Origin of the sequence: Streptomyces sp. NPDC032198 (assembly GCF_040636975.1) — a bacterium.
Taxonomy (GTDB): domain Bacteria; phylum Actinomycetota; class Actinomycetes; order Streptomycetales; family Streptomycetaceae; genus Streptomyces.
In genome coordinates, this window is the sequence record NZ_JBEZVL010000016.1 from 57,302 (window position 1) to 170,376 (window position 113,075).

Below are 113,075 nucleotides of genomic sequence, written 5' to 3' on the forward strand. Positions count from 1 at the left end.
GCACCTGGGCAACACGAAGGTCCCCGCGATCCTGCCCGCCATCGAGCAGGGCCAGGAGGTGGTCTTCGCGATCGTCGGCTTCATCATGAAGCTGGCACCGCTCGCCGTCTTCGGCGCCACCGCACACCTGGTGGGGGAGTACGGGCTCGGCGCCCTGTCGACCTACGGCAAGCTCATCGGTGTCTGTTACGCGGTGGCCCTGATCTTCCTGGTCCTGCTCGGGGTCGCCCTGAAGGTGCTGACCGGCCTGAGCCTGTGGAAGTTCGTCCGCTACACGCGCGAGGAGATGCTGCTCGCGCTCGGCACCGCCTCCAGCGAGGCCGTCATGCCGCGCATGATGCAGAAGCTGCGCCAGGCCGGTTGCCGCGACGACGCGGTGGGTCTGGTCCTGCCGACGGGGTACTCCTTCAACCTCGACGGCGCCTCGATCTATCTCTCCGTCGGTACGCTGTTCATCGCGCAGGCCGTGGGCGTGGACCTGAGCCTGGGCCAGCAGCTCACGGTCGTCCTCGTCCTGATGCTGACCAGCAAGGGCATGGCGGGCGTGCCCGGTTCGGCGTTCCTCGCCCTGTCCGCGACCGCCTCCGCGCTCGGGGTCATCCCGGCGGGCGCGGTCGCCCTGCTGCTCGGCGTGGACCGCATCATGGACGCCATGCGCGTCGCCACGAACCTGCTCGGCAACTGCGTCGCCGTCTTCGTGGTCTCGCGCTGGGAAGGCGCACTGGACACGGCTCAGGCGAAGAAGGTCCTCTCCGGCGAGATCGCGTTCGTGCCGGAACAGGCGGAGCCGGTGGCGGTCGTGGCGCTGACGAAGGAGCCCGGCGGCGCGCAGGACGGCACCGCCGGGCCCAAGTCGCTCACGCCTTCGGCTTCTCCGAGTCCACTCCCGGACGGGCCTTCTTCCACAGCCCGCGAGTGAAGTCGGGGATCGCCTGCGGCGCGCCCTTCGCCTTGATCGACAGATGGCTCAGGGGGACGGGCGACGTCCAGGTCGCGGCGTCGTAGACGTCGAAGTCCGGTACGAGGCCGAGCTGCATGGTCTGCATCAGACGGAAGATCATGATGTAGTCCATGCCGCCGTGCCCGCCCGGCGGATTCGCGTGCTCCTTCCACAGCCAGTGGTCGTACTCGTCCGCGTACTTGGCGAAGTCGCCCCACTCGTCGTTCGTGTGGTCCGGCTCGATGTAGATGCGCTCGGGGTAGTCCTCGAAGACGCCCTTGGTGCCGCCGAGGCTGTTGATCCGGGAGTAGGGGTGCGGGGTGCTGACGTCGTGTTCGAGGCGGATGACCCGCCCCTTCGCCGTCTGGACGAGACTGATCGTGCGGTCGCTCTCGATGTACGTCTCCTTCCAGCTCGGGTCGCCCGCGGGCATGTGCGCCTTGCGGTACTCGGCAAGTCCGAGGGCGGGCGTGCCGAAGCTGGAGATGTGCGTGACGCGGTCGCCGCGGTTGATGTCCATGTAGTTGGAGACCGGACCGAAGCCGTGGTTGGGGTAGAGGTCGCCGCGCAGCCGCGTGTGCCACAGGCGCCGCCACGGACCCTCGTAGTAGTCCGGGTCGAACATCAGGCCGCGCAGGTCGTGGTTGTAGGCACCCGCCCCGTGCAGCAGGTCGCCGAACTTGCCCGCGTGGGCCATGCGCAGGACGCGCATCTCGTTCTTGCCGTAGCAGCAGTTCTCCAGCTGCATGCAGTGTCTGCGGGTCCGCTCGGAGAGATCGACCAGCTCCCACAGCTGATCGAGCTGGAGGGCGATGGGACACTCCACGCCCACGTGCTTGCCGTTCAGCATCGCCGTCTTGGCCATGTCGAAGTGCCAGTCCCAGGGCGTCGCCACGTACACGAAGTCGATGTCCCCGCGCTTGCACAGGTTCTCGAAGTCGTGATCGCCCTTGGTGTACGTCGCCGGGGCGGGCTGGCCCGCGGCGGTGACCTTCTTCGCGGCGGCCGCCGTCTTGTCCTTGACCGGGTCGCAGAGCGCGACGACCTTCACCCCGGGGATCGCGAGGAACAGGTCGATCATGCTGCCGCCGCGGTTGCCGAGCCCCACGATGCCGACGCGCACCGTGGAACGCCGCTCGAACGGTACGCCGACCATGGTCTTGCCCTTGCGGGGCGGCGCCTCCGCGGCCGCGGGCGCGCCCTGCGGGGCGTCGGCGTGGGCCGTACCGCCGGAGAGGGCACCGAGACCGAGCCCGGCTCCGGCGAGGCCGGCGGTGCGGAGCACGGCACGGCGGGAGGCGCCGCCGGCCGAGTCGTCAGGGGTCGCGGAGTCGTCAGGGTTCGCAATCGCGTGCTCGTCGTGCATCGGACCTCCGTGGCTGGGGTGCCTGCGCTGGAACGGATGCCACCCTGATGGGGGAATGGGTGTGGCGCAAGGGACCGAAGTGGCCAGGGAGTTGGACTTTCCTTTACCGAAGGACCTTTACCGAAGATGACCGCCGGCGTTCATGGACGCGTCGCGCGCTCCAGCTCCAGGAGCACGGAGTAGTAGGCGCGGCCTGTGGCGTGGTCCATGCCGACCTCGCACATGCGGTTCGCCGAGAGGTGCGCGTCGAAGGGGCGTGCGGTGACTTCGGCCGCCTCCTTGCGGGTGGCCGACTCCGTCAGCTCCTTGTGCAGCATGCCGCGGTCACCGGCGAAGGCGCAGCAGCCCGCGTCGTCCGGGACCACCACCTCGTCCGCGCAGGCCTCGGCGAGAGCGCGAAGCTGGGCCTCGTCGCCGAGATGGCTCATGGAACAGGTGGGGTGCAGGACGGCGGAGCCGACCGTGCGGTGCACGGTCAGGTGGGGGAGCAACTCGTCCGCTGCCCAGACGAGGGAGTCGACGACGGTCAGCTCCCGGTGCAACTGCCGGTTGTCGGCGGTGAGGTAGGGCACGACCTCGTGCGCGATGCCGAGCGTGCAGGACGAGGCGTCCACCACCAGGGGCAGCCTGCCGCCCGCCGTCCAGCCCCAGGCGGCCTCGACGATGCGGTTGGCCATCACGGCGTTGCCCTCGTCGTACCCCTTGGAGTGCCAGATCGTCGCGCAGCAGGTCCCCGCGACATCGTCCGGAATCCACACGGGCTTCCCGGCGCGCGTGGAGACGGCGACGACCGCCTCCGGCAGGGAGCGGTCACCCGGGCTCCCGAAGATGCGGTTGACGCACGCCGGGTAGTAGACGGCACTGGCGCCCACGCGTGCGGTGCGCGGCAGCCTGCGGGCGGCGGCGCCGGGGATGTCCGGCAGCCACTCGGGCACCAGATCGGGGCGCACGGCCTTGCGCGCGGTGCGCGTCACCGTGGTCAGGAGCCGGTCGCTGATCCGGCTCGAGGCGGCCACCGCGAGCCGTGCGGCGGCCTCGACCGCCTTGAAGTTCCTGGCGGCGACGGCGGCGGCCTTCTCCTCGCGCGGCGAGTGCCGTGCGTGCCGGAAGTCCTTCATCAGGGCGCCCGTGTCGATGCCCACCGGGCAGGCCAGCTTGCAGGTCGAGTCGCCGGCGCAGGTATCCACGGCGTCGTATCCGTACGCCTCGACCAGGCCGTCCTCGACCGGGGAGCCGGGCGCCTGGCGCATCATCTCGCGGCGAAGCACGATCCGCTGGCGCGGAGTGGTGGTCAAGTCCTCGCTGGGGCAGGTCGGTTCGCAGAAGCCGCACTCGATGCAGGGGTCCGCGATCAGCTCCACCTTGGGGATCGTCTTCAGGCCCCGGAGGTGGGCCTTGGGGTCGCGGTCGAGGACGATGCGCGGCGCGAGGACGCCGTCCGGGTCGATGACCTGCTTGGTGCGCCACATCAACTCCGTGGCCTTCGGACCCCATTCGAGCTCCAGGAACGGAGCGATGTTGCGGCCTGTCGCGTGCTCGGCCTTGAGCGAGCCGTCGAAGCGCTCGACGGTCAGCCGGCAGAACTCGTCCATGAAGGCGGCATAGCGCTCCACGTCCGACGGCAGGCCCGCGTCGAAGGCGAGCAGGAAGTGCAGGTTGCCGTGCGCGGCATGTCCGGCGACGGCCGCGTCGAAGCCGTGCCGCGTCTGCAGTTCGAGCAGGGCCGCACAGGCTTCGGCGAGCTGGGACGGCGGCACCGCGAAGTCCTCGGTGATCAGCGTCGTCCCGGAGGGCCGCGAGCCGCCGACCGCCGTCACGAAGGCCTTGCGGGCCTTCCAGTAGCCGCCGATCGTCTTCGCGTCGCGGGTGAAGGCGTTGGTCACCGAGTCGACCGGCGTGACGAGTTCGAGCCCCTCGACGACCTTGGCGGCCGCCGCTTCGTACGCCTCCTGGCGGGCCTCGTCCGGTGCGCGGAACTCCACCAGGAGCGCGGCCGTCGACTTGGGCAGCCGCGCCCAGTCGGCCGGCACCCCCGCGACGCTGGTCGAGGCGCGCAACGTGTTGCCGTCCATCAGCTCCACGGCCAGCGCGCCCGCCTCGTTGAACAGCGGGACGGCCGCCGCCGCGGCCGGCAGGGAGGGGAAGAACAGCAGGCCCGTGGTGACCTGCCGGTCCAGCGGAAGCGTGTCGAAGACGACCTCCGAGATGAACCCGAAGGTGCCCTCGGAGCCGACCATCAGGCCGCGCAGGATCTCGACGGGCGTCACGCCGTCCAGGAACGCGTCAAGGCGGTAGCCGTTCGTGTTCTTGATCTCGTACTTGGCGCGGATGCGGGCGGTGAGCTCTTGGTCCGCCTCGATCTCCCCCTTGATCGCCAACAGGCCCTCGCACAGGGCAGGTTCGGCGTGCGCCAGCTGTTCGTCCGCGTCCGGGGCCGCTGTGTCGACCACCGTGCCCGTCGGCAGGACGAAGGTGAGCGAGGCCACCGTCCGGTACGAGTTGCGGGTGGTGCCCGCCGTCATCCCGGACGCGTTGTTCGCGACGACCCCGCCGATCGTGCAGGCGATGGCGCTCGCCGGGTCCGGCCCGAGCACGCGCCCGTGCCGGGCGAGCGTGGCGTTGGCCCGCAGGATGGTCGTCCCGGGACCGATACGGGCCCGCTCGCCGTCGCCGATGACCTCGACACCCGCCCAGTGCTTGCGCACGTCGACCAGGATGTCCTCGCCCTGGGCCTGGCCGTTGAGCGAGGTGCCCGCCGCGCGGAAGACGACCTCGCGGCTCCTGCCGTGCGCGTACGACAGGACGGCGGAGATGTCGTCGATGTCCTCGGCGACGACCACGACCTGCGGCACGAAACGGTAGGGGCTCGCATCGGAGGCGTACCGCACGAGGTCGGAGATCTTCGTCAGGACCTTGTCCTCGCCGAGCAGGGCGGACAGCTCCGAGCGCAGCGGCTCGGGGGTGCCGCCGGACCGCCGGTCCGGCACCCGGTCGTGCGCCGGGCCCTCCGGGCGCGCGGCGGGGCGCAGGGCTTCCGGCTTGGGCTCCAGGAACGGCATGAGCTCTCCTCAGCAGCTACGGACGTCCGGCACGTCGAACAGTGCGTTCAGCAGGCCGCCCAGCTGCTCGCGCTGCGCGGCGTCCAATGGAGCCAGGATGTCCTCCGCGGCGGCCCGGCGCGCGCCGCGCAGCTCTTTCAGCGCCTTGCGTCCCGCGTCGGTGAGCTCGATGCGGATCACCCGGCGGTTGGTCGGATCGGGGACGCGGCGCACCAGATCACTGGCCTCCAGGCCGTCGACCAGGCTCGTCACGGCGCGCGGGACCACTTCGAGCCGCTGGGCGAGATCGGCCATGCGGGGCGGCGTCTCGTAGTGCACGAGGGTGCGCAGGAGGCGCGACTGGGCCGGGGTGATGCCCATCGGCACCAGTTGGCGCTTCTGGATGCGGTGCAGCCTGCGGCTCAGCCGCAGCAGCTGTTCGGCGAGCAGTCCGTCGGCGTCCGGGGTGGTCATGCGGGAACATTATCAGGACCTTGTGCATTGTGAGTATAGGTAACAGTGAGCTATGCTCCCTCAGTCATCGTCGTCTCACCTCCCGTAGGAGCCCATGCCTCACGACGAACCCAAGTGGACACCGCAGCCCCTGGCCCCCGGCCAAGAGGAACAGCCGCGGCAGATCCGCCGCATCCTGCGCCTCTTCCGCCCCTACCGCGCCCGCCTCGCGATCGTCGGCCTGCTGGTCGGCGCCGCCTCCCTGGTCTCCGTCGCGACCCCCTTCCTGCTGAAGGAGATCCTCGACACCGCGATCCCGCAGGGCCGGACGGGCCTGCTGAGCCTGCTCGCCCTGGGGATGATCCTGAGCGCGGTCGTCACCAGCGTCTTCGGCGTCCTGCAGACCCTGATCAGCACGACGGTCGGTCAGCGCGTCATGCACGACCTGCGCACCTCGGTGTACGGGCGGCTGCAGAGCATGTCGCTCGCCTTCTTCACCAGGACCCGCACCGGAGAGGTCCAGTCCCGCATCGCCAGCGACATCGGCGGCATGCAGGCGACGGTCACCTCCACCGCCACCTCCCTGGTCTCGAACCTCACCAGCGTGATCGCCACCATCGTCGCGATGCTCGCCCTCGACTGGCGCCTGACCGTCGTGTCGCTGCTCCTGCTGCCCGTCTTCGTGTGGATCAGCCGCCGGGTCGGCCGCGAGCGCAAGAAGATAGCCACCGAGCGGCAGAAGCAGATGGCCGCGATGGCGGCGACGGTCACCGAGTCGCTCTCCGTCAGCGGCATCCTGCTCGGCCGCACGATGGGCCGCGCCGACTCGCTCACCAAGTCCTTCGCCGACGAGTCGGAGCGGCTCGTCGACCTCGAGGTCCGCTCGAACATGGCGGGTCGCTGGCGCATGGCCGTCATCTCGATCGTCATGGCCGCCATGCCCGCCGTCATCTACTGGACCGCGGGCCTCGCCTTCCAGATGGGCGGCCCGACGGTCTCGATCGGTACGCTCGTCGCCTTCGTCTCGCTCCAGCAGGGCCTGTTCCGGCCCACCGTGAGCCTGCTCTCCACCGGCGTGCAGATCCAGACCTCGCTCGCGCTCTTCCAGCGCATCTTCGAGTATCTGGACCTGCCCATCGACATCACCGAGCCCGAGCGCCCGGTGCGCCTGGACCAGATCAAGGGTGAAGTCCGCCTGGAGGGCGTCGAGTTCCGTTACGACGCCGACGGCCGGAGCCGTCCGATCCTCGACGGCATCGACATCACCGTCCCTGCCGGCGGCAGCCTGGCCGTCGTCGGCCCCACCGGCTCGGGGAAGTCGACTCTCAGCTATCTGGTGCCGCGGCTGTACGACGTCACGGGCGGCCGTGTCACGATCGACGGCGTCGACGTGCGCGACCTGGACTTCGACACGCTGGCCCGCGCGGTCGGCGTCGTCTCCCAGGAGACGTACCTCTTCCACGCCTCGGTCGCCGAGAACCTGCGCTTCGCGAAGCCCGACGCCACCGACGAGGAACTGGTCGCGGCCGCCGGCGCCGCCCAGATCCACGACCACATCGCGTCCCTGCCCGACGGTTACGACACAGTGGTCGGCGAGCGCGGTCACCGCTTCTCCGGAGGCGAGAAGCAGCGCCTCGCCATCGCCCGTACGATCCTGCGCGATCCGCCCGTGCTCATCCTGGACGAGGCGACCAGCGCCCTGGACACGCACACCGAGCACGCCGTGCAGGAAGCCATCGACGCCCTGTCCGCCGACCGGACGACGCTCACGATCGCCCACCGGCTCTCCACTGTCCGCGGCGCCGACCAGATCGTGGTCCTGGACGCCGGGCGCACCGCCGAGCGCGGCACCCACGAGGAGCTCCTGGAGAAGGACGGCCGTTACGCCGCCCTGGTCCGAAGGGACGCCCAGCTGGAGCCGACGACATGAAGATATGCACGGTATGTCTGCATTTGCGGGATAATGTGACTGCATGCTGCAGACCAAGACTCCGCGCCGGGGCACGATTCGACTGACGCGTCGGGGCCGGATCGCCCTGATCGCGACCGGAGCCGTCGCGGCGGTCACCGCCGTGGCGGTGCCGCTGCTGCTCCCCGATGACAGCGGAGGCCCCGAATCGCTGACCGTCCCGGAAGGCTGGCGCACGAGCCAGGTGTACGGGGCCGTCGACAAAGCCCTCGGTGTGCCGGCGGGCACCACGAAGAAGGCCCTTCCCAAGGCGCACCTCAAACTCCCCCGTGACGCCCGCGGCAACCCCGAGGGCTACCTCTTCCCGGCGACGTATCCCATCAACGACAAGTCGACTCCCGAGTCCGTGCTCTCGTACATGGTGAACACGGCCGCCAAGAAGTTCAGTGGGAGCCAGGTCACGGCGGGCGCAGACCGCAACGCCGTGAACATCTACCAGACCGTCACCATCGCCAGCGTGATCGAGGCCGAGGCGGGCTCCAAGGCGGACATGGGCAAGGTGGCCCGGGTCATCTACAACCGCCTCGAGCAGGGCATGCCGCTGCAGATGGACTCGACGATCAACTACGCCCTGAACCGCTCCACGCTGAACACCCGGGACCGCGACACAAAGATCAACAGCCCCTACAACACGTACACGCGCATGGGTCTGCCGCCCACCCCGATCGGCAACCCCGGCGAGGCGGCCATGCGCGCGGCGACCAGCCCGGCGCAGGGCGACTGGCTGTACTTCGTGACCGTGAAGCCGGGGGACACCCGCTTCACGTCGAACTTCGAGGAACACCAGAAGCACGTGGCTGAGTTCAACAAGAACAAGAGCGAGAACAGCTAGCGAGAACAGGATGGTGCCGGCCTCGGACGCCGTGCCCCCCCCGTGTCACGCCGTGGCCGGCACGTCCTCCAGCAGCCGCTTGATGTCCCGCACCGCCGCCCGCCCCGCACGGTTCGCGCCGATGGTGCTGGCCGAGGGTCCGTAGCCCACCAGGTGGACGCGGGGGTCGGCAGCGGCGCGAGTGCCCTCGATGCGGATGCCGCCGCCCGCCTCGCGCAGCCGCAGCGGCGCCAAGTGCTCGATCGCCGCCCGGAATCCGGTGGCCCACAGAATGACGTCGGCGTCCACGCGCCGCCCGTCGTCCCACTCGACGCCGCTCGGCGTGATGCGGTCGAACATGGGCAGCCGGTCGAGCACGCCGTCGGCCCGTGCCTGCCGGATGGCGTCGTTGACGGGCAGCCCGGTCACCGACACCACGCTCTGCGGCGCGAGCCCCTGCCGCACCCGCTCCTCGACCATGGCCACGGCCGAGCGCCCCCAGTTCTCGTCGAACGGCCCCTCGCGGAACACGGGCGGACGCCGGGTGACCCAGGTGGTCCCGGCGGCGTATGGGGCGATCTCCATCAGATGCTGTGTGCCCGAGGCGCCGCCGCCCACGACGATCACCCGCTGCCCCTTGAACGCTTCGGGCCCGGGATAGACGGCCGTGTGCAACTGCCGCCCGCGGAAGGTGTCCTGTCCCGGATAGCGCGGCCAGAACGGCCGGTCCCAGGTGCCGGTCGCGTTGATCAGCGTGCGCGTGGCCCAGGCCCCGGCCGACGTCTCGACCAGGAGCCGCCCGCCGTCGCCCTCGCGCACCTGGTGCACGTCGACGGGCCGGAGCACCCGCAGGCCGAAGCGCTGCTCGTACTCCTCGAAGTACTCCTGGATGACCTCCGACGAGGGCCGCGCGGGATCGGCGCCGGTCAGCTCCATGCCGGGCAGCGCGTGCATCCCGTGCACTTTTCCGTACGTGAGCGAGGGCCAGCGGAACTGCCACGCACCGCCGGGCCGGGGCGAGTGGTCCAGGACGACGAAGTCCCGGTCCGGCTCGAAACCGGCCCTGCGCAGGTGATAGGCGCTGGACAGGCCCGCCTGCCCGGCGCCTATGACGACTGCGTCCACCTCTTGTGCCGCTTCTGGTGCCGCTTCGTGTGCGGCCGCGTCCCGTGCCCCGATGTCGTTCACGCTTCTACTAACTGCATCGGGGCCCGGGATCTTCCCGCCTCGCCGCCCTGTGCCGTGCGGGTCAGCGCCCGCCCGCCACCAGGAGCGGGGCGCCACCCGGAGCGGACGCCGGGCGGCCGTTCGCCGCGGGCACCTTGGCCAGCTGCGACGCCGGAATCCGGGGCAGCAGGCCGCGCGCCGCCAGATCCGGGATCACGCCTTCGCCGAACCAGTACGCCTCCTCAAGATGCGGATAGCCCGACAGGACGAAGTGCTCGACGCCCAGCGCGTGATACTCCTCGATCCGGTCGGCGACGTCCGCGTGGCTGCCGACGAGCGCGGTGCCCGCGCCGCCCCGTACGAGACCGACGCCCGCCCACAGGTTGGGCGAGATCTCCAGGTCGTCGCGGGAACCGCCGTGCAGCGCGAGCATCCGCTGCTGGCCCACGGACTCGCTGCGGCCGAGCGCCTGCTGGGCGGCGGCGATGGTGTCCGGGTCGAGGTCGTCGAGCAGCCGGTGCGCGGTGGCCCATGCCTCGGCGGCGGAATCACGCGAGATGGTGTGCAGCCGGATGCCGAACCGGACCGTGCGCCCCTGCTCCTCGGCGAGCCCGCGAATCCAGTCGATCTTCTGCTTGACCTGCTCCGGCGGCTCACCCCACGTCAGATAGACGTCCGTGTGGCGCGCCGCGACCGGCCCGGCCGCGGCCGACGAACCACCGAAGAAGATCTCCGGCAGCGGGTCCGGCGGCAGCGCGGTCAGGCCGCCCTCCACGTCGTAGTGCTCGCCGCGGAAGTCGAAGGGCTTGCCGCCCCACACTCCCCGTACGACCGACAGGAACTCATCCGTACGCTCGTAGCGGCGATCGTGGTCGAGATGGTCGCCGAAGCGCCGCTGCTCGGTCGAGTCGCCGCCCGTCACGACGTTCAGGAGCAGGCGCCCGCGCGTGATGCGCTGATACGTGGCCGCCATCTGCGCCGCAAGCACGGGGGAGATGACGCCGGGCCGGAACGCCACCAGGAACTTCAGCCGCTCGGTGTGCTGGGCCAGCGCGACCGTCGTCAGCCAGGCGTCCTCGCACCAAGTGCCGGTCGGGGTCAGCACCGCCTCGAAGCCCAACTGCTCGGCGGCCTTGGCGATCTGGATCAGATAGTCGATGTCGGGGGCCCGCACCCCGCTGACCGGGGTGACCCGGGAGCGCTTGATGCCGCCGTCGGTGTAGGCATGGCGGTCGACGAGGGTGCGGCCGTCGCCGCCGGTCGGCAGGAACCAGTTGAGGTGGACGGTCATCGTCAGGACTCCTTGCGGTACGTGCGCGGCTTGCTGGTCGAGGGCGGCAGGTCGCCGTTGAAGCGGGTGTCGACGAAATCGCCGAACTCGACGCGGCGCGGAATGAGCTTCTGGTCGGTGAAGGTGTCCGCGATCGCCTGCTCGGACGTGATCACCTTCTTGTCCACGGCCACCGGGACCCGTGTGCCGTTGCTGCGCTTGACGGCGGCGAGCGCGGCGTCGTAGGGCAGGCCGGTGTCCTTCGCCCAGACCTTCGCCCACGCCTCCGGGTGGTCGAAGACCCAGTCCTGGGCCCTGCGCAGCCGCTTGAGGTAGTCGGCGACCGCCGCGGACTTCTTCTTGTCCTTGAGCGCGGCCGGCGCCGCCACCTGGAAGGAGAGGCCGTTCACCAGGCCGTCTCCGTCCGTCAGGACACGGCCCTTCTTGCTCTCCAGGACCTGCGAGGTGTACGGGTCCCAGACGGCCCAGGCGTCCACCTTGCCGCTGGTGAACGCGGCCAGCGCGTCGGCCGGCTGCAGATACTTGACCTTGACGTCCTTGAGGCTGAGCCCCGCCTCCTTGAGAGACGCGATGAGCTGGTAGTTCGCCGACGAGCCCTGGGCCACGGCAACGGACTTGCCCTTGAGGTCCTCCGTCTTCTTCAGGGGCGATCCGTCCTGGACGAGGATCGCCTCGCCCGACGCGGTGCCGTGGTAGGCGGCCACCACGGAGATCTTCGAGTTGGCTCCGGCGGCGAAGACGGGCGGCGTGTTGCCGACCGCGCCGATGTCCACGGCCTTGGCGTTCACGGCCTCCAGGAGGGGAGGCCCGGAGGTGAAGGTGGACCAGCGGATCTTGTACTTCAGGTCGTCGAGTTCCCCGGCCGCGCGCAGCACGGCCTCCGAACCGCCCTTCTGGTCACCGACGTTGAGCGTGAGCGAGCCCTGGCCGTCGGTGCCGCCTCCCGCGCCGGCGGACGAGGTGCTCGCGGAGGAGGCGCCCGAGCAGGCGGTGAGCAGCAGGGCCAGGGGGAGGAGCAGGGCGGGGGCGGCGAGATGCCGTCGCATGGTGAGTCCGTTCGGTCTGTTCGTGCTGTGCACGGGGGAGTTGGCAGGTGGGGAGTTCACGCCGCGGCGGTTTCCGCGGGATCGGGCGCGTCGACGCCCAGGCGCTGCAGCAGCTCGGCACGCAGCTCGCCGAAGCGCGGATCGGAGATGCCGCGCGGCCGGTCCAGGTCGATCTCCGTCTCGTACGCGATGACCCCGTCGTCCATGACGAGCACCCGGTCGGCGAGGAGCACGGCCTCCTCGACGTCGTGCGTGACGAGCAGGACGGCGCAGCCGCGCCGCTGCCACAGTTCGTCGACGAGACGCTGGGCCTTGATGCGGGTGAGTGCGTCGAGCGCGCCGAACGGCTCGTCGAGCAGCAGCAGATCGGGCTCGCGTACCAGGGCGCGGGCCAGCGAGGCGCGCTGGGCCTCGCCGCCGGAGAGCGTCTTGGGCCAGGCGTTCGTACGGTGCTTGAGGCCGACCTCCTCCAACGCCCGCTCGGCGACCACGCGTTCGGGCTTGCCCTGCAGCCCGAGCAGGACGTTGCGCCACACGCGCTTCCAGGGCATGAGCCGGGGCGCCTGGAACGCGACGGCCTTGCGGCGCGGCACGAGGACCGTGCCCTCGATGTCCCGGTCGAGGCCGGCGAGGATGCGCAGCAGGGTCGACTTGCCGCAGCCGCTGCGCCCGAGCAGCGCCACGAACTCGCCCGGCCGCACGTCGAGGTCGAGGCTGTCGATGACGGCACGCCCGTCGAAGGAGCGGGTCAGCCCCGCCACCCGTACGGCCGAGGAGGCCTGTGGCGCCTGCTCCGTCGGGGCGGCGGCCGCGGGGGCGGTAGCCGTGGGGCCGGTGGGGGTCACCGGCCGGTGAACGTCGGTCGCCATTGCAGCAGCAGCCTTTCGAGGGTGCGGACGATGAAGTCGGCGATGAGACCGAGGAAGGCGTAGACGATCAGGCAGACGACGATCACGTCGGTCCGCAGGAAGTCACGCGCCTGGACCATCAGGAAGCCGATCCCGGAGTCCGCGTTGATCTGTTCGGCGAAGACGAGGGCGAGCCAGGCGATGCCCAGGGAGTACCGAAGGCCGGTCATCGCACTCGGCAGCGCGCCCGGCAGGATGACGTGCCGCACGAGCCCCCACCGCGAGAGCCCGAGGGACTCGCCGGCCTCGATGAGCTGCGAGTCGACCCCGCGGATTCCCGCGTACACGTTCAGATAGAGCGGGAAGGAGACGCCCAGCGTGATGATGGCGACCTTGGGCGCCTCGCCGATGCCGAACCAGATGATGAACAGGGGGATGAGCCCGACGAAGGGCACGGTGCGCAGCATCTGCACGCTGGCGTCGACGAGATCCTCGCCGACTCGGAAGAGTCCGGAGACGAGCGCCAGCGCGGTCCCGACGACCGTGCCGAGCAGCAGCCCCACCGCGACCCGCTGCAGGGAGACCCCCATGGCGGAGGCCAGCGAACCGTCGCCGAGGAGATCACGGGCGACGCCGGCGATGGTCCCCGGCGAGGCGAGCACGTCCGGGGTCAACACCCCTGTGGAGCTGAGGAGTTGCCACAGGGCGAGAAGTGCGAGGGGGCCGGAGGTGCGGCGCAGCCAGCGGGGGACGCGGGTGCGGCGGGTGGATGACGGGACAAGGGGGACGAGTTCGGGCGCGGTCGGCCGGGCGTCTTCGGCGCCCTTGGTGTCAGTGAGGTCTCTTGCGTCCCCGTCGTCCTGGGCGGGGTCGTCGGACTTGGATATTCCCGAAATGTCGGATGTGGAATCCGGCGGGGCATGGCTGATGCTCATGGGTGCTCCACGGCAGGAGGGAGGGATGCCCGAAGGGCCTACGCGCGGGACGGCGAAATCAACCGCGCGACGGCAGCAAGGCAGAGAAGTGCGAAGGGAGAGAAGCGCGCTGAGGAAACGTCAGCAGCCGCGACGACACGCAGCAGAAGCCACCCGCAGCAGGTCGATGTGACCGCGCGTGGTGAGCAGAGCTGAACGCAACATGCCGCAGAACGTAGCCAGATCGTCTGCGTACGGTCAATGCCGTCTCGAAAGGCGGACACCGCATATCAGAGAATGGGAGCGACCTGAGAGAGGATGGGCCCATGTCCGATGCTTTCACCACACGTGTCCTGAACGTCACCACCGGCTCGACCGAGCGGGTCTTCGACCTCACCGACGACATCCAGAGCTTCCTGGGCGAGGCGGCGGCGGGCCGCGATGGCCTCCTCAACGTCTTCGTCCCCCACGCGACCGCCGGTGTCGCGATCCTGGAGACGGGGGCGGGCAGCGACAACGATCTGCTGGCCGCGCTGCACATCCTGCTCCCGGCCGACGACCGCTGGCAGCACCGCCACGGCAGCCCCGGCCACGGCCGTGATCACGTCCTGCCGGCGCTGGTGCCGCCGCATGCCACGTTGCCGGTGCTGGGGGGACGCCTGGAGCTGGGGACGTGGCAGTCGGTGTGCCTGGTGGACACCAACAAGGACAACCCGCGGCGGGAGGTTCGTCTGTCGTTCCTGGGGTGAGGGTGCCCGGGCGGCCTCACCGCCGGAGCTGCCCCGGCTCTTGACCCGGTGACACGCGTCCTCACCGACCCGACCCGACCCGGACCGGACCGGCCCGGCAGCGTGCCGCATGCCGCCGGCGTGTGCGTCCGGCGCCCCGACGGCACCGAGCTGGAGATCCTGAGCTCCTGCGTGGTGGTCGCCGCGGGCGCCCTGCAGTCACCGCAGTTGCTGCGCAGGTCCGGGCTCGGCCGCCATCCCAGGCTCCGCCTGTCCGTACACATGATCGCCGACCGCCCGCACGTCCGGTGAATTCCGGCCGGATCGCGTTCGGATCATGGCCGAGACATGGGCGATCCGTTGACAGGCCTCCGGGCCTTCGTGGATTCTCAAATCGTTGGAAACATCGATGATTTGATAAATAGATCATTCCGATCTCGGGGGAGCGATGTCCGGACGAACGACGACGGCAGGCGGGCGAGGGTGGACCCTGGCCGTGGTGTGTGTGGCCACGTTCATGCTGCTGCTCGACCTGACCGTGGTGAATGTGGCGCTGCCCGACATCAGGGACGCCTTCGACGCGAGTTTCACCTCGCTGCAGTGGGTGCTCGACGCGTATGCCCTGGGTCTCGCCGCCGTTCTGCTGACAGCGGGATCGCTGGCCGACCGCCTGGGGCGCAAGCGGGTCTTCAACGTCGGCTTCGTCGTGTTCCTGGTGGCTTCGCTCGCCTGTGGCCTCGCGAACGACGCCGCTGTCCTGTCCATGGCCCGGGGGATCCAAGGACTCGGGGGAGCGGTCCTGTTCGCCGTCGGACCCGCGCTGATCGGGCAGGAGTACCAAGGCAAGGACCGCGGCAAGGCCTTCGGCATCTTCGGCGGTGTGGTCGGCCTGTCCATCGCCTTCGGGCCGCTCATCGGGGGCGCGCTCACCGACGGGCTGAGCTGGCGCTGGATCTTCCTGGTGAACGTTCCGGTCGGGCTGCTCGCCATGGCCGTGAGCACCCTGCGGATGCGCGAGTCCCGTGCGGAGTCGGCCCCCGCCGTGGACTGGTGGGGAATGGTGCTCTTCACCGGCGCGCTGACCCTGCTCGTCCTCGGACTGCTGCGGGGTGAGGCCGAGGGCTGGGGCAGCGCGCCCATCGTCGGCATGTTCGTGGCTTCCGTGCTGCTCCTCGGCGTGTTCGGCGTCGTGGAGAGGCGGCGTGGCGAACAGGCCATGTTCCAGCTGTCGTTGTTCAGGAACAGGACGTTCAACGGAGTGTCGGTGGTGACGCTGCTGTGCGCCGCCGCGACCATGTCCGCGATCTTCCTCCTGGTGTCGTACGTGCAGAACGTGCTGGCGTACTCGCCGTGGGAGACCGGCCTGCGGTTCCTTCCGCTGACCGGGACACTGTTCGTCGCGGCCGCGATCTCGGGATCACTGACCACCCGGGTGCCGCAGCGACTCCTGATGGGAACATCCCTCGCGCTCATCGCGATCGGGCTCGCCCTGGTCGCGCTCACCGGCCCGGACACTTCCTGGACCGCGCTGCTGCCGAGCATGTTCGGGATCGGCCTGGGCATGGGGCTGTTCAATCCGCCGCGCGCCTCGCTGTCCATCGCCGTCGCGGAACCGTCCAAGGCGGGCATGGCATCGGGGATCAACGAGACGTTCCAGCAGGTGGGCGTCGCCATCGGCATCGCGGGATTCGGCGCGGCCTTCCAGGGCAGGGTGAGCGACCTCTTCGCGCAGTCCGCCCCGGGGCGGCAACTGGGTGCCTCGGCCCATGAGTTCGGTGACGCCGTGGCGGCGGGCGGCGGCGCGGAAGCCGCCGCCCATGCCCCCTCGGGGATGGGCCCCGCACTGGAAGCAGCGGCCCGCGCGGCCTTCGTGGACGGGCTGACGGACGTGATGCTCGTGTGCGCGGCCGTCGCCGCCGTCGGCTCGGTCGTGGGATTCGTCTTCATCCGTACGCGCGACCTGCACGAGAGCGCACGGGGCGACACCGCGCACACCGTGGACGCAGAGACCCGGGTTGTGCTGAACGGCACTGGCGCGCAAGGGCACTTGGATGACGAGAGTGCCGGTGCGCCGGTCGTGGCACAGTCCGTTCATGCCGGGGGAGATGGGTAACCCGGTCGGAGCGGCCGGGCTGCCCGCCCCGATCGGACGCGGCACCCAAAGTGGCACCGGCCTTGGAGGCCGGTGCCACCGCCAGTACCCTTGACGTGATCGACGATCGGCGCGCGGGATGTTCGGCTTCATCGAGAACCCCTGGTCCGGTCGCTTCACCGAGATCTCAGCAGTAAAGGGGAACGGCCCGGATGACAGAGGCGACGCCCGTCCCGGCGCAACCCACCGCACTCGACTTCCCCCTCGTCCGCAGGACCGGCTATCTGCTGAACAAGGCCGGATCGATCCTGATGGAGGACGCGGAGCGAGTACTCATGGCGCAGGGCATGCGCCTGCGCTATTTCTACGTACTCGCCGCGCTGGAAAGTGATCTGAGCCTGTCCCAGCAGGACCTGAGCAGACTCCTCCACCTCGACCCGACCACCATGGTGGCGCTGATCGACGAGATGGAGCGGGCCGGACACGTGGAGCGGCGGCGCAATCCGTCGGACCGCAGGCGCTACATCCTGCGCCTCACCGACGGCGGCCGCGAGGCACTCGAACGCGCCGGGCGCGCCGTCGACGCCGTGGAGCAGGACTTCCTCTCAGCCGTTCCCGTCGAGGACCGTGACCGGCTGCGGGCGCTGCTCGGGGATCTGCTCGCCGACCGCTGGCCGCGCGTGATCGCCTGCGAGTGATGATGCCCGGTTGAATTCCGGATTTGATCCGGTGCAACTGGAGTTAAAGAATCCCTATTTGAGCTTTACTTTGGGTCGATCTGTGCGGGCCGTCACAGATTCCCTTGACTAATTGCTTTCCCCTTGATGTGCCGGATAGTGTTTTTTCTGTCCGGGCCGCGTGGCTCGCGACACGGGGGAAGGTAAACGGGGAATGAGAAACAAGGAATTATTATACGGATCTCTGGATAGCTGCCTCGGCCCTGGCAGTTCTCGCTTTTTCGGAAGCGGATACAAGCGCGTCACACAAGGCCTCAGGGACATCACCACCGACGGTTCCGCCGCACCGGGTGCGCTCGTCACCGCGCGCGGCACCCTCACCTACCCGCGCGACTGGTCCCGCAAATCGGGTGCCGACGAGCTGCGGCCGCACCTCAGCAGCATCGACGCGCTGGTGCTCGCCGCGAACCTGGCGGAGACGCACCTCGGCCGGGCCTTCGGACTCGGTGCCGCCGAGCGGCGCAGGATCTGGCTCCGCAGTGCCGACGTACGGGCCGGCAGCACGCCGCACGAAGACCTCGCGGACTTTCCGGTGCACGGCAGGCTGGTCTCCGTCGACGGCCCGACGGGCGAACACGCCACGCTGGCCAGTACGTTCGCCTGCCGGGTCGGGGGTCTGAAAGTGCGCTGCACGCTCGTGCACGAGCAGGTCGGCGGGGCGGCGACACCGGCGACGTACGCCGACGAGAAGCAGGCACTCGGGCCGGCCCGGGCCCGCCACTACGGCGTGGGGTACAAGCAGCGCGAACAGTCCGCCGAGCAGGTCCGCGTCGACCTCGACCGGCAGGAGGTCAGCGGGCTGCAGCGCGTCGTGGCCACGGACGAGGACGCGCTCACCTGCGGAGCGGAAGCGGCGTACGGACCCTCGGTCTCCCTGGTCGACGCGCTCGTGGGCGTGGCCCAGCTGGCCCAGATCCTGCTCTACGCACAGGACGGGTTGTCCCGCGGCAGCACCGACACACTCTGGATGCGGCGCTTCGTCATCAGCGCGGGCACGCCGGTGCGCCCCCTGGGGCACAGCTTCACGCCGACCGTGCGCACCGCGAATTCCCGGCTCCTCTCCATGGGTGACGCCCGCTGGCGCACCGCGGAACTGGCGGTCGAGGATTTCGCGGGGATCGACGGCCGCTGCTGGCTGGCGCACCGGCTGCCCGCCGCCGCGTAGTAAACGCCGTACCCAGTGCTGCCGAATTTCTCGCGATCCCATATTTGTTCCAGGGTGAGAATTGCGCGCAAGAATCACGCAGGGAACACGCAAGAACACAACGGGGGAAATAGATCATGCGCTTTACGCCCACGCTCCGATTAGGAGACGTGCTCGTCGTACTCGAAGGGCCGGCTCGCATGCTCTGGAAAGAGCACACGTCCGGTTCCGAAACGAGGCACTGGACACCGACAGGACTATGGCCGGACGAACAACAGCGTGCCGAGGTGCGCGAGCACCTGGACGGGGAACGGCCGCTGCTCGTCCTGCTCGACGAGGCCCGATGCCGCGTGCCCATGCTGCGCGAGGAGTGGCAGGCCGCGCCCTGCCGACTGCTGCGCGACCAGGCGGGCGGCGGCACCGAACAGCCCGCGGACGACGAGGTCGTCGAGATCGGTCTGCCGTTCCTCGACTGGCTGCCGGAGGTACACAGGAAGCGCGCCGCGCGCTTCCTCGCGGAGAGCGACGCGGAACTGGCCCGTACGCCGATGGCGTTCCTGCCGCCGCTGCTGGCCGAGGAACGGCGGGGCGGAGCGCCGCTGAGCCCGCGCTTCGCCCGGAGGCTGCTGCCGAACGCGCTGACGGCGGACCGCCTCGCGACAGCCGTGGAGCATCTGTTCGCCGACGCTCCGCACTCCTGCGCGGTGGCGGCGACCGGATCGGCGAGGTGACCCGATGAACCGGACACAGCCCGCCGGCCACGCGCCGCCGCTCGCCGCGGCGACCGGGCAGCCGCACACAGACACCGCGGGCGGCTGCGATTCCTTCCCCAGCCTGGGGCAGATCGGCCTCCTGATCATCGCGACAGCCACCCAGAACCTGGCGCTCATCGGCCGCCCGATGGCGGGGCGCCGCGATCGGCAGACGCAGGACGCCACCGCCCCGAGGAGTCACTGATGGGACGTTCGGTCATGGTCACCGGCGGCAACCGCGGCATCGGACTCGCCGTGGCGACCGCCCTGGCGGCGGACGGCGACCGTGTCGCCGTCACCCACCGGGACACCGCACCACCCGACGGACTGCTCGGCGTACGCGCCGAGATGACGGACTCCCGCAGCATCGACGAAGCCTTCGGGAAAGCAGAGGCCGCACACGGGCCGGTCGAAGTGCTCGTGGTCAACGCGGGCATCACCCGGGACACCCTGATCCTGCGCATGGACGAGCAGGACTTCACGGACGTCGTCGACGTGAACCTGCACGGCGCCTTCCGCGCCGTGCGACGTGCCGTGCGCGGCATGGTGCGGGCGCGCTGGGGCCGGATCGTGCTGATCTCCTCCATGACCTTCGCGTACGGAGCGCCGGGCCAGGTCAACTACGCGGCCGCCAAGGCCGGAATGCTCGGCATGGCCCGCTCCCTCGCCTGGGAGCTCGGCCCCCGGAACATCACGGTCAACATCGTCGCGCCAGGCCTGATCGACACGGACATGAGCCGCGAGATCACCGATCAGCGACGCCAACACCTGCTGTCCATCACTCCGCTCGGCCGCGTCGGAGAGACGGACGACGTCGCCGCGGCCGTGCGGTTCCTCGCCGGCGAATCGGGCCGCTTCATCACCGGAGCGGTCCTGCCGGTCAGCGGAGGCCTCGGCCTGGGCGGCTGACCACAGCACCGATCACCCCACACCCGGCCCCGGCCGGGCCACTCACGACGGGAAGAGAGCACACCCCATGGGGAACACAAGCGCCCCCACACCGCACCGCGGTCTGCACCTGGCGATCTCCGGCACGTACTCCAGCGGCAAGAGCACCACGACCGAGACGCTGTCGATGGCGACGGGCATCCCCCGCACGCACGCGATGACGTCCCGGGAGATCCTCAGGGACCTCGTGCCGGGCAAGCAGGTCGAGGAACTCAGCGCGATGGAACTGACGATGCTCGGCTTACGCCGCCTGGAGGAGCGGATCCACCACGAGGCGGGCGAGGGATCGTTCATCTCGGACGGCTCCGTGATCCACGAGTGGATCTACGGCGAGGCACGCATGCGGGTCGGCATCAACCCCGGTGCGAACGTGCTCCAGCGGGCGGTGAAGAACGTCGCCGGGCTCCCGGTGAAGCGGTTCTACCGCCAGTACATGGACGCATACGGCGCGGTCACCAAGGCCCGTGCCAAGCGGATCTACGACGCCTACGTGCACCTGCCGGTCGAGTTCGAGATGAAGGCCGACGGCCACCGGCCGGTCTCCGAGAAGTTCCGGAAGATGTCCGACGAGCTGCTGATCGAGACCCTGGGCGAGCTGGAGATCCCGTACCACGTGGTGGGCGGCAGTGTCCGCGAACGCGTGGAGCGGATCGTCGAGATCTTCGGCCTGCCCCTGGTGATGCCGCTCGACGAAGCGATCGAACGGGCCGGCGCGAAGGTGCGCGAGGCCGCCGAGATCCTGGAACAGGACGCACGCTTCCACCAGACCCAGCGGGACAAGTCCCTGCGGCGGCGCGTCTCGTACGCGGTGCGCTTCTGAACGTCACGCGGTGAGCTCCCGCAGGACGGCCCGGCCCGCCGCGCGGTGTTCGGCGGCCGTGGCCGGTTCCGCCTCGTCGAGGACGATCGCGATGCCCTCGTGGGCCAGGGCCTCCTCGGTGCGGTACCCCAGCCGCGGGGCGATCTCCAGGGCTTGGCGGTGCAGGCGCAGGGCCTCGTCGGGCAGGCCCGCGAGGCGGCACGTCTCGGCGTAGCCGTTGAGGAAGTGGATCTTCCAGTGTTCCTCGAAGAGCTCGTCGAGCAGGGCGAACGCCTTCCGGTGGCTGGCCAGCGCCTCTTCGTAGCGGCCCATGCGCCGGAGGGCGACACCCAGGCAGTTGAGGCACCACGCCTCGTTGTGGAGGTGCCCGTCCGCGCGGGCGAGGGCCAACGCCCGATGCAGGTGGTCCGCCGCCTCGTCGGGCTCCTCGTCGGCGATGGCCACGCCGAGGGTGATCCGAGCCGTCAGCGCGGGCGGCGACGCGGGGTCGGCGTGGGGGATGTCCAGGACCTCCCTGGCCCGCTGCGCCGCCTCCTCGCGGTGTCCCAGCTGCAGCATCGCCCAGGCCTCCGCCGCGGCGGCACTGGCCGTGCCCGACGGGCAGCCGGCCTGCTCGTACAACTTCCCGGCCAGCCTGAAGAGTTCGAGCGGCTCCTCGACATACCCCTCGTCCCACTTGAGGTAGCCGCGCCGCAGGGTCAGTTCGGCCTCCGATCCCAGGTCGCCCGCCCGGGACAAGCGTGGCTGCGCCGCCTCGTACGAGGCGGCGGCCTCCGCCATGCGGCCCGCGTTGTAGCGCGCGAAGCCCAGATCGCTGTGCGCGTCGGCCAGTTGGAGGGGGTCGCCCAGGCGCTCGGCGGCGGCCAGCGACCGTTCGAAGAGGACGTTGAGGTGCGTCGTGCCGCAGCGTCGCGCGAAGTACGACCGCAGGAAGCGCGGCAGTTCACACACGTGCGCGTCGGCACCGACGGCGGCCGCCGTCTCGAAGGCGGCCACCATGTTCTCGTACTCCGCGACGAGCCAGGAGAACGCCGCGTTCTTGTCCGCGAACCGTGGCAGCGCGGCCGGTGGCCGTCCCACGGAGGGCGGTCGGCCGGGTGAAAGGAAAGGCATCGCCGCGTCGGCGGCAGCCGCCGCGTGCACGTAGTAGTCGAGGAAGCGGCCGAGAGCCCGCTGCCGTTCGGCCGGTGAGTCCTGCTCCTCGCCCGCCCGGCGCGCGTGCTGGTGCACCAGGTCGTGCAGGCGGTAGCGGCCCGCCGTCGACTCCTGGACGAGGTGCGCGTCGACCAGGTCCTCCAGCATCGACCGCGCGGCGTTCAGCGGCACGTCCGCCAGGGACGCCGCCAGGTACTCGTCGAAGGAACCCCCGGGCAACAGGCCGAGCAGCCGGAACAGCCGCGCCTGCGACCGGTCCAACTGCCGTACGGACATGGCGAAGGCGGTGTCGAACTCGCTTGCCCCCTCCGCCATCCGCTCGACGAGGATGCCCACGGTCCAGCCGGGTCGGTGCCGCAAGCGGGCCGCGGCGAGACGCAGGGCCAGCGGCAGATGGCCGCACAGCCGCAGCACCTCGGCGGCGGCATCCGGGTCGCGGGCGAGGCGGCCCTCGGGACCGTGCGGGTCGCCGCTCGCGCGGGCCAGCAGCTCCGCGCTCTCCTGCGGGCTCAGCACGTCCAGCGACACCGGCGGCACCTCGTCCAGACCGAGAAGCCTGTTCCGGCTGGTGATCAGGGCGACGGACGGGCCGGCGCCCGGCAGCAGGGGGCGGACCTGGTCGGCATCGGCGGCATTGTCGATCACCACGACGACCTTCCGGTCGGCCAGCTCCGACCGCCAGCAGGCGGCCAGTTGCTCGACGCCCTCCCGCGGCACCTTCTCGGAGGGGACGTCGAGCGCGCCGAGCAGCATCCGAAGCGCCGAGTCGGGGTCGAGCGGCTCCCGGCCCTCGGTGAACCCGTGCAGGTCCACGTAGAGCTGGGCGTCCGGGAGGTCGGCGGCGAGCCGGTGCGCGGCGTGTATCGCGAGACAGGTCTTGCCGACCCCCGGCATGCCGTCGATCGCGACCACCCGGTGGCTGTCCACCGTGTCGAGGACGGCCGCGAGCTGGGCCTCGCGGCCGGTGAAGTCGGGCACGTCGCGCGGCAGGTCGTTGCGGGGCCTCGGTCTGCCCTGGCGGCTGGACTTCGGGGGCGCGGGGAGCGGGTTGGAGCACCGTTCCCACAGGGGGCGCAGTGGGCGGGGGTCGCGCTTGACGAGGCGACAGAGCGCGATCACCGCGGGCCAGGGCGGCACGGTCTGGCCGCCGAGATAGCGCGAAAGGGACGAGGAGCTGAGGCCCGCGTCCCGCGCGAGGGCCCGTACGCCGAGTCCGGACAGTTCTTGGATCAGGCGCAGCCGCGCCGCCAGCTCGTTCTGCGGGTCCGTCGTCGCCGTGCGTTGCGGCTCGTCCACCAGATACCCCCCGTGTCCCGTGTCGCCGGAAATCTACCGGGCCATGTCGCCGCTGCTCAAGGCTGTTTCAGCTGTCCCACGGTGTCCCACCGCCGTGGTCGTGGCGAGCGGATCCGGCTGATATGGAGTCACGCCCCGAGGGAACGGGGGCCGACCAGCAAGGCCAAGCAAGACCAAGCAAGGCCAAGCAAGCCCCCGGAAGGAACCGGGAGCCCCCACAAGAAGGAGCACACCGAGATGCAGTCCCGTATGCAGAACCCCGCCGTCGTCCTCTCCGACGCCATGCCGGCCATCCAGAACCTCTTCAAGGCCGTGCACTCCGGCGGGGTGGAAGGGCAGACCCTGGAGCTGGTGCACCTGCGGGTCAGCCAGATCAACGGCTGCAGTGCCTGTGTCGACGGCGGCGTGAAGTCGTCCCGTAAGGCGGGCGTCAGCGACGAGCGGCTCGCCACGGTCGCCGCCTGGCGCGAGGCCCCGTACTTCACCGAGCCCGAGCGGGCGGCCCTCGAACTGGCCGAGGCCGCGACGCGCCTCGCCGACCGCGCCGACGCGGTGAACGACGAGGTGTGGGACGCCGCCGCCACCCACTTCGACGAGAAGCAGCTGGCCGCGATCGTCCTCATGATCGGTGTCACCAACCTGTTCAACCGGCTCAACGCCACTACCCGCCAGATCGCCGGTGCGTGGGGCTGACAGCCGTCGGGAGGAGCCGCCACGGCGGCTCCTCCCGGGCACGACGCTTCCCTTGCCTCTCCCGAGCCACATCACACACGTGAGGAACCCCGTCATGACGACCACGCAGAAGCCCGCCGAGTCCACCAAGAACCCTGCCACGACGGCCGCGAAGTTCGACGGATTCACGGACGAGGAGCGAGGCGCGATGAAGGCGCGCGCCCAGGAGCTCAAGGCGGCCGCGCGGCGTGGAACGCGCGCCGAGAAGGCGGCGGCGGAGGAGACGGCCGTGCTCGCGAAGATCGCCGAGATGCAGGAGGCGGACCGCGTCATGGCCGAGCGGATCCACGCCGTGATCAAGGAGAACGTGCCGGAACTGTCCCCGAAGCTCTGGTACGGGATGCCTTCGTACGCCAGGGACGGCAAGGTCGTCTGTTTCTTCCAGAGCGCGGAGAAGTTCGGTGCGAGGTACGCGACGTTCGGCTTCAGCGACAAGGCGAACCTCGACGAGGGCACCATGTGGGCGGCCTCGTACGCGCTGAAGGAGCTGACCTCCGAGGGTGAGGCGAGGATCGCGGAGCTGGTGAAGAAGGCGGTGAACTGAGCCCCAGGCCGCGTACCCACTCCACGAGCGCATTGTGGACTCAGTACGCCGCCGTGAACCGGGCGCGGTGGTGCTTGGGGCGTTCGGCCTCGTCGACGAGGGCCACAGCGAAGTCCTCCATCGAGAGCGCGGAGACACCCTCGGCGTCGACGATCAGTTCGTCGGTGCCCAGCCGGAAGCGTCCGGTGCGCTCGCCCGGTTCGAGGAGGGCGGGCGGGCTGACGTAGGACCAGTCGACGTCGTGGCCGTTGGTGCGGCAGGCGTCGAGCTGTTCGTTGCAGGCCAGTGCGATGGGGCGCAGGGACGGCGGGAAATCGGGGGCGTCGACCACCATCGTGCCGCCGGTGCCGGGGATGGTGAGACCGGCGGCGCCGCCGACGAGCAGGAGCCGTACGCCGGTTCCGTGCAGTCCGGTGAACAACGCCCGGGTGACGGCGGCCAGTTCGGGCTCGCGGCCGGGGGCGGGGCGGGTCGCGGAGACCACCAGGTCCTGTCCCGCGGCGAGTGCCGTGACGGTGCGCGGGTCGGCGGCGTCGCCGGTGCGGATCGCGGCGGCGGAGGGCAGTCCGGTGGCGCGGGCCGGGTCCCTGACGACCGCGGTGACCTCGTGCCCGCGGTCCACGGCCTCGGCGACGACACGACGGCCGACGTTGCCCGCGGCTCCGAAGACGGTGATGTTCATGGGGGTGCTCCTCAAGTAGGTGGATCAGCGGGTCAGGTGGAGGGGCGGGTGTGGTCCCAGGCCCATGCGGCGACGGCTCCGGCGGCAAGCGCGGCGCCCAGGGCGCAGGTGCCGGGCCAGCCGGCGGCCGCCCAGACGACGGAGGCGAGCGCGGAGCCGAGGGCTCCGCCGAGGAAGAGACTTGTCGCGAACGCCGAGTTGATGCGGTTCCGGGCCTCGGCGTTGAGCGCGAACAGGATGGTCTGGCTGCTGTTGAGCACCGCCTGCTGGCCGATGTTCAGGGCGACGACACCGACCGCGAGCCAGACCAGGGAACGCTCTCCCGCCAGCAGGATCAGCCAGCCGGTGAGCAGCAGGGCGGTCGCGCCGCCGGTCACCAGCTGGACATGGCCGCTGTCGCTGAGGCGTGCCGCGAGCGTCATCGACAGGATTCCCACGGCGCCGACCAGACCGAACCCGCCGATCGCGGGAGCGGACCAGTGGAAGGGTGCCCCGGCCAACAGGAAGGTGAGCGCGGTGAGCTGGACACTGTAGGAAGCGAAGGAAAGGGCGCCCAGCAGGGCCCGGCGGCGCAGCACGCTCTCCTCGCGCAGCAAGGACAGCGTGGAGCGAAGAAGCGCCGGGTAGCGCAGGTCGGCGGTGACCGCGAGGTACGGCAGACGGCGGTGGAGGACGACGGCCGCGCCCGTCATGAGGGCGGCGAGCACCCAGTACGCGGTGCGCCAGCCGCCCAGTTCGGACAGGCCGCCCGCGGCGGTGCGGGCCAGCAGCCCGCCGAGCAGGACGCCCGACATGACGGTGGCGACGGCACGGCCCCGGGTCGCGGCGGTGGCGAGCGCGGCGGCGTGGGCGACGACGACCTGGGCGCCGACCGAGGTGAGGGCCGCGAGGACGGTGCCCGCGAGGAGGACCGGGCCGCTGGGGGCGAGGGCCGAGACGCCGAGGAAGCCGGCGGTGGCCAGGAACAGGGTCACCGCGAGGCGGCGCCGGTCGATGACGTCGCCGAGCGGGACGAGCAGCAGAAGACCGAGCGCGTACCCCGCCTGCGATGCGGTGACCACGAGTCCCGCGAGGACGCTGCCCAGGCGGAGGTCGTGGGAGATGAGGTCGAGCAGCGGCTGGGCGATGTAGTTGCCCGCGGCGGACAGGCCGGTGGCGACGGCCATGAGGAGCAGCAGGCCGCGACGCGGGCCGCCAAGCTCCTCCGGATCCGCGGCGCCGGAGTGGTGAAGTCCCGTCTGTGTCATGGCAGTCAGCCTGCGGCCGACCCTATTGATGAGTCCAACACATCCTTGTCATGCGAACGATCGCGCTGCACGATGGATGGCATGGAGTTGCAGCAGCTGCGCTATGTCGTCGCCGTCGCCGAGACGGGCGGGTTCACCCGGGCCGCCGAGCGGTGTCTGGTGGTGCAGTCCGCGCTCAGCCATCAGATCGGGAAGCTGGAGAAGGAGCTCGGGGCGCGCTTGTTCGAGCGGACGAGCCGACGGGTGGCGCTCACGGCGGCGGGCGAGGCGTTCCTGCCCGCCGCGCGGCAGGCGTTGGAGGCGTCGGAGCGGGCGCGGGCCGAGGTGGCGGCGGCGACCGGGGAGATCCGGGGGCGCCTGGCCATCGGGGCGATCTCGACGGTGACGGCGGTCGACGTGCCGGGCCTGATGCGGGCCTACCACGCCACGTATCCGCAGGTCACGATGCGGCTCATCGACGGCATGAGCGAGGCCCTGGTGCGTGGGGTGCGCGAGGGGTCCCTCGATCTGGCGTTCCTGGGGGTGCCGCCCTCCTTCCGTACGGACGATCCGGCGCTGGACAGTCGCACGCTCGTGGTCGACCGCCATGTGGCGGTGGTCGCCCCCGACCATCCGCTGGCGGCCGAGGCGACCGGCGAACCGCTGCCACTGGAGCGGTTCGCGGACGAGGTGTTCGTGGACTTCCCCGCGGGCATCGCGGCGCGGGCGCAGACCGACGAGGCGTTCCAGGCCGCGGGGCTGCGGCGCGACGTGGCGTTCGAGGCCAAGGGGCTCGACTTCTTCGCCGACCTGGTGCGCGGCGGCCTCGGCATCGCGCTGCTGCCCTCGCGCCTCGTGCCGCGGCTTCCCCGGCTGACGGTGGTGCCGGTCAAGGGCGGGCCGGTCCGCGAGGAGCGGCTGGTGTGGAGCCGGACGCGGAACTCACCGGCGGCGGCCGCGTTCCTGGAGTCGATGCCGGACTGACCGGCAGTCGGACCGATCGGCAGCCGGACCGATCGGCAGTAGGACAGTGAAAGCGGTGGTGAGCCGTGTCTCACCAGGGCGGCGCCACTTGTTTATGCAACGAGTTGCATAGCAGGATCGGGGCATGGCGCTAGAGCACGCGATCCTCGTCTCGCTCCTTGAGAAGCCGGGCTCGGGCTACGAGCTCGCCCGGCGGTTCGAGCGGTCCATCGGCTACTTCTGGACCGCCACCCACCAGCAGATCTACCGCGTTCTCAAGCGCATGGAGAGCGACGGCCTGATCGACGTCCGCGAGGTGCCGCAGCAGGCACGGCCGGACAAGAAGGAGTACTCCGTCGCCGCCCTCGGGCGGTCCGCGCTCTCCCGGTGGCTGCACGAACCGATCGAGCCCGAGAGCGTGCGACACGAGCTCGCCGTGAAGATCCGCGGCGCCGCCTTCGACGATCCGGCCGCACTGATCCGCGAGGTCGAGCGGCACCGCCAGGCGCACACCGACCGGCTCGCCCGCTATCTCGCGGGCGAGTCGCGTGACTTCACCGGACCCGACGCGCCCACGCCCGACGCCGGACAGGAACTCCAGCACGTCGTGCTGCGCGGCGGCATCGCGTACGAACGGATGACGCTCGCCTGGCTCGACGACGTGCTCGCCACCCTCCACCGGCTCGCCCCCAAGGGCTGAGCCGGACCGGCGCCGTATCCCGCACCACCATTCCGTCCCACCACCCCTCACCTCCCGAACCGGAAAGGCGAACACCCATGGCCGACCCGCTGCTGTTCAACCCGCGCACCTACGACCCGACGCACTTCGACCCCGAGACCAGCAGGCTGCTGCGCGCGACCGTCGACTGGTTCGAGGCCCGCGGCAAGCGCCGGCTGATCGAGGACTACCGCGACCGCGCCTGGCTGGCGGACTTTCTGGAGTTCTCCGCCAAGGAGGGGCTGTTCGCGACCTTCCTCACCCCGGCGTCCGCCGCCGACGGCAAGCAGGACGCGCGCTGGGACACCGCCCGGATCGCCGCCCTCAACGAGATCTTCGGCTTCTACGGACTCGACTACTGGTACGCGTGGCAGGTCACCATCCTCGGCCTCGGCCCGGTCTGGCAGAGCGAGAACCCCGCCGCCCGTCAACGCGCGGCCGAACTCCTCGCCCAGGGCGAGGTGTTCGCCTTCGGCCTGTCCGAGAAGACCCACGGCGCCGACATCTACAGCACCGACATGCTTCTCGAGCCGGACGGCGACGGCGGCTTCCGGGCGACCGGCTCCAAGTACTACATCGGCAATGGCAATGCCGCAGGTCTCGTCTCCGTCTTCGGCCGCCGCACCGACATCGAGGGCCCCGACGGCTACGTCTTCTTCGCCGCCGACAGCCGCCACGAGGCGTACCGCCTGGTCAAGAACGTCGTCGACTCCTCCAAGTACGTCAGCGAGTTCCGCCTCGAGAACTACCCGGTCGGCCCCGACGACATCCTGCACACCGGCCGTGCCGCCTTCGACGCCGCCCTCAACACCGTCAACGTCGGCAAGTTCAACCTCTGCACCGCCTCGATCGGCATCTGCGAGCACGCGATGTACGAGGCCGTCACCCACGCCACGGGACGCATCCTCTACGGCCGCCCCGTCACCGCCTTCCCGCACGTGCGCCGCGAGCTGACCGACGCGTACGTCCGCCTCGTCGGGATGAAGCTGTTCAGCGACCGCGCCGTCGACTACTTCCGCTCCGCGGGCCCCGACGACCGCCGCTACCTCCTCTTCAACCCCATGACGAAGATGAAGGTGACCACGGAGGGCGAGAAGGTCATCGACCTGATGTGGGACGTCATCGCGGCCAAGGGCTTCGAGAAGGACAACTACTTCGCGCAGGCGGCCGTCGAGATCCGAGGCCTGCCCAAGCTGGAGGGCACGGTCCACGTCAACCTCGCGCTGATCCTCAAGTTCATGGGCAACCACCTCCTGAACCCGGCCGGGTACGAGCCCGTGCCGACCCGCCTGGACGCGGCCGACGACGACTTCCTCTTCCGGCAGGGCCCCGCCCGTGGCCTGGGCGCCATCCGCTTCCACGACTGGCGCACCGCCTACGACGCGTACGCCGACGTGCCCAACGTCGCCCGCTTCCGCGAGCAGGCCGACGCCCTCTGCGCGTTCGTCACCACGGCCGCCCCCGACGAGGAGCAGAGCCGCGACCTCGACCTCCTCCTCGCCGTCGGCCAGCTCTTCGCGCTGGTCGTGCACGGCCAGCTCATCCTGGAACAGGCGCGCCTGACCGGCCTCGACGCGGACGTCCTCGACGAGCTGTTCGCCGTCCTCGTACGCGACTTCTCCGCGCACGCCGTCGAACTGCACGGCAAGGACTCCGCCACCGAGGAGCAGCAGAGCTGGGCCCTTGGCGCGGTACGCCGACCGGTCGTCGACGACGCGCGCTCGGCACGGGTGTGGGAGCGGGTCGAGGCGCTGGCCGGAGAGTACGAGATGGCGCCGTAACCACCGGGCCGGCAGTTCCGTCACCTCAGGGGTGACGGAGCTGCCGGGTCAGGCGGCGAAGATCTGGGAGTCGTCGGCGAACGCCTTGAACTCCAGGGCGTTGCCCGCCGGGTCGAGGAGGAACATCGTCCACTGCTCGCCCTTCTCGCCCTCGAAGCGGACGTACGGCTCGATGACGAAGTCGATACCTGCCGTACGGAGCCGGTCGGCGAGCTTCCGGAACTCCGGGACCGGCAGGATCAGGCCGAAGTGCGGGACCGGGACCTCGTGGCCGTCGACGGGGTTGTGAATGTGCGGGGCCCGCTTCGGGGAGAGGTGGGTGACGAACTGGTGGCCGTGCAGGTTCCAGTCCACCCAGGTGTCCGCGCTGCGGCCCTCGTCCAGGCCGAGCACCTTGCCGTAGAAGAGACGGGCCGCGGCGAGGTCGTCGACGGGCACGGCCAAGTGGAACCGGGGGAGGGGCGAGTCGGGAGCGGTCATGGCGCTGCCTCCTGTGGCGTGGCCCGAGCGGACCTCAGGAATCGGGGTCTCCCGTGGGGTGCGGAGCGGAGCGCTGTCTCACGCGCGAGCGCAGTCCGGGCACACCCCTCGGTACGTCACCTCGGCCTCGGACACGGTGAATCCGAAACGCTCGGAGGCCGGCAGTGCGTCCAGCGGGTCGCCGCCGGGATGCACGTCACGTATGGCGCCGCAGCCCGAGCACACCAAATGCTGGTGGGGCTGGTGGGCGTTCGGGTCGTACCGCTTCGCGCGGCCGGTGGACACCTCGATCACCTCGCCGAGGGAGACCAGCTCACCGAGGGTGTTGTAGACCGTGGCACGGGAGATCTCCGGCAGCCGGTCGGTGGCGCGCGCGAGCACCTCGTCCGCGGTCAGATGGACGTGTTCACCGTCGAGTACCTCGGCGACCACCCGGCGCTGAGCGGTCATTCGCCACCCACGTCCGCGGAGCCGCCCCAGAAGATCGCTCATGCGTACCAGCCTAACTGTGCTTCGTCTGACGACTGAATTCGTACGGACCCGTCTGTCGTATTGACTTGGACTTGGTCCATCGTAGGATCAGTTCCGGCCGACGGCCAAGGGACAGGGCAACAGCAGGGAACAGCACGTGACTTCAGGAGACGGGTCCGTTCGCCCCGGCATCCGGTACCCCGTTCGCGGAGAACCAGTCCGGCGAGCAGGTGGGCGTCCGCTGCCCGGACGTCCTCCGCTCGGACGTCCGCTGCCCGGAACCGATCCAGGGCCCCGCCTCGCCGAAGAAGCCCGCAAGAAGCCTGCTCACCTCGACCGCGAGCGCACCGTTCGCGGGCGCACCGGCCCTTGAGCACCGTGATCCGCCCCGTCCGGAAGGATTCCCATGACTGAGAACCATGACGCGATCGTCACCGACCCCAAGCCGGAAGAGACCGGCGGCTGCCCGGTCGTGCACGGTCGCGCGCCGCACCCGACCCAGGGCGGCGGAAACCGCCAGTGGTGGCCGGAGCGGCTCAATCTGAAGATCCTCGCCAAGAACCCCGCCGTGGCGAACCCGCTGGGCGAGGAGTTCGACTACGCCGAGGCGTTCAACTCCCTCGACCTGCCGACCGTGAAGCGGGACATCGCCGAGGTCCTCACCACGTCGCAGGACTGGTGGCCGGCCGACTTCGGCAACTACGGCCCGCTGATGATCCGCATGGCCTGGCACAGCGCGGGCACCTACCGGATCAGCGACGGCCGCGGCGGTGCCGGTGCCGGCCAGCAGCGCTTCGCGCCCCTCAACAGCTGGCCCGACAACGCGAGCCTCGACAAGGCCCGCCGTCTGCTGTGGCCGGTCAAGAAGAAGTACGGCAAGAACCTCTCGTGGGCCGACCTGCTCGTGCTCACCGGCAACGTGGCCCTGGAGTCGATGGGCCTCAAGACCTTCGGCTTCGGCGGCGGCCGCGCGGACGTCTGGGAGCCCGACGAGGACGTCTACTGGGGCCCCGAGACCGACTGGCTCGGCGACGAGCGCTACACCGGTGACCGGGAGCTGGAGAACCCCCTCGGCGCGGTCCAGATGGGCCTCATCTACGTCAACCCCGAGGGCCCCAACGGCACCCCGGACCCGATCGCCGCGGCCCGCGACATCCGCGAGACGTTCCGCCGCATGGCGATGAACGACGAGGAGACCGTCGCCCTGATCGCGGGCGGCCACACCTTCGGCAAGACCCACGGCGCGGGCCCGGCGGACAACGTCGGCGACGACCCCGAGGCCGCCCCGATGGAGCAGCTCGGCCTGGGCTGGAAGAGCACGTACAACACGGGTGTCGGCAAGGACGCCATCACGTCCGGCCTCGAGGTCACCTGGACCGAGACGCCGACCCAGTGGAGCAACAACTTCTTCAAGAACCTCTTCGAGTACGACTACGAGCTCGGCAAGAGCCCGGCAGGCGCCCACCAGTGGGTGGCGAAGGACGCTCCCGAGATCATCCCCGACGCCTTCGACTCGTCGAAGAAGCACCGCCCGACGATGCTGACCACGGACCTGTCGCTGCGCTTCGACCCGATCTACGAGCCGATCTCCCGGCGCTTCTACGAGAACCCGGAGGAGTTCGCCGACGCCTTCGCCCGCGCCTGGTACAAGCTGACGCACCGTGACATGGGCCCGGTCGTCCGCTACCTCGGCCCGGAGGTCCCCTCCGAGGAACTGCTGTGGCAGGACCCGCTGCCGCAGCGCACGGGTGAGGTCATCGACGCCGCGGACATCGCAGGGCTCAAGGAGCGGATCCTCGGCTCCGACCTGACCATTTCGCAGCTCGTCTCCGCCGCCTGGGCCTCGGCCTCCTCCTTCCGCGGCAGCGACAAGCGCGGCGGCGCCAACGGCGCCCGCATCCGCCTGGAGCCGCAGCGCAGCTGGGAGGTCAACAACCCGGACCAGCTCGCTCAGGTGCTGCGCACACTGGAGGGCATCCAGGAGTCCTTCAACTCCGCGGGCGGCAAGCAGGTCTCACTGGCCGACCTGATCGTGCTCGCGGGCACCGCGGCCGTCGAGCAGGCCGCCAAGGACGCGGGCTTCCCCGTCGAGGTCGCGTTCGCGCCGGGCCGCGTGGACGCCTCGCAGGAGCAGACCGACGTGGAGTCGTTCGCCGCGATCGAGCCCGCAGCCGACGGGTTCCGCAACTACGTCGGCAAGGGCAACCGCCTGCCGGCGGAGAACCTGCTGCTCGACAAGGCGAACCTGCTGACCCTGAGCGCCCCGGAGACGACGGTCCTCGTCGGTGGTCTGCGCGTCCTGGGCGCCAACCACCAGGGTTCCAAACACGGTGTCTTCACCACCGCGCCCGGGACGCTGACCAACGACTTCTTCGTCAACCTGCTCGACCTGGGCACGCAGTGGAAGTCGACGTCCGAGGCGCAGGACACGTTCGAGGGGAGCGACGCCGCCTCGGGCGAGGTCAAGTGGAGCGGTACCCGCGCCGACCTCGTCTTCGGCTCGAACTCCGAGCTGCGCGCGGTGGCCGAGGTCTACGCGAGCGATGACGCCAAGGAGAAGTTCGTCAAGGACTTCGCCGCGGCGTGGACCAAGGTCATGAACCTCGACCGGTTCGACCTGGTCTGAGTTCTCTGATCGCGACGTCAGGGCCGGCCCTCTCGGGTCGGCCCTGACGTTTCTCAGATCTCCAGGAGGCCCTGGGCATCGACCGGCAGCCCCGTGACGAAGGAGCGGTTCGCGGCGAGGCCCGTGACCAGCGAGCGGGCTCCGTCTCCGGCGTCCGCCGCACGGCCCAGGGGGTCCCCGTCGCCGGAGGCCCGTTCGCCGAAGAGGTCGGCCAGCATGCGCACGTCCCCGCCGCCGTGGCCGCCCTCACCCATGGCCACCTTCACTTCCCGGGGCTCCTCCCAGAAGCGGCGCAGCAGGAGCTGGGTGCGGCCGGCCTCGTCCCCGGCCGCCGCGCCGTGCAGGACGGGGCTCGCACCCTCGGTCGGTACGTCGGGGCGCGTCCAGGTGGATTCCTCCACGAGGAGTTCGACGCGTCCCTCGCTGCCGTTGAAGGCGATCCGATAGCCCTCCCACGGCGCGTACGCGGTGAGGTGGTAGGTGAGGGTCGCGCCGGAGGAGTAGCGCACGAGGACCGCCATGTCGTCCTCGATGCTCACGCCGGGCCCGAACACGTTCTGGTCGCGGTGATAGCCGTCCTCCGCCTCCGCGGCCAGGTACAGCGCGCTGAGCACGGGCGAGTCGGCCAGGCGGAGGGCGAAGGGGTCGCTCGCGGCGGCGGGGGAGCCGTGGGCGCGGGTGTAATCACGGGCCAGGCCGCGCCGGGTGCCCGCCTGGTCGCCGTAGAAGAAGAGCCCGCCCTGTGCGTAGACGGTCTCGGGCCGTGCGCCGAGCCACCAGTTGACGAGGTCGAAGTGGTGGGTGGCCTTGTGCACCATCAGACCGCCGGAGTTCGCCTTGTCGCGGTGCCAGCGGCGGAAGTAGTCCGCGCCGTGCCGCAGGTCGAGCAGCCACTCGAAGTGCACCGAGCCGACATCGCCGATCGCGCCGTCCGCAAGCAGCTCGCGCACGGCCGAATGCACCGGGTTGTAGCGGTAGTTGAAGGCGACCCGGACGTCACGGCCCGTGCGGCGCCGGGCGTCGAGGATGCGGCGGGCGCGCTCGGCGGTCGTCGTCATCGGCTTCTCGGTGACCACGTCGCAGCCCGCTTCGAGGGCCCGCACGGTGTAGTGGTCGTGGAGGTGGTCGACCGTGCAGACCACGACGAGGTCGACGCGCTCACGGCGCAGCATCTCCTCGAAGTCGTCCGCGGAGTACGCCGGTACGGGCGGGCGGCCGGGGTGGGCGGTCGCGATCCAGTCGTTGTGGACGGCCATGCGGTGCGCGTTGACATCGCAGAAGCCGGCCAGGTCGATGCGGTCCGCGTAGGGGCCGGCGAGCGCCTCGGTGAAGAGCTGGGCGCGGGCGCCGAGTCCCACCACGGCACAGCGGCGACGGCGCGCGGCATCGATGGGCATGCGTGACTCCGTTCGGGGAGCGGGAGTGTGCGGTCTCTCCGGATGGGGGCGTCGTGGGGAGGCGGTGAACGTGCGGCAATGGTTGTGGGCGATACCGGACCGGGCGGGGGCGTCCACATATTGAGTCGTTTCAGTTTTCGCCTCCGAGGTCTTGTCCTGACATTCGTGGGATGCCTAGGGTCGGCAGCGGTGCAAGCGCTTTCTAAGCTCGTTCGAGGAGACCGTATGTCCTCCACCCCCACGCGTCCACGGGCCGCCGTCGTCGGCACCGGCTCCATCGTGACCGGCAGTCATCTGCCCGCCCTGCGGGCCCACTCCGACCGGATCGAGCTGAGAGCCGCCGTCGACGTCGACCCGCCCAGGCTCGCCGCCTTCCGCGCGGAGGCCGCGGCGACGGGCATGGACGTCGAGGGCTACACGGACTTCGACGCGATGCTCGACGAGGTCCGCCCGGACCTGGTCCTGATCGGCACACCGCCCTCGCTGCACCGGTCGCAGACCGTGGCCGCGCTGAAGGCGGGCGCGTGGGTGCTGTGCGAGAAGCCGCTGTGTCTCTCGCTCGCCGAGTACGACGAGATCGCCGCCGCCGAGGAGACATCGGGAACGTACGCCTCGGTGGTCTTCCAGCACCGCTACGGCTCGGGCGCCGTCCACGCCCGTGAGCTGATCGCCGGCGGCGAGCTCGGCGCGCCCCGGGTCGCGCACTGCCAGACCACCTGGCACCGCGACAGCGCCTACTACGCGGTGCCGTGGCGGGGCAGGTGGGAGAGCGAGGGCGGCGGCCCCACGATGGGCCACGGCATCCACCAGTTCGACCTGCTCCTGCATCTGCTCGGCGACTGGACCGAGGTGCGCGCCATGGCGGCCCGCCTGGTCCACGCGACCGAGAGCGAGGACGTCTCGACCGCCCTGGTGCGCTTCGGGAACGGCGCGCTCGCCACGGTCGTCAACAGCGTCCTGTCCCCGGACGAGGTCAGCCGCATCCGCGTCGACTGCGCCGACGCGACGGTCGAACTCACCCATCTCTACGGCCACTCCAACGGCGACTGGGTCTACACCCCGGCCCCGCACGTCGACAGCGGGCGCGTGGACGCCTGGCGCACCCACGCCGCCGACGTGCCCAGCTCGCACGCCGCCCAGCTCGGCGTCCTGCTCGACGCGTACGAGCGGGGCGTACGGCCGCCGGGTAGCGGCTCCGACGCCCGCCGCACCCTCGAATTCGCCGCCGCGCTCTACAAGTCGGCGTTCACCGGACAGCCGGTCCTCGCGGGCGAGATCGCCGCGGGCGACCCGTACTACCAGGCCATGCACGGCAGCCACCCCGACTGGAGCCCCCAGCGATGACGATTCAGGTCACCCACACCCACGGCGAGCGGATCACGGTCAGTGCGGGCGGTGTCGAGCTGCTCAGCTACGTCTACGCCCCGGACCCGGACCCCTTCGAGGCCCGCAAGCCGTACATCCACCCCCTGCGCACCCTGGCCGGACACCAGGTCTCGGGATACCGCCCGAACGACCACCGCTGGCACAAGGGCCTCCAGATGACCGCGAGCCATCTGTCGGGGCAGAACTTCTGGGGCGGCAACTCCTATGTCCACGGCGAGGGTTATCTGCGCCTGCCGGAGCGGGTCGGATCCATGCGCCACGACGGCTTTCCCTCCCTCGCCGTCGACGACGACCGTCTCCACCTCACCGAAGAGCTCACCTGGATCGCGCACGGCGGCCAGGAATGGGCCAGGGAGGAGCGCGACATCACCGTCCACTCGGTCGACGAGGACGCCGGGTCCTGGGTCCTCGACTGGTCGATCCGCCTGACCAACGTCCGCGAAGAACCCCTGCGCTTCGGCTCACCGACCACGGCGGGCCGCGACATGGCCGGATACACGGGCCTGCAGTGGCGCGGCCCGCGCGACTTCACCGGCGGCGCCGCCTTCGGCCCCGACGACGAGAAGGACGCCGCCGGTCTCATGGGCACCCAGGGGCCCTGGCTCGCCTTCACCGCCGAGCACGACGACGTCGACGCGCACTCCACGCTCGTCTTCGCGCACGCCCCCGAGAACCTCGACGGGACGAGCGCGATCAACGAATCGCACTGGTTCGTGCGCTCCGAACCCATCCCGACCGTCGCCTTCTCCTGGGCGTTCTTCGACGAGTTCGAGCTGCCGCCCGGCGCCTCCTTCGCCTACCGCTACCGCGTCGTCGTCGCCGACGGCGCCTGGGACCGCGGCCGCGTCGCCACGCATCTGAAGGGACTGACATGGTGAGCCTTCCGCACCCGCTGCCCGGAGCCATCGGCCTCTCCCACCTGAGTGCCTACGAGTGGGAGGCCGCCGACGGCGTCTGCGGCGGCAGCCCCCATCTGCACCTGGTCTGCACCGAGGCGTACGTCGTCACCGGCGGCCGAGGCGCCGTCCAGACCCTCAGCCCCGACGGCTACCGCGAGGTCCCCCTGGAGGCAGGATCGGTCGCGTGGTTCACGCCCGGCACCGTGCACCGGATGGTGCAGGGCGGCGATCTGCGGATCACCGTCCTGATGCAGAACAGCGGACTGCCCGAGGCCGGGGACGCCGTGTTCACCTTCCCGCCCGACGTCCTCGCCGACCCCGAGCGGTACGCCGCCGCGGCGAAGCTCCCCGCCAAGAACGGCCCGGAGGCCGAGGCCGCCGCCCGCAAACGCCGTGACCTGGCCGTCGAGGGATACCTCCCGCTGCGCGACGCGCTCAGGTCCGGGGACAACGGCCCCTACCTCGCATTCCAGCAGGCCGCGGCCCGCCTGGTGCGGGACAAGGTCCCCACCTGGCGTGAGCTGTGGCAGGCCGGGGCGCTGGCCACCGCCGAGCGCACCGGCGCCCAGCTCGACGCGCTCCAGTCCGGCAGCCCCGACTACCTCGCGGGCTCGGGCTCGTACGACAGCACGCCTTCCCGCCTCGGTGGCTACGGGATGTGCGGGCGCCGCGACGAGTACGAACTGCCGGGCACCACGCTCCCGTACCACGGCGAGTAGCCACCCGCGTCACCGCGAACACCATCAAGAAACCAGAGAGGAGAGGTGTCATCGGCATGCCCGGAAACAGGACAACGTGGTCCTGCGCGACGGTCATGGTGCTCACGCTCAGCGTGCTGCTCACCGGCTGTGGCGGCTCGGACGAAGCGAGCGGCGGCGGCAAGACCGTTCTGCGCTACACCTGGTGGGGCAACCCCGACCGGGCGGCCCGTACGAAAGAAGCCGTCGCGCTGTTCGAGAAGGAGCACCCCGGGATCACGGTGCAGACCTCGTTCGCCGGCTACGAGGCGTACAAGCAGAAGCTCGCCACCCAGGCGGCGGGCGGCGACGCCCCGGACGTGATGCAGCTCGACTACCGGCAGATCGACCAGTACGCGTCCGGCGGCATCCTCCTCGACCTCGGCAAGCAGAAGAAGGCCCTGCGCACCGACGAGATCGACCCCGGCCTCCTCGCCACCGGCGTCGTGGACGGCACCCAGTACGCGATCCCCCAGGGCCGCGGCACCGAGACGGTCGTGTACGACGCCGAGCAGTGGAAGGCGGCCGGAGTGAAGCTCCCGCGCAAGGGCTGGACCTGGGACGAATGGGCCGACGCCATGCGGGAGTTGGCGGAGAAGAGCGGGAAGCCGGGCTCCGTCGACCCCGGCCAGAGCGAGGACTGCTTCGAGGTGTGGCTGCGCGGCCAGGGCAAGGCCCTCTACACGAAGGACCGCACGCTCGGCTTCACGGCCGACGACCTGACCCGCTGGTGGACGTTCACCGACAAGCTCCGGCGCGAGGGCGCGGTGTCGTCCGCCCAGCAGACCACGCAGCTCGACGGGACGGTGGAGAACCAGCCGCTGGCCCGCGGCAAGGCGATCTCCGACTTCAACTGGGACGCGCCGTCCAGCGGCTACACACCCATCGTGGGCGAAGGCCTGACGCTGGCCCCGATGCCCTCGGGCGCGGACGGCACACTCGGCCAGTACTTCAAGCCCTCGATGTTCATGGGCGCGGCCGACAGCACCCAACACCCGGCGGAATCCGCCGAGTTCATCGACTTCATGATCAACGACGAGAAGGCGGCGAAGATCCTCGGCGCCTCCCGCGGCATCCCCGTCAACGAGCCGATCCGCGAGGACATCGGCCCCGACCTGAAGGACTTCGACAAGACAGTCGCCGACTACCAGGACTCCGTCGACGGGAAGCTCGAAGCGCCACCACAGGCCCCGCCATCGGGCGACAACGCCCTGCAGACCACCTTCGGCCGTGACTACGACCAGGTGTCGTTCGAGCGGATGACACCCCGCGAGGCCGCGGAGGACTTCATAACCGAGGCGAAGGCGGAGCTGAGGTCATGACCACCACCGACCTACCCGCGAAGACCGCCCGCGCGAAGAGCCCCGCGCCTCCGGGCAAGTCCCGCGGCAGGCGCCAACGGGAGGGCGCCGCCTGGGTGTTCCTCTCGCCCTGGGTGCTGGGCGCCGTCGTCCTGACGCTCCTCCCGATGGCCGTGTCGCTGTATCTGTCCTTCACCGACTACGACCTGTTCAACGCCCCGCGCTGGGTGGGGCCGCGCAACTACGTCCAGATGTTCACCGAGGACCCGCGCTACTGGCGCTCGGTCGGCGCGACCCTGATGTACGTCGTGATCGCCGTGCCGCTGCAACTGGCGCTCGCCCTCGCCGTCGCCCTCGCCCTGAAGTCCATGAGGCGCGGCAAGTCCTTCTACCGTTCCGCCTTCTACGCCCCTTCACTGCTCGGCGCCTCCATGTCGATCGCCCTGGTGTGGCGGGCGGTCTTCAACGACGGCGGCACCGTCGACAACCTCCTGTCGGACATCGGCATCCACACCGGCGGCTGGGTCAACAAGCCCGGCTGGGCGCTCCTCGCCGTGGCCCTGCTGACCGTCTGGCAGTTCGGCGCCCCCATGGTGATCTTCCTCGCGGGTCTCCAGCAGATCCCCACCGAGCTCTACGAGGCCGCCGCGGTGGACGGGGCGAGCCGCAGGCGGCAGTTCGTCTCCATCACCCTGCCGATGCTGTCACCGGTGCTCTTCTTCAACCTGGTGCTCCAGACCATCCAGGCCTTCCAGGTCTTCACGCCCGCCTTCGCGGTCAGCGGCGGCAAGGGCGGCCCCGCCGACTCCACCCTCTTCTACACGCTCTACCTCTACGACCGAGGCTTCGTCGCGTCCCACATGGGCTACGCCTCAGCCATGGCCTGGGTCCTGCTGATCGCCATCGGAGCCGTCACCGCGGTGCTCTTCCGCACCTCGCGCTCCTGGGTCTTCTACGCGAACGAGGGGGAGCGATGACCACCACCGCCACCACCGCGGGCCGGCGGCCCTTTCCCTGGCGCCGCGCTGCCCTGCACGCCGGATGTCTGGCCGCGCTTCTGGTGATGCTCTACCCGCTGGCCTGGCTGGTCGCCACGTCGCTCAAGCCCGCCGACGAGGTGATCGCGAGCCTGAACCTGCTGCCGGGCAAGCTGGAGTGGTCGAACTACTCGACCGCCCTGGACGGCGTGGACGACGTGTCCGTGGGGAGGCTGCTCACCAACTCCCTGCTCATCGCGGGCGGCGCGGTCCTCGGCAACGTACTGAGCTGCTCCCTCGCCGCCTACGCGTTCGCGCGGCTGCGTTTCCGCTTCCGCGGGCCGCTCTTCGCCTTCATGGTCGCGACGATCATGCTGCCGCACCACGCCGTCCTGATCCCGCAGTACATCATCTTCAACCAGCTCGGCATGGTGAACACCTACTGGCCGCTGATCCTGCCGAAGTTCCTCGCCACCGAGGCCTTCTTCGTCTTCCTCATCGTGCAGTTCATGCGCGGACTGCCCCGCGAGCTGGAGGAAGCCGCCAGGATCGACGGCTGCGGCCCGTTCCGGAGCTTCTTCCTGGTCGTCCTGCCGCTCACCAGGCCCGCGCTGATCACCACCGCGATCTTCACCTTCATCTGGACCTGGAACGACTTCTTCACCCAGCTGATCTATCTCTTCTCACCGGAGAAGTTCACCCTGACGCTGGCGCTGCGGTCGTTCGTGGACGCCTCCAGCCAGTCGGCGTTCGGCCCGATGTTCGCGATGTCGGTGATCGCCCTCCTGCCGATCGTGCTGTTCTTCCTCGCTTTTCAGCGGTTCCTGGTCGAGGGCATGGCCAACTCCGGGGTCAAGGGATGAGCGCGCGGGCCCGTGAGACGGGCGAGATATTCGGGCCACGGATGACCCTCTTCGCGGATGTCCTTGCCCTCGGCGTCGTCACGGCGCTCGCCTGTCTGCCGCTGATCACCGCCCCGGCGGCGCTCTCCACCGCCTGCGCCGTCGTGCGCGGCACCGGGGACGACCGGCCCGCCACGGCCGGGCGTTACGTGGCGCTCCTGCGTGAACGGTTCCGCCCCGGTGACCTCGCCGCTGGCGCGGTCGCACTCGCCGGGGTGCTGCTACTCGCGGCGGATCTGGCGCTGGCCGGGGCGGGGCTGCCTGGGGCCCGCGTGTTCGCCGTGACGGCGGCGGCCATCGGAGCGTGCGCCGTGATCGTGGGCCTGCGCGCCTGTGCCCGCCCCGCATCGCTCACCGACTGGCGGGCAGCGGTGCGCGAAGCTGCCGGGGACTCGACGCGGGACATGGGCGGCAGCGCCTTGGTCCTGCTCGCCCTCGCGGCGTCCGCGCTGTGCGCCTGGATGATGCTGCCGCTCGCGTTCCTCGTACCGGGTCCGCTGGCCCTGGCCCTCACCGCCATCGACGTGCGCACCGTACGCGTGCCCCGGGGCGGGGCGGCGGGGCTCCGGACATGACGAAACCCCGCACCTGAGCAGGCGCGGGGGTGGCGGGTGATGGCTAGTGGAGGGGAGGCAGTGCCTTCGCCGCGTTGGTGCCGTCGCCGAAGTTGCTGTCAGTGTCGGCGTGGGCGGGGGTGGCGAGGGCAACGCTGCCGAGAGCGAGTCCGGCGAGCGCGGTGATCTTCTTCATGAGCTGAAAGCGATCAACGGCTCTCGGTGTCACGGCCGGGCGGATCCAGCGGCGCGGCGCTCTGCTCCGGGCGGCGGGCGAGGAAGACGAGTTCCCTGCCGGGACGGTCCGGGGCGTCGCGGATCTCGTCCACCACGTAACCGTGCGCGGTGAGCGAGGCGACCACTTCGTCGCGCTCGCGGAAGCGCAGGGTCGAGTCGGAGGTGAGCGTCTCGCCCGTCGCGGTGAGGACGACGGTGCTGCGGAAGGTCACCAGCGGCAGGCTGACGCCGGTCACCTCCACCCAGGTCTGGACGTCGCCGATGCCGTCGACGGTGACCGTCTTGTGGGTCGCGGCGCGGTTCCACTCCTGCCACGCCCGCCTGGCCGGGTCGCGCGTCTCGAAGACGAGGTGGCCGCCCGGCCGCAGCGCGGCGCGGACGGCGCGCAAGGTGTCCTCCCACACCTCCGGGTCCACGATCGCCTGGGCCACGTTGGCGGTCATGAAGGCGATGTCCACCCGCATCGCGGGGAGCGCCGTCGCGTCGCCGTGGATCCACCGCACGCGCTCGCTGCCGGGCTTGGAGCGTGCGACGTCGAGGGAGGCCGCGGCCGGCTCGACTCCGGTCACCCGCAGCCCGCGGTCGGCCAGGAGCAGGGCGAACGTGCCCGTGCCGCATCCCACGTCCAGCACCTGATGAGCCTTCAGTTCCGCTGCCACGGCGGCGTATACGTCCAAGTCGCCACGGTCCGCGTCGAGCGGGTCGTAGAGCGCCGCCAGCCTGGGATTCTCGTACGCCTCGTCTGCCACGCCCGGCACGCTACAACGGGAGCGGCGGTGGCGGCACTTGGTTTCCGTGCCTCCACCACCGCTCCCGCCGTCCGGACTATCGGTTGACGGTCAACTCCTGGATGCCCGCGGGCTTCTTCGCGTCCTTGGACGTGAACGTCACGCGGACGTAGCGGGCCATGCCGCCGCCCTGCTCGGCGGTCTTCCAGTGCTGCCCGTCGAGCGAGGTCCGCACCGTGCTCTTCGTGGGCTTCACGTCGGTCCAGTGCGGCGTGATCCGCGAGAACCGGGCGGCCTCGCCGAGGTCCGCGGTGAGGGTGGCTCGGTCGGTGTCGGGCACCCAGGCGGTGGCGGCGCTGCCGTCGAGGGCGGCGTCCGCGTACTGGCCGGGCTGTTCCGAACTGGCCTTGGCCGCTTGGCACCTGGCGAGGTTGTCGGTGGGCTCCTGGTCCGGGCGGCGGGTCTTGATGTGCGCGGGCGCGCCCTCGCTGACGACCTGCTTGCCCTGCGGCGTGTCGATCTCGAAGGGCTTGCCGTGGGTGAGACGCACGGTCGTGTCATGGGCGCCGATGGCGATGTCGTACGTACGGCCCTGCCAGTGCAGCCCGTTGAGCCTCACGCCCCGGGACAGCTGCGGCGGCAGCATCGGGTCGAGGTGCACGCTGTTCTCGCGCATCCGCTGTCCGGTCAGGCCGTTGGTGAAGACCTGGAGGAATCCGCCCTGGCCCGTCGTGAAGTTCTGCGCGGGAGAACCCGACAGCGGGTCGGTGGCCCCCGCCTTGTCGCCTCGCGCCTCCGAGAACAGGTCGAACGGGCCGCGTACGAAGGGTCGGATGGAGCGCGTCAGATAGGTGTACGCGGAGCAGCCGGGCTCGCCGATGGCGGCAGCGTCGATGGCGTGCACCGAGTCGGTCATGGCGGGCCCGTCGGGATCGGTGCGGGCAGCGTAGTAGTCAAGGGTGTTCGTGGCGGCCTTCTTCGACATCGGCCACTCCAGCGGGTACATCAGGAGCACGGTGTCCGCCTGCTTGATCACCGAGCCCTTGTAGCCGTCGTACTGCTGGAAGACCTGCTTCTTCTTGTCGTAGGGGATGCGCAGCTTGTCGGCGACGGTGTTCCAGCCCGCCGGGGCATCCTCGCCGAGGAGCTTCGCGGCGTGGGTGGCGGTGCGCAGGGTGGTGGCGGCGCCCGCGTTGGTGAAGACGCCATCGTCGACGCCGTTGCTGTACTCGTCGGGACCGGCGACATCCTTGATGGAGTAGCTGCCGTCGGCGTTGCGCGTGGCGCGGTCGGCCCAGAACTCGGCGATGCCCTTGATCACCGGCCAGCCGCGGGTGCGCAGCCAGTGGGTGTCCTTGGTCGCGAGGTAGTACTGCCAGGCGGCCAGCGCGACGTCGCTCTGGAGGTGGTTCTGGGTGCGGCAGTGCGGCGGGTCCACGCTGTGGCACTCGGACGTGAGGTCACCCTTGCTCGCGCTGGTCCAGGCGTAGAAGAGGCCAGGGTGGCCGAGCTTCTTCGCGTTGGCGCGGGCGCCCGCCCGGGTGCGGTAGCGGTACTCCACCACGGACTTGGCGAGGTCGGGGTGGGCGGCGAGCAGCGCCGGGTACATCCAGGTCTCCGCGTCCCAGAAGACGAGGCCCGCGTAGTTGTCGCTGCTCAGGCCGGTGGGGGAGATGCTGTTGGCCGAGCCGGTGCGGGTGCTGGACAGCAGGCCGTACTGGGAGGAGCGCACCCACGACTGGAGTTCGCCCCGGCCCGGCACCTCGATGTCGCTGCGCCACAGCTTGCGCCAGGCGGCGGTGTGGCCCGCGAACAGCGCGTCCCAGCCGCGCCCGGCCGCCCGCTGCGAGGCGGCGACGGCGTCGCGCCCGGGGGAGCGGGAGGTCAGCGCGGTGTCGACGCCGACGTACTTGGTGAGTTCGTAGGTCCGGCCGGAACGGACGGGCACGCCGACGGACTGATGCGCGCTCAACTCGCGTGCAGGAGCGGAGGTTTGTTCATTTCCTGTACGCACGCCGTGTCCGGCGCGGAGCGTCGACGCGACCGTGCCTTCGGTCTTCGTGCCGTCCGTGCGGAACCCCACGGCCATGGTCCCTCCGGAGCGGGCCCGTGTGCCGGTGGGGGAGACGCGCCGTGCGCCGCGCCCGTCGATGCGGTCGGTGACCTTGGCGTGGCCGTCCCAGTGCGGGGTCATGCGCAGCCGTACGGCGCCGACGTGGGGGTCGGTGCGGTCCGCGAGGACGTCGTAGGCGAGGTCGGTGGCCCGGCCGTCGGCCGCCGTCCACGTCAGCTCGGTCCGCACGAGGCCGCGGCGCAGGTCAAGGCTCTGCCGGTAGTGCGAGATCCGGGCGGCCGGCGTCGCGGAGCTGAATGTCTCGGACGCGGAGCCGCCGGTGGACACCGTGAGCGGGCTCCAGGTGGGGATGGCAGCCGCGACCTGGCGGTTCTCGGTCGTTTCCGTGTTGTGTGCGTAGAGGCCGGAGACGAAGGAACCGTCGTAGCGGCGGCTGAACAGCGGCCATCCGGTCTTGGCCTCGGAGGCGGCGTACCCGGCTCCGTTGGGCGCGACGCGCTGGCCGAGATAGCCGTTGCCGACGAAGGCGTGGTACGTGTCCTTCGCGTCGATACGGGTCGACGTCAGCGTCCATTCGTCGTCGTGGGAAGACGCGGGCGTCGTCGGCTGCTCGGTTCTCAGGGACGCGATGTCGGCCGCCGCGGTGGGGGGAACGGCCGCCGCCAGCACACCCACCAGGAGGGGTGCGACGAACCGGGCCGTGCGGGGGAGGGACCTCATTGTGCTCCGTTGCGGGGTCGCCGGGGAAGGTCAGGCGACCATAAAGATGTGAACGGTCCGCGTCAATGAATCGCGCGATGTGTTGAAGAATCAAACGAACTCGCGAGTAGGCCGCACTCCTGCACCCGCACGTGTGCCCGCAGCTGTGTCTATGTCTCGGTGTCCCGCGCCCACAGCGAGCGCACGTGCCCGAGATGGCGGGCCATGCACTGTTCCGCGCCGTTGGCGTCGCCCGCCACCATCAAGTCCAGGAGCTCGATGTGCTCCTGTGCCGAGGGGATCAGTCGGCCGCGCTCGTCGAGCGCCGTCAGTCCATAGAGGCGGGAGCGCTTGCGCAGGTCGCCGACCGTCTCGACGAGCCGGTCGTTGCCGCCGAGCGCGAGCAGGGAGAGGTGGAACTGCCGGTCGGCCTCGAGATAGCCGATGAGGTCATGGTCACGGGCGGCGCGCACGATCTCGTCGGCCACGGGGCGCAGCCGCTCCAGCTCCGCGCGCGACGCGGACCGGGTGATGCGGCCGATCATCGGGACCTCGATGAGGGTGCGGATCTCGGTGTACTGGTCGAGGTCGCGTTCGTTGACCTCGGTGACGCGAAAGCCCTTGTTGCGGATCGGCTCCACCAGGCCCTCGCGGGCCAGATCCAGCATCGCCTCGCGTACCGGCGTCGCGGAGATTCCGAAGTCCTCGGCGAGGACGGGCGCCGAGTAGACCTCGCCGGGCCGCAGTTCGCCGGATATCAGCGCGGCACGCAGATGGTGGGCGACCTGATCGCGCAGCCGCTCCCGGGGAGTGACGAGGGTGCGCTGTGTGAGGTGGCCCATGGTGGTGATCCCTTCGTGGCCCCGCAGGTCGTGGCCCGCGCGCCCGCCCCGAGTGATTCACCAGAGTACAAGGTCACATTGTTCCGGCTCCGGGATCCGTTGCTCCTCCGAGGGAGTGTGAGGAGCGTGAACGACTCGCTACGGCAAGGGAGTTGAGAGTCATCCGGTGTCTGAGGGGTTGTCAGTACCATTTCACATTACTACGTTACGCATCACATGGCGCGGGACTGCTCCTCTCAAGTCCCTTTGCACGGCTGGCAGTTCAGGCCGAAACGGGGGCTACCGCGTCATGCGCACGCACTGCTTGGCCCACCTCCCACACCTCAGGAGCCTGTCGTGCACCAACCCCGAACCCTGCGCAGATCCGTGGTCGCCGCGGCGATATCCGTGGCGCTGTGTGCCACGGCCGCACCGGCCGCCGACGCACAAGCCCCCGCGTCCGACCGGCGCCAGGCCGCCGCCTCTCCCGCCGCTTCTCCCGCCGCGCCGGGACCCGCGGCGCCGAGCCCGACCGACCAGGTCGACCGCCGCGCCAAGGCCCCGATGCCCGCCGCCCGGAAGGTCCCCGCCCCCGGCGGACTCACCGACGGCCGCGTCCCCGGCCCCCGTACGGACAAGGCGAAGGTCACGGCCGATGTGCCCCGCGCGACCGTCGGCAAGGCGGTGGTGCCGTGCACCCTCGACGGCGTCACGGGCCTGTCACCCGCTCAGTTCGTCGACTTCCTCGCCGACTCCGCCGTCACCGCCGACGGCTGTCTGCGTGGTCTCATCTGGACCTGGGACCGGCGCCTCGCCCCGGTCATGTCGGCCGCGCACATCCAGGCCGTCTCCCAGCGCGTCACCCAGCTCGCCGCATCCCACGACGGCACCAACGGCAGCCACCTGCTCGAGATGTTCACCTATCTGCACGCCGTCTCCTACCAGGGCTTCTCGCACGACGAGGTCGACATCACCGACCCGGCGACCCTGGCCGCCATGCGGCGGGCCGTGGATGCCTTCGGCTCGGCCGCCCACGCCTTCGACGTCACACGCTCCAACGCCGAGACGCTCCGCGAGGCGCTGACCGCGGCCAGCGCGGCGGGCCTTCGCCAGCATCAACTCCCGCTCGTCAAGCGGGTCCTGGCCACGATGGACGCCGCCCACCCCGACACCGCCCAGGACACCGGCTGGGCAGGTGCGGCCCTTTCCGCGCTCACCGTGAACTACCTCGGCGTCCACCCCGGCAACCAGGACACCGCCTTCCGCGCCGCGGTGGCCGCCGACCCCGCCTACCGCGCCGCTTTCAAGGCCTTCGCCGGGTACACCCACCTCAAGGGCAAGCCCAACGCCTGGGTGGTGCGCGACGCGGTGAGCGAGTACGGCCGCATGGGGCAGATCGACGCCCTGCGTACCGAGATCGTCACCGGACTCGGCCCGCTCCTCGACACCACGGCCCGCAACTTCGGTGACGGCAGCGCCCCATGGGCGAAGGTCGTCACCTGGCTGATCGAGTTCGACGCCTGCAAGCCGTACAAGGTGTGCAGGGACGACATCGAGCGCCGCCTCTTCCCGCAGACCTACGCGTACGACGAGGGCGGCATGAAGGTCCGCACCGCCCTCGACCGTGACACCGTCGACCAGCTCTACTACGCGAGCAAGCAGGTCAAGGCCCAGTTCCACCGCGTCGTCGGCACCCAGGAGCCGCTGGGCGGCGACCCCAACACCACCCTCACCACGATCCTGTACGCCTCACGCGCCGACTACGAGAACTTCCACCCGCTCCTGACCGGCATGGGCACCGACAACGGCGGTGTCTACATCGAGCAGGGCGCGACCTTCTACACCTACCAGCGGCGCGTGCCCCAGGACTCCTCGCTGACGCTCGAAGAGCTGTTCCGCCACGAGTACACCCACTACCTCAACGGCCGCTGGGCCGTGCCGGGCTTCTTCGGCGAGGGCCCCTGGTACGAGGGCGACCGGACGACCGCGATGGACGAGGGCACGGCGGAGTTCTTCGACGGTGCCACGCGCGACAACGGCATCAAGGTCCGCAAGTCCCTGGTCCAGGGCATCATCGACGACACCGCGGGCGGCAGGCCGCGCATGACCGTCGACAAGCTCCTGCACGCCACCTACGACGGGGACGGCTTCCGCTTCTACGACTACGCGGGCACGTTCTTCGAGTTCCTGTGGAGCGAACGCCCGGCGCTGCTCAAGGAGATGTACCGCCACCTGCGCTCCGACAACCCGGGCGCGTTCGACGCCTGGCGAGACCGCCTCGGCCGGGACGCGGGGCTGCAGAGCGGCTACGACGCGTTCCTCGACAAGCAGATCGCGCACGTCGACGACCTGTTCGTCCCCAACACCAGGTACGTGCCCGTCGGCAAGCTGAGTGACAGTACGGCGGGACAGGTCCGCTCCTCGTTCGTCGCGAAAACCGGCATCACGCCCGACTGCCGCTCCACCAGCGCGCCCGGCCGCCCGCGGTTCGTGTGCACCGGCCGGATCACCGCGAACCTCAGCGACGCCGCGAGCCCCGACCTCGTCTTCAAGGACATGTCCGAGACCGTCGACGCCTTCATCCTCGACCGTGCCGCCGGCGGCGACAACAACCTCACCGACATGAACTGCACGTTCGGCGAGGTGGAGATCTGGACCAACAGCCGCGCCGGAACGTCCGACTTCTCCTGCGAAGGCCCCCTCCGCGGCTGACGTCCCCGCGAGACAGGACCGCGACACCGGTGATTTCACCGATGTCCACACCCCGTCGGCACCGCCACGGTGGGGACCGCCAACGAACACGGCGGTCTCCACCGGGGCGCACCTCCCTCTCCCGCGTGGCTCCCGCCACGAACGAGAGGACCCCTCCGTGCGCCTGCACGTCTTCTCCCGCCCTGTGGTGCGGGCCGCTCTGGCCGCCGCGGTCGCCACCGCCGGCCTCCTCGGCACGGGCCTCGCGCCCGGCGCCCAGGCCGCCGCGGACAACCCGTACGAACGCGGCCCCGCCCCCACCGTCTCCAGCATCGAGGCCACGCGCGGCTCGTACGCCGTCTCGCAGACCAATGTCTCGTCCCTGAGCGTGTCCGGCTTCGGCGGCGGCACCGTCTACTACCCGACGTCCACCACTGACGGCACCTTCGGTGCGGTCGTCATCTCCCCGGGCTTCACCGCGTACCAGTCGAGCATCGCCTGGCTCGGGCCGCGGCTCGCCTCCCAGGGCTTCGTGGTCTTCACCATCGACACGCTCACCACCCTCGACCAGCCAGACAGCAGGGGACGCCAACTCCTCTCCGCACTCGACTACTTGACGAAGTCGAGCTCGGTGCGGGGGCGCATCGACGCCTCCCGGCTCGGCGTGATGGGGCACTCGATGGGCGGTGGCGGCACCCTGGAGGCCGCCAAGAGCCGTACGTCGCTCAAGGCGGCGATCCCGCTGACCGGCTGGAACCTCGACACCACCTGGCCCGAGCTGCGCACGCCCACCCTCGTCGTGGGCGCGGACGGTGACACCGTCGCCCCCGTGGCCACCCACTCCGAGCCGTTCTACCAGTCGCTGCCGAGCAGCCTGGACAAGGCGTACCTGGAGCTCAACGGCGCCACCCACTTCACGCCGAACTCGTCCAACACGACAATCGCGAAGTACAGCATTTCCTGGCTGAAGCGGTTCATCGACGACGACACCCGCTACGAGCAGTTCCTCTGCCCACTGCCGAGGCCGAGCCTCACGATCGAGGAGTACCGCGGCAACTGCCCGCACTCCTCCTGGTCCTGATGCCCCGTCATGGGGGCCCGTCGTCCGTCGCCGGTCAGCCGGCGGCGGACGACGTGTGTCACGCCCCGGGCCCCGGACTGTGCTCGCGCACACCCGGAGGCGGGTGCCGCTGGTGGCGTGCCCAGTGCGGCGGACGCCGGGCTTCCGGGCTGTGTTACGCGAAAGTAACGTGCGGGCGTGACCCTTTCGACGACCGAACCCGGTTCGACGACCGAACCCGGCGCGCTCATGGCCCCCGAGCTGTACGGCCGCCGTGCGGAAATCGCCGCCGTGGGATCCCTGGTGGGGCGCTTGCGGACCGGCCGGGGCGGTGTGCTCGCCCTGACCGCGCAGCCCGGCCTCGGCCGCACCGCGCTCGTGGAGTACGCGCGGGCGATCTGCGCCCCGATCCCGACGGTTCAGCGGACCGCCCCCGCCGCGCTGCCGCAGGAAGGCCCGCTGCTGGTGTGTGTCGACGACGCGCACAGCTGGCGCCCCGCGGACCGGGTCGCCCTCCTGGCCGACCTCCGCCGCCTCCCCGCCGAGAGGCCCGTGGCCGTCCTGCTCACCCTCGCCGAACACCACGTAGGAGTAGGCGAGTTGGGCGGTCTCACCATCCTGCGCCTCGGGCCGCTCGACGACAGCGCGGCCGGCTCCCTGCTCGACCGGCTGACCCGTGGCGCCGCCGACCCGGACGTCGGAGCCTGGCTGATCCGCGAGGCCGCGGGCAACCCACGCCTGCTCACCGCGCTCGTCACGGCCCTCACCCCTGATCAGCTGGCCGGCCGCACCCCGCTGCCCGACCCCCTGCCCGGCGGGGAAGCCGTCCTGCACGACTACGCCGCCCCCCTCGACACGCTGCCCCGTGACACCCGCGCCCTTCTGCTGCTCGCCGCGGCGGCCGGGGAGCACGAACCCGAGGGCGCGGGCGCGGACCTCGCCCTGCTGGTGCGGGCCGGCGGTGACCCCACGGGACTCGCGCCCGCCGAAGCCCTCGGTGTGGTCGTCGGAGCGGGCGGACGCCTCCACTTCCCCCATCCCCTCTTACGCCGGGCCGTACTGCACGGCACTCCGATCGCCCGCCGCGGAGCCGCCCACGCCCGCCTCGCCGCGGCCGGCCGTGACCACCTCGCCCGCCTGGTCCAACTCGCCTGCGCCGCCGGGGATCACGACGCACGGCTCGCCTCGGCCCTCGCCGCGGCGGCGGCCACGCCCCGCCCGCACGCCGAGCGTTCCGCCGCCCTGGCCCGCGCCGCGGCGCTCACCGCCGACACGGCGTTGCGCACCGACCGGCTCGCCGACGCGGCGGAGGCGGCCCGGCAGGCAGGGGACCCCGTCCGGGCCCGCGCCCTGCTCGCCCGCACCGCCGGAGCCCCCGCCCACGGCGGCGTCCACCAGGTGCGCGGACTTCTGGCCCTCGCCGACGGACCGGCCGCCGACGCGAGGGAGGCCCTGCTCACCGCCGCCGTGCTGCTCCCGCCCGAACCCGCACGCCACGCGCTGATCGGCGCGGCGGAGGCGGCCTGGGCGATGGGCGACGCCGCGGCCTACCGGGAGGCGATGACCCGTGTCCCCGCCTGCTCCGACGATGCCCCCCTGGAGGCGTACCGCGCCGGGATGTGCGCGGTCCTGTCGGGCCGCACCGCCGAGGGCCATGCCCTGCTGCGCCGCTGCCTGGCCGCGCTGCCGAGGACGGCCGAACCCGGCGGGCTGCTGCGCGCCGGGGCCGCCGCCCTGGTCGTCGGCGAGGTCGAGACCGCCTGCGCGGCGGGCGCCCGCGCACTCGCCGCCGTGCGCGCCTACGGCCCCGAGGTCCTGCTGCCGCGCGCCCTGGAGCACCTGGCCTACGGAGAACTGCGCGCGGGCCGCCACACCACGGCCCGGGCGCACGCCCTCGAAGGCCTCAGGGCCGCGCACCGCACCGGGCAGCCCAACGTCGCGGCCTGCCTGCACGCCATCCTTGCTCTCGCCGCGTCGGTGGAGGGTGACGCGGAGGTCTGCGCCGGGCATGCGGCGGCCGCTGCCGCGGGCGCGGGACCGCACGGTCTCCACCAGGCCGCCACGCTCGCCGTCTGGGCCGTCGCCCGAGCGGATCTCGCGGCGGGGCGCCCCGGGGACGCGGCGGCCCGCCTCGCCCCTCTGGTCGCCCCCGGGCCCCGGCGCGGGCACTTCGCCGTCAGGATGCTGGCCGTCCCCTGCTTCGTGGAAGCGGCCGTCCAGGCCGGGCGCACGGCGGAGGCCCACAACGCCACCGCGGAGTTCACCCGCTGGACCGCGGCCACCGCGGACCGCCTCGCCCCCGCCCAACTGGCCCGCTGCCGCGCCCTGCTCGCCCCGCCGCAGCAGACGGAAGCCGCGTACGAGAGTGCGCTCGTGCACCACGACCGCTCACCCGGCGAGTTCGAACGCGCCCGTACGCAGCTCCTGTTCGGCCAGTGGCTGCGCCGCGGGCGCCGCACCCGCGAGGCGCGCGGCCCGCTGCGCGACGCACTGGTCGGCTTCGAGCGGTGCGGGGCGCGCGCGTGGGCGGACCGCAGCCGAGGTGAACTCCGCGCCGCGGGCGAAGCGGTGGCGGGGGAGCCGGGCCAGGGACCGCTCGCGGCACTGACGCCGCAGCAGCAGCGCATCGCCCGCCATGTGGCGGAGGGTGCCACCAACCGGGAGGTGGCGGTGCGCCTTTCGGTGAGCCACCGCACCGTCGACCACCACCTGCGCAATGTGTTCGCCGCGCTGGGCGTACGGTCCCGCGTCGAGCTGTCCCGGCTCCTCGCCGGCGACGGAGGGTTGCCGGACCGTGATGAGGAGATTGCCGCACACCTCTAGGTACCGACCGGGCGGTATGCCATTCTTCGGGCGTCAGGAAGATCCGCCAGTGCGCACACTCCCCGTGGAGGCCCCATGCCACACGTCCTGCGGTCACGGGTCGGGCCCCTGCATGAAGTGCCCGCCATCGCCCCTCCGGCGCGGGGTGCCCGCTCGCTCCTCGACGCCGAGGCCGTCGCCGTGCTGCACCGCGCGGCCCACGCCCTGCTGAGGGATCTGGCCGGGATGACCGACCGGCTCGTCGCGGAACTGCGGGAGCAGGAACCCGCCTACCGCGCGGACATCGAGACCCGCCCCACCGAGGTGTGGCAGGAGGTGCACCGCTCGCTGCGGTACAGCGTCACCTCGCTCCTCCAGCCGGGGGAGACCAGGGAGGCCGCCCACCGCACCTCCGTCCAGATCGCCGGGGTGCGCGCCGAACGGGGCCTGCCGCTCGACGCGTTGCTGCACGCCTTCCGGCTCGGCGGGGCGATGGTGTGGCAGGGCCTGGTCGAGGAGGTCTCGCGCGGCAACCCCGACGACATGCGGCTGCTCATCCATGTCGCCACAGACGTATGGAACTTCGTCGACGAGCACTGCGGAGTGGTCGCCGACGCCTACCGCCGCACCGAGCGCCGCATGGCCTGGCGGCACGAGAACCGCCTGCGGCTGCTGACCGCGAGCCTCCTGGACGGAAGCGCCCGCCTCACCGACCTGCCCACCGCCGCCGACGTCCTGGGGCTGCCCGAGGACGGGTGGTACGCCGTGATCGCCCTGGCCGGGGAGGACGACGGCCTCGCCCTGCCGCCGGGGACGCGGACGCTGCGCCACGCCGGTGCCGGGGTCCAGTACGCCCTGGTGCTGCTCGGCGACGCCGAGGGCAGCCCGGCGGACGAACTGTCCGCGCTCGGCGCCGGTCTGACCCTGCCGCCCGGGGCCCGCGTCGGCGTCGGCTCCCCCGTGGAGGGCCTGGCCACCGTCCCCTACGCCCGCCGCCTCGCCGACACGGCACTGCGGGCCTGCCCCCGCAGCGGCGGCACCGTCCTCCTGGACGAACGCCTGCCCGACGCCCTCGTCGTCTCGTCGCCCGAGCTGGCGCAGGCGCTCGCCGAGCGCGTCCTCGGCCCGCTGCACTCCCTCGACCCCGCCGACCGGGACCTGCTCCTCGACACCCTCGTCGTCTGGCTGGAGACCGACGGCTCCGCGCAGCGCGCGGGCGCCCGCCTCTACTGCCACCGCAACACCGTCCTCAACCGGCTGCGCCGCGTCGAGCAGCTGACAGGCCGCAGCCTCACCCGGGTCGGCGACCTGGTGGAGATCTCACTCGCCCTCGGGGCGCGCAGGCTGCTGGGAGGGTGAGCGCGAAAAGGCGGCGAGGAGACCCCCGCGGGGGTTCCCTCGCCGCCTGATGTACCGAGGTCAGACCGTCGGCACCGGGTACGTCGGATACTCCACGCCGGAGACGTGCTGGACGACGCGGATGACCTGGCACGAGTAGCCGAACTCGTTGTCGTACCAGAGGTAGAGGATCGCGTTGTCGCCGTCGACCTTGGTGGCGCCCGCGTCGACGATCGAGGCGTGCCGCGAGCCGACGAAGTCCATCGAGACGGCGTCGGGAGCGGTCGTGAAGTCGATCTGGCGCTTCAGCGGCGAGTGCAGCGAGACGTCGCGGAGGTGGTCGAGGACCTCCTCGCGGGTGGTCTCGCGGCCCAGGCGCAGGCTCAGGATGGCGATCGAGACGTCCGGGACGGGGACGCGGATCGAGCTGCCCGTGATGGGCGCCTTGAGGTCGGGCAGCGCCTTGGCGACGGCGGAGGCGGCGCCGGTCTCGGTGATGACCATGTTCAGCGGCGCGGAGCGGCCGCGGCGGTCCGCCTTGTGGAAGTTGTCCAGGAGGTTCTGGTCGTTGGTGAACGAGTGGACGGTCTCCACATGGCCGCGCAGCACGCCGTACTCGTCGGCCATCGCCTTGAGCGGCGGGACGATCGCGTTGGTGGTGCAGGAGGCGCAGGACAGGATCTGCTCGTCCGGCTTGATCGTGTCGTGGTTGACGCCGTGCACGATGTTCGGGACGTCGCCCTTGCCCGGCGCGGTCAGGACGACCTTGTCGATACCGGGGCGCAGGTGCTGGGAGAGCCCCTCGCGGTCGCGCCACTTGCCGGTGTTGTCGATGAGGATGGCGTCCTTGATGCCGTACGCCGTGTAGTCGACCTCGGAGGGGTCGTTGGCGTAGATCACCTTGATCACGTTGCCGTTGGCGACGATCGTGCTGGTCGCCTCGTCGACGGTGATCGTGCCCTGGAACTGGCCGTGGATGGAGTCGCGGCGCAGCAGCGAGGCGCGCTTGACCAAGTCCTCGACGGCCCGCTCGCCGCTCTTGCGGACGACGACGGCGCGCAGGCGCAGGCCGTTGCCGGAACCGGCCTTCTCGATCAGCAGGCGGGCGACGAGGCGGCCGATGCGGCCGAAGCCGTAGAGGACGACGTCGCGCCCCTCGCGGCTCTCGATCTTGTTCTCGCCCGTGGCGCCGGCGACGGCCCCTGCGGTGAACTCCGTCACCGACAGGCCGCGGTCGTCGGCCCTGAAGGACTCGGCGAGCAGGCCGATGTCGATCTGCGAGGGGCCGAGGTCGAGCGTGGTGAGGGCCTGGAGGAACGGCAGCGTCTCGGTGACGGAGAGTTCCTCACCGGCTATCTGCCGGGCGAATCGGTGGGTCTTCAGGAGGCTGACCACCGACTTGTTCACCAAGGAGCGGCTGTGGAGCAGGACGGTGACGTCCCGCTCCCGGTGCAGCTTCCCGATGATCGGGATCATCGACTCCGCGATCTCCTCGCGGTTCTTCCAGTTGGTGAACGAGTCGTCATTGACAGTCACAGGTTTATCTTTCGAGCTAGGCGGCGCTCATATGCTAACCCGGTGCCACTTTTGATCTTGCAATGGGTGCCGCCTGCCCGTGCTCCAGGGGGGATTCAGAGGGGAATGGCCACGGCGTTGAACGTCGTCCCGGGCTCCTGGGGGCTGCTGAAGCGGGCGTTGACGAGATAGAGGCGATCGCCCCAGCGGGCCGCCGTCGTGGGGATGTCGAACCGGGGGTCGGTGATCGTGCGCCGCAGGGTGGCGGTGCGCGCCTCGGCGTCCAGGTGGAACACGCTGACGAGGTTCAGCCGGTTCTGTACGACGTACAGGGTGCGGCCGATACGGAGGAGGCCGTCGCCGTTGGCCACGCCGTCCGCGCCGACCAGCGTGATCTCCGTGGCGAACCCGGTCTTCAGACGCACGCGGTAGAGCTTGCCGGGCGTGCTGCTGACGACGATCAGCCCCCGCCCGTCGGGGGTGCCGACGATGCCGTTGGCGTTGGTCACGTCCGGTGTCCGCACCCAGTCGCCGCCGAGCGGCAGCGTGCGCACTGTGCCCTTGCGTCCGCGCGGCACCCCATGGAGCACGCTGTCCCACGAGTCGGTGAACCAGGCACGGTCGCCGAGCAGAGTGACGTCGTTGATGAAGTGACCGGCGGCCCGCGTCAGTTGGTGCGTCGCCACCAGCCTGCCGCTGCGGGTGTCGAGGACCCGGGCGACCCCGGTGTTCCCGGCGATGTAGAGCAGGCCGTCGTCGTCCAGCTTCAGGCCGACCGCGACCGTGCCGGTGGCCCCCTCGTAGAAGACCTCACCCCGGCCGGTGCGCAGGTCGGTGCGGTACACCGCGCCGTTCGCGCGCGAGCCCATGTAGGCGTACGGCTGTCTGCCGATCGCGATTCCCTCGGGGAGGAAGCCGTCGGGGAGCGGGAACTCGGTCGGCCATGCGGCGCTTGGCGCCGCGGTGGCCGCGCCGACGGTTCCGGTCGCCGCCGCGAGGGCTGCGAGGGTGGCGCCGCCGAGGATGGTGCGCCGGGACGGGCGGGGGTGGTTCCGGTGATCGCGGGTCATCGTTCCGGGCCTCCGTGAGCAGCGGGGACGGGGTCAACTCCTGTGCGGAATAGGTGAGTTGACAACGGAGGGGGTTTCGCCGGAGTTCCCTGGCGCCCCGCGCGCCTCAGCCCGTGTCGGACGCCGGTGGGCGACGTGTCGGACCGCTCGCCCGCATGGCGCACGAGCCAAACCCTGCCTTAGTGGCCCCATAAGCTGTCCTTATGAGGTCATAGGTCAAGGCCGGGTACTAACTTAGGATTGCCTTAGTTTAGGCTTCCCGACGAGCCCCATGTCTTCGCTCGAAGGGAAACCTGATCATGTCTCGCCCTCTGCGGGTAGCCGTTGTCGGAGCCGGTCCGGCCGGCATCTACGCCGCCGACGCGCTGCTGAAATCCGCAGCGGCGGTCGAGCCTGGTGTGTCGATCGACCTCTTCGAGCGGATGCCCGCGCCCTTCGGCCTCATCCGCTACGGCGTCGCCCCCGACCACCCCCGGATCAAGGGCATCGTCACGGCCCTGCATCAGGTCCTGGACAAGCCTCAGATCCGCTTCTTCGGCAATGTCGACTACCCGAACGACATCGACCTGGACGACCTGCGTGCCTTCTACGACGCGGTGATCTTCTCCACCGGTGCGACGGCCGACCGGGCGCTCGACATCCCCGGCATCGACCTCGACGGATCGCACGGCGCCGCGGACTTCGTCTCCTGGTACGACGGGCACCCGGACGTGCCGCGCACCTGGCCGCTCGACGCGGAGAAGGTCGCCGTGCTCGGCGTCGGCAACGTGGCCCTCGACGTGGCCCGCATCCTGGCCAAGACCGCGGACGAGCTCCTGCCGACCGAGATCCCGCCGAACGTCCACGAGGGGCTCAAGGCCAACAAGGCGCGGGAGGTCCACGTCTTCGGCCGTCGCGGCCCCGCACAGGCCAAGTTCAGCCCGCTCGAGCTGCGCGAGCTCGACCACTCCCCGAACATCGAGGTCATCGTCGACCCCGAGGACATCGACTACGACGACGGCTCGATCGCGACCCGGCGCGGCAACAAGCAGGCCGACATGGTCGCCAAGACCCTTGAGAACTGGGCCATCCGCGACGTCGGCGACCGGCGGCACAAGCTGTTCCTGCACTTCTTCGAGTCGCCCACCGAGATCCTCGGCGAGGACGGCAAGGTCGTCGGCCTGCGCACCGAACGCACCGCCCTCGACGGCACCGGCAACGTCAAGGGAACCGGCGAGTTCAAGGACTGGGACCTCGGCGCCGTCTACCGCGCCGTGGGCTATCTCTCCGACGAGCTGCCCAAGCTGCCCTGGGACGTCGCCTCCGGCACGGTGCCGGACAAGGGCGGCCGGGTCATCGAGGAGACCGGCGAGCACCTGCGGTCGACGTACGTCACCGGCTGGATCCGCCGCGGTCCCGTCGGCCTGATCGGTCACACCAAGGGCGACGCGAACGAGACGGTCGCGAGCCTCCTGGACGACCACGCGAACGCCCGTCTGCACACGCCCACCGCCCCCGAGCCGGCGGCCGTGGAGGCCTTCCTCGGCGAGCGCAACGTCCGCTTCACCACATGGGAGGGCTGGTACCGCCTCGACGCCGCGGAGAAGGCCCTCGGAGAGCCGGAGGAGCGCGAGCGCGTGAAGATCGTCGAGCGCGAGGACATGCTCAGGGCGAGCGGCGCCTAAGCGGCCCCTCACCCGTCGGCGCCCGGTCACCCCCGGCTCCCGCGAGCACGAGGATGTGCGCATGGACGTTCGTCAGCTGGAGTACTTCCTCGCCATCGTGGATCACGGGGGTTTCAACCGGGCGGCCTCGGCCCTCTACCTCTCCCAGCCCTCGCTGTCCCAGGCCGTGCAGGCGCTTGAGCGCGACCTGGGGAGCAGCCTCTTCCACCGGATCGGCCGCCGGGCCGTGCTGACCGAGGCGGGTTCGGCGCTGATCGAACCCGCCCGGGCGGCCGTGCGCAGCCTGGAGACGGCCCGCGCCAGCGTCACCGCGGTCCACGAGCTTCGTGCGGGGCGCCTGGACATCGCCGCCATGCCGTCCCAGGCGGTGGAGCCGCTGACCACGATGATCCGCGCGTTCCGGGGCCGGTACCCCGGGGTGTCGGTGAACATCCGGGCCGCCTTCACCTCGGGCGATGTCGTCGACATGGTGCGCACCGGCGCCGCGGAGCTGGGGCTCCTCGCGACGTCGGGCCCGCTGACCGGCAAGGAGGTGGTCGCGCACGCCGCCGGGGAGCAGCGCTTCGTCCTGGTGACCCCTCCCGACGGGCCGTTCCCGGCAGGTCGGCCGGTCGCATGCGAAGAACTGGCAGGTCAGCAACTGATCGTCGGGCAGCGCGGCACCGGCATGCGCGCCTACGTCGACGGGCTGCGCGAGCGGGGCATCGACTTCGCGATCGCGACGGAGACCGAGCACCGGGTGGCGATCCTGCCGCTGGTGCTCGCGGGAGCCGGGCTCGCCGTGGTCACCGAGTCCTGGCGCACGATGGCCGAGCGCGCCGGTGCCCTGGTGCTCGACATCGAGCCGCGTACGACGCTCCAGATCGCGCTGGTCAGCCGCCGCGCCGAGCAGGCACCGGCCGCTCGCGCCTTCCTGAACTGCGCGCTTGCCGCCGTCGACCGCACATAGGCGTGCCCTATAAGGCAGATCGGCAGAGCGTCTTGGACGGTCTCATGTGCTGATTGCTGCAATCAGCACATGACCCACCACCACATCGCACTCATCCCCGGCGACGGCATCGGAGCCGAGGTCCTGCCACCCGCCCAGCAGGTCATCGACGCGGTCGGCGCCCGCCACGGCTTCGGCTTCTCGTACACCTCCTACGACTGGTCGTGCGAGCGGTACGTCAACGAGGGCGCGATGATGCCCGAGGACGGCCTCGACCAGCTGCGCGACAAGGACGCCATCCTGCTCGGCGCGGTCGGCTACCCGGGTGTGCCCGACCACATCTCCCTGTGGGGCCTGCTCATCCCGATCCGCCGGGGCTTTCGCCAGTACGTCAACGTCCGCCCGATCCGCGTCTTCGAGGGCGTCGAGAGCCCGCTGCGGGGCGCCGCGCCCGGCGAGGTGGACTTCGTCGTCGTCCGCGAGAACGTCGAGGGCGAGTACAGCGAGATCGGCGGCCGGCTCAACCGGGGCTTCCCGGAGGAAATGGCCGTGCAGGAGTCCGTGTTCACCCGCGCCGGAGTGACCCGCGTCCTCGACCACGCCTTCGAGCTGGCCGCGCGCCGCGGCGGAAGGCTCACCTCGGCCACCAAGTCCAACGGCATCGTGCACACCCTGCCGTTCTGGGACGAGCTGGTCGCCGAGCGGGGCGCCGCGCACCCGGGGGTGACCTGGGACCAGGAGCACATCGACGCGCTGGCCGCCAAGTTCGTCCTCGACCCGGCCCGCTTCGACGTGGTGGTGGCCTCCAACCTCTTCGGCGACATCCTGAGCGACCTGGCGGCCGCTGTGGCCGGTTCCATCGGGATCGCCCCGGCCGCCAACCTCAATCCGGAGCGCGACCACCCCTCCATGTTCGAGCCGGTGCACGGCTCCGCCCCGGACATCGCGGGCCAGGGCATCGCCAACCCCCTGGGGGCGATCTGGTCGGCCGCCATGATGCTGGAGCACCTCGGCCACGGCGAGGCGGCCACGGACATCACCGACGCCATCGCCGCGGTGCTCGCCAAGACCGACGTGCGCACCCCCGACCTCGGGGGCAGCGCCACCACGGCCGAGTTCACCGAGAAGCTCCTCGAACTTCTCTGACCCGCACTCCGCCGGCCCGCACTCCGCTGACCTGAACCCCGCCGGCCTGAACCCATCCAGCCCGAGCCCCCTGACCCGCGCACGGCCGGAGCCTTACGGCCGAGGCCGTAAGGACGATCCGGCCCCGGCTGCATCCACGTTCCTCGACGAGGAGAAACGCCATGGCAGCAACCGCGTCCCCCACCCCCGCCCCCAGCAGCTCCCCGCCCGCACCACGGCCCAGGCCCTGGCACAAACAGCTCTACTTCTGGGTCCTGACCGCGATCGTGGCCGGCGTCCTGACCGGCTGGCTGTGGCCTTCCGTGGGCGTCGCCCTCGAACCGGTGGGCACCACGTTCGTCTCCGCCATCAAGATGCTGATCACGCCGATCGTCTTCCTGACGATCGTCGCGGGCATCGGCGGGGTCGACAGCCTGCGCCGCGTCGGAAGGGTCGGCCTGAAGTCACTCGTCTACTTCCAGGCGGGAACCCTGGCCGCCCTCGCCATCGGACTGATCGCGGTCAACCTGTTCCAGCCCGGCGCGGGGGTGCACGCTCACCCGGGCGACCTCCAGCTGTCCGGCGACGCGGCCCAGTACGTCAAGGACGGCGAGAACCAGAGCTGGTGGCACTTCCTCACCGACATCGTGCCCTCCAGCGCGGTCGGAGCCTTCGCCGAGGGCAACATCCTCCAAGTCATCTTCTTCGCCGTCCTGTTCGGCATCGCGCTGAAGGCCGTGGGTCCCGTGGGCGCCCCGCTAGTGGACGGCATCAACCGGCTGAGCGCCGTCGTCTTCAAGATCCTGCACTACATCATGCTGGCCGCCCCTGTCGGCGCCTTCGGTGCCATGGCCTACACCATCGGCGAGTACGGCATCTCGACCCTCACCAGCCTCGGCCGGCTCATCGGGCTCTTCTACGGAACCTCGCTCTTCTTCGTCGTGGTGGTCCTCGGCGGTGTCCTCGCGCTGCTGCGGATCAACATCTTCCGGCTCCTGAACCACCTGCGCGAAGAGTTCCTCATCGTCCTCGGCACCTCGTCCTCCGAGAGCGTCCTGCCTCGCGTCATGGCCAAACTCGAAGGTCTCGGAGTGCGGCGCGACATCGTCGGCCTGACCGTGCCGACCGGATACTCCTTCAACCTCGACGGCAGCTCCATCTACCTGTCCCTGGCCGCCGTCTACATAGCCCAGGCCACCGACACACCCCTCACCATCGGCCAGCAACTCGGCCTGCTCGCCGTGATGATCCTGACCTCCAAGGGCTCCGGAGGCATCACCGGCGCGGGGTTCATCGCCCTGGCCGCCACGCTCTCCACCGTCGGCACCGTCCCGGCCGCGGGCATCATGCTCATCTTCGGCATCGACAAGTTCATGTCCGAGTGCCGGGCACTGACCAACCTCGCGGGCAACAGCGTCGCCACCCTCGTCGTCGCCCGCTGGGAACGCGTTCTGGACACCGAACGCGTCAACCGCGTCCTGCGCACCGGAACCCCCGAGCCCGAGGCCGACCCCACTCCGGCCGCGGAGCAGCCGCGCCCCGCGGACGCGGCCCCCTCCCTCGCCAAGACATGACTGGAGGCGGAGGCGGAGGCGGATGCGGATGCGGAGACGGGGACAGGGACGGGGGGCGTGGGTCAGGCCTGGAACGCCAGGAGCTTGGCAATGCCGTTGCGCTGGATCTCGGAGGTCCCGGTGAGGACCCGGAACATGCGGATCTTGCGGAACAGGAACTCGATCTCGTTGCCCTGCGTGAGCCCCTCCTTGCCGTGGATCTGCACGGCCTCGTCGAGGATCCGGAAGGCCGATTCGGCGACGAAGAGCTTGCACATGAAGGCCTCGGCGTGCGCGTCCTCGCCCCTGTCCAGCGCTGCCAGCGCCGCGTATGTCATGGAGCGGGCCGCGTAGAACTCCGTGGCCATATCGGCGACCTTGTGCTGGATGGCCTGCAGCGCGAGCAGGGGCTTGCCGCCCGCTACCTTGCGGTGCCGCGTGCGGTCCAGGGTCAGGCCGATGGCGCGGCGGGTGGCGCCGATGACGGTGGGGCAGTGCAGCAGCCGGTTGGTGGTGACACGGCCGAGCGCGATGCGCATGCCCATGCCCTCCTCGCCCAGGAGGTTGGCGGCCGGTACATGGCAGTCGTCCAGGATGATGTCGCTCTCGATGTGCTCGCCGGACATCGGGGTCGCGCCGTCGTCGACGCGGCACCCGGGGCTGTCCAGGTCGACGAGGAAGGCGGAGAACCGCGGCTTGTCGCCCTCCTGTTCACCGGTCCCTGCCATGCGGGCCACCACGATGGCGAAGTCGGCGAAGGGCCCGGCTGACGAGAACACCTTGTGGCCGGTCAGACGGTAGCCGTCACCGTCGCGGACGGCCGTGGTGCGCATGGAGCGCACGTCGGAGCCCGCGTCGGTCTCCGTGAGGGAGAAGCAGCAGGCCCGCTCGCCGCGGATCAACGGCAGGAAATACTGAGCGAGTTGAGGATCAGTGGCGTGCTTGAGGATGTCGCCCGCGCGCAACGGTCCGCCCATGTCTCCCAGGACGCTGTGGGCGAGGACACGGCCGCTGGCCCCGATCTCCTCCTTGAGGGCGGCGAGTTGGGTGTACGTGAGGTTCTGCCCGCCGTACTCCTCGGGCAGATGGATGCCGTAGAAGCCGAGTTCTCGGCTGCGGCGCCAGATGGGTTCGAGGTCGGCGCGGGTGAGGCGGCTCTCGTGGGTGAGGCCGCGCTCGCGTTCGTGCTCGGCGAGTTCGCCGTCTAGGTAGTCGCGCAGTCTGCCGACGAGGTCGGCCAGGTGCGGGTCGTCGTAGGTGGGGCGCAGGGAGAAGCTCATGTCGGGTCGTTCCTTGGTTGCGGGCCGGGACGGCGAAGGCGGGAGAGAGTGCGCCGGCAAGGGCAGGTTGCGGTGCTGGGCGGATCAGTTCACGCGGCGGACGGCATCGGCCCAGAACGGTTCACGCACGGCCTTGCGGTCGAGCTTTCCGTTGCGGTTGTGGGGGAGTTCGGCGACGAAGTCGACGGAGCGCGGCTTCTTGAGGCGGTCGAGGCGCTCGGCGCAGAAGGCGATGAGCGCCTCCGCGTCGACGGTGGCGCCCGGCTCCGTCACGACGACGGCCTTGACGGCCTCGCCCCACGTCTCGTCGGGTACACCGACCACGCAGGCTTCCACGACGGCGGGGTGCTCGTAGAGGGCTGACTCGACCTCGGTGCAGTAGATGTTGAACCCGCCGGAAATGATCATGTCCTTCTTGCGGTCGACGAGGAAGAGGTAGCCGTCCTCGCGCATCCATGCCAGGTCACCGGTGTGCACCCAGCCGTCGCGAAAGGTCTCGGCCGACAGCTCCGGCTCCTGCCAGTACTCCCGTACGCAGTCCGGCCCCCGCACGATGACCTCGCCGATCTGGCGCGGCGCGCACTCGCGCCCGCTCTCGTCGACGACACGGATCTCGGTGTCGTACGAGGCCCTTCCGCAGGACTGCAGCAGTTCCGGGTCCTCCTTGACCGCGAGGGCGATCTCCTCGCTGCTCAGTCCGGCGACGACGCTGGTCGTCTCGCCCAGACCGTACCCCTGGGCGACGACCGGCCCGAAGAACTCCACCGCGTCGCGCAGCCGTTGGGGCGAGATGGGCGCGCCGCCGATCCGCACACTGGTCAGTGACGACAGGTCCCGCCCGGCGGCGCCGGGATGGGCGAGCACCATGTTCAGCATGGCCGGTACGAGGAACGTCGCGGTGATGCGCTCCTTCTCCACCGCCGTCACGAACGCCTCGGGGCTCCAGGTGGGCAGGACGTGCGTCGTCGAGCCGCCGAACACCCCGGCGAGCAGGCCCATGCCGGTGGCGTGGGTGATGGGACCGCAGGCGAGGTAGCGGGTGCCGGGCCGCGGGCGTGACTCGTCGCTCATCAACTGCTTGCGCATGTTGGCGAGCCGGTTGCCCACGGTCTGCACGGCGGCCTTCAGGGCGCCGGTGGAGCCGGAGGTGAAGTTCAGGACGCAGGGGGCGTGCTCGTCGACGTCGACGGCGACCGGTTCCGCGCTGCCTTCGGCCAGGAGCGCCTCGTAGGCGATGCCCGGCGCGTCACCGTCGAGCGTGCCGTCCAGAGGGACCGGCAGGCAGCCGGTGCCGGCCTCGGCGATCGCGGCGAGTGCGTCCTCGCGGTGGGCCGCGTCGAAGACGAGGGCGCGCACGGGGGCGTAGCGCAGAATGTGCGCCACTTCCCCGCGCCCCAGGCGGGCGTTGACCGGGGCGCGCAGCAGTCCCGCCTTGTAGAGGGCGAACTCGACCTCCACCAGCTCGCCCCGGTTCCAGGCGAGCGAGGCGACGGCGTCGCCGGGGCGCAGGCCGCGGGCGATCAGCGCGGAGGCCAGCCGGTTGGCGGCCGTATCCAGGCGGTCGAAGGTCCACGAGCGGTCAGCGCAGACGAGGGCTGTGGCCTGCGGCCAGTATCGGGCGCTGCGGGTCAGATAGGTGCCGAGGTTCATCACGGTTCTCCGGAGCGGCGTGGGGTGGGGGTTCGGGGAAGGTGGTCCGAAACTTGTAAATAAACAGCTTGCTCAATTGCAGACAGCTTGTTCAGTAACCTCTGGACTGTCAAGAGTCTTCTAGACTGGGTCGGCAATCACGACCGCACGGGTGAGGAGGGCCTTCATGGCCGAGGACAGGCGGACACGACGGTCACGGCGGGCTCTCGGCTCGGCGCTGGTGGACCTGGTCCTCGAGCGCGGCTTCACCGCGCTGACCGTGGAGGACATCACCGAGCGCGCCGACGTGGCCCGCGCGACCTTCTACGCGCACTTCAAGGACAAGGAAGGCCTGTTCGCGCGCGTGACGTCCGACCTGCTCGATGAGCTGGGGGAGCGGTTGCGGCCGACCATCGCCGACAGCGCCGTGGGCTTCACCGGCAAGCCGGTCCTCGAAATGCTCCGGCACGCACGCGAGGAGCGCGATCAGTACCGGATCGTGTTGCGCGGCGAAGGGGACGGCAAGCCGCTGCAGATGTTCGTGGACGCCTGCGCGCGGGTCACCGCCGAGGAGTTCCGCGCCCGCGCCGACCGAAACGGCGTCGAACCGCGCATCGACGCCGACCTCCTCGCCCGCGTCTGGGTGGGCGAGCAGGTCGCCGTCCTGCGGTGGTGGGTCGAGCAGGAGACGCCGCCGATGCCTCCCGAGGAGGTCGTGCGCCAGCTGCTCGACCTGGCCCTGCGTGGCCGCTACTGGGCGAGCGGCTTCGACGCCCCGGCCTGAGCGGACCCGCCGGCCTGAGCGGACCCGCCGGCCTGAGCGGACCCGACGGGCGCCAGGCCGAGTCGCCGGGCGTCCCGCTCCGGCCGTATGTACACCAGTGCCGTCAGCCCGGACAGCAGCATCACCGCGGCGGAGAGCAGGAACGAGGCGGTGTAGCCCGCGCTCTGGGAGCCCGCGGTGTCGAGCAGATGGCCGGTGAGGAAGGGGGCGACGAGGCCGGGCAGGGTCCCCGTCGCGGCGACGATGCCGAAGAGGGCTCCGCGCTGGTGGGTGGGGACGACGGCGGCCGTCGTCATGTAGTGCAAGGGGAAGACGATGGCGTTCGCCCCGAACGCCACGGCGATCAGCAGGACTTGGAGTCGGCCATCCCCCACGAAGGAGAAGCCCGCCATGGCGAGTCCGGCGACGATGACGGCGATGCCCTGTGGCGCGCCGTTCGCCCAGCGGCTGGAGACGCCCCGGCGGTTCAGCGCGTCGGCGAACGGTGAGACCGCGAGGAGCAGGACGAAGCTGAAGGCGGAGATGCCGCTGATGGCCGTCGCCGCGCCGCCCGGCGTCATGTCGAGCTGGGTCCTGAAGTACGCGGGCAGCCAGGCGTGGCTGATGGCGAGCGCCCACGAGGCGCCGAAAGCGCCCGCGATGCTTCCCACGACCGTGCCGTTGAGCAGGAGTTTGCGGTAGGGGAGCCGGGGTTCGCTCGGCTGGGGCGCGCTGGTGCCGGAGCTGCCGGAGTCCTCAGGGTCGGACGAGCTGTCGGCGCTGTCCGAGCCACCTGAACGCCTTGGGCGCGCCTGGCCGTAAGGGCCGTCGTGCCCGACGCGCCACCAGACCAGACTCCACGTCAGGCTGGTCACGGCGAGCGCCGCGAAGGCCGAGCGCCAGCCGAAGGCCGTGATGAGCCAGGTGACGACGGGCGCCGCGATGAGCGTGCCGAGTGCCGCACCGCTGATCTGCAGGGCCGACGGCAGGCCGCGCCGGTCGAGGGGGAACCACTTGTAGAGGGCGTGCATGGACATCGAGGCGGCAGGCCCCTCGGCCGCGCCGAGCAGCACCCGCCCCGCGATCAGTGTGGGGACCGCCGCTACGACCAGCACGGGCAGTTGGGCCACCGCCCACAGCAGGGCCATGGTGAACAGCAGGGCCCTGCTGGAGATGCGCGACGAGACGAATCCGACGACGAGCCCGGAGAGGCTGAACAGGATCGAGAACGAGCTGGAGATCATGCCGTACGTGCTGTTGCTGATGTCCAGCTCGTCCATGATCGGGACGGCCGCGAGCCCCAGGACGGACTTGTCGGCGTAGTTGATCAGCATGAACGCGACGATCATCGCGGTGATCAGCCAGGCGCGCCGCCGGTCGAACTCCGGTGATTCCGTGGGTTTTTCGAGCGCCGTCGGTGCGGTGTGCGGCTCGGTGTGCGGCGAGGTGTGCGGAGTGGCCATGGGGACTCCTGCGGTCGGGGGAGCAGGGGTGGGTGTGGCGAGGAGGGCGTGCGGAGGAGCGGGCTGCGGAGGCCCGGATCGCGGGGTCGCGGCGGTGTCAGAGTACTGAACAGTCTGTATGTTAACGATTAGAGTGAAGTGAATCTATGGCTTGATGATGCCGACCTGATACTGCTGACGGGAGCGTCCGATGACCGAGACACCGCCGCTGGGTGACCTCAAGTGGGCCCGGGGTTACACGGACCCCGCCTGGGTCCGGCGCTACACGGCCGCGGGCCGCGAGATCTCACCCAGCCGACGGGTGTGGCGCGGCGCGGCCCCCGCCCGCGAACTGCCCGCCGGTCCGCACGACCTGGACTCTTTGGAGATCTCCACGTCGAACGGGTCCTCGCTCAAGCTGCCGGAACTGTTCGCCGCCGCCCAGACCGACGCGGTCGTGGTGCTGCACCGCGGAGCCGTCGTGCATGAGCGCTACTTCCACGGCACCGAGCCGCACACACCCCACTTCAACGCCTCCGCGGCCAAGTCCTACCTGGGCCTGGCCGCGGCGATGCTGGCGCACGAGGGCCTCCTGGACCGCACGGCCCTCGTGACGCACTACGTCCCCGAGCTGGCGGGCACGGCGTTCGGTGAGGCCCGGGTCGACCACCTGCTCCACATGGGCACACAGATGAGCTACGCGGGCCGTCGCTTCGACAAGTCCATCGAGGCACAGCGCTACTTCGCCGTCGTGGGGCCCCAACTGAGGCCCTACGGCTACAGCGGGCCCGCGTGCATCCGCGAACACCTCGCCACCGCACGGACGACCGGCACACCGGGAACCGAGTTCCGCTACGAGAACGGCAACGTCGAGGCCCTCGCCGAGGTCCTGCGCCGGATCACCGGGAAGAGCACCTCCGCCCTGCTCGGCGAGCTGATCTGGTCCCATCTGGGCGCGGAGGAGGACGCGTACTACATCCTCGACGGCGAAGGCGTCGAAGCAGCGTGCGGCGGATTCAGCGCCACGGCCCGCGACGTGGCCAGGCTCGGCGAGATGCTCCGCCGCGGAGGGGCCGTGGGGGAGCGCCAGGTCGTGCCGGAGGCCGTCGCCTCCACCATCGTCAGCGGGGTTCCCGACGGCTACCCCCGACGCGTCCGCTTCCCGGCCGCGCCGCCCGACTCGCCCGCCATGCTCTCCTACCACGACCTGTGGTGGGTCCTGAACGACCCCTATGACTCCTTCATGGCCAGCGGGATCCACGGGCAGCGTCTGTTCGTCTCACCCCGACTTGACCTCGTCGTCGCCCACTTCGCCTCCCAGGTCATGTCGCCCTCGGTCCCACCGGCACCGCTCGTCCGGGCCTTCCAGCAGATCGGCGTCCACCTGAACACCGCCACCGGCGCCTGAACCACGGGCCCGCGCGGCCGGGAACCAGACGCTCCCCGCAGCCGACCACTGGTGCGCAAGTCCCCTGCGCCGCGGCCCGCACAGCCGCGGCGCACGGGCCGGAACAGCCCACTGGATCGAGGTCGCGGCAGCATGCACTGGTACGAGGACGACGGATTCTGGTCCGACTTCTCCGAGACGATGTTCTCCGAGCGGCGGCGGGCGGAGACGGCCGACGTCGTCGCCCGCTCGCCGCTGCTCGCGTTCCCGGCGGGCAGCCGCGTCCTCGACCTGTGCTGCGGGCCCGGCCTCTATCTGGTGCCGCTGGTGCGCCGCGGTTACACGGTCACCGGTGTCGACCTCAGCGCGGAACTCCTGAAGCGGGCCCGCGCCGTGTGCGAGGACGCCGCGGCCGACGTCCGCCTGATCCGGGCGGACATGCTCACCCACGTCGAGCCGGAGTCGTACGACGTGGTGCTCAACGTCTTCACCTCCTTCGGCTACTTCGACGACGCGCGGGACAACGCCCAAGTGCTGCGCAACGCGCATGACTCGCTGGTGCCCGGCGGGCAGCTGCTGATCGACGTGATGGGCAAAGAAGTGCTCGCCGGATGGATCGGCCGCCCCCAAGTCGTCGAACTCGACGGCGCGTACGTGGTGCAGCGCGACACCGTCCTGGACGACTGGACGCGGCTGCGGACCGACTGGACCCTCGTACGGGACGGGGTCGCGCGCGAGGCCTCGATCACCTCGTTCCTCTACAGCGCGGCCGAGCTGCGCACGCTCTTCGAGGACGCCGGATTCACCGGGGTGGAGTGCTTCGGCGGCTTCGAGGAAGAGCCCTACGACCAGCACGCGCGGCGATTGATCGTGCGAGGGACCAAGCCCGGCCGCTGACCGGGGCAGTTCGTGAATCTCCGGGAACCGGGCGGGGACGTCGGCCGACTACTGGAACGTGCCGCACCGCGCAGGGGAGGCGGCGCTGATCCGAACCGTCCGACGGGCGAAGGGACTTCATGACCGAGGCCACCACCGGGACCGCTGCCCCGGAGGCAGTTTCCCACCAACCGGTCGCGGGCAGAGCGGGCCGCGGCCGGCTCGTGACCACGCTGACCGTGCTCTCCGTGACGCTGGTCGTCTCCGTCCTCGCCGGGATCGCGCTGGGTCCGACCGTCGTACCGCTCGGGGACGTCGTGCGGTTCCTGACCGCCGCCGTCACCGGCGGCAGCATCGGGGCCGACGACGTGACCGGCTACTCCATCGTCTGGCACGTGCGTACCCCACGCGTGCTCCTCGCCGCCGTGGTCGGTGCGGGTCTCTCGGTCGTGGGCGTCGCCATCCAGGCACTGGTGCGCAACGCCCTCGCGGACCCGTTCGTGCTCGGTATCTCCTCGGGCGCCTCCGTCGGGGCCACCGGGGTCGTGGTGTTCGGGCTCTTCGCCGGAATCGGCGTCTACGCTCTGTCCGCCGCCGCGTTCCTCGGGGCGCTCGGCGCCACCGTGCTGGTGTACCTCGCCGCGCGCGGCCCGCTCGGCCTGACACCCCTGCGCCTGGTTCTCACCGGTGTCGCACTGGCCTACGGGTTCCAGGCCCTGATGAGCGTGCTCGTCTTCCTCTCCCCGAACGGCCAGGCCGCGCGCACGGTGCTGTTCTGGCTGCTCGGCAGCCTCGGCTCGGCGTCCTGGGAGTCGCTGCCGCTCGCGGCCGGTGCCGTCCTGGTGACGGTCGTGGTGCTGCTGCGCCAGAGCCGGTCGCTCGACGTCCTTTCGCTGGGCGACGAGACCGCGGCCAGCCTGGGCGTGGACGCCGAGGCACTGCGCCGCCGACTGTTCCTCCTCACGGCGGCGGTCACCGGCCTCATCGTCGCGGTCAGCGGAGCGATCGGCTTCGTCGGGCTCGTCCTGCCGCACGTCGTACGCATCCTCGTCGGCTCGACGCACCGCCGGGTCCTCGCCGTCGCCCCGCTCGCCGGGGCCGTCTTCCTGGTCTGGGTCGACCTCGTGGCCCGCACCGCGTTCGCCCCGGAGGAACTGCCGCTCGGGGTCATCACCGCGCTGATCGGCGTCCCCGTGTTCATCGTGCTGATGCGCCGCCGCGGCTATCTGTTCGGAGGGCGGTAGATGACCCTCGTACTGCGGGAACTCTCGGTCGAGGCGCAGGGGCGTGCCCTGGTCGACCGGCTGGACATCGAGGTGGCGACGGGGCGGATCGTCGGGCTCGTCGGCCCGAACGGCAGCGGCAAGTCCACGGCGCTGCGCTGCGTCTACCGCGCGCTGAGACCGACGTCGGGCGCCGTGCTCCTGGACGGTGCCGACCTGGCGTCCCTGAAGCTGCGCGACAGCGCCCGGTCGATCGCCGCGCTCACCCAGGAGAGCCACACCGAACTCGACTTCACGGTCGGGGAGGTCGTGGCCCTCGGCCGCGCCCCGCACGCCCGCGGCAACCAGCCCCTCACCGCACGCGAACAGGCCCTGTGCCGAGGGGCGATGGACCGCCTCGACGTCACGCATCTCGCGGACCGCAGCGTGCTCACCCTCTCCGGCGGCGAGCGGCAGCGCGTGCTCGTGGCGCGCGCCCTCGTCCAGGAACCCCGCGTCCTGGTGCTCGACGAGCCCACCAACCACCTGGACATCCGCCACCAGGTGGAGCTCCTCTCCTTCCTGCGCGGATCGGGCCTCACCGTGCTCACGGCCCTCCACGACCTCAACCTGGCGGCCGCCGCCTGCGACAGCATCGCCGTCCTGAGCTCCGGCTCCCTGGTCGCCACGGGCACCCCAGCGGAGGTCCTGAACCCCGAACTGATCCGCAAGGTGTTCGGCGTCGACGCCACCGTCGTGCACCACCCGCGCACCGGAACGCCCCACCTCGTCTACGACCTGGCCCCCGCCGGCACCCCGGCCCCCGCCGACGCCCTACCAGAAGGACCGCACTCATGATCCGACCACCGCTGCCCCGCGCGCTGGCAGCCGCCGTGCTGCTGACGACCGGGCTCCTGACCACCGGCTGCGGCGCCGAGGTCGAGCCGACAGCGAAGAACAGCGCGGAGACGGTCACCGTCTCCAACTGCGGCAAGGACGTCACGTACACCCGCCCGAAGCGTCCGGTGGCCTACGACGTCAGCGGCGCCGAGAAGATGTTCTCCCTCGGCCTGGCCGACCGGATGCGCGGCTACGTCATGAACAAGCTCGGCGACCCCTCCATCAAGGGCTCGCCCTGGCGCGCGGACTACGCCGACGTGGAACGCCTCGGCACCGAGCGCATCACCCGCGAGATCGTGGCCGACGCCAAGGCCGACTTCGTCCTCGCCGGTTGGAACTCCGGCTTCAGCGAGGAGCGCGGCATCACGCCCGCCCTCCTGAAGAAGATCGGTGCCGCAAGCTACCTCCACACCGAGACGTGCTGGGACTACGGCGCCAAGAACGTCGACGTCACACCCCTGGAGGCGCTCTACAAGGACCTCGACAACCTGGGCCGGATCTTCGGCGTATACAAGCGCGCCGAGAAGGTCGTCACCGGCCTCAAGCAGCGCGTCACCGCACTGAAGAAGACCTGGCCCGAGAAGGGCGACCCGGCCAAGGTCTTCGTCTACGACTCGGGCACCGACCAGCCCTTCACCGCCGGACGCCACGCCGCACCGAACGACATCATCGAGGCCGCCGGCGCCACCAACGTCTTCGACGACCTGGACAAGGGCTGGACGACGGTGGGCTGGGAGCCCGTGATCAAGGCGAAGCCCGAGGTCATCGTCATCATCGACTACGCCGACCAGCCCGCCAAGGAGAAGATCGCCTACCTGAAGTCACTCTCCAGCCTGAAGTCGGTTCCGGCCGTGCAGGAGAGCCGCTTCTTCGTCATGTCCTACGGCGACGCCGTCAGCGGCCCGCGCAACGTCAAGGGCGCCGAAGACCTGGGCGGCTACCTCCGGTCGGTCGGACGGTGACCCCCGCGCGCACGGCGGCAGCCCCCGCGGCCACCGTCCACGGACACATCACCGACGCGATGAAGGCCCCCGACCTGCTACGGCTCTCCGACAACATCGTCCTCGCACGCTTCGAGACGATGAAGGTGTACGCGGCGCTCGGCGCCGTCCGCACCCTCCTGGAGCGCGGCACCGTCAGGCCCGGCCAGACCCTCGTCGACAGCTCCAGCGGCATCTACGCCCTTGCCCTCGCCATGGCCTGCCACCGCTACGGACTCGGCTGCCACATCGTCGCCTCCACCACCGTCGACGCGGCGATGCGGGCCCAGCTGGAGATCCTCGGGGCCACGGTGGACCAGATGCCGCCCTCCGACAGCCTGCGGCTCGACCAGGAGCGGCGGGTGCGCCGCGTACGTCAACTGCTCGCCGGGCGACCCGACGTGCACTGGATGCGCCAGTACCACGACGGAGTTCACTACGCCGGTTACGAGGAGTTCGCGGATCTGGTCGACACCGCGCTGCCCGATGTCCCGCTGACCGTGGTCGGCGCCGTCGGCACCGGCGCATCCACCGGAGGCCTCGTCCAGCCGTTGCGTCAACGCGGCCGTGCGGTCCGGCTGTTGGGGCTGCAGCCGTTCGGCAGCGTCACGTTCGGCAGCGAGGACTTCAGCGATCCCGAGGCGATCATCGCCGGGATCGGCAGCTCGATCCCCTTCGACAACGTCCGGCACGACCTGTACGACACCCTCCACTGGGTCGACTTCCGGCACGCCATGGCGGGAGCCGTCGATCTGCTGCGCGCCCACGCGGTGTTCGCCGGCCTCTCCACCGGGGCGGCGCACCTCGTCACGGCCTGGGAGGCGGCCCGCAACCCGGACCGGACGCATCTGGTGATCGGCGCCGACACGGGACACCGCTACACCGAGCGGGTCTTCTCCCGTCACCAGGAGGCGCTCGACCCGCGCACCCTCAAGCCGCACCAGATCACGGACCTGGCCGACCTCGCACTGCCGTGGTCGGCGATGGAGTGGAACCGGCGCAGCTACGACGTACGCACGAAGAAGCACAACAAGCACAACAAGCACGACAAGCACGAGAAGGAGGGGAAGGCATCGTGACGATCGCCGCCCTGGAAGCACTCACCTTCGGCCTCGGACGGCTGGTGGAAGCGGCCGAGGCCGCCGGACACCGGCTCTGCCTGCTCACGGGCGACCGCACCGTCTACCGGCACGAACTGGACCGGCTGGAGCCGGGAGCACTCGACATCGTCGACGTCGATACCCGCGACGCGTCCGCGTCCGCCGCGGCACTCGCCGCGGTGCCCGGCCTGAAGGGGCTCATCAACTCGACCGACACCTGGAGCGTGCCGGGCGCGGATCTCGCCGCCGAACTCGGCCTGCCGGGACCCGACCCGGCCGCGGTCCGTGTCCTGCGGGACAAGTCCCGGGTGCGCAACCTCCTCCACGAACAGAACCTGAGCAGCGGTCCCGCCCTCACGATCCCGGCCGAGCCCGCCGCGGCCGACGAGGTGCTCCGGCAGATCGGCCTGCCGGTGGTCCTCAAGGACTCGGCGGGCACCTCCTCCCGCAACGTATGGCTGGTGCGCGACGAGCGGCAGCTGCACACCGCTCTCCGTGAAGCCGCCCAACGACCGTTCTCCGGGCGGCTATTCGCGGAACCCCTCTTCGCCGGGCCCGTCTACAGCGCGGAGACGCTCAGTTGGCCGGGGGAGACGAAGCTCCTGGGTGTGCTCAGCCGCCAGATGTCTTCCGAGCCGTCCGTCCGCGAGGAGGCCGCCGCCTTCCCCGTGGCCCTGCCGGAACCGCAGTTCGCCCTGATCCAGGACTGGGTGGCGCGCGTCCTGGAAACGGCGGGCCATGACGCGGGCTTCGCGCACGTCGAGTTCGTCCTCACCGTCGAGGGACCGGAGCTCGTCGAGATCAACCGCCGCATCGGCGGCGCCCTGGTCGGCGAGGCACTGTGCCGCGCCCTGCGCACCAACGTGTACGACGCGATGATCGCCGTGGCACTGGGCCTGCGCCCCGCCCTGCTCGACGCTCCGGCGGCCACGGGCCCCGCCACGGGATTCGTCCTCGTCTACCCCGACCGGCCCGGCACCCTCACCGGATGGACCGGAGTGGACGGCCTTGCCGCCTTCCCCGGCTCACCCGAGTGGTACCCCACCGCAGCCCCCGGCGACCGCCTGGAGCACGTGAGCGATCAGCGCGGCTGCTCCGGGATCGTCCTGACCGAGGGTGCGACCGCGGAACTCGCCCTGCACCGTGCGCTCAGCGCGGCGGGGAGCATACGGCCGCTCGTCGCCGCCGACGCCCCGGCGTGACGCTCCTGGGGAAGCCGCGCGGGCGCCTTCGGCCCGGCCTCGCGCGGCTCACCGGGCCGCAACGCTTCCTGCTGGCCGGATCGTTCCTGATCCCGCTGGGCAGCTTCGCCGTCCTGCCCTTCATGTCGGTGCTCCTCCACCAGCGGCTCGGCATGGGGCTCGGCGCGGTCGGCGTCGTGCTCGCCGTGGCCTCACTGGTGCAGTTCTCCGGCGGGGTGGTGGGCGGCGCGATCGCCGGGCGCATCGGACTGCGGCGCACCATGCTGCTCGCCCTGGTGATCCGCACGGCGGGCTTTGCCTGTTTCCTGCCCGGCCTCCGCTCTCCGGCCGCCGCCGTCCTCGCCCTCTTCCTGGTGTCCGTGGGCGCCGCCCTCTATCTGCCCGCGAACAAGGCCTACTTGATCCACGAGGTGGACGAGGGCCGGCGCCCCCTGTTGCTGTCCGCGAGCAGTTCGGCGCTGAACGCGGGCATGGCCCTGGGACCGCTGGCGGCGGCGCCCTTCGTCCTCAGCGCGTCGGCCGGGCTGTTCACCGCGGTCACCGTGCTCTTCGCCGCGATCACCGTGGGCCACGCCCTGCTGCCCGGGGAGAGCCCCGACCGGAGGCCGGAGCCATCACGCGGGGAGAGGGCGTTCTCCGGCCTCGCCGTGCTGCCCTTCGCGACCACCGTGCTGAGCCTGTACGTCTTCATGTTCTTCCAGCACTACCTCGCGCTGTACGCGGTGCCCCGCACCTCGGCGACGTACTACGGCCTGGTCCTCGCGGTCTACGCGCTCCTGCTCGTCGTCGCGCAGCCCCTCCTCGCGGACTGGATCGCAGCCCTGCCCTACGCCCGCGCCCTGCGGTGCGGCTTCGGCGCGATGGCGGCGGGGATGGCCACGCTCGCCGTCGGCAACCATGCCGCGATCATGGCCGGAGCCCTGCTCGTCTGCCTCGGTGAGATCGCCCTCTTCTTCAAGAACGACCTCGAGGCCCTCGCCCGGTCGACCCGAGCCCCGGCGGTGGTCTTCGGTCACCAGCGGCTCGCGGCCGGAATCGGCGCCTTCGCCAGCGGAATGGCCGGGGGTGAGGGCTATCAGCTCGCCGAACACATGGGCGGCACCGGCCTGTTCTGGGTGGTGGTCGCCGCGCAGGGCGCCCTGCTGCCGCTGCTCCTGGGGCGCTGGTCCACGGTCAGAGGCCCAGGTCGCTGAGGCCGGGGTGGTCGTCGGGGCGGCGGCCGAGCGGCCAGTGGTACTTGCGGTCGGACTCTTCGATGGGCAGGTCGTTGATGGACGCGTGCCGGACACGCATCAGGCCGTCGTCGTCGAACTCCCAGTTCTCGTTGCCGTACGAGCGGTACCACTGGCCGGAGTCGTCGTGCCATTCGTAGGCGAAGCGCACCGCGATGCGGTTGCCGTCGTGCGCCCACAGCTCCTTGATGAGGCGGTAGTCGAGCTCCCGGCGCCACTTGCGGGAGAGGAAGACGACGATGGCGTCGCGCCCGGTGACGAACTCCGCGCGGTTACGCCAGCGGGAGTCCTTGCTGTAGGCGAGGGACACCTTCTCGGGATCGCGGGAGTTCCAGCCGTCCTCGGCGAGGCGGACCTTCTCGGCCGCCGTCCGCAGGGTGAACGGCGGTACTGGGGGTCGTGCGGCCATGGCTCTCTCCTGAACGTCGAATGAACGTCGAAAACGCGAGAACGGTCGTTCTCCTATGGGGGTGCCCACCATAGGAGAACGGTCGTTCTCGCGCAATGAGGCGACTGGTTCCAGGTCTGTAGTAATCTGGAGAACGACCGTTCTCGTGCCTCTGATCCACGTTCTTTGATCCGCACCCCTGATCCACACCCCCTGGAGCCCGCATGGACCGCGCTGAAGCGGAAGTCAGACTCCTCGACGCCGCCGAGGAGCTCTTCTATGAGCGCGGCATCCAGGCCGTGGGCATGGACCAGGTGCGAGCGGCCTCGGGCGTCTCGCTCAAGCGGCTGTACCAGCTCTACCCCTCGAAGTCGGAGCTGGTCATCGCCTGTCTCGAACGCCGCGATCTGCGCTGGCGGACCCGGCTCGCCGAGCATGTGGAGGGTGGGCCGGGCGGGCCGGAGCGGGTCCTCGCGGTCTACGACTGGCTCTACGAGTGGTTCTCCGAGCCGGACTTCCGGGGCTGCGCCTTCATCAATTCCTTCGGTGAACTCGGCGCCGTGGAGCCGGCGGTGGCCGACACCGTCCGCGCGCACAAGGGCGCTTTCCACGACTACATGGCGGGACTTGTGGCCGCCGCGGGCGAATCGGGGCAGACTGTCGGCCCGTTGGTCCTGCTCGCGGAGGGGGCCATGACCGCGGCCGCCATATCGGGCTCACCCGAGCCGGCGCGCCAAGCCCGGCAGGGCGCGGCTCAGTTGCTGGCCGCGCGGTAACCGCCGGTCGCTGGACAGGAAGAAGGCTGATGGCGAAGACGTATCGCGTCGGTTTCGGTACGCGTCTGATCAACGGCGTGTTCCAGGCCATGACCCGGCGAGGGGTGGGCAAGGGCTACCGGTACATCCTGACCGTGCGCGGCAGGAAGTCGGGCCGCCTGTTCTCCACGCCGGTCGACGTGATGTCGGCCGGGGGCGAGCGCTGGGTCGTCGGCGCCTACGGGGTGAGCAACTGGGTGCTCAACGCCCGTGCGGCCGGGGAGATCGAACTCAGCAGGGGCGGCACGTCGGAGACCGTGCGCGTGGTCGAGCTCGGCCCCGAGGAATGCGTCCCCGTGCTGCGCCAGTACTGGCGCGAAGTGCCCGTCACCCGCCCCTACTTCGACGTGACGGGCGACTCGACGGACGAGGAGTTCGCCGCCGAGTCGGTACGTCATCCGGTGTTCCGTCTGGTCTAGGGGTGGGTCCGGGGGTGAGGGCGGCGCCGGTCAGCCCGCCTTCGCCCCGGTGTGCAGGGCCAGGGCGCCGTGGGCGGGCAGGGAGGTCTCGATCTTTCCGTCGTCCCCGACGGTGACCGTGTCCCCCTCGCAGTTGTCGGGGGACGCCTTGGCGACATTGCAGTACGTGCCGCCGGGCAGGGAGGTCGCGAACGTCCGGGTCAGCTCTCCGTCGCCGTTGTTGAGGGCGACGAAACCCTTGTCGCCGCGGCCGAAGGCGAGGGCGCTGCCGCCGTTGTCCCACCAGTCGGTGAGCTCGGCGGAGCCCACCTCGTTGCGGAACCCGACAAGCCCGGTGACCGCCTGCTGGGTGTGCGTGTTCGTCCAGCCGTCCGCGCCGCTGGGCGGCCCCGCGTCCTTGTCGGTCCACTCGTAGCCGGAGTACACGTTCGGTGAGCCGTAGGGGGAGGCGAGCATGAAGACGTTCGCCAGGGCGTAGGCCGCGCCGTCCTTGTAGGTGAGCGTCGAGCCGTTGCGCTCGGTGTCCCAGTTGTCGACGAACGTACGCGCCGAGCCGCTGCCCAGTTTGCCGTCGGCGACCGACTTCAGCTGGGCGATGTCGCCCCCCTGGAAGGCGCTCTTGAGGTGCCCGCCGTAGCGGAACTCGTCGACGTCGCCGACGCCGGTGTACTCGTCGGGCTGGACGGCCTCGCCGCCTCCGTGGATGACCTCCGACACCCAGAACCCGGGGTCGCTCATCTTCCCCTTGATGGCGGCGACGTCGTCGGCCGACATGTGCTTGGCGGCATCGATGCGGAAACCGTCCACGCCCAGGGACCGCAGGTCGTCGAGGTACGCGGCGATGGTGCCGCGCACCGCGTCGCTGCCCGTGTCGAGGTCGGCGAGCCCCACCAGTTCGCAGTTCTGGACGTTGTCACGGCTGGTGTAGTCGTTGATGCTCGTGCGGCAGGTGTGGAAGTCCGCGTCCTGGAAGAAGCCGGGATACTCGTACTTGCCGTACGCCGTGCCGCCGGTGCCCGTCCCCGAGCCGGCCGCCATGTGGTTGATGACGGCGTCCGCGATGACCTTGACGCCTGCCTGATGACAGGCCTCCACCATGCTCTTGAAGGCGGCGCGGTCGCCAAGGCGGCCCGCGATCTTGTAACTGACGGGCTGGTACGAGGTCCACCACTGGCCGCCCTGGATGTGCTCGGAGGCGGGCGACACCTGGACGTAGCCGTAGCCCGACGGGCCGAGCTGCTGCGTGCAGGCCTTGCCCACCTCCGTGAACTGCCGCTCGAACATGGTGGCGGTGACGGTCTTCTCGCCGGGCGGTGTCGCCTGCGACTGCGTGGGCGCGAACGTCGCGAGGCCGGCCGCGGCCAGGACCCCGGCCGACGTCGCGCCCAGCAGGCGGTAACGGTGCTGCATGGTGCGGCTCCTTCGAGACCGGGCACAGCTGTGCCCAAAGAAGGCAACTACTCGTGGGGGAGGCTGCCGTGGGGGGATTCCGAGTGGGAGCCTGCCGCCCACGCATGTACGCGTCAATGCTTTCTGCAAGATATTGCAACTATCGATCCTTGAAGTGGTTTTGGTGGTCGGCGTGGTGGGTGAACGGTGCGCTTTTCGTGGTCGGAGGGGACTGGCAGTCGGCATGACCTGGAGGGGTGTCTTGCTGCAAGAACTTGCGTGAATTCACTTCTTACTCAGGGGTAGGCTCGCCGCTTTCCTTGTTATACGGTCTGTCTAACAAGCGGGCCGCGGTGCGTTGCGGGACGGCGCCCCGGGCCGCTGCCTGAGCGAACAAGAGAACGTACGCAGCAGAGTCAAGGAGCCGCAGCATGGCAAGCAGCACTGTTCGGCCGACCTCGCAGGACCGCCCCGAGAAGCCCGAAGAGGACGACGTGGCCCGGCGGTTGCTCGACTCGGCCGCCGTGTTGGCCTACGACCCGGCCATCGAGGTGGACTGGGACACCCCCCTCGACCGGGACTTCCACGGCGCGAGCCCGGAGTGGTGCTCCCTGTACGGCACTTCGTACTGGCAGGAACTCACCGACGCCCAGCGCAAGGAGCTCACGCGGCAGGAAGCCGCGTCGGTGGCCAGCACGGGCATCTGGTTCGAGATGATCCTGCAGCAGATGGTGCTGCGCGACGTGTACGCGAAGGACCCGACCAGCGACGAGGTCCAGTGGGCGCTCACCGAGATCGCCGAGGAGTGCCGGCACTCGATCATGTTCGCCCGCGGCGCCGAGAAGCTGGGCGCGCCCCCTTACCGGCCGCACCGGTTCGCCGTGGAGCTGGGCCGCGTGTTCAAGACGGTGGCCTTCGGTGAGGCGGCCTATGCCGCGATCCTGGTCGCCGAAGAGGTGCTCGACGTCATGCAGCGCGACTGGATGCGGGACGAGCGGGTCGTGCCCTTCGTCCGCACGATCAACAACATCCATGTCGTCGAGGAATCGCGGCACATGAAGTTCGCCCGCGACCAGACGACCAAGCGGATGGCGGGCACGGGCCGGGTGCGGCGCCAGATCAACGCGCTCGTCATCGCGATCGCCTCGTACGTCATCGTCACCAGCATGGTGAACCGCAAGGTGTACGCCAACGCCGGGCTCGACGAGAAGCGCGCGCTCGCCGAGGCGAAGGCCAACGAGCACCACAAGTCCATGATGCGGTCCAGCTGTTCGGGCCTGATGGAATTCCTGGCCTCGTCCCGGCTGCTCACCAAGCCCGCGCTCGCCTTCTACAAGCGCGCCAACCTCATCTGAGCCCTCCGCACTTGGGCCCTCCTCGTCCAAGCCCCCCCTCATCCGCGCCAGCTCCATCTGACCCGAGCGAGTCGAGCCGACGACATGACCTCCTACGCCATCACCCAGACCTGCTGCAACGACGCCACCTGCGTCGCCGTGTGCCCGGTCAACTGCATCCATCCGACGCCGCAGGAAAGGGCGTTCGGCAGCACGGAGATGCTGCACATCGACCCGGCCACCTGCATAGGCTGCGGCGCCTGCGCCGACGCCTGCCCGGTCGAGGCGATATTCCCGGTGGACAGCCTCTCGCCCGCGCAGCAGGAGTACGCGACGATCAACGCGGCGTACTACGCGGACCAGGCACCCGAATCGGCCCCGGACGGACCGAACTTCCACACCTGGGACGAGCCGTCGTTCCCTCGCGTCCTGCCGTCGGACTTCGCGCCGCTCAAGGTCGCCGTCGTCGGCACCGGCCCTGCCGGGATGTACGCGGTCCAGGACCTGCTCCTGCACACCAGCGCCGAAGTGACCCTGATCGACCGGCTGCCGGTGACCGGCGGCCTCGTACGGTTCGGCGTGGCGCCGGACCACCCCGCCACCAAGAAGGTCGGCGACACCTTCGCGCGGTTCCACACGCATCCGAGGGTGCGGATGCATCTCGGGCTCGACGTGGGCGCCGACGTCACCGCGCAGGAACTGGCCGCACACCACGACGCGGTCATCTACGCCGTGGGCGCGTCGGCCGACCGCCCGCTGGCCGTACCGGGCGAGGAACTGCCCGGCAGCATGTCCGCGCGGGCCTTCGTCGCCTGGTACAACGGCCACCCGGACGCGGCGCCCGACGCGTTCGACCTGTCCGCCGAGCGCGTGGTCGTCGTCGGCAACGGCAACGTGGCTCTCGACGTCGCCCGGATCCTGCTCGCCGACCCCGACAGCCTCGCCCGCACCGAGATCGCCGATCACGCGCTGGCGGCGCTGCGTGCCGCGAAGGTGCGCGAGGTGGTCCTGCTCGGGCGGCGGGGCCCCGAGGACGCCGCGTACACCAAGTCCGAACTGCTCGCCCTCAAGCACGTTCCCGGCCTGGACCTGGTCGTCGACGACCACGACCCCCGGATCGCGGCAGCCGTCGACGAGACCGATCCGGCGACCGACCCGAAGGGCAAGGCTGCCCTCCTGCGAGGCGTCGCGCGCGACCGCTTCGACTGGACGCAAGCGCCCGCTCCAGGGCGGCGCATCGTGCTCCGCTTCCACACGGCCCCGCTGGAAATGCTCGGCGAGGAAGCCGTCCATGGCGTGCGCGTCGCGGAGGCGGCGGGGGAGCGCACGATACGGACAAGCATGGTGCTGCGCGCGATCGGCTACCGAGGAGTGCCGGTCGCCGGACTGCCCTTCGACGAGACCACCGGCACCGTCCCGCACGAAGGTGGTCGGGTCACCGGGCAGCCGGGCACGTACGTCGTGGGATGGATCAAGCGAGGCCCCAGCGGCGGCATCGGCACCAACCGCACCTGCGCCGCCGAGACGGTCACCACGCTCCTGGCCGACGCGGTCGCCGGCGCCCTGCCCGCGCCGGGACGTGCCCCGAAGGCCTTCCACCGGCTGGCCCGCCGCCGGAACCGGAAGGCGGTCCTGGGCAAGGCGGTCCTGGGCTGAGCCGTCCCCTCAGGCGTCGCGATTCTCGGCCAGGGTGTGGGCGACGAGGGCGTTGGCGTGTCCGTGCCCCAGGCCGTGCTCGGTCTTGAGCCAGGCGACGATCTCCATGTGCTTGGTCAGCGGCGATGACCGGATGAGGTCCTTCCACTCCGTGACCGGGCGTCCGTACTTCTTCTCGATCGAAGGAAAGTAGCTGGCGGGGCCCTTGGTGGCTTCGGTCATGGTGACGCCGTCCTGTCTCTCACTCTGCCGCCCGTCGCGGCGTTGTCGTGAGTAGGACGGGTGGGGCCGGATCAAGTCATCGGGCGGCCGGGGTGTCCTAGGTCACATGTTCGCCTGGCGGGGCCGTATCGCCGGGCTTAGCCTGAAATGTGTGAACGCCGCATCTCACCGTTCACCGTCTGCCTGACGCACGAGCAATCCCATGACCGGCTCCCGGACGACACCCTCAGAGCCTGCCGCCTCCCCGAAGCGGGGCAGCGGCAGCGGTATCGCACTCCTCGTCATCGCCTCGTGCCAGCTGATGGTGGTCCTCGACATCACCATCGTGAACATCGCCCTGCCGCACATCCAGACCTCGCTCGGCTTCTCGACCGAGACGCTGTCCTGGGTGATCAACGCCTACACGCTGACCTTCGGCGGCCTGCTGCTGCTCGGCGGTCGCCTCGGCGACATCCTCGGGCGCCGCAGGGTCTTCATGTTCGGTGTCCTGCTCTTCGCGGCCGCCTCGCTGCTCGGCGGACTCTCCCAGGAGTCCTGGCAGTTGCTCGCGGCCCGCTCGCTGCAGGGCGTCGGAGGCGCCATCGCCTCGCCCACCGCGCTCTCACTGATCACCACGACGTTTAGCGAAGGGCCCGAGCGGAACCGGGCGTTCGGCGTGTTCGCCGCCGTATCGGCCGGCGGCAGCGCGATCGGCCTGCTCGCGGGCGGGCTGCTCGTCGAGTGGCTCGACTGGCGCTGGGTGCTCTTCGTGAACATCCCCATCGGCCTGCTCATCGCGTTCGCGACACCCCGCTACATCCGTGAGTCCGAGCGCCACCCGGGACACTTCGACATCCTCGGCGCGCTCACCTCCACCGTGGGCATGGTGCTGCTCGTCTACGGCTTCATCCGCGCCTCCAAGGACGGCTGGAGCGACGGCCTGACCATCGCGTCCTTCGCGGCGGCCGTGGTGCTCCTCGTCCTGTTCCTCACCGTCGAGCGCCGCTCGAAGCAGCCCATCACCCCGCTGTGGATGTTCCGCGACCGCAATCGCGCCGGTGTCTACGGGATGATGCTGTGCCTGGCCGCAGCGATGTTCGGCATGTTCTTCTTCCTGACGCTGTTCGTGCAGAACATCCTGAACTTCAGCCCGCTGCGGGCCGGACTCGCCTTCCTGCCGGTCAGCGCGATCATCGCGGTGGGCGCGGGACTCGCCTCCCAGCTGCTGCCCAAGTGGGGGCCCAAGCCCTTCATGGTGGTGGGCGCGACGCTGGCCGCCGTGGGCCTCGGCTGGCTGACGCTGACCGATGTCGACAGCACGTACGTGGGAAGCCTGCTCGGTCCCGTGCTGGTCTTCGGCTTCGGCATGGGCATGCAGTTCGTCTCGCTGACCCTGATGGCGGTGTCGGGTGTGCGGTCGCAGGAGGCTGGAGCGGCCTCCGGTATCCTCAACGCCACCCAGCAGGTGGGCGGTTCGCTCGGCCTGTCCGTCCTCGTCACGGTCTTCGGCACGGCCAGCCGCAACGAGGCCACCGACCAGGTCCCCCGCTTCCTGAAAGAGGCGAGCCCGGCCCAACTGGTGGAGTTCCGCAGGACGGGCGAGCTCCCGGGCCGCTGGGGCGACCAGGTCCTCACGTCCGGCATCTCCAGCTCCTTCGTCGCCGCCGCCATCTTCGCCGTCGTAGCCGCGCTGATCGCCCTGGTGGTCATCCAGGTGCGGCCCACCGACCTGGAGCGCCTCCAGGGCGGTGGCGGCGTCCCGCTCGCACCGGGTGCGGACGCGCCGGAACCGGGCGCTGCTGACGCGCCGGACCAGGGTGCGGGCGACGCGCCGGACCAGGGCGCGGGCGATGGTCCTCCCGCGGGTGGTCCTTCCCGCAGCGGCCCTCCCTCGCCCGGCTGAACACGCTCGGCCGGAGCCCCTCCGCGGATGGCCTGATTGCCTTGGTGTGCAACCGAGTTGATGGCGGGCAGACGTAGTATGACCAGCCGGTCGGGGGCGGGGACGGTGGGGGCGGCGCGGGGCAAGGACCCATGGAGACGGGCTTGGACACGGACACCGACTACCGCTTGCTGGGCCCGGTCGAGGCGTGGCGCGCGGGCCGCCGCCTCAGCCTGGGCGGACCCAAACCCAGAGCCCTGCTCGCGGCGCTGCTCCTGGAACCGGGGCGCGTGGTCTCCGTCGACGTGCTCATCGACGCCATCTGGGGCGAGAGGCCGCCGGACACGGCACGTTCCCTGATCCAGTCGTACGTCTCCGCGCTGCGCCGCGCGCTGTCCGCCGATGCCATCGAGACCCGTCCGCCCGGCTATCTGATCCGCGCGGACGCCACCCTCGTCGACCGCGTCGAGTTCGAGCGCCTCGCCGTACGAGGCAGGCAGGCCGCCGCCGAAGGAGATCACGGGGCGGCCGCCCGGCTGCTGGGGGACGCCCTCGCCCTGTGGCGCGGCCCCGCACTCGGCGGGATCGGCGAGACGCTGCGGGCCATGGCCGACCAGCTGGACGAGGCGCGGCAGGCGGCCGTGGAGGAGCGGATCGCCGCGGAACTCGCCCAGACGGGCCGCGAGACGGAGCTGGTGGCCGAACTCACCGCGCTGGTCTCCAGACATCCCACCCGGGAGCGTCCGCGCGGTCAACTGATGCTCGCCCTCTACCGGCTGGGGCGCCAGGCCGACGCGCTCGCGGTCTATGCGGAGGGCCGCGACGCACTCGCCGACGAGCTGGGCATCGACCCCGGCCCCGACCTCAGACGGATGCACGAGGCGATCCTGCGGGCCGACGAAGAGCTGCTGCCCGCCACGGTGGGTGCCCCCGACCCCGGCCCCCGGGAGACCACCGCCGTCCCGGTGGCGGCCCTCCTGCCGCCCACCATCGGCGACTTCACCGGCCGGGAGGCCCAGCTCGCCGCCATGCGGGCCGCCCTGTCGGAGCCCCACGAGGCCATGCCGGTCGTCGTCCTCTCCGGGCCCGGCGGTGTCGGCAAGTCCACCCTGGGCGTCCGGGCGGCGCACCAGGTCGCCGACGCCTACCCGGACGGGCAGCTCTACGCCGAACTACGGGGCGCCACCGACCCCGTGGCGCCCGGCGAAGTCCTCGGCCGGCTCCTCTACGCCCTGGGCGCCGATCCACCCGACGGGGACGCCGAGCGGCGCGACCTCTTCCGCAGCCTGGTCTCGGGGCGCCGCGTCCTGCTGGTGCTCGACGACGCGGCCAGCGAGTCCCAGGTGCGCCCCCTGCTGCCCGGGAGCGCCACCTGCGGAGTGCTCATCACCGCGCGGGCCCGCCTCGGCGCCCTGCCCTGCACCCACCGCGCCGATCTCGACGTGCTCGACACGGAGCCGGGGACCGAACTCCTCGGCCGGGTGGCGGGGGAGCGCCGGGTCAGGGAAGAGCCGGACGCCGCCCGGCGCATCGTCGAGCTGTGCGGCGGGCTCCCGCTCGCCATCCGGATCGCCGGAGCCCGACTCGCCACCCGCCGGCACTGGACCGCGCGCATGCTCGCCGACCGGCTCGCCGACGAACGCCACCGCCTGGACGAACTCGCCGTCGGCGACCTGGAGGTGCGCGCCGGTCTCGGCATGAGCTACCGGGCCCTGGACGCCCCGGCCCGCACCGCCCTGCGCCGCCTCGGCCTGCTCGCCGCACCCGATGTCGCCGCGTGGGTGGTGACCGCCCTCCTCGACGTGCCGGAGGCCGAGGCGGACCGCGTCGTGGAACAGCTCATCGACGCCCAGCTCCTGCACTGCACCGGCGTCGACCGGGCGGGCCAGCCCCGCTACCGGCCGCACGACCTGGTCCGGGTGTACGCCGCCGAGCGGGCCGACGCCGAGGATCCGCCCGCAGAACGTGCCGCCGCCGTCGGCCGCGCGCTGGGCGCCTGGCTCTGGCTCACCGGCCTCGCCGCATCCGCCACGCCCTCCGGCGCCGTCGAGCTGCATCGCGGGCTCCTGGACTCATCGAGCCCGAACGGATCCGCCCGCTCCCTGCGGCAACTCGTGCGGCCCGTCGGACCGGAGGCCACCCAGCGTGCACTCGCCGACCCGGCCGCCTGGTTCGAGGCCGAGGCCGACGCGATCGCCGCCGCCGTCGAGCGCGCGGCGGCCCTCGACCTGCACACCCTCTCCTGTGAAGCGGCGGCGGCCCTGTGCTCCTCCGCGTACACCGTCGGCAACCGCTTCGAGGCGTGGTGGCGCACCCATGACGCGGCACTGGCCGCGGCCCGCCGCGCCGAGGACAGGGCGGGGGAGGCCCTGCTGCTCATCGGCCTGGGCCAGCTCCGCTACGAACAGGACCGGTTCCCCGAATCCCAGGGCTACTTCAAGCAGGCGGCCGGCCTCTGCGCCGAACTCGGCGACGTGCGCGGACGCGCCGCCGCCTTCGCCGGCCTCGGCAGCGCCCTGCGCGAAGCGGGACGGCTGCGCGCGGCCCAGGAGACGCTGGTCCGCGCCGTCGACGGGTTCCGCGAACTCCACGACGACCCGGGCCTCGGCCTGTCCTGCCGGTACGCGGGGTCCGTCCAGCTCGAACTCGGCGACTTCGCGGCCTCCCGCGCCTTCCTCGACGAGTCGCTGCGGGCCTACCGCAGGCTCGGCAGTCGCCGCGGCGAATCCCTCACGTTGCGCTCGATCGGCCTGGTCCACCGCGCGCTCGGCGAGTACTCGGCGGCGGAGGAGCTCTCCGGCCGTGCGGTGGACCTCCTGAGCACCCTCGGGGACCCGCTCATGCTGGCGTACGCGATGCAGGCACGGGCCAAGTCCCGCATCAGGCTGGGGCGTTGGGCCGAGGCGGGATCCGAGATCCGTGACGTCCTCGACATCTGCCGCGGCCAGCGCGACCGCTTCGGCGAGGCGCTGGGCCTGCGCACCCTCGGCGAGTGCGAGCTCGCCGCGGGCCGCCTCGACACCGCGGAGCAGCACCTGACCGAGGCCGCCGCCCTCTGGAACGACCTGGGGCTAGCCCTGCCCCGGGCCCGCACTCTGCGCGATCTCGCGGCGGCGCGCGAAGCCGCGGGCGACCGGGCGGCGGCAGGTGCGCTGCGCGCCGAGGCACGCGAGGTCTTCACGGCGTACGAGGCGCGCGAACGCAACGAACCGGGGCTCTGACATCGCTTCACAACCGGGGCTCTGAGGTCACTGCAGCGGTGGGCTGCAATCCGCTTGGCGCGGACTTGCAGAGAATTTGCAGCGGACTGCGTCACTCTGAGGTTGTCGGCGAGTGAACACGCCGACACCAACGGGGGATTGCAGGAAACAACGGGGGACTCAGCGGAATTCATCGGGGGAAGCACGGGGGAAGGCCACTGATGCCTCGTACGGCCCACACCACCGACACCGTCGGTCGTGTGGGCCGCTCGTCGCGTAGAGCCCCTGCCAGGGCACGGAGGGGACTTCGGGGGCGGGCGGCAGCCCGTCCCCGGAGCTGTGCCCGCCACGGTCTCCACGAAGGGGCAGAGCCATGTCGTCGATCATCCTCATGAACGATCCCAGAGTGGTCGGCATCCCGGTCCACGACTGCGGCGAAGCCCTCGTGGACCTGCGCCAACTGCCGTTTCTTGACGTCGACGACCGCCTCGCCGACCAGGACGGGGCCTACGCCCAACTGCGCGAGGGCGTCGCCTGGCGCCTGGCCCGCGCCGCCCGGCTGCTGCCCGAGGGCCTGCGCTTCCTGGTCACCGAGGGATACCGGCCGCTGGCCCTGCAGATCCAGTACTTCGACGAGTACGCCGCCGAACTGAGGAAGGCCAACCCCGACTGGTCGGACGCCTACCTCCACCAGCAGACGAGCCGCTCCCTCTCGCCGCCCGAAGTGGGCCCGCACGTCGCGGGCGCCGCGGTCGACCTGACCCTGCGCACCACGTCAGGCGCCGAACTCGATCTCGGCACCCCGGTGAACGCAAGCCCGGAGGAGAGCGACGGCGCCTGCTACATGGACAGCGCCCTGATCTCGCCGACCGCCCGCCGCAACCGCCGCACCCTCACCGCCGCCCTCGCCACGGCAGGCCTGGTCAACTACCCCACGGAGTGGTGGCACTGGTCCTACGGCGACCGCTACTGGGCCCTCGCGACCGAGGCCCCCACCGCGACGTACGGACCGATGACACTGGACGTCCCGGCGACCTGAGACCGCCCAGCGAGCGCCTCGCGGAACCGGTCGACGACGGGGGCGAGCCCGGCGGACGCGTCGGGCGTGAGGCTGACCGTCCCGTCGTCGCGGGCGTGATGGGGCGGTCCAGGACGAACCAGCCCTGGGTGACCTCCGCGCCCAGCGCCGTGAGGACCGGACGCAACGCGTGGCTGTACAGCGTCGGCGTGCCGCCCCACGCGGGACGCCGGCCCGCTCGGCTTCGGCCCGAACCCCGGCAACTGGCCGGGATCCGCTCCCTCATCCGCCCGTGGGGGCACCAGATGCTGGCGGGGGCGATCTACCGCGACCACGTCCCGGGATGGCGGCACCTGGCCTTCCGGGCGCGCGGCGGACGCTACGGAGACCACCGGGACTGGAAGGCCGTCGACGACTGGGCCGAGCGCATCCACCGCCGGCTCGCCACGGCCGACACCATCGACGCGGCCCTGTGACCCGGCCGGGCACACCCCGTCGACGTGGCGCGGGCGCGCCGACCCCTGCGGCGCGTGACGAGCGGGCGGGCGCCGCCCTGGGCGGCACGCGCAGCCTGCTGGAGGCCGTGCTGCGGGAACTCAACGACGGCCTGCGCAGCCATCGGTCAGGGCGACGCCGATAGCACGGACCACAAGTACGCGACAACAGGGCTGATACCAGCGCCAGTTGACGGCCTTGTGGCGTCCGTCGCCATTCTGCCCCGCTCGCGGTGGCTCCTACGGTTGCCGGCACCCCGGTGTCCCGGCCCGCATCAGGAGCGGCCGGTTCCCGGGGTCGCGTGATCCGCCCCGGAGACCGCGCCGCCCTCCGTCGGGAGCCGCCATGCCGTCGTACGAGAGAAGTGTTCGGTCGAAGCCGGGAGGTCCGCCCGCCCACGAGCGGCGGAGGGGGCGGTGGTCGCGGGCCCTGGGCCGGGTGGCCGCCGTCGTGGGCCTGCTCGTGGCCGGAGCGGTCCTTGCGCCGTCCCCCTCGGCGCAGGCGGCACCGACGGCCGTGACCCTGGAGAAGGTCGCCGACTTCGGCGCCAATCCCGGCAGTCTGAACATGTACGTGTACCGGCCGACGACCCTGGCCGCGAACCCCGCCGTGGTGGTGGCCCTGCACGGCTGCAGCCAGAGCGCGCAGATCTACGCCGACAACGCGGGCCTGGCGAAGTTCGCCGACCAGCACGGATTCCTGCTCGTCTTCCCCGAGCAGACGTCCGCCAACAACAGCAGCAAGTGCTTCAACTGGTTCCAGCCGGGAGACACGCGACGCGGGCAGGGCGAGGCCGCCTCGATCCGCCAGATGGTCACGCACGCCGGTTCCGCGTACGGCGCCGACCCGGGCCGGGCGTACATCACCGGTCTGTCGGCCGGGGGCGGCATGACGTCGGTGATGCTCGCCGCCTACCCGGACGTGTTCAAGGCCGGTGCCGTCGTCGCGGGTCTGCCGTACGGCTGCGCCGATGACGTGCTGTCCGCGTACAGCTGCATGACCCCCGGCGTCGACCGCACCCCCGCGGCCTGGGCGGGGGCAGTCCGCGACGCCAACCCCGGCTACGAGGGGCCCTGGCCGCGGGTGGCGGTCTGGCACGGTGACGACGACCCCACCGTCGCCAAGAAGAACGCCGACGAACTGCGCGACCAGTGGACCGCCGTCCACGGCCTTGACCAGAGCCCGGACCGCACCGACACCATCGGCCCCGACTCGACCCGCAGGGAGCAGTACATCGGGAAGGACGGGGCCGTCGCCGTCGAAGTCGACCGGGTCCCCTCCATCGGCCACGGCACCCCGGTCGACCCGGGAACGGGCGCGACGCAGTGCGGTGCGACCGGGACGGCGAACTTCATCGACTCCATCTGCTCGAGCCACTGGATCACCGGCTTCTTCGGGCTGGACGGTTCCGACCCCGATCCCGGCGGACTGCCCGCTCCCAGCGGTCTGGCCGCCACCGGCGCGACCGACACATCCGTCGGCCTGAAATGGACCAGCGTCACCGGCGCCGCGTCCTACGCCGTGTACAGGGACGGCACCCGTGTCGCCACACCGACCGGCCCCACGTTCACGGACACCGGTCTCAGCCCCGGCGGCAGCCACACGTACAGCGTGGCCGCCCGTGACCGGGCCGGGGTAGAAGGGGCGCGGTCGTCCCAGGTCACCGCCTCCACCACGGGACCCGCCGCCAAGTGCTGGACCGCGAACAACTACCAGCAGGTCCAGGCCGGACGGGCCACCACGAGCGGCGGTTACGCGTACGCCAAGGGCTCCCACCAGAACATGGGCCTCTACAACATCGCCGTCACGCACACCCTCAAGGAATCACCGGCCGGCTACTACGTCATCGCCGACGGCACCTGTTCCTGAGCGCCCAGAGCGGCAACACGCAGTCGCCGTACGTCTTCACGCCCCCCGGAGGAACCCGTGCCCGCCATCGACCCACCCAGACGCGCGTCCCGCGGAAGACTCCCCGCCCGGTCGGTCCGCGGCGCCCTCGCCCTGTCGGCGCTGCTCGTCACGCTCGCCGCGGTCCCGGCCGCCGCCGGGCAGCCCGACGGAACCCGAGGCGGCGGCGCAGCGGACTGCGCGTCGTCGGGAAGGCTGAAGGTGCCGGGCGCGGAACGCCAAGAGGTGTCCTGCCTGGCCGAGTTGACCACCGCCGGGACGGTCGCTTCGGGCCACACCGACCCGGCCGACTGGGCGGGCCTGACTCCAGCAGGACTCGCGACACCGCGCGGAGTGCCCGGCATCCAGATCGACGGCTACTTCCCCGACAGCTCGGCGACCAACACGAACCACGGCTGGCAGCACGACGCGCAGTTCGTCATCCGCCTGCCCGACCGGTGGAACGGCGGCCTCGTCGTCGCCGGCACACCCGGCGTCCGTGAGCAGTACGCCAACGACCGCGCGATCGGCGACTGGGTGCTCTCCCGGGGCTACGCGTTCGCGTCGACCGACAAGGGCAACACCGGCGCCGCCTTCCACCGGGACGGGGCCGCGCCGGGTGACGCCATCGCCGAATGGAACGACCGCCTCACCCAACTCACCCGCGCCGCAAGGACCGTGGTCGCGCAGCGATACCACAGACCCGCCACGCGCACCCTGGCCACCGGCATGTCCAACGGCGGTTATCTGGTGCGCTGGCAGCTGGAGAACCACCCCGAGCTCTACGACGGGGGAGTGGACTGGGAAGGCACCCTGTGGCGGACCAAGGGGCCGAACCTGCTCGACTTCCTGCCGCCCGCGCTGCGCGCCTACCCGACGTACGCGGCGGGAGGCGAAGGAGCCGGCGAGGCCCATGAGGAGATGGTCGCCGCAGGTTTCCCGGCAGGGTCGGAGTTCCTGTGGCCCTATCACCACCAGGTCTACTGGGACGTGACCCAGCGCATCTACCGCGAGGAACTCGACCCGGACTACGACGGCGCGACCGAGGCCGGAACTCCCTTCTGCGCACCGGGAACTCCGGCGTGCGACGCCGACTACGCGTACGCGGCCCGGCCACGGGAGGTCCACGAAGCGGTGCGGAAGATCGCCCTGACCGGACGCATCGGCAAACCCCTGATCACCGTGCACGGCACCCTCGACGTTCAACTGCCCATCAGCAAGGACTCGGACGTCTACGCGAAGATGGTGCGCGACGCGGGCCGCGGCGGCATGTTCCGCTACTACCGGGTCGAGGGCGGCACGCACGTCGACTCGCTCGTCGACACGTTCCCCGACGCGCTGCGGCCCCTTGTGCCCTGCCACCGTTCCGCGTTCACGGCGATGGAGTCCTGGCTCGGCCGGGGAAAGCAGCCGCCGCCGAGCCGGACCGTGCCGCTTCCGGACGCCGCAGACCCGGCGGCTCTGCTCGCCCGGTGCCCTCTTACCAAGGAGTAGTTTCGGCCAAGTCCCGTCAGGGACCCCCGTGGCGGAAGGCGGGCCTCCTCAACGGCGAGCCAAGAAACGCCGAGTTGACCTAAGATCGCCACGCTCCCCATTCGTAAGGGAGTTCGGTGCGTTCGGGGAGGGTTCGTTCGTCGTGGTGAAGGTGTGCAGGATCGCCGGGGCAAGTAGGCCGTGGTGAGCCGTCCGAGGCGCGGGTCCGTGGGCCGCGAGGCCGTGGTCTGGCTGATGGCCGTCGTCCTCGCGGCCGTGGGCGCGGTGCTCGCCGCCCTGGATGCCGCCGCGGAATGGCGGCAGGTCCTGGCCGGCGGCTGCGCCGCGGTCGCGGTGCTGCTGCTCGCCTGGGTGCTGGTCCTCGTCCGGCAGTTGTCCGCCGAGCGGGCCGAGCGCGCCCGGCAGGAGCGGCTGGCCGCGGCCCGGGAGGCCGAGGTCGCGCACCTCGCCGGAGTACGGCTCCCGGCGATCGCGGAGCGCGTGCGCGCCGGGCAGCGCCTCGAGGGTGTGCCGGGGCCGCTGGCGGCGCCCACGGAGACCGGCGAGGAGTTCGCGCGGGCCATGTCCGCCGTGGCCGTCGCCCTCGGATCGGACGAGGCGGTACGGCGCGAACGCGGACTGCGCGACTCGGTGCAGGCCGCCTTCGAATCCGTCGCACGCACCATGCACGCGATGGCCACGGTGCAGCAGCAGGTCCTCGACCGGGTCGAGCGCTCCATCGACGACCCGCACCTCATGGGCGAGGTGATGAAGGCCGATCACGCCGCCGCGCAGATGACCCGCAAGGCCCAGACGCTCCTCGTGATGTGCGGGATCTGGCCCGCACGGCGTGAGACGCGGCCGGTCTCGCTGTACGACTGCGTACGCGGCGCACAGTCGCGGATCGTGGAGTACAGCCGGATCGAGGTGCACGGCGGACAGACGCTGTACGCCGTGCCGCCCGCGGTCGAAGGTCTGATGCACGCCATCGCCGAACTCCTGGAGAACGCCACGGTGTTCTCGCCCTCCCGCTCCCAAGTCGTCGTCACCATCCGCGAGGTAGGGGCGGGAGCGGTCCTGGAGATCGACGACGCCGGACTCGGGATGCCGCCGGACGTGCTGCACCGGGCGATGGGGCAGCTCCGCGACGACCAGGACCTGGCCAGGCTCGGCGCGGTGCCGCGCCTCGGCCTTGCCTGTGTGGGCCGCTGGAGCCGCGAGCTGGGCTTCAACGTCGAGCTCAGCGGGGCCTCGGCCTACGGCGGCACGCGCGCGGTGACGTTCGTGCCGTTCCGCCTGCTGACCGAACCGCCCTCGCAGCTCACGGGATCCCATCGGGCGGGCTCCCAGATGGTGCCGCCGCCGCAGGCCGCCGAGCCCGAACCGCGGTCCGCCGCCGTTCCCGCGCGGCAGCAGACGGCCCCCGGCGGAGCGCCGGTCCACGCCGACGCGCGGTTGCCCGAACACCGCGAGCCGTACGAACAGCATCAACAGCACGAGCAACACGAGCAGTACCAACAGCACGATCCCGCCGAGCACGTGGAGTTGTCCGCCCGTCCCGCACCGGGCGGCCCTCCTGCGAGCGAGACCCCCGCCGGGCTGCCCCGGCGGCGGAACCGGCGCCAGGCGGCCCCGGGCGCCCACCGTCGGCCGGTCCCGGAGCAGCGGCAGGCGCCCCCGGCCGCACCCACGACCCCGTGGACGCCGGAGGCGGCGCGTGCGTCGATCGCCAGCGTGGTGTCCGGTTCGCTGCGCGGCCGAGCGGCCCTCGAAGCGGACCAGCCGGCGACGCGGGAGCCGAACCCGTCGGCAGAGCCCCCGCCGACCGTGACACCGTCCCAACTCCCCACCCCCGACGAGCAAGACGGAGGCCGGCAGTGACCGGAATCATCACCCCCCTTCCCGACCTGGGCTGGATGCTGCGCCCGCTGATCGAGATCCCCGGGGTCCGGCACAGCGTGGTGGTCTCCGAGGACGGGCTGCGGCTCGGACACGCCTCCGCGGAGAACCTCTCGGGGCCCGTGTCGGACCTGAGCGTCGCCGAAGCCGAGTCCCTCTCCGCGGCCTGCGCGGCGATGACCATGACCGGCCGGTCCACGACCACGCTGCTCTTCGGCTCCGGCGCCGACGTACGGCAGTTGATGCTGGAGTCCGACCACGGGTTCGTGCTGTTCACCCACGCCGGGGTGGGCGCGCACCTGGGGGTCGCCACCGACCTGCAGGCGGATGTCGGCCTGGTGGCCCAGCAGATGCAGCTGCTCGTGGTGAAGATCGGCTCGCACCTGAGCAGCCAGCCGCGGGATCCGGCCGCCGCGGCGTCATGACGGGCCCGCGGCCGGAGGAGCCGAAGGCCTCGGCGGTCCGCCCGTACGTGATCACTCGCGGGCGGGCGGCATCCGACACCGAGGCGCTGGCCTGGGAGTCCCTGGTGATGGCGACGGACGCGGCGTTTCCCGCGTCGCTCCAGCCCGAGCACCAGACCATCCTGGCGCACTGCCAGGGGCTTCTCTCGGTGGCCGAGGTGGCCGCCCACATCGGCCAGCCGCCTTCGGTCGTCCAGGTGTTGCTCTGCGATCTCCTGGAATGGGGGCTCATCGTGACCCGCCCGCCCGTGCCCCCGGCCGAATACACCGATGTGACCATGCTCAGAAAGGTCCTCCATGGTCTCGAAAGCCGCCTCTGACGCGGCGTCCCCGCCGTTCAGGGACCCGCACCAGTCCGCCTCCGCCTCCGGAGCCCGGGCCGACGCGGGAGCCGGACCGGGCAAGTACCTCACCTCCAGCGTCGCGGGCGCCGCCAAGATCCTGGTCGTCGGACCGCTCGGGGTCGGCAAGACCACCCTGATCGGCACCGTCTCGGAGATCAAACCCCTGTCCACCGAGGCCGTCATGACCCAGGCGGGCGCCCGGGTCGACACCATCGTGGCCGGCGGCAAGACGACCACGACCGTGGCCCTCGACTTCGGCCGGATGACCATCGACGGGGAGCTGGTGCTCTACCTCTTCGGCACCCCCGGCCAGCAGCGCTTCCTGCCCGCGTGGCGGGACCTGGCCAAGGGCGCGCTCGGTGCCCTCGCCCTGGTGGACACCCGGGACCTGGAGGCGTCCTTCGACGCCCTGGGCAACCTGGAGGAGCTCGGACTGCCCTTCGCGGTGGCCGTCAACGTCTTCCCCGGCAGCCCCCAGCACGCCGTGGACGACCTGCGCGCCGCCCTGGACCTGCTCCCGGGCACCCCCGTGGTGAACTGCGACGCACGCGACCCCGCGTCCTCGGTCCGGGCACTGATCGCCCTCGTCCAGCACCTCATCCACGTCGCCACGGAGACCCCATGACCTCGCCCCACGCCGCGGCCGGGCCGCCCGACCGCTGCCCGGTCACCGGAGCCCCGGCACCGTCGGCCGCGCTGTACGGACCCGATCTCGACGGCGACACCATGCCCGCCCTGTACGAGCAACTGCGCGCCGCCCACGGGCCGGTGGCACCCGTCTCCATCGCACCCGGCGTCGACGCCTGGCTCGTCATCGGCCACCGCGAACTGCTCCAACTGACGCGCGACGAGCAGGACTTCTCGCACGACCCGCGCCGCTGGAGCCTGCTGCGGGAGGGCCGAGTGCCCGCCGACTCGCCGATCCTGCCCATGGTCGGCTGGCGGCCCGCCCTGCTGTTCGCCGACGGCCAGCAGCACCGCAGAATGCGCGCCGCCGTGTCCGCGGCGCTGGCCGGGATCAACGGCCACGAACTGCGGCGCACGGTACGGGCCGCCGCCGAGCAGGTGATCGTGTCGTTCGCGGAGCGCAGCGAGGCAGACCTGGTGGCCGACTACGCGCGCAAACTGCCCATGCGCGTCATCACCGCGCTGCTCGGCCTCGACGAAGAGACAGGCCGGCACCTGGTGGAGGCCGTGGCCGATACCGTCGCCGCCACCAGTGCCTCCGCGGACGCCAGCAAGCGCATGGGCGGGATCCTGCTCCAGCTCATCGAGGAGAAGCGGCGCCGCCGCGGCAACGACATCACGTCGGCCCTGCTGCACCACCCGGCCCAGCTCACCGACGAAGAGGTCCTGCACAACCTCGTCGTCATGTTCGTCGCGGGCAACCAGACCACCGTCAACTGGATCGCCACCACCCTGCGCATCCTGCTCTGCGACCCGGAGTTCCGCTCCTCGCTGACCGGCGGCCACCTCAGCGTGGACGACGCACTCGACCTGGTCCTGTGGCGCTTCCCGCCCACGCAGAACTTCCCCGCCCGCTACGCCACCCGCGACATGACCTTCGGCGGCCAGTCCGTCCGCACCGGCGACATGCTGATCCTCGGCCTGGCCGGTGCCAACGCGGACCCGCAGATCCTCCCGGACGACGGCGCACCGGTCGTGGGCAACCGCTCCCACCTGGCCTTCGGCGCGGGCCCGCACATCTGCCCCGCCCAGGACCCGGCCCGCCTCATCACCCGCACCGCCGTGGACACGATCCGCCACCGGCTGCCGGACCTCGAACTGGCCATCCCGCAGCGCGATCTGGAGTGGATCAAGTCGCCCTGGAGCAAGGGGCTCGCCGCGCTCCCGGTCCACTTCACCGCCCCGGTCCTCTCCCAGCACCCGGCCCCCTCGCCGGAGCCCTGGGCCGTGCTCTGACCGGGCCCACCGCATGACACCGCGGCCGCCAGGGCCGCGGCCGCCCCGCCCCCTCGACCAGGAGAGCTCCGTTGAACACGTCACCGGTGAACACCGCAGCCAGCCAGCCGCACCGCTTCGACCCGGCCGGCGGCTGCCCGCACGCGGACAACGCCCGGCTCCTCGCGAGCGGCGCCGTCGCACCGGTGATCCTGCCCGGTGACGTACAGGGCATGGCGGTACTCGGCCATGACGCGCTCAAGGAGTTCCTCGCGCACCCCGATGTCGCCAAGAACGCCCAGCACTTCGCCGCGCTGCAGGCGGGCGAGATAGCCGACGGCTGGCCGCTGAAGACGTTCGCGACGGTGCAGGGCATGACCACCGCCGACGGCACCGACCATCGCAGGCTGCGCTCCCTGATGGGCAAGGCGTTCACCGCGCGCCGGGTGGCGGAACTCCAGCCGCGGATCCTGGCCCTGACGACCGAGCTGCTCGGCGACCTCGACCGGGCCGCCGCCGAGGGCGACGGGGTCGCGGATCTGCGGAAGCACTTCGCGCTGCCGCTGCCGATGGGGGTCATCTGCGAACTCCTGGGCGTGGACGCCGAGTACCACGATCGGCTGCACCACCTGTCGAACCAGATCGTCGCCACCGACATAGGCCCCCAAGAGGCGATGGCGGCCAACAAGGAGATGGTGGAGGTCCTCGGCGCGGTTGCCGCCGCCCGCGCGGCGAACCCGGGGGACGACCTGACCACCGCGCTGATCGCGGCCCGCGAGGAGAACGGTGACCGCCTCGGCCCGCACGAGCTCCTCGGCACGCTGATGCTCACGATCATCGCCGGGCACGAGACCACGCTGAACCTCATCACCAATGCCGTACGCGCCCTGTGCACGCACCGCGACCAGCTCGCCCTGGCGCAGTCCGGCAAGGTGAGCTGGGCGGACGTGGTGGAGGAGACCCTGCGCTGGGACAGCCCGGTCAGCTACTTCCCCTTCCGCTACCCGACCCGCGACCTCACGCTCGACGGCACCGTCATCCCTCAGGGCACCCCCGTCCTTGCCGGATACTCCGCGGCGGGCCGCGACAAGCAGGCCCACGGCCCCGACGCCGACCGCTTCGACATCACCCGCGACAACACCACCACCCGGCACCTGTCCCTGGGCCACGGCGCGCACTTCTGCATGGGCGCCCCGCTGGCCCGCATGGAGGCCACCATCGCCCTTGAGCAGCTGTTCGGCCGCTTCCCCGATCTCGATCTCGCCGTCCCGGAGCCCGAACTGCCGCGCCACGCCTCCTTCGTGGGGAACAGCGTGCAGAAGCTTCCCGTGCGCGTGGCCGGCCCGCGGCCGTAAGCGGTCAGCGGGGGGTGGTCGCCAGGACCTGGTGGGCGAGTGCCACCAGGTCCGGCACGGCCGGGTGCCCGGGCCCGGCGCGCCAGGCCAGGGTGACGGGAACGGGCGGCGCGTCCGGGAGCGGACGGAAGACCAGCGAGGGGTGCGTGTGCTGGCTCGGGGTGGCCGTCGTCGAGACCCCGACGGCACGTCCCGCCGCGATGGCGATGAGCCACTCGTCGGTGTTGGTCACCTCGATGGTCGCGACCGGCCGGGCAGCCGCCGGCCACAGATCCATCGTCGTGGTGCCGGAGACGGTGTTGAGGGCGATCGGATGGGCGGCGAGATCCGCCAGGGTGACCCGGGGGAGCGCGGCCAGCGGGCTGTCGGCCGGCATGACCACCACCCGCTCCTCCGAGAGCAGCAGCTCCGTACGGAGCCCGGCCGCGGTGACCGGACCGCGCAGCAGGGCCACGTCGACCTTGCCCTGGGTGAGGCCCGCCGTGCGGTCGTCGATGCGCAGCAGCTCCAGCGGCGTTCCGGGGTACGTCTCGTCCCAGCGGCGCAGCAGCGGGACGGTGTGGTCACCGAGCGCCGCCCACGTGTGGCCAAGCCGCAGCGGCCAGCGCCGCAGCCCCCGCGGATCGAGGGCGGTCTCCACGGCGGCCAGCGCGGCGGCTGCCTTGTCGCGGAACGTGTGCCCCTGGGCGGTCAGCTCGAGGTGATGGGTGGAGCGGTCCACGAGGCGGGCGCCCAGATGTTCCTCGAGCTGGCGCAGGGTCCGCGAGAGCGCGGGCTGGCTCAGATGGAGGCGGGCGGCGGCACGCGTGACGTTGCCCTCCTCGGCGATGGCGAGGAAGGCGCGCAGATGCCGCAGCTCGATGGTCATGCGTCCGGAGCATAACCGCGCCGGACTCGGCATTTCACGCGGCGCGGTGTGATTCCTAGCGTGGTGCGCATGACATCTCCCGCGCACCCCTCCGCAGGGCACGATTCCTCGCCGCAGGCCTCTTCCACGGACCTCTCGGCCGGGGTGACGGGCGCGCCCGTCCTCCTGCGCCACGGCGCCGGGCGAGGCACTCTCGCGGGCGTCGGCCTGGTGCTGGCCGGGACGGTGTCCGTCCAGTTCGGTTCCGCCTTCGCCGCGCTGCTGTTCCCCCGGGCCGGGGCGCTCGGCACGGTCGCGCTGCGGGTGACGTGCGCCGCGGTCCTGCTCCTCGCCGTCACCAGGCCCCGGCCGCGCGGGTACGCGCGCGCCGACTGGTCGGTGGTCGGCGGGTTCGGCCTGGCGCTCGGCGGCATGAACATCCTCTTCTACCAGGCGATCGACCGTATTCCGCTGGGCGCGGCGGTCACCCTGGAGGTGCTCGGCCCCCTGCTGCTCTCGGTCGCCACCTCACGCCGCGCCGCCAGCTTCCTGTGGGCCTCACTCGCGCTGGCCGGGGTCTACCTCCTCGGCAGCGGCGGCTTCGACCAGCTCAACGCCGCGGGCGTGGCCTTCGCCCTGAGCGCCGGGGCGATGTGGGCGGTGTACATCGTGCTCAACGCCCGTGCGGGTGCCCGGTTCCCGCGCCTGGACGGCCTGGCGATCGCGATGGCCGTGGCCGCACTGGTCAGCCTGCCGCTGGGCATCGGCGCCTCGGGCGCGGCGCTCCTGGAGCCCGGGACACTCGCGCTGGGCCTGGTGATCGCGGTCCTCAGCTCCGGATTGCCCTACACCCTCGAACTCCTCGCGCTGCGCCGACTGCCCGCGGCGACGTTCGCGGTGCTGACGAGCCTGGCACCGGCCGTGGCGGCGATGGCGGGCTATCTGATCCTCGACCAGGGCCTGTCACTGCCGCAGTGCGCCGCGATCGCACTGGTGGTCGCGGCGAGCGTGGGAGCACTCCGCACAGGCAGGCGCTGAGCTCCGGAGGCAGCGATGGGCGGTGGTGGACCGCTCAGGCCAGCACCTTCTCCTTGGCCTTCTCGTACTCCTCCGTGGTGATGTCACCACTCTTCTTCAGCTCGGCGAGTTTCGCCAGTTCGTCGACGTGGTTGCCGCCCGGTCCCGAACCGGCCGCCTTCTGTACGTAGGCGCGGAACGCCTGCTCCTGTTCCTTGACCTGAGCCACGTCCCGCTCGCCCATGCTGCGGCCGCGGGCGATCAGGTAGACGAAGACCCCGAGGAACGGGAGGACCAGCACGAAGATGAGCCAGCCCGCCTTCCACCAGCCATTGAGGGTGTGGTCACGGAAGAGGTCGGTGATCACCTTGAACAGCAGGAAGAACCACATGATCCACAGGAAGAGGTACAACATCGTCAGGAACAGATTCAGCAGCGGATAGTCGTCCACGGCGATTGCCCCTTTCACGGAGTCCGCGCGGTCGCGGAATCAAGTCCGGTACGTCAGGCATATCCCTGCAGGGTGCCTCCCGCCAGTCGGGCCGCAAGCCATTCGCGGCTAGGGCCCGAGGCGGTACGCGACGCGGTCCTGCCAGCGTGAGCCGTCCCAGGCGATGAGGTGTACCGCGCTCACACGGCAGCTCAGCGGCAACAGGGGCTCCAGCTCAGCCTGCAACGCGTCGTACGCGGCGTCCTGGGTCGCGGGTCCCTCACTGTTCTCGACGGTCAGATGCGGGGCGAGCGGCGGGTCGAATATCCCCCGGTAGGGCACGGCCTCCGGCCAGCGCCCGGTGAGGTCCTTGGTCAGCGCCGTGACCGGGGCGTGCGGCCACGGGTCGAGATAGAGCACGCCCGGATAGCGGGCGAACTCGGCGAAGGTCAGAGTGAAGGCGTCGTGCCCGGCCAAGAGCGCGCCCAGTTCGCGATGGGCCGCGGCGTCGAGGCGGCTCTCGTGCACGAAGGGGTAGAGCACCGTCACATGGGCCGGGAACCCCGCCCGGACCAGCGGGTCGGCTTCGGGCACCTTGATGGTGAGCACGGTGTCACCCGGCACATCAGGCCACCCGCCCTCCGACGGCTCGGGCTCGGCACACGCTGCATCGGCATTCATCACGCGCCATGATCGCACCGGGCGCGGACTGCCTCGCGAGGACCACCCCGCCCCTCCTCGCTAGGACCGCCTCCGTCCCCGCGGAATGGGTGGGCCCCCGCGGGAGTTCGAGCAGACATGACGAACGATCAGCGCACGATCACCAACCCGGCCACCCTCCACGACCCGACACTGTTCGGCTACAGCCACACCGCCTCGGCACCCGGTCAACTCGTCTTCATCGGCGGCCAGTACGCCTCGGATCCCACCGGTTCCCCTGTGCCGGGCGACTTCGCCGCCCAGGTGGATCTGGCCTTCGACAGGCTCCTGTCGGCCCTGGAGGGGGTCGGCCTCGGATACGAGCACGTGGTGCGCCTCGGCACCTTCATCGTCGACCACGACCTGGACAAGCTGGAGACCCTGGGCAAGGCCCTGCACGCCCGCTTCGGAGACCGGCTCCCCGCGCAGACGCTGAGCGGTGTGGCCTCTCTCGCGCTGCCGGGGATGCTGTTCGAGGTGGACGCGGTGGCGGTGCGGCCTTAGCGGTTCCCCAAGGGAAGAGATGCCAGGAGACGGCAAGTGAAGAAGGGACCACACGCGTGGCGAACAGTGACAGTGCCCTCCTCGTGATGGATGTCCAGCGCGAGATCGTGGACCTCGCCGATGACGGCTCGGGGTACCTGCCCCGCCTGCGCCGGGCGATCGACGGTGCCCGCGCGGCGGACATCCCCGTGATCTACGCGGCCATCTCGTTACGGCCGGGCTATCCGGACGTCAGCGCCCGCAACAAGGCGCTCGCCGCCGTAGCGCGGGCGGGCCTGCACGTGGAGGGCGAGCCCGGCACCGACATCCACCCGGACATCGCGCCCCAGCCGGGCGACACCGTCATCACCAAGCGGCGCGGGAGCGCGTTCTCGGGCAGCGACCTGGACCTGGTGCTCAGAGCACGTGACATCAACAACCTCGTTCTCACCGGCATCGCCACCAGCGGCGTGGTCCTGCACACCGCGTGCCACGCGAACGACACGGACCTCGGCCTCACCGTCCTGTCGGACGCCTGCCTGGACCTGGACCCCGAGGTGCACGAGTTCCTGATCGGGAAGCTGCTCCCGCAGTGGGCGGAAGTCGTCGCCGTCGAGGAGTGGCTCAAGGCCATCGCGAAGCAGACGTAGAGGCAGACGCCTGCGCACACTCCGACGGTTCAGACTTCGGTGACGGCCGTCAGCACGACGGCCGAGTCGGCCAGTGCGGTCAGGCCGTGGCGCTCGTGCGGGATGGGCGCGAACTCGCCCTCGCCCAGTTCGAGCGTGTCGCTGCCCGTCGTGAGACCGACCCGGCCGCGCAGGACGAACAGGGTCGCGGCCGTGGGCGTGTCGTGCTCGCCCAGCTCCGTTCCGGTGGTGAGCACGATGAGGCTCTGCCGCAGCGGACCGTCGTGCAGGAGCAGCTCCGCGCTGCGCCCGTGCGCGGCGGTGCGGGCCTTCTCGAGGTGCTCTGTGACGAGGGCGTAGAGGTCGGCCACGGCAGGTCCCTTCGGCGGAGAGCGGACGCATGGGTGCGGGCACGCGCCCCCAGTCTTCCCGCTGCCCGGGTGAGCCGCATCCGCCCGTCGGAACCTGATCACCCGATGGCGGCGTCCTACCAGCCACTACCAGCCATGTCGCGCTCACATCCGGGGGAGCGGGCGAGCCGCGGAAGCCGGGGGCGCGGAGTGGAGCGGGCGGACAGCGGCACGGTGCCGGGAACGCGGACGGCGCGCCTGCGGCGATGGCTCGGGCGCCGCGCCCGGCTGCGGTGGGGGGGGGAGGAGGCGACAGGCCGGTCGCCCTGGGCGCGGGGGCGGATCCTCGCGGCGCTCGCCGTCCTGACCTCCGCCCTGCTGGCGTTCCACTCCACCGTGCCCAACACCGTCGGCCGCTTCGGCAGCCTCCTCGAGACGTTTCTGCCCTGGCTCGGCCTGGCCGTGCCCCTGCTGCTCGTCCTGGCGCTGCTGCGCCGATCGGCCACGGCGCTGGCGGCCCTGCTGCTGCCCGCCGCCGTCTGGGGGAGCCTCTTCGGCGGCCGGGTGGCTGCCGGGGACGGCGGCGCCCACGACGTCACGGCCGTCCAGCACAACGTCAGCGACGTGAACGCCGATCCCGCGGGCACCGCCCGCACCCTGAGGGACGCCGGGCCGGACCTCATCGCCCTGGAGGAGCTGACGCCGGCCGCGCTGCCGGTGTACGAGAGGGGACTGGCGCCGGAGTATCCCCACCGGGCCGTGCGGGGCACGGTCGGGCTCTGGTCGAAGCATCCGCTGACGGAGGCCGGGGCGGTGGACATCAGGCCGGAGGGGGTCGGGGACGGCTGGAACCGCGGGGTGCGGGCGACGGCACGTACGCCGTGGGGCGATGTCGCGGTGTACGTGGCCCATCTGCCCTCGGTACGCGTCCAGTTCCACGGTTTCAGTTCCGGACGGCGGGACGAGAGCGCCGGGTTGCTGGGCGCGGCCCTGGCTGCCGAGAAGCTGGAGAAGGTGATTCTCCTCGGCGACTTCAACGGCACGGTGGACGACCGCGGTCTTGACCCGGTGACCACACGGGTGGACTCGGTGGGACGCGACCACTTCGCCTTCAGCTGGCCGGCCGCCTTCCCCGTCTCCAGGATCGACCACGTCATGACCCGCTCGGCGACCGTCACCCACGTCCGCACGCTGCCCGCCACCGGCAGCGACCACCTGCCCGTCGCCGCCGGCATCACGCTCGACCCCTGATCAGGAGTTCTGCCGCCGCCAGTCGGCCTGGTCGGTGTTGAGCCGGTCGGCCAGGTCGTCCTTGGCGCTCGTCTCCGACAGAACTCGCGCTGCCCCATGCGTCACCATGAGGGCTTCGACCGCCGGTGGAGGGGATGTTGGGATGGGGTACGACCTGCAAGCAGTGATCGGTGGCGAGGAGGTGCTGCGGGCCGGGGCACGGGAGCTGCCCGCCGCCAGGCTGGTCCCGATCGGGCAAGGGCTGGCGCTGATGCCGATGACGGACGAGCTCTTCGACTCCGTCGCGGACGGTGGCGACGACCGAGCCATGGACTTCTGGCGGCTGCCGGCAGGGTTCGCGAAAACCCTCGCCGACTGGTCAACTGCCGGTCCGTTGGCCTACGTAGAGGCCGAGTACTTCGGCGGCGTGGGCGAGCAGACGGCCGTCGTCTGGGATGGCGGCGCCACCGCGCTGGGCCCGCTCCACGAACCGGAGGGCCGGCCCACCCTGCCCGAGGGGGGCCCGATCTCCCAGGCCTTGCGGCGGCTGGGCGCGGTGGCGGGCGCCCGGGAGGACGAGTTCACGGCGGTGGGGCTTGACCGGCATCGCAGTGTCGAGGATTGGGTCGCCTGAGTGGCTGAAGCCCGTCGCGCGCGAAGTCGGTTCGTCGCCACGGCTCACCGCTCCCTTCCGAACTCCCTGCGCACATCGGTATGTTGAAGCCGTCTCTTTCTCGCGCTGGGGGAGGACGCCCGGGCGGGGCCGCCATTCGGCGGTCGCACGGGCGCCCGTAACCGAGAGGAGGAGACATGACAGAGCGCACGTCGTCCAAAGGGACAGAGGCGGGGCGGGATCTGGCGACACGCATCACGGCGGCCCTGGTGGGCCGGGCCCTTTGGGCGGTGATCGTGGAACTGTTCCGGCGCGACCTCTGAGGGTCCGCATGGTCCTGGGCAGCGTTCAGCGCCCCTTGGCTGTCCCCATGCCAAGGGGCGCCGCGTCTCGTTGGCCTTACGCCTAGAGGAAGCTGACGTTCTGGGCGAGGGCGAGGCGGCCGGAGTAGTTGATGGTGTTGGTGGCCGGGCGCATGTACGCGCGCCAGGCATCCGAGCCGGACTCGCGACCCCCGCCCGTCTCCTTCTCGCCGCCGAACGCGCCCCCGATCTCGGCGCCGGACGTCCCGATGTTGACGTTGGCGATGCCGCAGTCGGAGCCCTCGGAGGACAGGAAGAACTCGGCCTCCTGCTGGTCGCGGGTGAAGATGCTGGAGGACAGCCCCTGCGGGACTCCATTGTGCAGCGCGATGGCCTCCTCCAGGGTGTCGTACGTGAGCACGTACAGGATGGGGGCGAAGGTTTCCTGGCGTACGACGTCGGTCTGTTCGTCGACACGGACCACGACCGGCTCGGCGTAGGCGGCCCGCGGCGCCGCGTCAGCCAGGCGCCTGTTGCCCCCGGCGAGGATCTTGCCGCCCTGCGCCTGCACGCGGCTGAGCGAGTCCTGCATGCCGTCGAGGGCGGCAGGGGTGATGAGCGGGCCGACGAGGGTGTTCTCGTCGAACGGGTCACCGATGGGGAGCTTGGTGTACGCGGCCGTCAGGCGCGCGACGAGAGGGTCGGCGATGTCGCGGTGGACGATGAGGCGGCGCAGCGTGGTGCACCGCTGGCCCGCCGTGCCCGCCGCGGCGAAGACGATGCCCTGCACCGCGAGGTCGAGGTCGGCCGACGGCGCCACGACCGCGGCGTTGTTGCCGCCGAGTTCGAGCAGGCTGCGTCCGAACCGGGCCGCCACCCGGGGGCCGACCTCGCGGCCCATGCGGGTGGATCCCGTGGCGCTGACGAGCGCGACGCGCGGGTCTTCGACAAGCCGCTCGCCCACCGCGCGGTCGCCGAGCAGCAGACGGTGTACGTCGCGGGGCGCTCCGACCTCCTCCGCGGCCCGGGCCAGCAGCCGGTCGCAGGCCAGCGAGATCAGCGGGGTGAGCTCGGACGGCTTCCAGACCACGGTGTCTCCGCAGGCCAGAGCCACCGCGGTGTTCCACGACCAGACCGCGGCCGGGAAGTTGAACGCGGAGATCACTCCGACCACGCCCAGTGGATGCCAGGTCTCGGCGAGACGGTGGCCGGGGCGCTCGGAGGCGATGGTGCGGCCGTAGAGCTGACGCGAGAGGCCGACCGCGAAGTCACAGATGTCGATCATCTCCTGGACCTCGCCCAGCGCCTCGGAGCGGATCTTGCCCGCCTCGATGGTGATCAGGTCGGCCAGGTCGCTCTTGTGGTCGCGCAGCAACTCGCCCAGGCGGCGCACGAGTTCACCCCGGCGCGGGGCTGGTGTGGTGCGCCAGACGAGGAACGCCGCGCGGGCGGCGGCGACGGCGTACTCGGCATCGGCCGCGGTCGACGCGGTCAGGCCGAAGAGGTCCTCGCCCGTGATGGGCGTACGCGCCTGGAAGTCGGCGCCCTCCGGGAGGGTCACGCCGATGCGCCGCAGGCTCGCGCGGGCACGGGTGCGCAGGTCGTCGGTGGTGGGCAGGGCGGTGGTGCCGGTCATGGCGCTCCCTGGGTGAGGTGTGCGGGCGGGGAGGGTCAGTGCTGCGGGGGGTGGGTGATGTCGAGGCCCAGCTCGCGGCCGACCCGGGTGATCGAGAGGCTCTGCTGGTGTGCGTACAGGGCGAACGGGTCGAGGACCTCGCGGTCGATGGCACCGGAGAGCCAGTCGCTGTCGTACGCGGCGCCCACCTGCCCGGTGTCCCGGGAGCCCGCGCCGCTGAGGTTGGACTGGAAGATGCCTGCGGCGGAGCGCGGCAGGAAGTCCTCGTAGACGACGGGTTCTGCCACCACCCACCCCCGGGCCTCCAACTCGCCGATGGTGGTCGGAGGTTGGGTGCCGTTGCGTGGGCGCTCGGGTGCGGCACGGTAGGTGAAGTAGGCCAGTTCCTGTGCGGCGAGCTCACGCTCGGTGGCGGGGACATGCGCGGCCCACAGGGCGCGGGCCACTTCGGTACGGTCGGCCGCGGGGCGCCGGACGGCCTCGTCGTCGACCAGGGTGAGCAGGCGGTCGTAGAGCGCGCGGCCCGCCGGGGTGAGGGCGATCCCGCGGGCCTCGACCTCGCCGAACCGGACCCGCAGGGCGCCGCGCGTCACGCTGCCGTCGGCCAGGCGCAGAGCGCGCGGTTCGGCCAGGGCGCGGAAGGACGTCTGGCGAAGGAGCAGGTCGGGGCCCTTCCAGCCGGGCGGGCCCTGGATGGTGTCGATCATCTCGATGCCGCGGTCGGTCATCCGCCGGTACAGCTCGTCGATGTCCAGGACACGCGGGGTGAGGTGGTTGATGTGGGTGGAGCGGACGCCACCGATGTCCGCGGCGACCGCCGACACCGTCTCCAGTTCCTGGTACCAGGCCCGGTCGATCGGTTCGGCGGACAACTCGAAGGCCCGGACGGCGAGATGCAGAAAACGCTCGGCCTGGTCATCGGGCAACCCGCGCTCCGCCTCGGACCGCTCGGCCAGGGCGAGCAGCTCCGGCGGGAACAGCTCGCGCCCGGCCAGGAACGTCTCCAGACGCGAGCGCAGATCGGCGTCGAAGAAGCGTGGGTCCGCGGGCGTGAGCAGCGAGGTGAAGACGCGGAAGGGATTGTGCGCCAACTCGTCGGCGTCCACCGGGCGGAATGCCGTCGACACGACAGGTACCGCGCTCGCGGCTGCCTCCCGCAGGTCGTAGAAGCCGACGGGACGCATGCCGAGTGCGCCGAAGATCAGGGCGACCTGGCGCAGTTCGGCGGGAGTGCCCACACGGATGGCGCCGTGCCGCTCCGCGGTGACCCGGCCGATGGAGCCGAGCCGTTCGGCGTCGGCGCCCTGGGCGCGCAAGGTGTCCTCGTTCACCTCCCGTGACACGTCCACGAGGGTGTTGTAGGCCGGGACTTCCCGTCCGTACATCTCCGAGAGCCGCGCGGCGAAGGCGGCCCGCAGCCGCCACTGGCTGATCATGAGAGGTCTGCCTTTCGGAGTCATACGACGTGGGCCTCGGGCCGGGGCGTGGCCCCGGCCCGGAAACGGTCGGCGCTCATCGGTGCGATGTCGACGCACGGCTCACGTTCCAGGAGGAGATCGCGCACGATCTCGCCGACCGCAGGGGCCTGGAGGAAGCCGTGCCCCGAGAACCCGGTGGCGTAAAGGAAGTTGGACAGTGTGCCGTCGCGTCCGATGAGGGCGTTGTGGTCGGGCGTCACCTCGTACAGGCCCGCCCATCCGCCGGTGAGCGGCATGGCGGCGATGGCGGGGGCGCGATGGCGTACGACGTCCTGGAACAGGCCGAGCCATTCCGGGGTCCAGGTGGTGTCGAAACCGTCGGCCTGCCGGGGGTCCGCGAGGCCGAGGAGCAGCCCGTCGTCGCTGTTGTGGAAGTACGCCGACGACGTGAAGTCGATGGTGAAGGGGATGCGCGGAGCCGTGGGCGAAAGCCTTTCGGTGAAGGCGAGTTGGCGGCGCACGGGTCGGACGGGAAGGTCGACGCCGACCATGGCGCCGATCTGCCCGGACCAGGCGCCCGCCGCGCAGATCACGGTGGAGCAGGCGACGGTGCCGCGGTCGGTGTGCACGGCGCTGACGCGGTCACCGGTGATGTCCATGCCGGTGACGCGGGTGTGCGTGGAGAAGCGGACTCCGGCCCCGGCCGCCGCGTCGGCGTAGCCGTGTACGACGAGGCCGGGGCGGGCGTGTCCGTCGGTGGGGGAGTGGACGGCGGCCACGAGGCCGTCGGTGCTCAGATACGGGCAGAGCCGCCGTGCCTCTTCGGCGTCGATCATGCGGCTCGGCACGCCCAGACTGTTCTGCAGCCGCACGCTCTCGGTGAACGCCGCGGCCTGTCGCTCGTCGGTGAGCAGGAAGAGATAGCCCACCGTGTCCAGGCGGATGTCGGCACCGGGCCGTCGCGGGAAGTCCTGGAAGGCGCGCAGGCTCCGGCGGCCGAGCTCGATGTTGAGCGGATCGGAGAAATGGGCACGCACGCCGCCGATCGGTTTGCCGGAGCTGCCGCAGGCGAGCTCGCCGCGTTCGACGACGACGATGTCACGCACCCCCGCCTCGGCGAGGTGGAAGGCGATCGAGGCGCCCATCACGCCCCCGCCGACGATCACGACATCGGCGGTCGAAGGGAGAGTGCCGACGGAGGCGCCGGACGGGCGAGGTGAGGAGACCGGTTGCGGTGAGGAGGACACAAGAGGCCGATCCTTTCCGGAGGCCGCAACCCGGACCGACGGGCCTGAAGAGGCGTCAGTTCACGGGCAGGGCATGGCCGTCAGTAACTTGCTCGGGAAGCTCAGTAACTTGCGGGCGCTGATCAGCCGGCTGCCCGCCATCGTGACGCACCCCGACCGTTGACGTCCATGAACGGTTTCTGCTCCTGATCTTTGACGCTCTCTATACGGTCACCTCATGGACTGGACGAGTTCCCAACTGCGGTCCCTGGTCGAGCTGACCCGGCGCGGCACCATCACCGCCGTCGCGCAGGCCCTCGGCTACACCCCCGGTGGCGTCTCCCAGCAGATCGCCGCCCTGGAGAAGGCAGCGGGCACCCCGCTGCTGCGCCGGGCGGGCCGCCGGGTGGAGCTGACCGACGCCGGGACCACGCTGGCCCGGCACGCCGAGCGGATCCTGGCGACGGAGGCCGAAGCCGTCGAGGAACTGGAGCGCGGTCGCGGCACGGTCTCCGGCGCCCTGCTGGTCGGCCTGTTCGCCACGGCCGCCGCCGAGATCCTGCCGCCGGCCCTGCGCCAGGTGCACGAGGCCCACCCCGAGCTTGCCGTGCACAGCCGTGACATGGACGTGGACGAGGTGTACGACGCCGTCGCCTCGGGAGGCGTCGACCTGGCGCTCGGCCTCGACTACCCGGACGTGCCCATCCCGCGCGACGCCGCCCTGCGCGTGACCCGGCTCTACCGCGAGCGCTTCGCCCTCGCGGTGCCCACCGGCTGGCTGGAGGGCCGCGACCGTGCCGCCCTGGCCGACACCCGGGACCTCGCGTGGATCCTTCCCTCGGCCGACAGCTACTACGGGCGCGCCGTACGCACCGCGTGCCGCCGCGCGGGACTCGAACCGGACGTGCGGCACGAAGTCACCGACACCGCGGCCACGCTTGCACTGGTGGAGGCGGGCATCGGCGTGAGCACGGTGACCGAGCTGATGCTCGGGCTGCGCGCCTCGCGCTTCGACGTGATGCGGTTGCGCGAGCGGATCGAGCGGCACGTCGTCGTGGTGTGCCGCGCCTCCGCCGAACGCCGCCCGGCGGTCGCGGCGTTGGTCGACGTACTGCGGACGGTGGCCGACCAGCGCCGCGACGCGCACGCGTAGGACACCCCGCACGTGGGTTGCCCTCTGCGTCACCCCTGCCGCAAGGCCACGACCAGATCCCGCGGCAGACCGTGCGTGTCATGGAGGTAGTGGAAGTCCTCCTCGTCGAGCGGGCCATGGAACCGGGGCCTGGCGAGCACCTGCCGCCCCCGCTCCAGGAGCCCCCGGAACCGCCGCTCCTCGTCGAGCAGCACGCGGCGCACGTCCTGCGGGTCCACGTCCTGCCGGAAGTGATCCAGGGTGTGCTGAACCAACTCACCCGGAAGATCGACCAGTTGTCGCGAAGGGGCGTCGCGCCACAGCACGGTGAGCACCCGTCGTACGAGTCGGCGCAGCACATAACCGCGGTCGGTGTTGGACGGGCGTACCCCGTCGCCGATCACCACCACGGCCGAGCGGAGGTGGTCGCTCACCAGCCGCAGTGACGGCTCGTCCACCTGCCACAGGCCCGGCACGAGGCGACGCCAGGGTTCGAAGAGGTCGCACCCGTACACCGATTTCTGCCCCTGCAGCAGGGCGGCAAGCCGCTCCAGGCCGAGCCCGGTGTCGATGTTGCGCTGGGGGAGCGGCACGAGCGACCCGTCGTCGAGCCTGCGGTGGCGCATCATCACGTGGTTCCACACCTCGACCCAGCGGTCGTCGCCCGTCGGCGTGGACTCGGGCGGGGTGTCGCCGGTCCACAGGAAGATCTCCGAGTCGGGTCCGCACGGCCCCGTGGAGCCGTTGGACCACCAGTTGTCCTCGACGGTGAACTCCACCGGCACCCCACGCTCCTGCCACGACTCCAGGGAAGCGGTGTCGGGCCCGACCTGGCCGTCACCGCCGAAGACGGTGGCGTGCAGCATCCGCGGGTCGATGCCGAACCCCTCGGTGAGCAGGTCGTATCCCCAGTCGAGGCTCTGCTGCCCCTCGTAGTCGCCGAGCGACCACGTGCCGAGCATCTCGAAGACGGTGAGGTGGGTGGGGTCGCCGTCCTCCTCCAGGTCGGTGGTGCGCAGACACCGCTGTACGTTGACGAGCCGTCGGCCCAGCGGATGCGGCTGGCCCTCCAGGTGAGGGGTGAGCGGGTGCATGCCCGAGCTGGTGAACAGCACGGGGTCGCCGGGCGGGGGCAGCAGCGTCGAGCCGGTGACGCGGCGGTGGCCGCGGTCCTCGAAGTACTCGACGAAGGTGCGGACGACGTCCTTGGTGGTCATCTTCACGGTGTTCATGGGTGGCTCCTTCGCATGCGCAGCGGGGAGGCACCGGACAACGGGTCCGCACACCGGAACCGGGCGGGGAGAGCCACAGAAGAACCACCGGCGGACCGTGTCCGGTCGCCGGTGGGAGAGAGAAGTACGTCAGACGGCGGCAACCGGCGAGCTGGGCGCTCGCGGTGGTGTGCGGGCCGGTGACGTTCATGCGTCCGACGATAACGGGCGCAGATCATGGGCGCACACGAATTTGTCCTGGCCCGGGCGGCGGGGAGATTCCTCGCGCCGACTCCAGGCCGACTCCAGATCTCCTTCCATCGCACGGCACCCCAGCGCCGGGCAGGGCGCGAAGTGGACGAGGCGGGACCGCCGTACGCGGTGACCTTCTTCCTGGCCTCGGGGAGGCTCCCGGCCGGCCTCGGATAATTCGCAGGCCACGCCTCCACCGTCCGTCCTATCGTGTACCGCTGCCGTCCACGCCGGGACGGCCGACGGGAGAGGCGGCGGAGTGCCGGACGCGTACGAGGTCATGCTGGATGCCGAGCTGAGCAAGGCGTTCGACGTGTGGTCCGGCTATCTGGACGCGCGGACAGGGGAGGATCCCCGGGCCCGGGACCGCCTCCGCACCCTGTTGGAGTCGGCTCGCGAGGCAGCGGCCGACGGCGATGCCGCCATCGCACGCACCTTGGTCGCGGACATGTACGACGACGCCAGGGAAGCCGCCCTTCCCTGGGCTCCTTCGCCGCCTCGCCCCTGCGAGGCGGACCGGCAGACGCGCGACTACGCCAAGGACACGTTGAAGCAGGTGCTCCCCGTGAGCCTGCAGGACCGTCTCGACTCCGTCGAGATCCCCCTGAGCGTCACGGGAAGGCGACTCCAGGCCGCCCCCGGTCTCGACGCGGCCACCCGCCAGGACATCCTCTACATCACCGCCCGCGCCGCGATGGCCCTCGACCTCGCCCAGCCCGCCGCCGCGCGACGCGAACTCGAACGCCTCAAGGTGATCGCACGGCGCTGGGGCGTGGAACCCTGACGCACGAGGCTCCCCTCAGGGGCGCCGCCCCCACGCGGAGATCATCGGCGAGGTCGTGAGATCGAGGCGGCCCGAAGCGACGCTCGCGAGATGCCGGTCGATCTCCTCGTCGGTCGCGAGCCCCGCCGCGACCAGCCTGTCACGCACCTGACGGACCGTCGCCGCCTCCAGGACATCGCAGGCCGCGGACGTGACCGGGAAATAGGCGTCCGCCGAGACATCGGTCAGTCCCGCCTCCCTCAGCAGCCGGGGGAGCTTGCGGCCGTACGCCAGGTCGGCGCCGCGAGCCGACAGGAGCGAACGGAAGCCCGCCCGCAGCCTGTTGGCCAGCGCCTGCTCGGGCCCGTACTCGTCCAGGCAGATCAGCGGCTGTGATGCCGGGTCGGCGTCCTCGATGAGCAGCCAGCCGCCCGGCCGGAGCGCGCCGACCATGGCGTGCAGCGCCCGCTCCCTGTCGGCCACATGCACCAGCACCAACCGGGCATGGACGAAGTCGAAGCCGCTCA

The 113,075-nt window shown here is 71.1% G+C and carries 103 protein-coding genes (2 of these 103 running past the window's edge); 66 read left to right on the forward strand and 37 right to left on the reverse strand.

All coding sequences use genetic code 11. The features are described 5' to 3' along the window. Positions 1-919, forward strand: partial view of a cation:dicarboxylase symporter family transporter gene (locus AB0E78_RS34840; RefSeq protein ID WP_361841396.1) — the 3' portion only. 524 nt of this gene lie to the left of the window's left edge; only the last 919 of its 1,443 coding nucleotides appear in the window; its start codon lies off the left edge, out of view; it ends in the stop codon at positions 917-919. On the opposite strand, the gene AB0E78_RS34845 is transcribed toward AB0E78_RS34840, so the two are convergent. The 3 genes from AB0E78_RS34845 to AB0E78_RS34855 all read right to left on the reverse strand — a co-directional run bounded on the left by AB0E78_RS34845 (position 858) and on the right by AB0E78_RS34855 (position 5,818). Beyond that, entirely contained in the window at positions 858-2,306 is a 1,449-nt protein-coding gene (locus AB0E78_RS34845; RefSeq protein WP_361841398.1) for a Gfo/Idh/MocA family oxidoreductase, read from the reverse strand. The two genes, AB0E78_RS34840 and AB0E78_RS34845, sit on opposite strands and share 62 nt — an antisense overlap. 140 nt (positions 2,307-2,446) lie before the next feature. After that, positions 2,447-5,365, reverse strand: a complete 2,919-nt coding sequence (locus AB0E78_RS34850; protein ID WP_361841401.1) for an FAD-binding and (Fe-S)-binding domain-containing protein — start codon at positions 5,363-5,365, stop codon at positions 2,447-2,449. A gap of 9 nt (positions 5,366-5,374) precedes the next feature. Further along, positions 5,375-5,818: a MarR family transcriptional regulator gene (locus AB0E78_RS34855; RefSeq protein WP_361841404.1), complete on the reverse strand. Its 444-nt coding sequence runs from the start codon at positions 5,816-5,818 to the stop codon at positions 5,375-5,377. Positions 5,819-5,912: 94 nt separating this feature from the next. On the opposite strand from AB0E78_RS34855, the gene AB0E78_RS34860 reads away from it, so the two are divergent. Together AB0E78_RS34860 and mltG are read left to right on the forward strand one after the other, a co-directional pair. Continuing rightward, complete coding sequence (locus AB0E78_RS34860) at positions 5,913-7,727, forward strand: ABC transporter ATP-binding protein (RefSeq protein WP_361841407.1); 1,815 nt, start codon at positions 5,913-5,915, stop codon at positions 7,725-7,727. 46 nt (positions 7,728-7,773) lie between these two features. After that, positions 7,774-8,598 (forward strand): endolytic transglycosylase MltG, encoded by an 825-nt coding sequence (gene mltG / locus AB0E78_RS34865; protein ID WP_361841807.1) that lies wholly within the window; start codon positions 7,774-7,776, stop codon positions 8,596-8,598. A gap of 45 nt (positions 8,599-8,643) precedes the next feature. Here mltG and AB0E78_RS34870 read toward each other — a convergent pair whose 3' ends face one another. The 6 genes from AB0E78_RS34870 to AB0E78_RS34895 form a co-directional block, all read right to left on the reverse strand. Then, on the reverse strand, positions 8,644-9,765 hold the full coding sequence (locus AB0E78_RS34870; protein ID WP_361841410.1) for an NAD(P)-binding domain-containing protein: 1,122 nt from the start codon (positions 9,763-9,765) through the stop codon (positions 8,644-8,646). 61 nt (positions 9,766-9,826) lie between these two features. Further along, a complete protein-coding gene (locus AB0E78_RS34875; protein ID WP_361841412.1) occupies positions 9,827-11,035 on the reverse strand; it encodes an LLM class flavin-dependent oxidoreductase in 1,209 nt (402 codons plus the stop codon). A 2-nt stretch (positions 11,036-11,037) separates the two neighbouring features. Continuing rightward, positions 11,038-12,081, reverse strand: coding sequence for an ABC transporter substrate-binding protein (locus AB0E78_RS34880; RefSeq protein ID WP_361841415.1), 1,044 nt, complete (start codon positions 12,079-12,081; stop codon positions 11,038-11,040). 56 nt (positions 12,082-12,137) lie between these two features. Further along, on the reverse strand, positions 12,138-12,950 hold the full coding sequence (locus AB0E78_RS34885; RefSeq protein ID WP_361841418.1) for an ABC transporter ATP-binding protein: 813 nt from the start codon (positions 12,948-12,950) through the stop codon (positions 12,138-12,140). Next, the gene (locus tag AB0E78_RS34890) at positions 12,923-13,864 is read right to left on the reverse strand and encodes an ABC transporter permease (RefSeq protein ID WP_361841421.1); all 942 of its coding nucleotides are present in this window, start codon (positions 13,862-13,864) and stop codon (positions 12,923-12,925) included. Before AB0E78_RS34890 ends, AB0E78_RS34885 begins: the two co-directional genes overlap by 28 nt. 120 nt (positions 13,865-13,984) lie before the next feature. Further along, positions 13,985-14,068: a putative leader peptide gene (locus AB0E78_RS34895; RefSeq protein WP_349817350.1), complete on the reverse strand. Its 84-nt coding sequence runs from the start codon at positions 14,066-14,068 to the stop codon at positions 13,985-13,987. 101 nt (positions 14,069-14,169) lie between these two features. On the opposite strand from AB0E78_RS34895, the gene AB0E78_RS34900 reads away from it, so the two are divergent. The 9 genes from AB0E78_RS34900 to AB0E78_RS34940 all read left to right on the forward strand — a co-directional run bounded on the left by AB0E78_RS34900 (position 14,170) and on the right by AB0E78_RS34940 (position 21,064). Then, complete coding sequence (locus AB0E78_RS34900) at positions 14,170-14,592, forward strand: secondary thiamine-phosphate synthase enzyme YjbQ (protein WP_361841424.1); 423 nt, start codon at positions 14,170-14,172, stop codon at positions 14,590-14,592. 48 nt (positions 14,593-14,640) lie between these two features. Beyond that, the gene (locus AB0E78_RS34905; protein WP_361841427.1) at positions 14,641-14,883 is read left to right on the forward strand and encodes a GMC family oxidoreductase N-terminal domain-containing protein; all 243 of its coding nucleotides are present in this window, start codon (positions 14,641-14,643) and stop codon (positions 14,881-14,883) included. A gap of 136 nt (positions 14,884-15,019) precedes the next feature. Beyond that, positions 15,020-16,684, forward strand: a complete 1,665-nt coding sequence (locus AB0E78_RS34910) for an MFS transporter (protein WP_361841430.1) — start codon at positions 15,020-15,022, stop codon at positions 16,682-16,684. A gap of 191 nt (positions 16,685-16,875) precedes the next feature. Beyond that, positions 16,876-17,361: a MarR family transcriptional regulator gene (locus tag AB0E78_RS34915; protein ID WP_361841433.1), complete on the forward strand. Its 486-nt coding sequence runs from the start codon at positions 16,876-16,878 to the stop codon at positions 17,359-17,361. Positions 17,362-17,554: 193 nt separating this feature from the next. Then, positions 17,555-18,565, forward strand: coding sequence for an AvrD family protein (locus AB0E78_RS34920; protein ID WP_361841436.1), 1,011 nt, complete (start codon positions 17,555-17,557; stop codon positions 18,563-18,565). A gap of 266 nt (positions 18,566-18,831) precedes the next feature. Continuing rightward, positions 18,832-19,275 carry a hypothetical protein gene (locus AB0E78_RS34925; RefSeq protein ID WP_361841439.1) on the forward strand — a complete coding sequence of 148 codons (444 nt, stop codon included), beginning with the start codon at positions 18,832-18,834 and terminating at the stop codon, positions 19,273-19,275. A gap of 4 nt (positions 19,276-19,279) precedes the next feature. Continuing rightward, the gene (locus tag AB0E78_RS34930) at positions 19,280-19,501 is read left to right on the forward strand and encodes a hypothetical protein (protein ID WP_361841442.1); all 222 of its coding nucleotides are present in this window, start codon (positions 19,280-19,282) and stop codon (positions 19,499-19,501) included. Then, complete coding sequence (gene fabG / locus AB0E78_RS34935; RefSeq protein ID WP_361841444.1) at positions 19,501-20,205, forward strand: 3-oxoacyl-ACP reductase FabG; 705 nt, start codon at positions 19,501-19,503, stop codon at positions 20,203-20,205. The genes AB0E78_RS34930 and fabG overlap by 1 nt, the downstream gene beginning before the upstream one ends. A gap of 67 nt (positions 20,206-20,272) precedes the next feature. Next, the gene (locus AB0E78_RS34940; RefSeq protein WP_361841447.1) at positions 20,273-21,064 is read left to right on the forward strand and encodes an ATP-binding protein; all 792 of its coding nucleotides are present in this window, start codon (positions 20,273-20,275) and stop codon (positions 21,062-21,064) included. A 3-nt stretch (positions 21,065-21,067) separates the two neighbouring features. Here the strand turns inward: AB0E78_RS34940 and AB0E78_RS34945 are convergent, their stop codons facing one another. Further along, a complete protein-coding gene (locus AB0E78_RS34945) occupies positions 21,068-23,515 on the reverse strand; it encodes a tetratricopeptide repeat protein (RefSeq protein ID WP_361841449.1) in 2,448 nt (815 codons plus the stop codon). Positions 23,516-23,752: 237 nt separating this feature from the next. On the opposite strand from AB0E78_RS34945, the gene AB0E78_RS34950 reads away from it, so the two are divergent. After that, positions 23,753-24,208, forward strand: a complete 456-nt coding sequence (locus tag AB0E78_RS34950) for a carboxymuconolactone decarboxylase family protein (protein WP_361841451.1) — start codon at positions 23,753-23,755, stop codon at positions 24,206-24,208. Between the two features lie 94 nt (positions 24,209-24,302). Then, on the forward strand, positions 24,303-24,791 hold the full coding sequence (locus AB0E78_RS34955) for a DUF1801 domain-containing protein (protein WP_361841453.1): 489 nt from the start codon (positions 24,303-24,305) through the stop codon (positions 24,789-24,791). Between the two features lie 40 nt (positions 24,792-24,831). Here the strand turns inward: AB0E78_RS34955 and AB0E78_RS34960 are convergent, their stop codons facing one another. Continuing rightward, positions 24,832-25,473, reverse strand: a complete 642-nt coding sequence (locus tag AB0E78_RS34960) for an NAD(P)H-binding protein (RefSeq protein WP_361841456.1) — start codon at positions 25,471-25,473, stop codon at positions 24,832-24,834. A 32-nt stretch (positions 25,474-25,505) separates the two neighbouring features. After that, positions 25,506-26,720, reverse strand: a complete 1,215-nt coding sequence (locus tag AB0E78_RS34965) for an MFS transporter (protein ID WP_361841459.1) — start codon at positions 26,718-26,720, stop codon at positions 25,506-25,508. A gap of 81 nt (positions 26,721-26,801) precedes the next feature. Between AB0E78_RS34965 and AB0E78_RS34970 the strand changes: the two genes are divergently transcribed. From AB0E78_RS34970 to AB0E78_RS34980, 3 genes are all read left to right on the forward strand, one after another. Further along, a complete protein-coding gene (locus tag AB0E78_RS34970) occupies positions 26,802-27,683 on the forward strand; it encodes a LysR family transcriptional regulator (protein ID WP_361841462.1) in 882 nt (293 codons plus the stop codon). Between the two features lie 124 nt (positions 27,684-27,807). Beyond that, positions 27,808-28,362 carry a PadR family transcriptional regulator gene (locus AB0E78_RS34975; protein ID WP_361841465.1) on the forward strand — a complete coding sequence of 185 codons (555 nt, stop codon included), beginning with the start codon at positions 27,808-27,810 and terminating at the stop codon, positions 28,360-28,362. 77 nt (positions 28,363-28,439) lie between these two features. After that, entirely contained in the window at positions 28,440-30,161 is a 1,722-nt protein-coding gene (locus AB0E78_RS34980) for an acyl-CoA dehydrogenase family protein (RefSeq protein ID WP_361841468.1), read from the forward strand. 48 nt (positions 30,162-30,209) lie between these two features. Here AB0E78_RS34980 and AB0E78_RS34985 read toward each other — a convergent pair whose 3' ends face one another. From AB0E78_RS34985 to AB0E78_RS34995, 3 genes are all read right to left on the reverse strand, one after another. Continuing rightward, positions 30,210-30,641 carry a VOC family protein gene (locus tag AB0E78_RS34985; protein ID WP_361841470.1) on the reverse strand — a complete coding sequence of 144 codons (432 nt, stop codon included), beginning with the start codon at positions 30,639-30,641 and terminating at the stop codon, positions 30,210-30,212. Between the two features lie 78 nt (positions 30,642-30,719). Continuing rightward, positions 30,720-31,133, reverse strand: a complete 414-nt coding sequence (locus AB0E78_RS34990) for a Fur family transcriptional regulator (protein WP_361841473.1) — start codon at positions 31,131-31,133, stop codon at positions 30,720-30,722. Between the two features lie 142 nt (positions 31,134-31,275). Then, positions 31,276-31,443: a hypothetical protein gene (locus AB0E78_RS34995; RefSeq protein WP_361841476.1), complete on the reverse strand. Its 168-nt coding sequence runs from the start codon at positions 31,441-31,443 to the stop codon at positions 31,276-31,278. A 75-nt stretch (positions 31,444-31,518) separates the two neighbouring features. Between AB0E78_RS34995 and katG the strand changes: the two genes are divergently transcribed. Continuing rightward, positions 31,519-33,738, forward strand: a complete 2,220-nt coding sequence (gene katG / locus AB0E78_RS35000) for a catalase/peroxidase HPI (protein WP_361841479.1) — start codon at positions 31,519-31,521, stop codon at positions 33,736-33,738. Between the two features lie 53 nt (positions 33,739-33,791). On the opposite strand, the gene AB0E78_RS35005 is transcribed toward katG, so the two are convergent. Continuing rightward, the gene (locus tag AB0E78_RS35005; protein ID WP_361841482.1) at positions 33,792-35,135 is read right to left on the reverse strand and encodes a Gfo/Idh/MocA family oxidoreductase; all 1,344 of its coding nucleotides are present in this window, start codon (positions 35,133-35,135) and stop codon (positions 33,792-33,794) included. 225 nt (positions 35,136-35,360) lie between these two features. Between AB0E78_RS35005 and AB0E78_RS35010 the strand changes: the two genes are divergently transcribed. Genes AB0E78_RS35010 through AB0E78_RS35040 form a run of 7 tightly spaced genes read left to right on the forward strand, consistent with a single transcriptional unit; the run spans position 35,361 to position 41,912 of the window. Further along, positions 35,361-36,479 (forward strand): Gfo/Idh/MocA family oxidoreductase, encoded by a 1,119-nt coding sequence (locus AB0E78_RS35010; RefSeq protein WP_361841485.1) that lies wholly within the window; start codon positions 35,361-35,363, stop codon positions 36,477-36,479. Beyond that, a complete protein-coding gene (locus tag AB0E78_RS35015; protein ID WP_361841488.1) occupies positions 36,476-37,399 on the forward strand; it encodes a PmoA family protein in 924 nt (307 codons plus the stop codon). The genes AB0E78_RS35010 and AB0E78_RS35015 overlap by 4 nt, the downstream gene beginning before the upstream one ends. Beyond that, complete coding sequence (locus tag AB0E78_RS35020; protein WP_361841491.1) at positions 37,393-38,139, forward strand: cupin; 747 nt, start codon at positions 37,393-37,395, stop codon at positions 38,137-38,139. The genes AB0E78_RS35015 and AB0E78_RS35020 overlap by 7 nt, the downstream gene beginning before the upstream one ends. A gap of 56 nt (positions 38,140-38,195) precedes the next feature. Beyond that, a complete protein-coding gene (locus AB0E78_RS35025) occupies positions 38,196-39,479 on the forward strand; it encodes an ABC transporter substrate-binding protein (RefSeq protein ID WP_361841493.1) in 1,284 nt (427 codons plus the stop codon). Further along, positions 39,476-40,435: a sugar ABC transporter permease gene (locus tag AB0E78_RS35030; protein WP_361841496.1), complete on the forward strand. Its 960-nt coding sequence runs from the start codon at positions 39,476-39,478 to the stop codon at positions 40,433-40,435. The genes AB0E78_RS35025 and AB0E78_RS35030 overlap by 4 nt, the downstream gene beginning before the upstream one ends. Then, a complete protein-coding gene (locus AB0E78_RS35035; RefSeq protein WP_361841499.1) occupies positions 40,432-41,298 on the forward strand; it encodes a carbohydrate ABC transporter permease in 867 nt (288 codons plus the stop codon). Before AB0E78_RS35030 ends, AB0E78_RS35035 begins: the two co-directional genes overlap by 4 nt. Further along, on the forward strand, positions 41,295-41,912 hold the full coding sequence (locus AB0E78_RS35040) for a hypothetical protein (protein ID WP_361841502.1): 618 nt from the start codon (positions 41,295-41,297) through the stop codon (positions 41,910-41,912). The genes AB0E78_RS35035 and AB0E78_RS35040 overlap by 4 nt, the downstream gene beginning before the upstream one ends. Before the next feature lie 43 nt (positions 41,913-41,955). Here AB0E78_RS35040 and AB0E78_RS35045 read toward each other — a convergent pair whose 3' ends face one another. The 4 genes from AB0E78_RS35045 to AB0E78_RS35060 form a co-directional block, all read right to left on the reverse strand. Beyond that, positions 41,956-42,087 carry a hypothetical protein gene (locus AB0E78_RS35045; protein WP_361841505.1) on the reverse strand — a complete coding sequence of 44 codons (132 nt, stop codon included), beginning with the start codon at positions 42,085-42,087 and terminating at the stop codon, positions 41,956-41,958. 13 nt (positions 42,088-42,100) lie between these two features. Then, positions 42,101-42,877: a class I SAM-dependent methyltransferase gene (locus AB0E78_RS35050; RefSeq protein ID WP_361841507.1), complete on the reverse strand. Its 777-nt coding sequence runs from the start codon at positions 42,875-42,877 to the stop codon at positions 42,101-42,103. Between the two features lie 76 nt (positions 42,878-42,953). Beyond that, on the reverse strand, positions 42,954-45,650 hold the full coding sequence (locus AB0E78_RS35055) for a discoidin domain-containing protein (protein WP_361841510.1): 2,697 nt from the start codon (positions 45,648-45,650) through the stop codon (positions 42,954-42,956). 149 nt (positions 45,651-45,799) lie between these two features. After that, positions 45,800-46,471: a GntR family transcriptional regulator gene (locus AB0E78_RS35060; protein ID WP_361841512.1), complete on the reverse strand. Its 672-nt coding sequence runs from the start codon at positions 46,469-46,471 to the stop codon at positions 45,800-45,802. A gap of 336 nt (positions 46,472-46,807) precedes the next feature. On the opposite strand from AB0E78_RS35060, the gene AB0E78_RS35065 reads away from it, so the two are divergent. The 4 genes from AB0E78_RS35065 to AB0E78_RS35080 all read left to right on the forward strand — a co-directional run bounded on the left by AB0E78_RS35065 (position 46,808) and on the right by AB0E78_RS35080 (position 54,362). Then, positions 46,808-49,162 (forward strand): collagenase, encoded by a 2,355-nt coding sequence (locus AB0E78_RS35065; protein WP_361841515.1) that lies wholly within the window; start codon positions 46,808-46,810, stop codon positions 49,160-49,162. A gap of 157 nt (positions 49,163-49,319) precedes the next feature. Then, positions 49,320-50,222, forward strand: coding sequence for an alpha/beta hydrolase (locus AB0E78_RS35070; RefSeq protein ID WP_361841518.1), 903 nt, complete (start codon positions 49,320-49,322; stop codon positions 50,220-50,222). Positions 50,223-50,450: 228 nt separating this feature from the next. Next, positions 50,451-53,024, forward strand: coding sequence for a LuxR C-terminal-related transcriptional regulator (locus tag AB0E78_RS35075; RefSeq protein WP_361841810.1), 2,574 nt, complete (start codon positions 50,451-50,453; stop codon positions 53,022-53,024). A 75-nt stretch (positions 53,025-53,099) separates the two neighbouring features. Beyond that, entirely contained in the window at positions 53,100-54,362 is a 1,263-nt protein-coding gene (locus AB0E78_RS35080) for a helix-turn-helix domain-containing protein (RefSeq protein WP_361841521.1), read from the forward strand. A 60-nt stretch (positions 54,363-54,422) separates the two neighbouring features. Here AB0E78_RS35080 and AB0E78_RS35085 read toward each other — a convergent pair whose 3' ends face one another. After that, positions 54,423-55,877, reverse strand: a complete 1,455-nt coding sequence (locus tag AB0E78_RS35085; protein WP_361841524.1) for a glyceraldehyde-3-phosphate dehydrogenase — start codon at positions 55,875-55,877, stop codon at positions 54,423-54,425. A 95-nt stretch (positions 55,878-55,972) separates the two neighbouring features. Beyond that, the gene (locus AB0E78_RS35090; RefSeq protein ID WP_361841527.1) at positions 55,973-56,926 is read right to left on the reverse strand and encodes a superoxide dismutase; all 954 of its coding nucleotides are present in this window, start codon (positions 56,924-56,926) and stop codon (positions 55,973-55,975) included. A gap of 299 nt (positions 56,927-57,225) precedes the next feature. Here AB0E78_RS35090 and AB0E78_RS35095 point away from each other — a divergent pair, with 299 nt between their 5' ends. From AB0E78_RS35095 to dctA, 4 genes are all read left to right on the forward strand, one after another. Next, positions 57,226-58,590: an FAD-dependent oxidoreductase gene (locus AB0E78_RS35095; protein WP_361841529.1), complete on the forward strand. Its 1,365-nt coding sequence runs from the start codon at positions 57,226-57,228 to the stop codon at positions 58,588-58,590. 61 nt (positions 58,591-58,651) lie between these two features. Beyond that, positions 58,652-59,539 carry a LysR family transcriptional regulator gene (locus AB0E78_RS35100; RefSeq protein ID WP_361841532.1) on the forward strand — a complete coding sequence of 296 codons (888 nt, stop codon included), beginning with the start codon at positions 58,652-58,654 and terminating at the stop codon, positions 59,537-59,539. Positions 59,540-59,608: 69 nt separating this feature from the next. After that, positions 59,609-60,664 (forward strand): tartrate dehydrogenase, encoded by a 1,056-nt coding sequence (locus tag AB0E78_RS35105; RefSeq protein ID WP_361841535.1) that lies wholly within the window; start codon positions 59,609-59,611, stop codon positions 60,662-60,664. A 161-nt stretch (positions 60,665-60,825) separates the two neighbouring features. Then, positions 60,826-62,217: a C4-dicarboxylate transporter DctA gene (gene dctA / locus AB0E78_RS35110; protein ID WP_361841538.1), complete on the forward strand. Its 1,392-nt coding sequence runs from the start codon at positions 60,826-60,828 to the stop codon at positions 62,215-62,217. A 62-nt stretch (positions 62,218-62,279) separates the two neighbouring features. Here the strand turns inward: dctA and AB0E78_RS35115 are convergent, their stop codons facing one another. Then, positions 62,280-63,476, reverse strand: coding sequence for an acyl-CoA dehydrogenase family protein (locus tag AB0E78_RS35115; RefSeq protein WP_361841541.1), 1,197 nt, complete (start codon positions 63,474-63,476; stop codon positions 62,280-62,282). An 84-nt stretch (positions 63,477-63,560) separates the two neighbouring features. Next, complete coding sequence (locus AB0E78_RS35120; protein ID WP_361841543.1) at positions 63,561-65,126, reverse strand: AMP-binding protein; 1,566 nt, start codon at positions 65,124-65,126, stop codon at positions 63,561-63,563. Between the two features lie 166 nt (positions 65,127-65,292). On the opposite strand from AB0E78_RS35120, the gene AB0E78_RS35125 reads away from it, so the two are divergent. Continuing rightward, positions 65,293-65,889, forward strand: a complete 597-nt coding sequence (locus tag AB0E78_RS35125) for a TetR/AcrR family transcriptional regulator (protein ID WP_361841546.1) — start codon at positions 65,293-65,295, stop codon at positions 65,887-65,889. Here AB0E78_RS35125 and AB0E78_RS35130 read toward each other — a convergent pair. Further along, positions 65,856-67,331: an MFS transporter gene (locus tag AB0E78_RS35130; RefSeq protein ID WP_361841549.1), complete on the reverse strand. Its 1,476-nt coding sequence runs from the start codon at positions 67,329-67,331 to the stop codon at positions 65,856-65,858. The genes AB0E78_RS35125 and AB0E78_RS35130 overlap by 34 nt on opposite strands. Before the next feature lie 190 nt (positions 67,332-67,521). Between AB0E78_RS35130 and AB0E78_RS35135 the strand changes: the two genes are divergently transcribed. The 8 genes from AB0E78_RS35135 to AB0E78_RS35170 all read left to right on the forward strand — a co-directional run bounded on the left by AB0E78_RS35135 (position 67,522) and on the right by AB0E78_RS35170 (position 76,150). Beyond that, positions 67,522-68,718 (forward strand): serine hydrolase, encoded by a 1,197-nt coding sequence (locus AB0E78_RS35135; protein ID WP_361841552.1) that lies wholly within the window; start codon positions 67,522-67,524, stop codon positions 68,716-68,718. Positions 68,719-68,850: 132 nt separating this feature from the next. Beyond that, positions 68,851-69,594 (forward strand): class I SAM-dependent methyltransferase, encoded by a 744-nt coding sequence (locus AB0E78_RS35140; protein WP_361841555.1) that lies wholly within the window; start codon positions 68,851-68,853, stop codon positions 69,592-69,594. 119 nt (positions 69,595-69,713) lie between these two features. Continuing rightward, the gene (locus AB0E78_RS35145) at positions 69,714-70,817 is read left to right on the forward strand and encodes an iron ABC transporter permease (RefSeq protein WP_361841557.1); all 1,104 of its coding nucleotides are present in this window, start codon (positions 69,714-69,716) and stop codon (positions 70,815-70,817) included. Beyond that, complete coding sequence (locus tag AB0E78_RS35150; protein WP_361841560.1) at positions 70,818-71,633, forward strand: ABC transporter ATP-binding protein; 816 nt, start codon at positions 70,818-70,820, stop codon at positions 71,631-71,633. Next, positions 71,630-72,637 carry an ABC transporter substrate-binding protein gene (locus tag AB0E78_RS35155; protein ID WP_361841563.1) on the forward strand — a complete coding sequence of 336 codons (1,008 nt, stop codon included), beginning with the start codon at positions 71,630-71,632 and terminating at the stop codon, positions 72,635-72,637. The genes AB0E78_RS35150 and AB0E78_RS35155 overlap by 4 nt, the downstream gene beginning before the upstream one ends. Positions 72,638-72,696: 59 nt before the next feature. Beyond that, on the forward strand, positions 72,697-73,734 hold the full coding sequence (locus AB0E78_RS35160; RefSeq protein WP_361841813.1) for a pyridoxal-phosphate dependent enzyme: 1,038 nt from the start codon (positions 72,697-72,699) through the stop codon (positions 73,732-73,734). Beyond that, the gene (locus AB0E78_RS35165; RefSeq protein ID WP_361841566.1) at positions 73,731-74,957 is read left to right on the forward strand and encodes an ATP-grasp domain-containing protein; all 1,227 of its coding nucleotides are present in this window, start codon (positions 73,731-73,733) and stop codon (positions 74,955-74,957) included. Before AB0E78_RS35160 ends, AB0E78_RS35165 begins: the two co-directional genes overlap by 4 nt. Then, positions 74,954-76,150 (forward strand): MFS transporter, encoded by a 1,197-nt coding sequence (locus AB0E78_RS35170; RefSeq protein ID WP_361841569.1) that lies wholly within the window; start codon positions 74,954-74,956, stop codon positions 76,148-76,150. Before AB0E78_RS35165 ends, AB0E78_RS35170 begins: the two co-directional genes overlap by 4 nt. Here the strand turns inward: AB0E78_RS35170 and AB0E78_RS35175 are convergent. Continuing rightward, on the reverse strand, positions 76,131-76,598 hold the full coding sequence (locus AB0E78_RS35175) for a nuclear transport factor 2 family protein (protein ID WP_361841571.1): 468 nt from the start codon (positions 76,596-76,598) through the stop codon (positions 76,131-76,133). The genes AB0E78_RS35170 and AB0E78_RS35175 overlap by 20 nt on opposite strands. Before the next feature lie 203 nt (positions 76,599-76,801). Here AB0E78_RS35175 and AB0E78_RS35180 point away from each other — a divergent pair, with 203 nt between their 5' ends. Together AB0E78_RS35180 and AB0E78_RS35185 are read left to right on the forward strand one after the other, a co-directional pair. Then, on the forward strand, positions 76,802-77,353 hold the full coding sequence (locus AB0E78_RS35180; RefSeq protein WP_361841573.1) for a TetR/AcrR family transcriptional regulator: 552 nt from the start codon (positions 76,802-76,804) through the stop codon (positions 77,351-77,353). A gap of 29 nt (positions 77,354-77,382) precedes the next feature. Next, complete coding sequence (locus AB0E78_RS35185) at positions 77,383-77,811, forward strand: nitroreductase/quinone reductase family protein (protein WP_361841576.1); 429 nt, start codon at positions 77,383-77,385, stop codon at positions 77,809-77,811. A 30-nt stretch (positions 77,812-77,841) separates the two neighbouring features. Here AB0E78_RS35185 and AB0E78_RS35190 read toward each other — a convergent pair whose 3' ends face one another. After that, positions 77,842-79,221 carry an alpha-amylase family protein gene (locus AB0E78_RS35190; protein WP_361841579.1) on the reverse strand — a complete coding sequence of 460 codons (1,380 nt, stop codon included), beginning with the start codon at positions 79,219-79,221 and terminating at the stop codon, positions 77,842-77,844. A 410-nt stretch (positions 79,222-79,631) separates the two neighbouring features. Between AB0E78_RS35190 and AB0E78_RS35195 the strand changes: the two genes are divergently transcribed. Beyond that, positions 79,632-80,555, forward strand: a complete 924-nt coding sequence (locus AB0E78_RS35195; RefSeq protein WP_361841582.1) for a diiron oxygenase — start codon at positions 79,632-79,634, stop codon at positions 80,553-80,555. An 84-nt stretch (positions 80,556-80,639) separates the two neighbouring features. Then, positions 80,640-82,190: an FAD-dependent oxidoreductase gene (locus AB0E78_RS35200; protein ID WP_361841585.1), complete on the forward strand. Its 1,551-nt coding sequence runs from the start codon at positions 80,640-80,642 to the stop codon at positions 82,188-82,190. Between the two features lie 9 nt (positions 82,191-82,199). Here the strand turns inward: AB0E78_RS35200 and AB0E78_RS35205 are convergent, their stop codons facing one another. Then, positions 82,200-82,412, reverse strand: a complete 213-nt coding sequence (locus tag AB0E78_RS35205; protein WP_361841588.1) for a DUF4287 domain-containing protein — start codon at positions 82,410-82,412, stop codon at positions 82,200-82,202. 202 nt (positions 82,413-82,614) lie between these two features. Here AB0E78_RS35205 and AB0E78_RS35210 point away from each other — a divergent pair, with 202 nt between their 5' ends. The 12 genes from AB0E78_RS35210 (at position 82,615) to AB0E78_RS35265 (ending at position 98,310) form a co-directional block, all read left to right on the forward strand. Beyond that, positions 82,615-84,294, forward strand: a complete 1,680-nt coding sequence (locus AB0E78_RS35210) for an MFS transporter (protein ID WP_361841590.1) — start codon at positions 82,615-82,617, stop codon at positions 84,292-84,294. A gap of 143 nt (positions 84,295-84,437) precedes the next feature. Continuing rightward, on the forward strand, positions 84,438-87,494 hold the full coding sequence (locus AB0E78_RS35215) for a BTAD domain-containing putative transcriptional regulator (protein WP_361841593.1): 3,057 nt from the start codon (positions 84,438-84,440) through the stop codon (positions 87,492-87,494). 352 nt (positions 87,495-87,846) lie between these two features. Continuing rightward, positions 87,847-88,512, forward strand: a complete 666-nt coding sequence (locus AB0E78_RS35220) for a M15 family metallopeptidase (protein WP_361841595.1) — start codon at positions 87,847-87,849, stop codon at positions 88,510-88,512. Between the two features lie 128 nt (positions 88,513-88,640). After that, positions 88,641-88,967, forward strand: coding sequence for a hypothetical protein (locus AB0E78_RS35225; RefSeq protein ID WP_361841598.1), 327 nt, complete (start codon positions 88,641-88,643; stop codon positions 88,965-88,967). Positions 88,968-89,331: 364 nt separating this feature from the next. Continuing rightward, complete coding sequence (locus AB0E78_RS35230; RefSeq protein WP_361841601.1) at positions 89,332-90,855, forward strand: PHB depolymerase family esterase; 1,524 nt, start codon at positions 89,332-89,334, stop codon at positions 90,853-90,855. A 66-nt stretch (positions 90,856-90,921) separates the two neighbouring features. After that, positions 90,922-92,367 (forward strand): tannase/feruloyl esterase family alpha/beta hydrolase, encoded by a 1,446-nt coding sequence (locus AB0E78_RS35235; protein ID WP_361841815.1) that lies wholly within the window; start codon positions 90,922-90,924, stop codon positions 92,365-92,367. A 234-nt stretch (positions 92,368-92,601) separates the two neighbouring features. Beyond that, positions 92,602-94,227 carry an ATP-binding protein gene (locus AB0E78_RS35240; protein ID WP_361841818.1) on the forward strand — a complete coding sequence of 542 codons (1,626 nt, stop codon included), beginning with the start codon at positions 92,602-92,604 and terminating at the stop codon, positions 94,225-94,227. Further along, entirely contained in the window at positions 94,224-94,670 is a 447-nt protein-coding gene (locus tag AB0E78_RS35245; RefSeq protein ID WP_361841604.1) for a roadblock/LC7 domain-containing protein, read from the forward strand. Before AB0E78_RS35240 ends, AB0E78_RS35245 begins: the two co-directional genes overlap by 4 nt. Further along, positions 94,667-95,029 carry a DUF742 domain-containing protein gene (locus tag AB0E78_RS35250; RefSeq protein ID WP_361841607.1) on the forward strand — a complete coding sequence of 121 codons (363 nt, stop codon included), beginning with the start codon at positions 94,667-94,669 and terminating at the stop codon, positions 95,027-95,029. Before AB0E78_RS35245 ends, AB0E78_RS35250 begins: the two co-directional genes overlap by 4 nt. Further along, on the forward strand, positions 95,007-95,678 hold the full coding sequence (locus tag AB0E78_RS35255) for an ATP/GTP-binding protein (RefSeq protein ID WP_361841610.1): 672 nt from the start codon (positions 95,007-95,009) through the stop codon (positions 95,676-95,678). Before AB0E78_RS35250 ends, AB0E78_RS35255 begins: the two co-directional genes overlap by 23 nt. Then, complete coding sequence (locus AB0E78_RS35260; RefSeq protein ID WP_361841613.1) at positions 95,675-96,976, forward strand: cytochrome P450; 1,302 nt, start codon at positions 95,675-95,677, stop codon at positions 96,974-96,976. Before AB0E78_RS35255 ends, AB0E78_RS35260 begins: the two co-directional genes overlap by 4 nt. A 71-nt stretch (positions 96,977-97,047) precedes the next feature. Beyond that, positions 97,048-98,310 (forward strand): cytochrome P450, encoded by a 1,263-nt coding sequence (locus AB0E78_RS35265; RefSeq protein WP_361841616.1) that lies wholly within the window; start codon positions 97,048-97,050, stop codon positions 98,308-98,310. 4 nt (positions 98,311-98,314) lie between these two features. Here AB0E78_RS35265 and AB0E78_RS35270 read toward each other — a convergent pair whose 3' ends face one another. Further along, complete coding sequence (locus tag AB0E78_RS35270; RefSeq protein ID WP_361841619.1) at positions 98,315-99,178, reverse strand: LysR family transcriptional regulator; 864 nt, start codon at positions 99,176-99,178, stop codon at positions 98,315-98,317. Between the two features lie 69 nt (positions 99,179-99,247). Between AB0E78_RS35270 and AB0E78_RS35275 the strand changes: the two genes are divergently transcribed. Beyond that, a complete protein-coding gene (locus AB0E78_RS35275) occupies positions 99,248-100,195 on the forward strand; it encodes an EamA family transporter (RefSeq protein WP_361841622.1) in 948 nt (315 codons plus the stop codon). A 34-nt stretch (positions 100,196-100,229) separates the two neighbouring features. Here AB0E78_RS35275 and AB0E78_RS35280 read toward each other — a convergent pair whose 3' ends face one another. After that, on the reverse strand, positions 100,230-100,625 hold the full coding sequence (locus tag AB0E78_RS35280; protein ID WP_361841625.1) for an SHOCT domain-containing protein: 396 nt from the start codon (positions 100,623-100,625) through the stop codon (positions 100,230-100,232). A 108-nt stretch (positions 100,626-100,733) separates the two neighbouring features. Beyond that, the gene (locus tag AB0E78_RS35285) at positions 100,734-101,285 is read right to left on the reverse strand and encodes a 2'-5' RNA ligase family protein (RefSeq protein ID WP_361841627.1); all 552 of its coding nucleotides are present in this window, start codon (positions 101,283-101,285) and stop codon (positions 100,734-100,736) included. A 117-nt stretch (positions 101,286-101,402) separates the two neighbouring features. Here AB0E78_RS35285 and AB0E78_RS35290 point away from each other — a divergent pair, with 117 nt between their 5' ends. Both AB0E78_RS35290 and AB0E78_RS35295 read left to right on the forward strand, forming a co-directional pair. Further along, on the forward strand, positions 101,403-101,807 hold the full coding sequence (locus tag AB0E78_RS35290) for a Rid family hydrolase (protein WP_361841630.1): 405 nt from the start codon (positions 101,403-101,405) through the stop codon (positions 101,805-101,807). Between the two features lie 56 nt (positions 101,808-101,863). After that, positions 101,864-102,436, forward strand: a complete 573-nt coding sequence (locus AB0E78_RS35295; RefSeq protein ID WP_361841633.1) for a cysteine hydrolase — start codon at positions 101,864-101,866, stop codon at positions 102,434-102,436. 29 nt (positions 102,437-102,465) lie between these two features. Here the strand turns inward: AB0E78_RS35295 and AB0E78_RS35300 are convergent, their stop codons facing one another. After that, a complete protein-coding gene (locus AB0E78_RS35300) occupies positions 102,466-102,786 on the reverse strand; it encodes a cupin (RefSeq protein WP_361841636.1) in 321 nt (106 codons plus the stop codon). Between the two features lie 135 nt (positions 102,787-102,921). Between AB0E78_RS35300 and AB0E78_RS35305 the strand changes: the two genes are divergently transcribed. The 3 genes from AB0E78_RS35305 (at position 102,922) to AB0E78_RS35315 (ending at position 104,931) form a co-directional block, all read left to right on the forward strand. Continuing rightward, entirely contained in the window at positions 102,922-104,016 is a 1,095-nt protein-coding gene (locus AB0E78_RS35305) for an endonuclease/exonuclease/phosphatase family protein (protein ID WP_361841639.1), read from the forward strand. 142 nt (positions 104,017-104,158) lie between these two features. Beyond that, positions 104,159-104,629 carry a hypothetical protein gene (locus AB0E78_RS35310; RefSeq protein ID WP_361841641.1) on the forward strand — a complete coding sequence of 157 codons (471 nt, stop codon included), beginning with the start codon at positions 104,159-104,161 and terminating at the stop codon, positions 104,627-104,629. Between the two features lie 176 nt (positions 104,630-104,805). Next, on the forward strand, positions 104,806-104,931 hold the full coding sequence (locus tag AB0E78_RS35315; protein ID WP_361841644.1) for a hypothetical protein: 126 nt from the start codon (positions 104,806-104,808) through the stop codon (positions 104,929-104,931). An 82-nt stretch (positions 104,932-105,013) separates the two neighbouring features. On the opposite strand, the gene AB0E78_RS35320 is transcribed toward AB0E78_RS35315, so the two are convergent. The 3 genes from AB0E78_RS35320 to AB0E78_RS35330 are packed head-to-tail and all read right to left on the reverse strand — an operon-like array spanning position 105,014 to position 109,211. Then, complete coding sequence (locus AB0E78_RS35320; protein ID WP_361841647.1) at positions 105,014-106,546, reverse strand: aldehyde dehydrogenase family protein; 1,533 nt, start codon at positions 106,544-106,546, stop codon at positions 105,014-105,016. Positions 106,547-106,581: 35 nt separating this feature from the next. Next, complete coding sequence (locus AB0E78_RS35325; protein ID WP_361841650.1) at positions 106,582-107,982, reverse strand: VOC family protein; 1,401 nt, start codon at positions 107,980-107,982, stop codon at positions 106,582-106,584. 20 nt (positions 107,983-108,002) lie between these two features. Next, positions 108,003-109,211: an FAD-binding oxidoreductase gene (locus AB0E78_RS35330; protein WP_361841653.1), complete on the reverse strand. Its 1,209-nt coding sequence runs from the start codon at positions 109,209-109,211 to the stop codon at positions 108,003-108,005. A gap of 217 nt (positions 109,212-109,428) precedes the next feature. On the opposite strand from AB0E78_RS35330, the gene AB0E78_RS35335 reads away from it, so the two are divergent. Continuing rightward, positions 109,429-110,343 carry a LysR substrate-binding domain-containing protein gene (locus AB0E78_RS35335; RefSeq protein WP_361841655.1) on the forward strand — a complete coding sequence of 305 codons (915 nt, stop codon included), beginning with the start codon at positions 109,429-109,431 and terminating at the stop codon, positions 110,341-110,343. Positions 110,344-110,372: 29 nt separating this feature from the next. On the opposite strand, the gene AB0E78_RS35340 is transcribed toward AB0E78_RS35335, so the two are convergent. Then, the gene (locus AB0E78_RS35340) at positions 110,373-111,539 is read right to left on the reverse strand and encodes an alanine--tRNA ligase-related protein (protein ID WP_361841820.1); all 1,167 of its coding nucleotides are present in this window, start codon (positions 111,537-111,539) and stop codon (positions 110,373-110,375) included. Between the two features lie 505 nt (positions 111,540-112,044). Here AB0E78_RS35340 and AB0E78_RS35345 point away from each other — a divergent pair. After that, positions 112,045-112,569 (forward strand): hypothetical protein, encoded by a 525-nt coding sequence (locus AB0E78_RS35345; RefSeq protein WP_361841657.1) that lies wholly within the window; start codon positions 112,045-112,047, stop codon positions 112,567-112,569. Between the two features lie 15 nt (positions 112,570-112,584). Here the strand turns inward: AB0E78_RS35345 and AB0E78_RS35350 are convergent, their stop codons facing one another. Beyond that, on the reverse strand, positions 112,585-113,075 hold the 3' portion of the coding sequence (locus AB0E78_RS35350; protein WP_361841660.1) for a methyltransferase domain-containing protein. 325 nt of this gene lie beyond the right edge of the window; only the last 491 of its 816 coding nucleotides appear in the window; its start codon lies beyond the right edge, outside the window — the gene reads right to left on this strand; it ends in the stop codon at positions 112,585-112,587.

Bases quoted from the DNA above. Each gene is read 5' to 3' on its own strand.
- AB0E78_RS35135 (WP_361841552.1), top strand. From the start codon at position 67,522: ATGACCGAGACACCGCCGCTGGGTGACCTCAAGTGGGCCCGGGGTTAC.
- AB0E78_RS34975 (WP_361841465.1), top strand. From the start codon at position 27,808: ATGGCGCTAGAGCACGCGATCCTCGTCTCGCTCCTTGAGAAGCCGGGC.
- AB0E78_RS35090 (WP_361841527.1), bottom strand. From the start codon at position 56,926: ATGACCCGCGATCACCGGAACCACCCCCGCCCGTCCCGGCGCACCATC.
- AB0E78_RS34880 (WP_361841415.1), bottom strand. From the start codon at position 12,081: ATGCGACGGCATCTCGCCGCCCCCGCCCTGCTCCTCCCCCTGGCCCTG.
- AB0E78_RS35190 (WP_361841579.1), bottom strand. From the start codon at position 79,221: ATGCAGCACCGTTACCGCCTGCTGGGCGCGACGTCGGCCGGGGTCCTG.
- AB0E78_RS35030 (WP_361841496.1), top strand. From the start codon at position 39,476: ATGACCACCACCGACCTACCCGCGAAGACCGCCCGCGCGAAGAGCCCC.
- AB0E78_RS34980 (WP_361841468.1), top strand. From the start codon at position 28,440: ATGGCCGACCCGCTGCTGTTCAACCCGCGCACCTACGACCCGACGCAC.
- AB0E78_RS35015 (WP_361841488.1), top strand. From the start codon at position 36,476: ATGACGATTCAGGTCACCCACACCCACGGCGAGCGGATCACGGTCAGT.
- AB0E78_RS34910 (WP_361841430.1), top strand. From the start codon at position 15,020: ATGTCCGGACGAACGACGACGGCAGGCGGGCGAGGGTGGACCCTGGCC.
- AB0E78_RS34915 (WP_361841433.1), top strand. From the start codon at position 16,876: ATGACAGAGGCGACGCCCGTCCCGGCGCAACCCACCGCACTCGACTTC.
- AB0E78_RS35205 (WP_361841588.1), bottom strand. From the start codon at position 82,412: ATGACCGAAGCCACCAAGGGCCCCGCCAGCTACTTTCCTTCGATCGAG.
- katG (WP_361841479.1), top strand. From the start codon at position 31,519: ATGACTGAGAACCATGACGCGATCGTCACCGACCCCAAGCCGGAAGAG.
- AB0E78_RS35105 (WP_361841535.1), top strand. From the start codon at position 59,609: ATGACCCACCACCACATCGCACTCATCCCCGGCGACGGCATCGGAGCC.
- AB0E78_RS35310 (WP_361841641.1), top strand. From the start codon at position 104,159: ATGGGGTACGACCTGCAAGCAGTGATCGGTGGCGAGGAGGTGCTGCGG.
- AB0E78_RS35020 (WP_361841491.1), top strand. From the start codon at position 37,393: ATGGTGAGCCTTCCGCACCCGCTGCCCGGAGCCATCGGCCTCTCCCAC.
- AB0E78_RS34985 (WP_361841470.1), bottom strand. From the start codon at position 30,641: ATGACCGCTCCCGACTCGCCCCTCCCCCGGTTCCACTTGGCCGTGCCC.
- AB0E78_RS35220 (WP_361841595.1), top strand. From the start codon at position 87,847: ATGTCGTCGATCATCCTCATGAACGATCCCAGAGTGGTCGGCATCCCG.
- AB0E78_RS35045 (WP_361841505.1), bottom strand. From the start codon at position 42,087: ATGAAGAAGATCACCGCGCTCGCCGGACTCGCTCTCGGCAGCGTTGCC.
- AB0E78_RS35240 (WP_361841818.1), top strand. From the start codon at position 92,602: ATGGCCGTCGTCCTCGCGGCCGTGGGCGCGGTGCTCGCCGCCCTGGAT.
- AB0E78_RS35150 (WP_361841560.1), top strand. From the start codon at position 70,818: ATGACCCTCGTACTGCGGGAACTCTCGGTCGAGGCGCAGGGGCGTGCC.
- AB0E78_RS35180 (WP_361841573.1), top strand. From the start codon at position 76,802: ATGGACCGCGCTGAAGCGGAAGTCAGACTCCTCGACGCCGCCGAGGAG.
- AB0E78_RS35075 (WP_361841810.1), top strand. From the start codon at position 50,451: ATGGCCCCCGAGCTGTACGGCCGCCGTGCGGAAATCGCCGCCGTGGGA.
- fabG (WP_361841444.1), top strand. From the start codon at position 19,501: ATGGGACGTTCGGTCATGGTCACCGGCGGCAACCGCGGCATCGGACTC.
- AB0E78_RS34850 (WP_361841401.1), bottom strand. From the start codon at position 5,365: ATGCCGTTCCTGGAGCCCAAGCCGGAAGCCCTGCGCCCCGCCGCGCGC.
- AB0E78_RS34875 (WP_361841412.1), bottom strand. From the start codon at position 11,035: ATGACCGTCCACCTCAACTGGTTCCTGCCGACCGGCGGCGACGGCCGC.
- AB0E78_RS35125 (WP_361841546.1), top strand. From the start codon at position 65,293: ATGGCCGAGGACAGGCGGACACGACGGTCACGGCGGGCTCTCGGCTCG.
- AB0E78_RS34965 (WP_361841459.1), bottom strand. From the start codon at position 26,720: ATGACACAGACGGGACTTCACCACTCCGGCGCCGCGGATCCGGAGGAG.
- AB0E78_RS34955 (WP_361841453.1), top strand. From the start codon at position 24,303: ATGACGACCACGCAGAAGCCCGCCGAGTCCACCAAGAACCCTGCCACG.
- AB0E78_RS35175 (WP_361841571.1), bottom strand. From the start codon at position 76,598: ATGGCCGCACGACCCCCAGTACCGCCGTTCACCCTGCGGACGGCGGCC.
- AB0E78_RS34895 (WP_349817350.1), bottom strand. From the start codon at position 14,068: ATGTTGCGTTCAGCTCTGCTCACCACGCGCGGTCACATCGACCTGCTG.
- AB0E78_RS35010 (WP_361841485.1), top strand. From the start codon at position 35,361: ATGTCCTCCACCCCCACGCGTCCACGGGCCGCCGTCGTCGGCACCGGC.
- AB0E78_RS35290 (WP_361841630.1), top strand. From the start codon at position 101,403: ATGACGAACGATCAGCGCACGATCACCAACCCGGCCACCCTCCACGAC.
- AB0E78_RS35250 (WP_361841607.1), top strand. From the start codon at position 94,667: ATGACGGGCCCGCGGCCGGAGGAGCCGAAGGCCTCGGCGGTCCGCCCG.
- AB0E78_RS34855 (WP_361841404.1), bottom strand. From the start codon at position 5,818: ATGACCACCCCGGACGCCGACGGACTGCTCGCCGAACAGCTGCTGCGG.
- AB0E78_RS34920 (WP_361841436.1), top strand. From the start codon at position 17,555: ATGAGAAACAAGGAATTATTATACGGATCTCTGGATAGCTGCCTCGGC.
- AB0E78_RS35285 (WP_361841627.1), bottom strand. From the start codon at position 101,285: ATGAATGCCGATGCAGCGTGTGCCGAGCCCGAGCCGTCGGAGGGCGGG.
- AB0E78_RS34845 (WP_361841398.1), bottom strand. From the start codon at position 2,306: ATGCACGACGAGCACGCGATTGCGAACCCTGACGACTCCGCGACCCCT.
- AB0E78_RS35140 (WP_361841555.1), top strand. From the start codon at position 68,851: ATGCACTGGTACGAGGACGACGGATTCTGGTCCGACTTCTCCGAGACG.
- AB0E78_RS34885 (WP_361841418.1), bottom strand. From the start codon at position 12,950: ATGGCGACCGACGTTCACCGGCCGGTGACCCCCACCGGCCCCACGGCT.
- AB0E78_RS35260 (WP_361841613.1), top strand. From the start codon at position 95,675: ATGACCTCGCCCCACGCCGCGGCCGGGCCGCCCGACCGCTGCCCGGTC.
- AB0E78_RS35100 (WP_361841532.1), top strand. From the start codon at position 58,652: ATGGACGTTCGTCAGCTGGAGTACTTCCTCGCCATCGTGGATCACGGG.
- AB0E78_RS35040 (WP_361841502.1), top strand. From the start codon at position 41,295: ATGAGCGCGCGGGCCCGTGAGACGGGCGAGATATTCGGGCCACGGATG.
- AB0E78_RS35270 (WP_361841619.1), bottom strand. From the start codon at position 99,178: ATGACCATCGAGCTGCGGCATCTGCGCGCCTTCCTCGCCATCGCCGAG.
- AB0E78_RS34890 (WP_361841421.1), bottom strand. From the start codon at position 13,864: ATGAGCATCAGCCATGCCCCGCCGGATTCCACATCCGACATTTCGGGA.
- dctA (WP_361841538.1), top strand. From the start codon at position 60,826: ATGGCAGCAACCGCGTCCCCCACCCCCGCCCCCAGCAGCTCCCCGCCC.
- AB0E78_RS35335 (WP_361841655.1), top strand. From the start codon at position 109,429: ATGGACTGGACGAGTTCCCAACTGCGGTCCCTGGTCGAGCTGACCCGG.
- AB0E78_RS34960 (WP_361841456.1), bottom strand. From the start codon at position 25,473: ATGAACATCACCGTCTTCGGAGCCGCGGGCAACGTCGGCCGTCGTGTC.
- AB0E78_RS35035 (WP_361841499.1), top strand. From the start codon at position 40,432: ATGACCACCACCGCCACCACCGCGGGCCGGCGGCCCTTTCCCTGGCGC.
- AB0E78_RS34990 (WP_361841473.1), bottom strand. From the start codon at position 31,133: ATGAGCGATCTTCTGGGGCGGCTCCGCGGACGTGGGTGGCGAATGACC.
- AB0E78_RS35120 (WP_361841543.1), bottom strand. From the start codon at position 65,126: ATGAACCTCGGCACCTATCTGACCCGCAGCGCCCGATACTGGCCGCAG.
- AB0E78_RS35255 (WP_361841610.1), top strand. From the start codon at position 95,007: ATGGTCTCGAAAGCCGCCTCTGACGCGGCGTCCCCGCCGTTCAGGGAC.
- AB0E78_RS34970 (WP_361841462.1), top strand. From the start codon at position 26,802: ATGGAGTTGCAGCAGCTGCGCTATGTCGTCGCCGTCGCCGAGACGGGC.
- AB0E78_RS35195 (WP_361841582.1), top strand. From the start codon at position 79,632: ATGGCAAGCAGCACTGTTCGGCCGACCTCGCAGGACCGCCCCGAGAAG.
- AB0E78_RS35340 (WP_361841820.1), bottom strand. From the start codon at position 111,539: ATGACCACCAAGGACGTCGTCCGCACCTTCGTCGAGTACTTCGAGGAC.
- AB0E78_RS35230 (WP_361841601.1), top strand. From the start codon at position 89,332: ATGCCGTCGTACGAGAGAAGTGTTCGGTCGAAGCCGGGAGGTCCGCCC.
- AB0E78_RS35155 (WP_361841563.1), top strand. From the start codon at position 71,630: ATGATCCGACCACCGCTGCCCCGCGCGCTGGCAGCCGCCGTGCTGCTG.
- AB0E78_RS35210 (WP_361841590.1), top strand. From the start codon at position 82,615: ATGACCGGCTCCCGGACGACACCCTCAGAGCCTGCCGCCTCCCCGAAG.
- AB0E78_RS34940 (WP_361841447.1), top strand. From the start codon at position 20,273: ATGGGGAACACAAGCGCCCCCACACCGCACCGCGGTCTGCACCTGGCG.
- AB0E78_RS35130 (WP_361841549.1), bottom strand. From the start codon at position 67,331: ATGGCCACTCCGCACACCTCGCCGCACACCGAGCCGCACACCGCACCG.
- AB0E78_RS35080 (WP_361841521.1), top strand. From the start codon at position 53,100: ATGCCACACGTCCTGCGGTCACGGGTCGGGCCCCTGCATGAAGTGCCC.
- AB0E78_RS35115 (WP_361841541.1), bottom strand. From the start codon at position 63,476: ATGAGCTTCTCCCTGCGCCCCACCTACGACGACCCGCACCTGGCCGAC.
- AB0E78_RS34900 (WP_361841424.1), top strand. From the start codon at position 14,170: ATGTCCGATGCTTTCACCACACGTGTCCTGAACGTCACCACCGGCTCG.
- AB0E78_RS35320 (WP_361841647.1), bottom strand. From the start codon at position 106,546: ATGACCGGCACCACCGCCCTGCCCACCACCGACGACCTGCGCACCCGT.
- AB0E78_RS34930 (WP_361841442.1), top strand. From the start codon at position 19,280: ATGAACCGGACACAGCCCGCCGGCCACGCGCCGCCGCTCGCCGCGGCG.
- AB0E78_RS35185 (WP_361841576.1), top strand. From the start codon at position 77,383: ATGGCGAAGACGTATCGCGTCGGTTTCGGTACGCGTCTGATCAACGGC.
- AB0E78_RS35095 (WP_361841529.1), top strand. From the start codon at position 57,226: ATGTCTCGCCCTCTGCGGGTAGCCGTTGTCGGAGCCGGTCCGGCCGGC.
- AB0E78_RS35315 (WP_361841644.1), top strand. From the start codon at position 104,806: ATGACAGAGCGCACGTCGTCCAAAGGGACAGAGGCGGGGCGGGATCTG.
- AB0E78_RS35060 (WP_361841512.1), bottom strand. From the start codon at position 46,471: ATGGGCCACCTCACACAGCGCACCCTCGTCACTCCCCGGGAGCGGCTG.
- AB0E78_RS35305 (WP_361841639.1), top strand. From the start codon at position 102,922: ATGTCGCGCTCACATCCGGGGGAGCGGGCGAGCCGCGGAAGCCGGGGG.
- AB0E78_RS35200 (WP_361841585.1), top strand. From the start codon at position 80,640: ATGACCTCCTACGCCATCACCCAGACCTGCTGCAACGACGCCACCTGC.
- AB0E78_RS35055 (WP_361841510.1), bottom strand. From the start codon at position 45,650: ATGAGGTCCCTCCCCCGCACGGCCCGGTTCGTCGCACCCCTCCTGGTG.
- AB0E78_RS35025 (WP_361841493.1), top strand. From the start codon at position 38,196: ATGCCCGGAAACAGGACAACGTGGTCCTGCGCGACGGTCATGGTGCTC.
- AB0E78_RS34860 (WP_361841407.1), top strand. From the start codon at position 5,913: ATGCCTCACGACGAACCCAAGTGGACACCGCAGCCCCTGGCCCCCGGC.
- AB0E78_RS35325 (WP_361841650.1), bottom strand. From the start codon at position 107,982: ATGATCAGCCAGTGGCGGCTGCGGGCCGCCTTCGCCGCGCGGCTCTCG.
- AB0E78_RS35275 (WP_361841622.1), top strand. From the start codon at position 99,248: ATGACATCTCCCGCGCACCCCTCCGCAGGGCACGATTCCTCGCCGCAG.
- AB0E78_RS35005 (WP_361841482.1), bottom strand. From the start codon at position 35,135: ATGCCCATCGATGCCGCGCGCCGTCGCCGCTGTGCCGTGGTGGGACTC.
- AB0E78_RS34950 (WP_361841451.1), top strand. From the start codon at position 23,753: ATGCAGTCCCGTATGCAGAACCCCGCCGTCGTCCTCTCCGACGCCATG.
- AB0E78_RS35145 (WP_361841557.1), top strand. From the start codon at position 69,714: ATGACCGAGGCCACCACCGGGACCGCTGCCCCGGAGGCAGTTTCCCAC.
- AB0E78_RS35160 (WP_361841813.1), top strand. From the start codon at position 72,697: ATGAAGGCCCCCGACCTGCTACGGCTCTCCGACAACATCGTCCTCGCA.